This is a genomic window from Streptosporangium sp. NPDC050148 (assembly GCF_055586505.1).
This window is the reverse complement of the sequence record NZ_JBVJIA010000019.1, coordinates 75737-166257: the sequence shown is the minus strand read 5'-3', so window position 1 is coordinate 166257 and position 90521 is coordinate 75737. Positions and strand designations below refer to the sequence as shown.

Sequence of the window (90521 nt, the reverse complement as noted above, 5' to 3'; positions counted from 1 at the left end):
TGGTTCTCACCCTCTAAACACACACCCTCCCCCCCCCCCCCCCCCCCCCCCCCCCCCCTCCCCCCCCCCCTCCCCCCCCCCCCCGGGACCGCTGTCACCGTTCGGGTTCAGGCTCCGGGCCGGGCCGCTCCCGCGAAGGAGGACCGGTAGTGCCCCTTCAGCTTCACGATCCGGACGGACTTGCCGCTGCTCGGCGAGTGGACCATCCTGCCCTTGCCGACGTACATGCCGACGTGGCCCTTTCCGCTGAAGAACAGCAGGTCACCGGGGAGCAGCTTGCTCCAAGGGACCTTCTTCTTGAGCGACCTGTACTGGCTGTGCGTGATCCTGGGAAGGGACACGCCGGCCGTGCGCCAGGCGTAGCGGACGAGCCCCGAGCAGTCGAAGGCTCCGGGACCGGAGGCTCCCCACCGGTACGGATCGCCGATCTGCTTCTTGGCCGCCGCGACGGCCTTGCCGGCCCGAACCTTCTGCAGTGCCGCCCTGCTCATCGTGGCCTTGGCCTTGGCCTTGGACTTCGTGGCGGTCCTGGCCTTGGTCCTGGCCTTGACCGTGCCCTTCGTCGTGGCCCGCCCGGTCTCCGTGCTCTCGGTCTGCTCGGAGACGCCGGTCGCGCTGCTGACCAGGATCTCAGGGGGATTGTCCGTCATCGCCTGCGCCGCCGTGGGTCCCAGGGTGACCGCTCCGGCTGAGGCGGTCAACGTGAGGGCGACGCCGCCTAGAGAAAGGCGGAAAAAGCGTGACAAACGGGGGTTGTACGGGGTGGTAGACAGGATTTCTCCTTGGTGCTTCCACTGATGCCTACCGGGTTAGCTGACGGATTCGGGCTTGGAAGATGCCCTACAGCACAAATGTGCCGATTCACCCCTGGCCACGGTGTGTCGGGCCTTTTGGGTCCCCGGTTCCATGCCTCCTGGCTGCACGGATTCGGCGGGCCGCCACGATGACGTCCGCCCCTTGCGGGGGCGCGGCGGCCGGCTGGATTTCTATGGACGAAGACGGCCCGGAGACCGTCGTTCACCGCGGCGGCATGGCTTGCACGTCGCGCAGCCAGAAGTTACTCCGATCGCCACGTTTCGGCAAAGGGTTCCCAGAAACGGAGGATCGAGAGGGCTTCTTGATCCTCCCGTTACCGCTGCGTGATGCCTATTTATGCGATCGAGATATGACTCTCGTCACATCGCCCTCCAAGCCCTGTGAATCGCGAGTTTTGTTATCTTCGTCACATCGTTCCGGCCCTCGCGGTGAGCGCGGGGGACGCCGTGGCCCGGGTCGCCGCGAGCGGCGTTCCCGGGCCCGCGGGCGACGGTTCAGCTCAGCCGCCGCTCGAGGTGGAACGTCACCTCGGCCCCGGCCTCGTGCTTGCCGATCAGCCTGCACAGCTCCGCCCGCAACGGCAGCCAGTGCGGGCCGGCGCCCGAGGGCATCAGCGTGGCGGCGAACGGGTGACCGTCGACCGTCCCGGTGACCTTCACGGCCCGCCTCGTGCCGAGGAGCTCGGCCGAGCCCGGCACGGTCACGAAGGTGGCGAAGGCGCCGTCCTTCTCGATGGGGGCGGTGAAGGTGTGGTCGAGCGGCTGCGAGGTCGCGGAGGTGGGCATCGTCGTCTCCCTGGTCCTGTGTCGCGGCACGCCTCCGGGGGCCGGAGGAGGCCGATGGTCCGTCCGGAGAGAGGACTCCCGCGAGGGCGCGGAATCGTCGCCCGCGCGCGAGACGTCTTCACGGACCCCCACGGGCGCCGGTGGGCGGCCCGTCCGGGGGGCGAGCGGCCCAGACGGACCGGAGCCCCCTCGGGAGAGGGCGCCCCGGGCACACGGGCCCTCAGGAGCGGACGGCCCTCAGGAGCACGACGGGGTCCTCAGGGGCACACGAACCGCCCTGAGGGACGGACGGGCCCTCAAAAGCGACGGGCCCCCAGAGCGACGGGCCCCCAGAGCGACGGACCCCCAGAGCGACGGACCCCCAGAGCGACGGGCCCTCAGGGGCGGACGGCCCCGACGAGGCGGCGGCCGTAGGCCGACAGCGGGACGACCTTGACCACGTCGCCGGTCTGCGGGGCGTGCACGATCTTGCCGTCGCCCGCGTACATGCTGACGTGCCCCAGGCCCTCGCTGAAGATGAGGTCCCCCGGCTGCAGGTCGTTCAGCGAGACCTTGCGGCTCGCGCCCCAGCTCCACTGCTGCCAGGTCGTCCGGGGGATGCTGACCCCGCCGGTGCGCCAGGAGGCCTGCACCAGGCCCGAGCAGTCCCAGCCGCCGGGGCCGGTGCCGCCGTACTGGTAGGGCTTGCCCACCTGGGCGAAGGCGAACTGCAGGGCGGCACGGGCGTTGCCCGAGGCGGCGCCGGTGTACTGGATCCCGGCGCTGTCGGGGTCGCCCTGGCGGAAGGCGCCGAGCTCGCGCAGGAGCTTGGTCTGGACCTTGACCATCCTGTCAGCCTTGGCCTTCTCCTCGGCGAGCTCGTCGCGGGTCTCGTCGGCCTCGGCCAGCACCTCCTTGGCCTTGTCCCGGTTGGTCCGCAGCTCCTTGGTGGCCTGGTCGAAGGCGCTGAGGGAGCGGGCCCGGGAGGCGGCCATCTGGTCGGCGGCGGCCAGGCCGCTGAGCAGCGCGGCGGGGTCGGGCTGGACGACCATGCTCTCCCAGCCGGTGATCGCACCGGACTGGTAGCTGCTGACGGCCATCGAGACGAGCTCCTCGCGCAACCCGGCGACCCGCTCGCTCTGGCGGGCCAGGTCGCCGTTGAGCGTCCGGTACTTCTTCCTGGCCCGCTTCCACTTCTCGGCGGCCTGGTTGTACTTCTCCACGACCTGGTCGGCCTGCTCGTTCAGCTTGGCCAGCTTCTTCCTGGCCTGGGCGAGGGTGGGCTTGGGCTCCGCGACCGCTCCGCTCACCGGCACCATCAGCAGTGCGAGGGCGAGACCGGCCGCCACCGGTATCCGACTCAGTCCAACCGGCATGCCCGCCACGGCCACGTCAACGCCTCCCAGATACACAGACCTGCGGCGAATAGTACAGAAGAAGTAATGATTGGCTCACCTTTTCGTCGGGTTTGCCCCAAACAGGTGGCCGTTCCTTCCGCCGCAGGTCATGTCCGCCGGACGGCGGCCCGCCGCTACCGGCAGATGGCGACGGAGCAGACCTTGGCGGTCATCCTCCTGGCGTCGCGCAGCTGGACGGCCCAGTCGCTCGCGACGGGCCTGGAGTACTCCCCGGCCCACTGGTAGATCAGGACCGCGCTGCCCTTCCTGACCAGCACGCTCCGGTCGCCGCCCACCCCGGCCTTGCCGCGGTAGTACACCTGGCCGGAGACCCTCAGCGCCTCGTCGCCGATCCCGGCCTGCCGCGCGTGGGCGTAGCGGTAGGTGGAGCCGGACCGGGTGTCGGACCGGCACGCGACCAGGGCCGCGCGGACCTGGGAGACCGCCCTGGCCGCGTCGGCCGGTGAGCGGTACAGCACGACCTGCTCGACCTTCATGAAGTCCGGCACCGCGGTGTAGGTCACCGTCCGCGCGGCCAGGCGGCCGGTCCGGGCCGGCGTGCTCCGGTCGCAGGGGTTCACCGCCAGCGGGGTCTTCACCGAGCCGCTGACCTTCCAGGTCGTCTCGGGGTCGTCGTCCTTCTTGGCGGCCTCCTTCTCGTACAGCAGGAAGCCCTTGGGGATCGTGGCCGTCCCGGTGGACGCGGTGCCGCCGGTGGGGACGGTGGGGACGGTGGCCGCGCCGGCGGGTGCGGCGGTGGCCGCGCCGGCGGCCAGGACGGTGAGGGCGAGCGCTATGATCTTCTTCATCGGGTAATCCTCCTGGATCATTCGATGCGCGAACCACCCGAAAGGTTCACGCACGACCCAGGCGGCGCAGCAGGAGGACCGCGGGCACCGGGCGGGCCCCCATCCTGCGCACCGAGTCGGCCACCTCCCGGTCGGAGGAGACCACCGCGACGGCCCGTCCCGCGGGCTCGGCGCGGACCAGCTGGCGGATCAGGTCGTCGGCGATCTGCCCGGGGGCGCTGAACATCACGCGCACCCCGCGCGGCGCCGACACCGGGACCGGACCGTTCAGCTCCGCGCCGTCGAAGACGCAGGTCAGCTCGGTACGGGTCTGCGCGTAGAGCGCCCCCAGGCCGGTGAGCAGGCGGCTGCGCTGGTCGGCGAGGGTGAAGGTGCCGTAACCGGACTTGGTCACGTTGTAGCCGTCCACGATGAGGTGGATCTGCGGCAGCGCGAGCAGCTGGTCGAGCAGGGCGGGGTCGTCGTCGGCCAGCGCCCGAGCCGGGACCGCCTGGACGCCCTGGCTTCCCGGGGCCACCGCGGCCACCGAGTCGGCGGGGCGGTGGATGCCCGAGGGCAGCGCCAGCTCCCTGCGCAGCCCGGCCGCGGCGTCCTGGAGGGCGTCCAGCAGCATGCGCACCTTGGTGTCCTCCACGCTGCGGCCCTCGCGGGCGGCCCTGCGGGTGGCCTCCAGCTGGCGCTCGGCGTCGGCCAGGCGCTCGCGCAGGCGGCGCAGCTCGCCCTCGGTCGCGCTTCCGGCCGAGACCGCGGTCGCCTTGACCTCGGCCGCGGCCTCCTCGGCCGCGACGGCGCGCGCCTCGGCGGCCCTGGCCCGCTCCCGGGCGTCGTGCAGCCGGTGGCGCAGGTCGGACACCTCCGAGCGGGAGGACCGCAGCTGCTCGCGCAATCGCTCGGCCTCGTCCTTGGCCGCGGCCTTCTGCGCGGCGAGCTGCTCGCGCAGCCGGGTGACCGTCTGCTCCTGCGCCGACCCCTCGGCGGCCACGGCCGACCGCTCCAGGTCCTCCCGGGCCGTCTCCACCATCTCCGCCCAGCCCGGCGGCCGGGTCAGGTAGGCGGCGGCGGCCACCATCACCGGCTCGGCGGCCGGCGGGACGGTGCCCTCGGCCAGGCTGGCGACCAGCTCGGGCCAGCCGGCGGTCAGGGTCTCGGCGACCAGCTCGCGGAACTTCTTGTCGGTCTCCAGCTGCGCAGCGATGGGCGTGCCGCCGAGCTTGGCGCGCTTGCGCGGGTCGAACCTGGCGATCCCCTTCAGGGGCGCGGGGACCGAGGCGGCGGGCATCGACCCGAGGATCTGGGAGGCCAGCTCCACGACGTGTGAACGGACCTGCTCGGGTAACGGACGAGACAGGCCCTCTCCGGCTGAACTCATCACGGCCCCTACTCGGATCGGCATTCACGTCAAGGGTACGGCTAGCGCACCCTGACCCCGACCTGACCGAAGACGACCGGCGCCCGGCCCGCCGGTGAACCCTTTATGGACAAGCGATTGCTCATAGGTTACGACTGTGCGGATCACTTTGTGACCTACGCCACGGGAGAGCGATGGAAGAGCGGCGCGAACGGGCCGAGGGGATGCGGACCTCCACCCGTGACCTTGCCGAGGTACGCGAGCGGTTGCGCTCCTGGCTCACCGGCAGGGTCGGGGCACCCGTCACGATCCCCAGGGTCGACCATCCGTCGGGGAACGGGCTGTCCAGCGAGACCCTGATCTTCGACGCGCGATGGACCTCCGGCGGCGAGGGCCGCGAGGTCGGCGGGGTCGGCGGGGTCCACGAGGTGCGCTGCGTGGCCAGGATGGCGCCGGCGAGCGAGGCGGTGCCGGTCTTCCCCGACTACGACCTGGGCAGGCAGTTCGAGGTCATGCGGCTGGCCAGGGAACGCGCGGGCGTGCCCGCCCCGGCGACCCTGTGGTACGAGCCCGACCCCGGCCCGCTGGGCACCCCGTTCTTCGTGATGGAGCGCCTGGAGGGGGACGTGCCGCCGGACCTGCCGCCGTACACCTTCGCGGGCTGGCTGCCGGAGGCCTCCCCGGCCGACCGCGACCGGCTGCAGCGGCACAGCGTGGAGATCCTGGCCAGGCTGCACGGCACCGCGCTCACCGCCGGGGAGACGGCGGCGCTGGAGCCCGCCGGGACGGGCGGGTCGGCGCTGCGCAGGCACGTCGACGAGCAGCGCGCCTACTACGCGTGGGCGCACGGCGCGAGGCCGGTCCCGCTGCTGGAGCGGGCGTTTCGCTGGCTGGAGGAGCACTGGCCGGACGATCCCGGCCCCGACGTGCTGAGCTGGGGGGACGCCCGCATCGGGAACGTGATGTACCGGGACTTCACCCCGGTGGGGGTGCTGGACTGGGAGATGGCCACGATCGCCCCCCGGGAGCTGGACCTCGCCTGGATGATCTTCCTGCACCGGTTCTTCCAGGACGTCGCCGAGTCCATGGGCCTGCCGGGCCTGCCGGACTTCATGCGCTCCGAGGACGTGTGCCGCACCTACCGGGAGCTGACCGGGTACACCCCCCGGGACATGGGGTTCTACGAGACCTACGCCGCGCTGCGGCACGGGGTCATCATGGCCCGCGTCTGGCAGCGCCGCGTCCACTTCGGCGAGCTGCCCGTGCCCGGCGACCCCGACGACCTGGTGCTGCACCGGCACCGGCTGGAGCGGATGATCGCGGGGGATCGCCGCAGCTGAGCGGCGCCCGCCCGCGGGGGCCCCCGAGGGGGAGGCGGCGCGCTAAATGTCGGTCGGGGCTTCTAGGGTCGGGGATCGTGGACTACGCCGTACAGGGAACGCTCGACGAGCTGGGCACGCCGCTCAGCGAGGTCACCTTCGTCGTTTTCGACCTGGAGACCACCGGCGTCTCGGCGGCCGAGCACGCCGTCACCGAGATCGGGGCGGTCAAGGTCAGGGGCGGCGAGGTGCTCGGCGAGTTCGGCACCCTCGTCGACCCCGGCTCGCCGATCCCGCCGTTCATCTCGGTGCTGACCGGCATCACCGACGGCATGGTGGTGGCGGCGCCCAGGATCGAGGCGGTGCTCCCTTCGTTCCTGGAGTTCGCCGCGGGCTCCACCCTGGTGGCGCACAACGCCGGGTTCGACATGGGCTTCCTCAAGGCGGCCTGCGCCGCCCACGACTACCCCCCGCCCGGCCATCCGGTGGTCGACACCGTGGACCTGGCGCGGCGGCTGCTGACCCGCGACGAGGCGCCCAACGCCAAGCTCGCCACCCTGGCGAAGATGTTCAGCCGCACCGAGCCCTGCCACCGGGCCCTCGCCGACGCGCGGGCCACCGCCGACGTGCTGCACGCGCTGCTGGAGCGGGCCGGCTCGTTCGGGGTGCACACGCTGGAGGAGCTCAAGGGGTTCGTCCGCGCGCCCACGCCCGAGCAGCGCCGCAAGCGCCACCTGGCCGACTCCGTGCCCTCCGGCCCCGGCGTGTACGTGTTCGAGGACGAGGGCGGCGACCCGCTCTACGTCGGCAAGAGCGTCGATCTGCGCAACCGCGTGCGCAGCTACTTCACCGCGGGCGAGACCCGGCCCCGCATCCGCGAGATGGTCGGCATCGCCGCGCGGGTCAGGTCCATCTCCTGCGCGACCCCGCTGGAGGCGGAGGTCAGGGAGCTGCGGCTGATCGGCTCGGCCAAGCCCCGCTACAACCGCAGGTCGCGCTTCCCGGAGAAGATGTTCTGGCTGAAGCTGACCGACGAGCCGTTCCCCCGACTGTCGGTGGTCCGCGAGATCAAGGACGACGACGCCTCCTACCTGGGCCCGTTCTCCAGCACCCGCGCCGCCGAGGACGCCCGCGCGGCGCTGCACGAGACGATCCCGCTGCGCCAGTGCACCGAGCGGATCACCCTGCGCTCGCGGCGGTCGGCCTGCGCGCTCGCCGAGATCGGCCGGTGCGGGGCGCCGTGCGAGGGCCGCCAGAGCCCCGAGGAGTACGCCGTGCACGTGGTCGCGGCCCGCCGGGCGCTGGAGCTGGACGCGGCCCCGGTCTTCTCGGCCATCGAGGCCCGGATGGAGCGCCTGGCGCTCGACCAGCGCTACGAGGAGGCCGCGGCCGACCGCGACCGGCTGGCCGCCTACGTACGCACCTCGGCCCGGATGCAGCGGCTGCGGTCGCTGACCGCGATCCCCCAGCTGGTCGCCGCCGCCCCGCTCCCCGGCGGCCGGTGGGAGATCCACGTGGTGCGCTACGGCCGCCTCGCCTCGGCCGGGGTGATGCCCTCCGGGGCCCATCCCACCCCGTTCGTCGACGCGCTGACGGCCACCGCGGAGACCGTGTCCCCGGGGGCCGGGCCGGTCCACGCGGCCAGCGCCGAGGAGACCGAGTGCGTGCTGCGCTGGCTGGAGTCACCCGGGATCCGGCTGGTGCAGGTGGAGGGCACCTGGAGCCTTCCCGTCTCGGGCGCCGGGAGGCTCAAGGCGCGCATCGACCGCGCCTACCAGGGGGGCGAGCCGCGCCGGGCGCGCGAGGGCCGCCCGCTGCGCTGAGCGCCGCGCGGGACGGCACTGGTAGCTTCTGAGGCGGCAGGCAGCACTCAACGAGGAGGAAGCTCGTGGTCACCGCGATCGTGCACATCAACGCCGAGGTGGACCGGATCCCCGAGGTCGCCCAGACGATCGCCGAGATCGACGGGGTGAGCGAGGTCTACTCGATAACCGGCGAGTACGACCTGATGGCCATGGTCCGGGTGAGCGCCTACGAGGAGATCGCCGAGGTGATCCCCGGGCGGATCAACAAGGTGGCCGGGGTGCTGCACACCGAGACGCACATCGCCTTCCGGGCCTACTCCCGGCACGACCTCGACGCCGCCTTCTCGATCGGCCTGGGCGAGTCCGACTAGCCCCCGCGCCCGCTCCCCCGGCTCGCCGGTGCGGCCGGGGTTCACCTCACCGGCGGTGGGCAGCCTGGCCCGTACCTCGAAGCCCCCGCCGCGCAGCACGCCGGCCTCCAGCGTCCCGCCGAACAGGACGGCGCGCTCGCGCATGCCGAGCAGGCCGGCCCCGGCGGCCCCCGGCGGGCCGGAGCGCCCGTCGTCGCGGACGGACACCTCCAACAGGCCCGGCCGCCAGCGCAGCGTGACGCGGGCCGAATCCGCCCCGGCGTGCCGCAGGGTGTTGGCGAGCGCCTCCTGGACGATGCGGTAGGCCACCAGCTCCAGGGCGAGCCCGACCTCGGCGGGGCGGCCGTCCTCGACCACCTCCACCCGCAGTCCCCTCGCCCTGATCCCGGCGAGCAGGTCGCCCAGGTCCGAAAGCCTGGGCTGGGGCGTCCTGCCGGTGGAGGGACCGTCGAGGTCCAGCAGGGACAGGGCACGCTGGAGCTCGACCAGCGCCTGGCGGCCGGACTCCTCGGCCACCCTGAGGGTCTCCCTGGCCCGTTCGGGATCCTTGCTCATGATCATCCGCCCGGCGCCCACGCCGAGCGTCATCATGCTGATCCCCTGCGCGACGATGTCGTGCAGCTCCCGGGCGATGCGCGCCCGGCGCTCGGCGAACCGGGCGCGGGCCAGCTCCCGCCGCCGGTCGGCGTCCCCGGCCTCCCAGGATCTCAGCCTGAGCAGCAGCAGCCTGCGCTCGCGCACCAGGACCGCGACGGCCAGGCAGAGACCCGGCGTCGCGCACGCCAGCAGGAGGGGGAGCATCTGCCCGATCAGGGAGTCGGCACGCCACATGGACGCAATCTAGAGCGCTCCCGGCGAGGGTCACATCCCCTCGTGGGCGGATCTGCGGTCCGTCCACGAGGGGAGGGCCGACGTCAGGAGCGCGGCCGGCTGACCTCGATCCAGCGCTCCAGGGTGGCGGCGGCGGCACCGGAGTCGACGGCCCGCACGGCGCGCTCGTACCCGGCGGCCATCGCGGCGTTCAGGTCCCCGGTGTCCCCGGTGTCCCGGGCGTCCGCGCCGGCGCCGTCGAGGGCGACCAGCGCGGCGGCGGCGTTCAGCAGCACGGCGTCGCGGACCGGGCCGGTGCGGCCGGCGAGGAGGTCGTGGACGGCCTGGGCGTTGAAGGCCACGTCCCCGCCGCGCAGCGCGTCCGGCTCTGCCCTGGGGATGTCCAGGACGGCCGGGTCGAACACGGTCCGCTCGGCCTGGCCGGCGCGTACCACCCAGACCGTGGAGGTCGTGGAGATGGTCAGCTCGTCCAGCCCGTCGTCGCCCCTGAAGACGAGCGCGGAGACGCCGCGCTCGGCGAACACGCCGGCCACCACGGGGAGCATGCGCTCGTCGAAGATGCCGACCGCCTGGGCGGCGGGCCTGGCCGGGTTGGTCATCGGGCCCAGGAAGTTGAAGACCGTGGGGATGCCCAGCTCCTTGCGGGGCGGGCCCGCGAAGCGCAGCGCCGGGTGGTAGACGGGCGCGAAGCAGAAGGCGATCCCGGCCTCCACCGCGACCCTGGCGGTCTCGGCCGGGGGCAGGTCGAGCATGATCCCCAGGTGCTCCAGGACGTCGGCGGCGCCGCAGGAGGAGGAGGCGGCCCGGTTGCCGTGCTTGACGACCCTGGCCCCGGCGGCGGCGGCCACGATCGCGGCCATGGTCGAGACGTTGACGGTGTGCGCCCGGTCTCCCCCGGTGCCGACGACGTCGACGACGGGGCCCTCGACCGACAGCGGCACGGCCCGCTCCAGCATGATGCGCGCCAGGCCGGCCACCTCGGCGACCGTCTCGCCCTTGGCCCGCAGCGCCACGGCGAAGCCGGCGATCTGGGCGGGGGTGGCCGAGCCGGACATGATCTGGTCCATCGCCCAGGCGGTCTCGTCGGCCGTCAGGTGCTCACCCGCGAGCAGGGCGGACAACAGCGCGGGCCAGGTGGTACGCGCGTCCATGAAGGTCTCCAGGGGGGTCTTCGCCGGGGTTCTCTACCGGGCGGGCAGGCGGGTGGACAGGCGGCGGCGCATCAGGTCGGCGACGGTCTCGGCGAGCACGACCGGGTCGATCGGGTGCCCCAGCACGGCCTCGGCGCGCGACCACTCGGCCAGCCAGCGGTCGGCGCTGCGGGCGATCAGCAGGCAGATCGGCGGGCAGTCGTGCACCTCGTCCTTGGCCTGGCGGGCCACGCCCATGCCCCCGGCCGGCTTGGCCTCGGCGTCGAGCACGGCGACGTCGATCTCACCGGAGTCGAAGTACTGGACGACCTTGGCGTGGGTGGCGCACTCCACGATCTCCACGAAGGGCACGTCGGCGGCGGGGCGGCGGCCGACGGCCTGGCGGACTCTCTCGCGGGTGCTCGCGTCGTCGCTGTAGACGAGGATCCTCATCGTCGTGTCGTCGGTGCTCACGGTCGCGCTCACTGTCCCTCGTCCGTCGATGTATGGTCACCTGGGATGCTACCGGTCTGCCGCCCCCGGCTCCCAGACCGGAGCCATTGCCGGGTGAATTGCCCTGTACGTCCACTTCGAGAGGGCGTATGCGCTCCCTATCGGGGGGGCGTGCGGCGACCCGAGCAGGAGAGCCGCAATAATGCTGCCCGTGGCGACAGCATCCGCAATCTCAACGACGACGACAGCACATTCGTCCCGCCGGCCCGATCTGGTCAGCGTGGGGACGATCGTCTGGCTGTCCTCCGAGCTCATGTTCTTCGCGGCGCTGTTCGCGATGTACTTCACCATCCGGTCGGTGACCATCGGCCAGGGGCAACCCTGGCCCGAGGCTCACCTGAACGTCCCGTTCTCCCTGGCCAACACGGTCATCCTGGTCCTGTCGAGTGTGACCTGCCAGCTGGGCGTGTGGGCTGCCGAGAAGGGCCAGGTCGCCAAGCTGCGCTTCTGGTACATCGTCAGCTTCCTGATGGGCGCCGTCTTCGTCGCCGGCCAGCTGTACGAGTACAGCGAGCTGGTCCACGAGGGGCACACGCTGTCGCACTCCGCGTACGACTCGGTGTTCTATCTGACCACGGGCTTCCACGGCCTGCACGTGACCGGTGGGCTGATCGCGTTCCTGCTCATGCTGGGACGCACGTACGCCGCGAAGCGCTTCACCCGTGAGCAGGCGACCAGCGCGATCGTCGTGTCCTACTACTGGCACTTCGTGGACGTGGTCTGGATCGGCCTTTTCGTGACCATCTACGGAATTCAATAAGGAATCGGGGATCTCTGTGAATAGGATCACCGCTGGGCGGCGGCATCCCCTCGCGAGATACGCCGTCCTGCTCCTGGCCCTGGGGCTGATCGGCGGGTTCTACACCGTCGCCCTGGCGGCCTCCACCCCCCGGCAGGCCGACGCGGCGATCGCGTCCGGCAGGGCCGACGACGTGGCCGAGGGCAAGAAGCTCTTCGAGCGCAGCTGCTCCAGCTGTCACGGACGCAACGCCGAGGGCACCGGCCAGGGGCCGACCCTGGTCGGCGTCGGCTCGGCCTCCGTCGACTTCCAGGTCGGCAGCGGGCGCATGCCCCTGGCCAACCCGTCGTCGCAGGCCCCGCGCAAGCCCGTGGCCCCCTGGGTCACCCGGGACACGCTGCGCCAGCTCGGCGCCTACATCCAGTCCCTGGGCGGTGGCCCGGTCACGCCGGACGACGACATGGTCGACGCCAGCAAGGGCGACGCGGTCAAGGGCGGTGAACTGTTCCGGGCGAACTGCATCCAGTGCCACAACTTCGTCGGCGCGGGCGGCGCCCTGACCCAGGGCAAGTACGCCCCGCCGCTGCACCAGGCCACCGAGCGGCAGATCTACGAGGCCATGGTCACCGGCCCGCAGGCGATGCCGGTGTTCAACGACAGCATCATCACCCCCGAGCAGAAGCGGGACATGATCGCCTACATCGTGGGCGTGCGCAACGAGCCCGACCCGGGCGGCGCCGGTCTCGGCCGCATCGGCCCGGTCACCGAGGGTCTGGTGGCCTGGATCGTCGGTCTGAGCCTGCTCTCCCTGGCCGCCATCTGGATCACCGCGAAGAGGCGACAGGCCAAATGACTGAGAACAACCACGGCACAGAACAGCCCGAGGAGCGCGCGCCCAAGCGCGTCATCGGCACCCCCTCGCCCGCGGCGAGCACCTCGATGCTCGGCACCGGACAGGCCGCCCGGCCCGCGGACGTCCAGGTCCCCGGGGTCGTCCCGCAGGACGAGGCGACCGCGAAGAAGGGCGAGCGTTACGCCGCCCTCTGCTTCGCCGTCGCCTTCCTGGCCGGGATCGCCTTCGTCGCGTCGTACGTGATCTTCCAGGTGGGCGACGTCGCGAAGACGCAGACCTCCAACTTCGCGCTGGGCGGCACGCTCACCCTGGCGCTGCTCGCGCTGGCCGCGGGCATGGTGACCTGGGTCCGCATGGTGATGCCGAAGTACAGCCTGGTCCAGGAACGCCACCCGATGGCCTCCGACCCCGCGACCAGGGCCTACGTCGGCGAGACCTTCATGCAGGGCGCGGCCGAGAGCGGGATCACCAAGCGCCCGCTGCTGCGGCGCACCCTGCTGGCCGCAGCCGCCCCGCTGGGCCTGGCCCCGCTGGTGCTGCTGCGCGACCTCGGCCCGACCTACAACGACTTCCCCGAGAAGCTGCGGCACACCGTCTGGGGAGAGAAGACCAAGGACGGCAAGCCCCGCAAGCTGCTCGTCGAGGGAAGCGGCTCGCCCATCCGGGCGGCCGACTTCAACTCCCCCGGCGGTATCCTGTCGGTGGTCCCCGAGGGCTACGAGCACGACCTGAACGCGCTGGCCAAGGCCACGCTGATCCTGATCAAGTTCCGTCCCGAGGAGCTCAGGTCCGGGACGAACCTGAACTGGACGCACGACGGGATCGTGGCCTACTCCAAGATCTGCACGCACGTCGGCTGCCCCGCGGCCCTGTACGAGCAGACCACCCACCACATCCTGTGCCCGTGCCACCAGTCGACCTTCGACGCCGCCGACGGCGCCAAGGTCATCTTCGGCCCGGCCGCCCGCCCTCTGCCCCAGCTGCCCATCGCCGTGGATAATGAGGGGTACCTCGTTGCTACGGCGGACTTCGCCGTCCCTGTCGGTCCCAGTTTCTGGGAGCGTGGCGACGCCGAGGCCGAGGCCCGTGAGAACGGAGCCAAACAAAAATGAGTGTCGAAAGCGTTCCCAAGCCCATCGCGGGCGCGGGTAACTTCGTCGACGACCGCCTCGGGGCGGGGAACTTCCTCCGGCGCAACCTTCGGAAGATCTTTCCCGACCACTGGTCGTTCCTCCTCGGTGAGATCGCTCTCTACTCCTTCATCATCCTCCTGCTGACCGGCACGTTCCTGACCCTGTTCTTCAAGCCGAGCATGGCCCACGTGGAGTACGCCGGCTCCTACGACGCGCTCCGCGGCGTCATGATGTCCGAGGCGTACGCGTCGTCGCTGTCGATCAGCTTCGACGTGCGCGGCGGACTGCTGATGCGCCAGATGCACCACTGGGCGGCGCTGCTGTTCATCGGCGGCATGATGATCCACGCGCTGCGGGTGTTCTTCACCGGCGCCTACCGCAAGCCCCGCGAGCTCAACTGGCTGATCGGCGTGCTGCTGCTGACGCTGGCGCTGGCCGAGGGCCTCACCGGCTACTCCCTGCCCGACGACCTGCTCTCCGGCGCGGGCCTGCGGATCACCGAGGGCGTGGCGATCTCGCTGCCGCTGGTCGGCACCTGGATCACCTTCTTCCTCTTCGGCGGCGAGTACCCGGGCGAGGACGTCATCTCCCGGTTCTACTCCCTGCACATCCTGCTGATCCCGGGCATCCTGCTGGCGCTGATCAGCGCCCACATGATCCTGATGTGGGTGCAGAAGCACACCCAGATGTCGGGCAAGGGCCGCACGAACGAGAACGTGGTGGGCTCCCCCTTCTACCCGGCCTTCATGATCAAGGCCGGCGCCTACTTCATGTTCACGTTCGGGGTCATCGCGCTGCTGGGCACCTTCGCCCAGATCAACCCGATCTGGCTGTTCGGTCCCTACACCCCGGCCGACATCTCGGCCGGTTCGCAGCCCGACTTCTACATGGGCTTCCTGGAGGGCTCGCTCCGCCTGATGCCCGCCTGGGAGATCAACCTCTTCGGTCAGGCCGGGGGAACGCTCGCGATGAGCGTGCTGATCCCCGCCCTGGTGCCGATGGGCATCATCATGACGGGCCTGGCGCTCTACCCGTTCATCGAACAGTGGGTCACCGGCGACCGGCGCGAGCACCACATCGCCGAGCGTCCCCGCAACAACCCGCACCGCACCTCGATCGGCATGGCCGCGGTCACCTTCTACGGTGTCCTGTGGCTGCTCGGCGCCAACGACGAGATCTCCGCGTTCTTCCAGGTCTCGCTGAACTGGACGACATACGTCGGACGCTTCCTGATCATCGCCGGGCCGGTGGTGGCGTACATCATCACCTACCGGGTCTGCCTGGGCCTGCAGCGCAGCGACGCGGAGATCCTCAGCCACGGCGTGGAGTCCGGCGTGATCAAGCGGCTCCCCCACGGCGAGTACGTCGAGGTGCACGTCCCGCCGCACGAGGCCATCGCGGCCCACATGCGCCGGGAGACCGTCCCGGTCATCACCGACGGGAACACCGGCCGCGACGGCATCCCGTCCAAGGGGATGCGCGGCCCGCTGGGCAGGCTCCGCGTCAAGATGAGCCAGGCCTACGGCGGCGAGAAGATCCCGCTGGAGGCAGGGCACGGAGACGGCCACGGCGACGACCACGGTCACGACGAGCACGCCGCGGTCGGCAAGGGCGAGGACAGGTCCCTGACCCGCTGACCGCACCACCTCGAGAGCCTCAGGGCCTCCGGGAGCACTGACGGGAGACCCCCAGGGGCTCTCAGGGGCACCCAGGGGCTCTCAGGGGCCACGGCCGCACGTGAGGGGGCCCGGACACCGACACGGTGTCCGGGCCCCCTTCTCGTGCGCCTGGGGCCCGCCGCGGGCCTCGCACGCTCTCGTACGGACCTCGCACGGGCCTCGCGGATCGCAGGGGTCAGACGTCGTCGGTGGTGAAGTGCTTGAGGCTGCTCCACTTCAGCCACTGGCGCCAGCTCTCCTGCCAGTGCCCCCAGCCGTTGGTGGGCTCCAGGACGCGGGGCGAGCCGGTGATGATGATCGGGTCCCCGATCAGCGTGTTGTCCAGGAACCACTTGGCGTTGGACGGGCTGACGTTGACGCAGCCGTGGCTGACGTTGGAGTACCCCTGGGAGCCGACCGACCAGGGCGCGCTGTGGATGTACTCGCCGCTGTTGGAGATGCGCACGGTGTCGTAGACGGTCAGCCGGTAGTACCCGGGCGAGCCCGGCCCGATCCCCGGCGAGGTCATGACGGTCACGTTCTCCCGGGACATGGCCAGGTGCACGCCGCTGGTCGTGTGGTACTTCCACACGCCCCCCTTGCCGGCGCTCATCGGGATCTCCCGGACGACCCTGCCGTCGCGCCGCACGGTGAGGTGGTGGGACAGCACGCTGCCCCGGGTGATCTGCGAGCGGCCGATCCTGAAGTCGACGGTGCGGCCGGCCGCGCCGTACAGGCCGGCGCCGCCGCGCACCCCGGCGAGGCGGGCCTGCACGCGGACCCTGGTGCCGGCCGGCCAGAACCTCTTGGGGCGGAAGTGCACGTTGCGGTCGTCGAACCAGTGCCACGCGCCCAGCACGGGCCGGGAGGTCTTCACCGACAGGTGGCGCTCGATCGAGACCCGGTCGGAGACGTCCCGGTCGAAGGTGATCATGATCGGCATGCCGACGCCGACGGTCAGGCCGGTGTCGTCCTTGTTCGGGGTGATGTTCTGGATCGCGAACGTCTCCCGCGCCTTCACGGTCGAGAACGAGGAGGTGGTCCGGGTGGCGGTGCCCGCCGGGTTGACGGCCGTCGCCTGGACCTCGTAGGAGGCCCCTGGAGCCGCCGTGCCGCGGCTGCGCCACTGGGTACCGTCGGCGCTCAGAACGCCCGCCAGCGGCTTCTTGGAGCCCTTCACGGCCCTGACGGCGACCTGGGTCAGCGTGCCGCCCTGGGCTGCGACCACGATCGGCGCGTCGGTGGGCACGCCGGTCGCCCCGTTCAGGGGCGCCACGGTGACCAGGGCCGCCGCCGCGGCGGGCGAGGAGGCCGGTGCGGATCCGCCCGGCGTGGCGGTGCTCGTCGAGCAGGAGGCGGTCACCAGGGCGAGGGCCAGCAGTCCGGCCCCGGCCCCCCGGCTCGAACCGCGGATAGCGTGCCCCACATGAACTCCCCTGTCCGGATCGAACCACTGATTCAGTTATTACCCGGAGTAGGCGGTCCGCCACGGAAGACATCCACCGCGAGCACCCAATAAACGACAAAAAGCGGGCCACGGAGGATTTCCGTGGCCCGCCTCGTGGCGCGGGTGCCGGGACGTCAGTGCGAGAAGTTGCCCCGGTAGTACTCGAAGACGAACCCGATGGTGGCCATCAGGACCGCGAAGACGCCGATCAGGAACAGCCACCAGCCGATGACCAGGCCGACCGCGGTGAGCGCGACCGCCAGGCAGACGAACAGCGGCCACCAGCTGTGCGGGCTGAAGAAGCCGAGCTCTCCGGCGCCGTCGGCGATCTCGCCCTGCTTGTCGTCCTCGGGCTGCTCGCCGATGCGGCGGGCCGTGTACATCAGGTAGTAGCCGATCATGAACGCGAAGCCCACCGAGATGGCCATCGCGGTCGTGCCGACCGGCTCCTTGGACCAGTACCAGTAGACGACGTCCACGGCGGCGAAGAACACGCCGCAGAGGATGAACAGCCAGCCCTGGACCTTCATCGGGCCTCCTCCTTCTCCAGCTCACCGGGGGTCTGGGCGTACGGGCGCTTGAGGTCGAACGCGGGACGCTCGGACCTGATACGGGGCAGGGAGGTGAAGTTGTGCCGGGGCGGCGGGCAGGAGGTCGCCCACTCCAGGGAGTTGCCGTACCCCCACGGGTCGTCCACCGTGACCCGCGGCGCGGTCTTGGCGGTCTTCCACACGTTGTACATGAACGGCAGCGTGGAGGCGCCCAGCAGGAACGCGCCCACCGACGAGACCATGTTCAGGTCGGTGAAGCCGTCGATCGGGCTGTAGTCGGCGTAGCGGCGCGGGAAGCCCTGCGCGCCCAGCCAGTGCTGGACCAGGAAGGTGGTGTGGAAGCCGATGAACAGCGTCCAGAAGTGGACCTTGCCCAGCCGGTCGTTCAGCATCGTGCCGGTGAACTTGGGCCACCAGAAGTAGAACCCGGCGAACATGGCGAACACCACGGTGCCGAAGACCACGTAGTGGAAGTGGGCGACCACGAAGTAGGAGTCGGCCACCTGGAAGTCCAGCGGCGGGGAGGCCAGGATGACGCCGGTCAGGCCGCCGAACAGGAACGTCACCAGGAAGCCGATCGCGAACAGCATCGGCGACTCGAACGACAGGTGGCCGCGCCACATGGTGCCGATCCAGTTGAAGAACTTCACCCCGGTGGGCACCGCGATGAGGAACGTCATGAACGAGAAGAACGGCAGCAGCACCTGGCCGGTGGCGAACATGTGGTGCGCCCACACCGTGATCGACAGGCCCGCGATGGCGATGGTGGCGCCGACCAGGCTGATGTAGCCGAACAGCGGCTTACGGCTGAAGACCGGGATGACCTCGGTGATGATGCCGAAGAACGGCAGCGCGATGATGTAGACCTCGGGGTGGCCGAAGAACCAGAACAGGTGCTGCCACAGCAGCGCGCCGCCGCTCTGGGGGTGGAAGATCTGCGTGCCGAGCTTGCGGTCGGCCTCCAGCGCCAGCAGCGCGGCGGCCAGCACCGGAAAGGCCATCAGCACCAGGATCGAGGTGAGCAGGATGTTCCAGGTGAACATCGGCATCCGGAACATGGTCATTCCGGGCGCGCGCATGCAGATGATCGTGGTGATGAAGTTCACCGAGCCGAGGATCGTGCCCAGACCGCTGATGGTCAGTCCGACGATCCACAGGTCGGCGCCGATGCCGGGAGAGAAGATCGCGTCCGACAGCGGGGCGTAGGCGGTCCAGCCGAAGCTGGCCGCGCCGCCCGGGGTGATGAACCCCGCCAGCGCGATCGTGCTGCCGAAGGCGAAGAGCCAGTAGCTGACCATGTTCAGCCGCGGGAAGGCGACGTCGGGGGCGCCGATCTGCAGCGGCATCAGCTCGTTGGCGAACCCCGCGAACAGCGGGGTCGCGAACATCAGCAGCATGATCGTGCCGTGCATGGTGAACAGCTGGTTGAACTGCTCGTTGCTGATCATCTGGAGACCCGGCTGCGCCAGCTCCGCCCTCATGACCAGCGCCATCACGCCGCCGATCAGGAAGAAGACGAACGACGTGATCAGGTAGAGGTGTCCGATGATCTTGTGATCGGTGGACGACGCCCACTTGGTGATCACCAGGCCCTTGCGGGTCGGCGTCGCCGGGGAGAGGACGAGGGGATTGTTGACTGCTGTCACTGGGCACCGGCCTGGCTAGCGATGTACTGGTCGAACTCGGCCGCGGGCACGAGCTTCACCGAGAAGAGCATCCGGCTGTGGTCCACACCGCACAGCTCGGCGCAGCGCCCGGCGTAGACGCCGGGCTTGTCCAGCGTCCGCACCTCGAACCTGTTGTCCACGCCCGGGATCACGTCCAGCTTGAAGTGGAACGCCGGGATCCAGAAGGAGTGGATGACGTCGGGCGAGCTGAGCAGGAACTTCACGCTCTTGCCGACCGGCAGCACGAGCTGCGGGCCCTTCATGTAGTTCTCCGCCGGCATGCCGGCCACCTGGACGGTCTTGCCGCCCGACTCGGTGGTGAAGCGCCAGCTCCACTGGAAGCCCTCCACCCTGACCGTGACGTCAGACTTGGGGGACATGGTGGTGATGTAGTTCTGGTCCCTGGCGGTGAAGAAGAAGAACACGCCGACCATGATGATCGGGATCACCGTGTAGAGGATCTCGATCGGCAGGTTGTACCGCACCTGGGGGGGCAGTTCGTCGGCGGAGTTCTTCCTCTTGCGGTGGAAGGCGACGGACCACAGGATCAGCCCCCACACGACCACGCCGGTGCCGAGGGCCGCGATCCACGAGCCGTTCCACAGGCTCTGGACGGCGTTGGACTGCTCGGTGATGCCCTCGGGCAGGCCGGCTCGGGACCAGTCTTCGGCACTGCACGCCGTCAGGGAAACCAGCGGCAGCGCCAGAGCGGCGGCGCGTGGCACCCGGCGGCGGGCCAACGGACGCCGTGCAGAACGGCGGGTCGGACTCACGGATCGCCTACCCCACAGATGAAGCCCAGGAGTCGCTCCTGGGAGATCGTTTGTTCACGTTCAGGTTTTCGTAGTCAGCAGCTTCACGCTGGGGGACACATTAGCGCGACCATGGGCCGCCCTCCCGCCCAGCCCCCGCCCGCACCGCGCGTGGTGCGACGATTGGGGGCGTGGCGTACTTCGACGCGGCCTCCACGGAGCCGCTGCACCCCCAGGCCCGCGAGGCCCTGATCGCGGCCCTGGACGTCGGCTGGGCCGATCCCGCGAGACTGTACGGTTCGGCCCGCCGGGCCAGAATGTTACTGGAACAGGCCAGGACCGAGGTGGCCGAGGCCCTGGGCGCCAGGCCGGACGAGGTCTCGTTCACCTCCTCGGGGACCCAGGCGGTGCACCTGGGCGTGCTCGGCACCCTGCACGGGCGGCGCCGGGCCGGGAGGCGCCTGGTGACCTCGGCGGTGGAGCACTCCAGCGTGCTGCACGCCGCGGGCATCCACGAGCGCGACGGCGGGGCGGTCGAGACGGTCGGCGTCGGCATCACCGGCGCGGTCGAGGCGGGCGCGTTCGCCGAGGCGGCCGCTGCCGAGGGCACGGCGCTGGCCTGCCTGCAGAGCGCCAACCACGAGGTCGGCACCCTGCAGCCGGTGGCCGAGGTCGCCGAGGCGTGCGCCGGGGCGGGGGTGCCGCTGCTGGTGGACGCGGCCCAGACCGCGGGCCGGATGCCGCTGCCCGGCGGGTGGTCGGTGCTGGCCGCGAGCGCCCACAAGTGGGGCGGCCCGGCCGGGGTGGGGATCCTGGTGGTCCGCAAGGGCACCCGCTGGCGCAGCCCGCTGCCCGACGACGACCGCGAGCGCCGCAGGGTCCCGGGGTTCGAGAACGTCCCGGCGATCGTCGCGGCGGCGGCGGCGCTGCGCGCCACCGTGGCCGAGTCGGCCATCGAGTCGGCCAGGATCGCCGCGCTCGTGGACCGGATCAGGACCGAGGTCGCCCGGACGGTCCCGGACGTCGAGGTGATCGGCGACCCGGTGGCGCGGGCACCGCACATCGTCACGTTCTCGTGTCTCTACGTGGAGGGTGAGGCACTGCTGACCGAACTCGACAGGGCCGGATTCTCGGTATCGTCCGGTAGCTCGTGCACGGCGAGTACGCTTCGTCCGTCGCATGTTTTGGAGGCCATGGGCGTGCTCACGCACGGGAACGTACGGGTGTCGCTGCCCCGAGGCGCCTCGGCGACGGATGTCGACCGCTTCCTGTCCGTCCTGCCGGACGCGGTGCGCAGGATCCGTGAGGAGGCGGGGGTAAAGCTGTGATCAACTTTCGGGGAGTGAGAAGATCATGACGTCCAGCCAGGCCACCCCGGCGGATTCCGCCCAGCCTCCGGCCCTGACGATCGACGCGTTGGGCAAGAAGTGCCCGATCCCCATCATCATGCTGGCCGAGCAGATCAACCTCGTGCCGCTCAACGGGATCGTCTCGGTGCTGGCCGACGATCCCGCCGCCTTCAACGACATCCCCGCGTGGTGCCGGCTGAAGTCGCACCGGCACGTGGCCAGCTACGAGCTCCCCCAGCGGGGCTGGGCCATCCACGTGCGGCGTAATTACTGATCTGCCCTTAAATCGGGTATGTCCCCTCCGTAAGTCCGACCAGAGGAATCGGGGGGACGACATGAGCGGTGAGACCGCCAGAGATCTGATGCACGCCGGGGTCCGGTGCGTCGAGGCACACGAGACGCTCGACCGGGCGGCGCAGATGATGCGCGACATGAACGTGGGCGCGCTGCCCATCTGCGGCAGCGACGACCGGCTGAAGGGGATCATCACCGACCGCGACATCGTGGTCAAGTGCGTGGCCCACGGCCAGGACCCGTCCAAGATCACCGCCGGGGAGCTGGCCACCGGCCTGGTCTGGGTCTCCGCGGACGCCGACGTCGCCGAGGCGCTGGACAAGATGGAGCAGAACCAGATACGGCGGCTGCCGGTGATCGAGAACGGCCGCATCATCGGCATGATCAGCGAGGCCGACCTGGCCAGGCACCTGCCGGACGACAAGATGGCCGAGTTCGTCCACCGCGTCTACGCGGGCACCTGACACCCGGCCCGCGCGGACGGCCCGGACCGGGCGCGCGGACGACCGGAAACGAACGGCCGGAGCCCGCCGCGCCCGGCCCTGCGGCGCGAGGGCGCGGCGGGCCGGGCGCGGTGACGCGGCGACGGAGCCTGGTTCCGGTACGGGCGCCGGTTCGCGCACGAGTACCGGTTCCCGCACGGGTGGTCACCGGCAGGGGCGACGGTCTCGGGCGCACGGGTGACGGTCTCCGGTACCGGGGGCGGTTCCGGCACGGGTGGCGGCCCCGGGCGCCGGAGGCGGCGGGACACGCCGGGTCAGGCGTAGTGGCAGTTCAGGAAGCCCGACACGTCCGAGGCGGCGTCGGCGCCGTAGGCGTCGGCGAGGCGCTCCAGGAAGACCTTCCGGCCGAGCTCGTACTCCTGGCCCCCGACGCGCTCCAGGACGTGGGTGGCGACGAGGTTGCCGACCTGGCCGCAGCGCTCCAGGGACAGTCCCCAGGCCAGGGCGGACAGGAAGCCGGAACGGAAGGCGTCGCCCACCCCGGTGGGGTCGGCCTTGCCGAGCTCGGGCGCGGCGGGGACGTGCAGGGACGGCTCGCCCTTGCGGTCGATGACGACGCCCTTGGGGCCGAGCGTGGTGACGCGGACGGCGACCCGGTCGAGGATCTCCGCGTCGCTCCAGCCGGTCTTCTGCTCGATCATGCCCTTCTCGTAGTCGTTGCCGAACAGGTAGGCGGCGCCGTCGACGAGCTGGCGGATCTGGTCCCCGGGCATCCGGGCGAGCTGCTGGGAGGGGTCGGCCGCGAACGGGATCCCCCGCTGGCGCGCCTCGTCGGTGTGCCTGAGCATGCCCTCGGGGTCGTTGGGGCTGACCAGCACCAGGTCCAGGCCGCCGAGCCGGTCGACGATGGGGCCCAGCTCGATCAGGCGGGCCTCGGCCATCGCGCCGGTGTAGAACGAGGCGATCTGGTTGTGGTCCTGGTCGGTGGTGCACAGGAACCGGGCGGTGTGGTGGATCTCGGAGACGTGCACGGAGTCACAGTCGACGCCGTGGCGCTCCAGCCAGGAGCGGTAGTCGGCGAAGTCCGCGCCGACCGCGCCGACCAGGACGGGCCGCAGCCCCAGGCAGCCCATGCCGAAGGCGATGTTGGCCGCGCAGCCGCCACGGCGGATCTGCAGGTCGTCCACCAGGAACGACAGGGACACCCGGTCGAGCTGCTCGGCGATGAGCTGGTCGCCGAAGCGCCCGGGGAAGGTCATCAGGTGGTCGGTCGCGATGGAGCCGGTGACGGCGATGCGCACGGGGTTGTTCTCCTCGTTGTCGGCATCTGGAAACAGGGGCGTCGAGCCTCGCAAGAATACGCGACAGCGCGGGCGCGCGAAGGCCCCGCGGGGTGACGGATGTCATCCCGCGGGGCCTTCGCGGTCTCGTCCTACGGGACGAGCCGCCCCGTCCGGACCGGCCGTGCGCGCCCGGTCAGTTGAACGAGTCGCCGCAGGCGCACGAGCCCGTGGCGTTGGGGTTGTCGATCGTGAAGCCCTGCTTCTCGATCGTGTCGACGAAGTCGACGGTGGCACCCACCAGGTAGGGCGCGCTCATCCGGTCGGTGACCACGCTCACGCCGTCGAAGTCGGAGACGACGTCGCCGTCCATCGAACGGTCGTCGAAGAAGAGCTGGTAGCGCAGGCCGGAACAGCCACCGGGCTGCACGGCCACGCGCAGCTGGAGTCCCTCCTCGCCCTGCTGCTCCAGCAGGCTCTTGACCTTCGCGGCGGCCGCGGAACTGAGGATCAGGCCCTGCGCCGTGGTCTCGCTGCTCTCAACCGACATGTGGTGACTCCCGCGTCTGCGTCAGCCGCTCCCCGGGAACGGCTGTCTGTGTATGACGTCCTTCTCAGACGCTACCAACACCCGTCCCGGTGCACACATTCCTGAAAGGCCGCGAACTCCTCGCCCGGATCCGGGACCCCCTCCCGGCGAACGGCGCCTCCGGGACGTGTGTCATCATTAGTCGTCACTTCGACGATAAGGGGGTGTGGCCGTGACGACCACCGAGACCGGGCTTCCGCTCTTCGTCCTCGGCAGGGGTGTCGACCCACACAGCGAGCGCGGCGTCGACTGTCCCGGCGAGCTGCCGTCCGCGTCCGACCCGGCGCTGGTGGAGCGCGCCCGGCGGGCCAAGGCGGCGCTCGGCGAGCGGGTCTTCGTCCTGGGCCACCACTACCAGCGCGACGAGGTCATCCGGTTCGCCGACGTGACCGGCGACTCGTTCAAGCTCGCCCGGGAGGCCGCGGCCCGGCCGGACGCCGAGTACATCGTCTTCTGCGGCGTGCACTTCATGGCCGAGTCCGCCGACATCCTCACCTCCGCCTCGCAGAAGGTCGTGCTGCCCGACCTGGCGGCCGGGTGCTCGATGGCCGACATGGCCACCTTCGACCAGGTCGAGGAGTGCTGGGAGGTGCTCCAGGACGCCGGGATCGCGGACGTCACCGTCCCGGTCACCTACATGAACTCCAGCGCCGACATCAAGGCGTTCTGCGGGCGCAACGGCGGCGCCGTCTGCACCTCCTCCAACGCCAGGCGAGCCCTGGAGTGGGCCTTCCAGCGTGGTGAGAAGGTGCTCTTCCTGCCCGACCAGCACCTGGGCCGCAACACCGCGGTGCTGGAGATGGGCCTCGGCCTGGACGACTGCGTGGTCTACGACCCGCACCGGCCGGGCGGCGGCCTGACCCCCGAACGGCTGGCCGCGGCCACGGTGATCCTGTGGAAGGGGCACTGCTCGGTGCACGGCCGCTTCAGCGCCCAGTGCGTGGACGACGTGCGCGCCCGCATCCCCGGGGTCAACGTGCTGGTCCACCCCGAGTGCAGGCACGAGGTGGTCACCAAGGCCGACCACGTCGGCTCGACCGAGTACATCATCAAGAAGATCGAACAGGCTCCGGCCGGGTCCTCCTGGGCGGTGGGCACCGAGCTGAACCTGGTCAAGCGGCTCGGCGCCATGTTCCCCGACAAGAACGTGACGTTCCTGGACCGGACCGTCTGCTACTGCTCGACGATGAACCGGATCGACCTGCCGCACCTGGTGTGGGCGCTGGAGTCGCTCGCCGCCGGCCAGGTCGTCAACCAGATCACCGTGGACGACGACACCGCCCGCTGGGCCGGGGTCGCGCTGGACCGGATGCTGGCCCTGCCCTGACCCCTGCCCTGACCCCTCCCCCGGCCGCGACCACGGCCGGAGCGGGGAGCGGGGACGGGCCCCGGCGGGTGGTCGACCCGCCGGGGCCCGCCGGGTGCCGGGGACCTGTCGCGTACCCGGGTTCGGGGGGCGATGGGGGGACACCGCCTGGGCGGGGCCTACTCCAGCTCGTACACCACCCTGACGCTCACCGACACGTCGCGGCGGCCGGGGCTGATCGAGGCCTTGTCCGCGATCCCGGCGGCGCCGTAGACCGGTGTCGGCGGGGTGAAGCTCTGCTCGCTGATCTCCAGGGGGATGCCGAGCCGGCGCCCGGCGAGCTTGGCGTACTGCACGGCACGGGCCCTGGCGTCCCTGAAGGCGACCTCGCGCGCCGCCCTGAGCGGCACGCGGTTGTCCGACACCTCGAACGACACGCCGTCCAGCCGGACCGCCTCACCGGCCGCTACCGCGGCGTCGACCACGTCGTCCGCGGTGTCGATGTTCCTGACCACGGCCTCGACGCCCTGCGCGGCCCGGTAGCCGGAGATCGTGGGATATTCCTTGTACTCGGGCCCCAGGGAGAGCTCGTCGGTCCTGAGGTCCTTGGCCGCGACCCCGGCCGCGAGCAGTGCCCGCGTCAGCGCCGCGGCGGCGGTGCGGGCGGCGGTGAAGGCCTCGCCCGCGGTGGGACGGCGCACCTCCACACCGGTGTCCAGGCGCATGACGTCGGGAGTGACCGACATCACGCCCTCCCCCGTCACGGTGATCTGGGGACGGTCCACCCCGACGGCCGCCGTGGCGGGCTCGGAGTCGGCGAGCGCGGTGCCGCCGAACAGCCCGGCGGAGACGAGGGCGGCCGAGACCACCGCCTGTGACATCTTGATCATAAGGTCATGGCATCACGGGGCCCCGGCCGTGGCTGCCCGCCCGCCGCCGGGCCTGTCGTGTCTTGGCCGAATCCCGGTACGGACGTTTACCCGCACCCGGCCGGGCTGGGGCGGGTGCGGGTGGGTCGGGATGGGTCCGGGTGGGTCCGGGTGGTTTCCGGAGGGGACGAGAACAGCTGCCCGGGTGATCGACGCGTCTCGGTACCCGGGACGGCCGGTGCCCCGCGATGCCCGAGCGGGTCGGCGCGTCGCGACGTCCGGGACGGGAGGTCAGATCCGGGTGAGCTCGCGCCACCGGGCCAGCAGCGCGGTGTCGCCCTCGACGACGTGGTCGCCGGCGTCGCACCGTCCCCACAGCACCTGGAGCAGGTCGGCCGAGGTGGCTGCGCGGACGGTCACGTCCCCCGCCCGTACCTCCCGCCGGTGGTGGAAGCGGTCGGGATCGAGGGTGATCACCCACCCCGCTCCGGTGCCGGCCTGCAGGGAGATCGTCTCGCCCGTGCCCCTGAGCTCCTTCACACCCGGCTGCCAGCGCACGTACGGCAGCACCTCCAGGAACTCCTGCACCCCGTCGGCGGCCACGTCCTCGTCGACGGAGACCGGGACGCCCAGCGCGAGCTCGGCGTCCATCCGGTGCACCACGGTCTCGTGCAGCGTCCGCCTCGACCAGAACCGCACCCGCCGGTCCCCGCCCCAGGCCCACATCGGCGTCTCGGCCTCTCGGGAGAGCAGGGCCTCGGGCAGCAGGACGGCCCCCTCGCCGAGCCAGGCCGGGTAGTCGCCCACGTCGGCGGGCAGGCCCGGGTCCACGTCGGCGACGTTGCGGCCCCGCTGGGCCAGCTCGCGTACCAGCGTGGCCGCCCAGCGGTGCACGGCGCCGACGTGGACGGCGAGTTCCGCCAGATTCCAGCCGGGGCAGGTCGGCACCGGAACCGACAGGTCCCGGCCCTTGAGGACTTCGGCCATGCGGGTGATCTCCGTGCCGACGGCCCGGGCGTGCTCCTCGTGGGTCCACTCGCGCATGTCAGTCCTCCCGGGTGAAGCGCATGAACTGCTTCTCGTACTCCTTGGCGTCGGTGCTGGTGACCAGGACCCTCCGGACCTGTCCCGTGAAGTCGAACACCACCGCCTCGTAGCCGGAGCCCTTGCGCCGCCAGCCCGCGATGTGCTCGTCGTCGTACCAGCCGATCAGCCGTTCGGTCGGGAACGGGACGCGGACCTTCGGCGGGCCGTCCGCCGTCGTCGACCAGACGCAGATCTCCTTCTTGGTCCCCTTGCAGTAGGTCAGCAGCGACGAGCCGGACGGCGAGGTGTCGTCGCCCTCCACGGTGATCGGGGCGCCCACGTCCAGCAGGGTCTGCAGCACGGTGCCCCCGAGGTCGTAGAAGCGGATGCGCTGGGTCTTGCCGTCCAGCGCCCAGGTGCCGACGGCGCGGCCGTCGCCCCGCCAGAAGTAGCTCCACCTGCCCGCGTCCTTCTCCCTGACCCGGACGATCCTCGCCTTTCTGGTGTTCACGTCGATGATCGCGAAGCCGTACGCCTTGCTGGTGTCGCCGACGGCCTCGTACAGCGTCACCAGGCCGCGCCTGCCGTCCGGAGACCACTGCGGCAGCGTCGGGTAGACCGGGGCCTTGGTGATCCTGATCCTGCTCGCCGCACCGGTGCGGTGGTTCACCACCGAGACGATCGAGTAGCTCTGCGCGTCGTACATCCGGTCGGTGCCCAGCGCCTGGGTGCCCGTGGCGTTGACCGTGTACTGGAAGTACGTGTCGTTCTTGACGAACCGGCCGTTCCCGGCCTGGCGGACGTAGAGGTTCTTGTCCCACTCCAGGCTGTACGAGCTCAGCCTGATCGGGTCCTGGTCGCTCTCGTGGAGGGTGAGCGCGCTGCCGGGAAGCCTGATCGTGCTGGTGGCGCGCGGCAGCTCGGAGCGGCTGGGCGCCGGGGTGGAGGCCGCGGTGCTCGCCCCCGGTGTACCGCCCGTCCGGACGGTGCCCGTCCCGCCGGTACCGGTGTCGGGGCGCGTCGCCAGCACGACGCCCCCGGCGACCAGGGCCGTGGCCAGCAGGGCGCCACCGATCACGAGCCCCACCTTCCGGCCTCCGGCGGGCGCCCCCTGCCCCGGGTACGAGGGGTGGGAAGGGGCTCCGGGGCCGTTCTGGTACGCCCGGTGCGGCTGCCGCGGGTCCGGCGGGTGCCCTCCCTGGCCCGGGTACCCGCCGGGGCCGGGGTGCCCCTGCTGCCAGGGCCTTCCGTGCGGGTCGGGGTGCTGCGCGTGTCCGGCCGAGCCGTGGGGGTCGGAGGTCTGCGGGTACCCGATCGAGCCGTGGGGGTTGAAGTTCTGCGCGTGCCCGGCCGAGCCGTGGGGGTCGGAGGTCTGCGGGTACCCGGCCGGTCCGGGGCCTCCCGGGTAGCCGCGCGGATCGGAGACCTGCGGCGGTCCGGGCCGCTGCGCGTACGCCTGCGGCCCGGAAAAACCCGGGTGGCCGTACGGGCCGGGGTCGTGCGGCAGGCCGGGACCGCGCTGGGGCCCGGGGTCGTACGCGAGGCCGGGCTGCCGGTCGTGAGCCTGCGGCCCGGACCGTCCCGGACGGCCGCGAGGGTCGGAGACCTGCGGGGGGCCGGGCTGCGGGTACCCGACCGGCCCGGAGTGCTGCGGACGGCCCCGGGGGTCGGAGCCGCGCGGGTCCTGGACGGGGAGCCCCCCGCCGGGACCGCTCTGCCAGGCGAGCGCCTGCCGGTCCTGGTGCCCGCTCTGGTGGGCCCACTGGTCCTGCCGGACGTGGTCGTCGCCCGCGGGACGGGTCCACCCGGGGCCGGACCCGTCCCCCGCCGGGTGCCGATCGGGTCCGAGGCCGGGGCCTGAGCCGGGGCCGGTCTGCTGGGCCGCGGCTGCGGACCCCTCGGCGAGGATGCCGCGGGGCGCGGTGGGCGCCACGGTACCGGCCGGGCCGCCCGCGTGGCCGAGCAGCCGCAGCAGCGCCTCGCCCGCCGTGGGCCGCTGGGCCGCGTCCTTGGACAGGCACTGCCCGACCAGGTCGCGCAGGGCCGGGTCGGCGATCGCCGACAGGTCCGGCTCCATGTTCATGATCCGGTTGAAGATCGCCGGAAGGCTGTCGGTGCCGAACGGCGGCTGCCCGGTGGCGGCGAAGACCATCGTGCAGCCCCAGGCGAACATGTCCGCGGGAGATCCCGCGTTCTCCCCGGCCAGTTGCTCGGGGGTCATGTACGAGGGGGTGCCGATCGCCATCGCGGTCAGCGTGGAGGTGCGGTCGAGGGCCTTGGCGATGCCGAAGTCGATCACCCGGGGGCCGTCCGGGGCCAGCAGCACGTTGGACGGCTTGAAGTCGCGGTGCACGATCCCGGCCTGGTGGATGGCGACCAGCGCGGTGACCGTGCCGATGGCCAGGCGGTGCAGCGCGGCGCCCTCGCGCGGGCCCTCGCCGTTCACCACCGCGTCCAGGGTCGGGCCGTCGACGTACTCGCTGACGATGTACGGGCGGTGCGCCTCGACTCCGGTGTCGATCACCGCGGCGGTGCAGAACGGCGCGACCCGGCGGGTCGTGCTGACCTCGCGGACGAAGCGCTCCATCGCCTCCTCGTCCTGCGCCAGGTCGGCGCGGAGCAGCTTGACCGCGACCCGCACCCCGGCCGGGGACTCGCCCAGGAAGACCGTTCCCTGACCACCCTCGCCGAGACGCGCGGTGAGCCGGTACTCCCGCACCTGCTCGGGATCCCCGGGCCGCAAGGACGCGAGGTCCGCCATGGTCACACCCTTCTCCCGTACGCGCTTTCCGGGTCCCATTGTGGGGGCAAAGGGTCACAGGACGTACATCAAACCGCAAGCCGGACGGGCCATGATGGCGCGTTCCACGGGGTTTCCGGGCACGGCCCGGACGAGGCCCGAGGGTGGGTGGAGCGGGAGGAGAACCGGGTCCCGTCACGGGGCCGGACGAGCCGCGCGGCGTACCGGCGGCCGAGGACGGTGAAGGGGTACAGCGGCCTCGTGAAGCGGCACGCAGCGGCACACGGGGGGACACGGGGCAACGCACCGGCGTCACATCGGCGCGGCATCGGCGCGGCATCGGGGCTGAGCCGGGGGGCCGTACCGGCGGCGTCCGGGCGACGCGGTGACCCCGTGGTGCGGTGACCCCGTGGTCACGCGGACCACGGGGTTCTCGCGGGCGCGGCCGCGCGGGACCGGGGGACACGGTGGGCGCGGCGGGCGCGCGGGCACGCCGGGGGCGGTGATCGGCGGCGATCGGCGGCACATGACGGCCCGGACAGCCGGCCCGGACGCCCGGCGCGGTCGTCACGGCCACGACGACCACGGGAGCGGTCCGAGCGGGAAGACGGTCACCGTCCGGCCGGGCCCCGGCCCAGGGGACCGGGCCCGTGCCACGGGGCCGAGCTAGCCCGGGATCAGCCCCTCGTTGCCGAGCATCTCCCGCACTTCCTCCATGGAGGCGTCGGCCGGCGGGAGGATCAGTTCCGAGGACTCCAGGCTGTCGTCGGGCAGGGCCTTGCCGACGTGGCGGACCCTGTCGAGCAGGGCGTGCAGCCGCGTGCGGAAGGCCTCCTCCTCGCCGGCCTCGATGGCGGCCTCCAGCTCGGCGTCCAGCGTGTTGAGCACGTCGAGGTCGGCCGCGGAGATGTCGATCTGGCCTTCCCCCATGATGCGGACGATCACTGGCCCTCCCCCGGCTGACGCAGCTGCTGGGTCTGGTTGTCCTGCTGCTGCGGGTACTGCTGGGACTGGGGCTGCTGCTGGGGCTGCTGCTGACCCGGACCGGAGGTGATCGCCCCCTGCGGGCCGGTGCCCTGGCCGAGCTCGGCCTTCATCCGTGCGATCTCCAGCTCCACGTCGTGCCCGCCGCCCATGCGGTCGAGCTCGGCCTGGATGTCGTCGCCGCGCTGGCCGCTGAAGTCGTCGAGCGCGCCGCTGGCCAGCAGCTCGTCGATGGCGCCCGCGCGGGCCTGCATGGAGGCCGTCTTGTCCTCGGCGCGCTGGATCGCCAGGCCGACGTCGCCCATCTCCTCGGAGATGCCGGAGAACGCCTCGTTGATCCGCGTCTGCGCCTCGGCCGCGGTGTAGGTCGCCTTGATCGTCTCCTTCCTGGTACGGAAGGAGTCGACCTTGGCCTGCAGCCGGTGGGAGGCCGTGGTGAGCTTCTCCTCCTCGGCCTGCAGGTTGTCGTGCTGCACACGAAGGTCGGCGATCTGGGTCTGCAGGCTGCCACGACGGGTCAGCGCCTCACGGGCGAGGTCCTCACGGCCGACCCCCAGCGCCTTGCGGCCCTGCTCCTCGAGCTTGCGCGACTGCGCCTCGATCTGGTTGATCTGAAGCTCCACGCGCTTGCGCGAGGTGGCGACGTCCGCCACACCGCGGCGCACCTTCTGCAACAACTCCAGCTGGCGCTGATATGAGTAGTCCAGGGTCTCGCGAGGATCTTCCATCTTGTCCAACGCGTTGTTCGCCTTGGACCTGAAGATCAGCGAAAGTCTCTTCATCACGCTCATGCGCGTCGGCCGTCCCCTTCTTCAAGTGCGCTTCGGGCCACCCAGTGATCCCGGCCCCCGAAAAGCACCGGAGCCACCATAGGGTTCACCCTACGCATAACGCGCGGGGGCGTCACTAAGTTGCAGTCCCGGTAGGCTGGCCTTGTGTTCCGACGTACCCAGACCACCGCGGACGACTCCCCCGCCTCCGCCAACGATCCTAAGCCTGCGGGCAAGGGGCGTCCCACACCCAAGCGACGGGACGCCGAAGGTCGTCGCCGGCAGCCGGTGAACGCCCCGCAGAACCGCAAAGAGGCCTACCGGCAGCTTCGCGAGCGCCAGGCGAACGACCGCGTCAAGGCCCGCGAGGGCATGCTCCGCGGCGACGAGCGCTACTTCCCCGCGCGCGACAAGGGGCCCGCCAGGAAGTTCGCGCGTGACTGGGTCGACTCCCGGCGCATCGTGAGCCAGTACTTCCTGCCGTTCTCCATCCTGATCCTGCTGCTGACCTGGATCCCCTTCCCGGTGAGCGTGCGGGGGTACATCTACGTCGCGGTGATCACGATCGGCTGGCCGCTCATGATGATCGGCGTGCTGCTCACCTCGATCTGGGTGTCGTGGAAGGTGAAGAAGCTCGCCGCGGAGAAGTTCCCGGACGAGAACCTCAAGGGGGTCGGCTTCTACGCGGCCATGCGCGCCCTGCAGATCCGCAAGCTGCGCTTCCCGCCCCCGGCCGTGCTGCCGGGCGGCAGGCCCGTCCCGCCGAAGAACTGACGGCCGCGCCCGCGGACGGCACGCCGAGCCGGTCTTCGAGCCCCGCCCCCGTTCCCGGGGGCGGGGTTCTTCGCGTCCGGGGCTCTCGCAGGCGTTTCCGATGATCTCTCCTCGCGCTGATCCGGGATTCCGGGAGGGTTCTCCGTCCGGGGATTCTCCGGGGTCCCGTTCGACGGCCGTCCGAGCCGGGAACGGGCCACGGATTCACGGATTCACGGATTCACGGCCCGGATTTCCGGGCTCGTGAGCTCTTCACGAGGTGACGGCCGACACGTCGCGTACCCCATCGAGCCCGACACGCCCGACAGAGCATCCCGAATCATCTGGAATCATCCCGGCGGTTAAGGTCGGACCATGGAATTCCGCCACCTTGGCCGAAGCGGTCTCATGGTCAGTGAGATCAGCTACGGCAACTGGATCACACACGGTTCCCAGGTAGAGGAGGACGCCGCCAAGCAGTGCGTGCGAGCGGCGCTCGACGAGGGGATCACCACCTTCGACACCGCCGACGTGTACGCGGGCACCAAGGCGGAGGAGGTACTCGGCCGCGCCCTCCAGGGCGTCCGGCGCGAGTCCCTGGAGATCTTCACCAAGGTCTACTGGCCGACGGGCAAGGGCCCGAACGACCGCGGCCTGTCGCGCAAGCACATCACCGAGTCCCTGCACGGCTCGCTGCGACGCCTGCAGACCGACTACGTCGATCTCTACCAGGCGCACCGCTTCGACTACGAGACGCCGCTCGAGGAGACCCTCAAGACCTTCGACGACCTGGTACGCCAGGGCAAGGTCCTGTACGTCGGGGTCAGCGAGTGGACCGCCGAGCAGATCGGCCGGGCACTGAAGATCGCCGACGAGATGGGCTTCGACCGCCTGGTCTCCAACCAGCCCCAGTACTCCATGCTGTGGCGGGTCATCGAGGCCGAGATCGTGCCGCTGAGCGAGAAGGAGGGCGTCGGGCAGGTCGTCTTCTCGCCGATCGGCCAGGGCGTGCTCACCGGCAAGTACCTGCCGGGCCAGCCTCCCCCGGAGGGTTCCCGGGCCACCGACCCCGCGGGTGGCAACTTCATCTCCCGGATGCTCAACGACGACGTGCTCACCCGCGTCCAGGAGCTGCAGCCGGTGGCCGGTGACCTGGGCCTGAGCATGGCCCAGCTCGCGGTGGCCTGGGTGCTGCAGAACCCGAACGTGTCCTCCGCCATCGTCGGCGCCAGCAGGCCCGAGCAGGTCCGCGACAACGTCAAGGCCTCCGGTGTGAAGCTGGACGCCGAGGTGCTGAAGAAGATCGACGACATTCTCGGCCCGGTCGTCGAGCGTGACCCCGCCAAGACCGTGAGCCCGCCGAAGCGTCCCTGACCTCCGGTCCGGTCTCTCATCGCGGCGAGGACTCTCGTAGCCGCGAGGACTCTCGTCGCGGCAAGGGCTCTCGTAGTGGCAAGGACCAGGAACGGCGGGCTCCCGAGCCCCTGCCTCGGCGGGAAACCGGGAGCCCGCCGTTCACGGTCGCTTTGGCTCGCCCCGGCTTGCTCCGGTTCATTCCGGCCTGCCGGGGCTCGCTCTGCTCACTTTGCTTGATCCGGCTTGTTGCTCCGGTTCACCCGGCTTGCCGGGGTTCACTCCGGGCGCAGCGACATCCCCTCGTACTCGACGCGCTCGCCCTCGAGCAGGGTGACCTTCTCGACCCCGGAGTCCAGCAGCTCACGCCAGCTTTCACCGAGCCACGACTCGGCGTCGGCCTGGCTGGGGAACGTGTCGGACGGCGTCACACCCTCGGCCATCTCGCCACCGTTCGCGTTTTCATAACGCCAGCGCCACGTCATGCCACAGCTCCTTCTCGCGGGTCTCGCCGTTGCCCCTCGTCGGCTCAGCGAACCCTACCTCGCCGGGCCGCCCGCAGGCGTGCAGGCGTGATCACGTCCCGTACTCCGCCTCCGGGCCGGGGCCCTGGCCCCTTCGACGACCTGATGGGATACCGGGTGTGAAGGTCCTGATCTCCGGCACGGCGAGCGCGGCGGGCTGGCCGGCCCCCGGGTGCGGATGCGCCTCGTGCGCCCGCGTCCCCCCTGGCCGGAGCCGCACCTCGGTACGGCTCGACGGCCCCACTCCCCGGGTACCACCCGGCGGCCCCGTCCCCCACCCACCACCCGACGAATCCGGCCCCCGCCTGCCACCCGGCGGCCCCATCCCCCACATGGCGCCCGACGGACCCGTTCCCCACGTGGCACCCGACGGACCCGTTCCCCACGTGGCACCCGGCGCTCCCGTCCCCCACGGTGACCTCCCGTCGTCCGGAGTCGTCGTCCTGCCTCCGCCCGCCGGGCCGCTGCCGCCCGGTTACCGCGCCCGGTCGGGTCCCGACGGCCTCACCGTCACCACGCCCGACGGCCTGCGCATCCTGTACGCGGCCGCCCTCCCCGCCCTGCCGTTCCCGTACGCGGCCACCGGCCCGGCGGAGGAACTGGACATGGTGCTGGTGGACGTCCTGGACCGGCCGGAGCGGCTGGGGGACCTGCGGCGGCGGGGGCTGGTGGGCGAGCGGACGCACGTGGTGGCCGTCGACGTCGACCACCGGGTGCCGACGGAGACCGAGCTCGCCCGCAGGACCGCGCTGTGGGGGGTGCGGACCGTACCGGACGGCACGGTCATCGACCTTCGCGCCCCCCCGCCCACCCCACCCTCCCCGCCCCGGCGGACCCTGCTGCTCGGCGGCAGCCGGTCCGGCAAGTCGGCGGAGGCCGAACTGCGGCTGGCGGCCGAGCCCGATGTCCTCTACGTCGCGACCGGGCCGTCCGGAGAGGGTGACCCCGAGTGGTCGCGCCGGGTCCGGGCTCATCGCGATCGCAGGCCCACCCACTGGGGGACCGCCGAGACCACCGACCTGGCCGGGATACTGCGGTCCGCCGCGAGCCCGTTGCTGATCGACGGGCTCGGCACCTGGATCACCGCCGTCTTCGACGAGTGCGGGGCCTGGTCGGGCGGGGAGGGTCTCGACGCGGTCGCGGCCCGGTGCGACGAGCTGGTGGCGGCCTGGCGGCAGACCCGTGTCCGGGTGGTGGCGGTCTCCGACGAGGTCGGCCTCGGCGTGGTCCCCCACACCTCCAGCGGCCGGATGTTCCGCGACGCCCTCGGCCGCCTGAACCAGCGCCTGTCCATGGAGTCGGAGGACGTCGGCCTCGTCGTCGCCGGTCGCCTCCTCGGCCCGATCTGAAACCGGCCGTCCCCGCCGAAGCCGCCCATCTTCGCCCGAACGCGATACCGGCCGTCCCCCTGACCAGATCTCCCCTGACCGGATCCGACACCGGCCGTCCCCCTGACCGGATCCCCCCCGACCGGACCCGGCACCGGCTGTCCCCGCCGGAGCCGACGCCGCCCACCTTCGACCGAACGCGACACCGGCCGTCCCCCCCGACCGGATGGCACCGGCCGCCCCCCTTCGAACGGATCCACCACCGCCCCATCCCCCGGCCTGCTCAGCCGGGGTGCGACCGGGGCGGGCTAGGATCACCGGTCATGCCCGCGCCCCCCTCCCCGGACACGCCCCCGACACCGCCGGAGCCGCAGGGCCCCTCGGACAGGCCCTCGACGACGGCCGACGGGATCCGTCTCGCCGTCGGCACGCTGAGCGTGTTCCCGGTCCGGCCGGGGGTGGTCGACCGCCGGGCCGCAGGGATCGCGATGGCGGTCGCCCCGCTGGTCGGAGTGGCGATCGGGGCCGTCGCAGCGCTGGTACTGACGATCTCCCTGTGGCTGGCCGTGACCCCGCTCCCGGCATCGGTACTGGCGGTGGCGACCGTGGCGCTGCTCACCCGGGGACTCCATCTGGACGGGCTGGCCGACCTCGCCGACGGGCTGGGCAGCGGGAGGCCGGCCGAGCGGGCTCTGAAGATCATGAAGCGGTCGGACATCGGCCCGTTCGGGGTGGTCACCCTGGTCCTCACCCTGCTGGTCCAGGTGACCGCCCTGCACGAGGCGATCCGGGCGGAGGCGGGGCCCGTCACCCTGGTCGTGGCCTGTGCGGCCGGGCGCCTCGCCCTCACCTGGGCCTGCCGGACCGGTGTCCCGTCCGCCCGCCCCGACGGCCTCGGCGCGATGGTCGCGGGCACCGTCCGGTGGGGCACCGTGCTGGTCGTCACCGCGCTGACGCTCGCGGCAACGGCGGCGCTGGCCTGGATCCACGAGCTCGGCATCCTCGGCGGGTACGCCTCCCCCTCCTTCGAAGGGGACGGATACGGTTACGTGAGCTACGTCCCCGGTGACGGGATCGTCCTGGACTACGGCCTCACGGCGGGTCTCGGGCCGTTCCTCGCGCCCTGGGGTCTTCCCCTGGCCGTGGCGGTGGGCCTGCTGGCGGCGTGGGCGCTGCGCCGCCGGGCCGTACGGCGGCTGGGCGGCGTGACCGGTGACGTGCTCGGCGCCCTCGTCGAGACCGCCACCGCGGCGACGCTCCTGGCCTGCACGGTGCTCGCGAACTGAGCTCCGGCACGACCTCCGGCCCGCCACCACCCGCCCTCCTTCGGCCACCGGCGCGCCCCCGTCGCGCCCCCGCCCGTCGCAGGCCACCACGGCTGTCGATCAGCCCCCTGTCACGCCACCTCCTGCCGGACCGGGACGACCGGGACGGGCGCCCCGACCGGACGGCAGGCGAACAGCAGGGCCGAGACCACGGCCAGCAGTGCGGATCCGACCAGGCTCGTGATCCCCGCGAGCGCGAGAACGGGCGGGTCGGCCGCGTCGCCCACGACCATGATCAGGCCGGCCGAGGCGTTCATCGATCCGTGCCCGACGACCGCGGGCCAGACGCTCCCCGAGTACAGCCGGAGCCAGCCGAGCAGTGCCCCGAAGGCCACGCAGAAGACGACGAACATCGGCGCCGCCCACGCTCCCAGCTCGGGGTAGTTGTACCCGCGCAGGGTGAGCGGGAAGTGCCATGCCCCCCAGATCACACCGGACGCCAGCAGGGCCCGCCACGTGCCGAGCGGTGCCAGACGCGGCAGCAACCATCCCCGCCACCCCCACTCCTCCCCGAAGGCCGCGACCGAGTTGACCAGCGGGGCGATCAGGACCATCAACGCGACCTGTGTCCACGCCAGGATCGCGGGATCCGTCGGGGACGGCCCCGTACCGGAGGCGGCCAGGCCCTGACGGAAGAAGCTCAGCCCCCGCAGGTCGACGGAGACCAGCCCCAGGGCGGCACTGAGCACGATCGCGACGGCCACTAGGGCGGGGATGCCGAACCAGGCCAGGACGACCAGCGCGAGCGTCCGCCCGCGTCGCTCTCCCAGCCGCAACCCGGTGTGTCCCGCCCACTCACGCCAGGTGGTGCCGGGCCGTCCGAGCCGCCTGTCGCGGGCCCGGACGGCGAGGACGCCGAGGGCCGGCGTGAACATCATCACCAGCGCGACCGGGAAGAACAGGGGCGCGCCGAGCCGCGCGTCCGCGAACCAGAGGGGAAGGGCGACCAGCCAGGACAGGCCGAACGCGACGGACAGGAACAACCACAGGTCGGGGAAACGACGCAGCATGGGACCACCTTTCGGACGCCGGCGCGAGGGCGCGGGCAGAGGGGAGGGCACGGTGGTGGGGACGCGGACCGGGGACGAGGCCCAGGGGACAAGGCGCCGGAGACGAGGTGCCAGGGACGAGGTGCCGAGGGCATGACGGCGGGGAGCACCGGCGCGGACAGGGCGACGGAGGGCGACGGAGAGCGATGAAGGTGGGGCGCCGTGGGCACGGCGCAGGGGACGTCGGCACGGATGCGGTGGGGTGAGTGAGGCGCCCGAGGCGCCGTGACACCGGGTGTCAGCGGGCGCCGGGGCCGGTGGACTCCCTGGCCACGAGGGTGTTGACCAGGGCCGCGCCGTTCTCGGCGTCGTCGATCGAGATGGCGAGCCGGCCACCGGAGACGTAGCCCAGCACCAGGCACTCCCCGCCGCGGAGCATGACCGTGGCCGACCCCGGCAGGCCGCGGATGCCCCAGCCCCCGACGGCGGACGGGAACAGCTTCTCCGACCAGGCCCGTTCCACCCGCTTGATCGGGATGCGCCACCGGGGAAGGCGCAGCGGACCGTAGAAGATCACGATGCCCTCCTCGGTGACCTGCACCCGCGCCGAGCTGAAGATCAGGCCCACCAGCCCCACGAGGATCAGGGTGCCCGCCATGCTCCACAGGACGCCCTCGCCGCCGATCAGGGCGAACACGGCGCACCCCGCCCCGGTGGCCAGCAGCGATCCGCCGACCACCACCAGCGCGACGTTGTGCACCGAGGAGACCCAGACCGCGCGCTGGTCGGCGCCCAGTGAGAGCCGCCGAACCGCGCCGGTCTCCGGGACGTCGTCGGGGCCCGGCCTGGCGGCGAGGGCGCCGAGCCAGCCGCCCGCCAGCAGCCCGAGGACCGCGACCGGCACGCCCCACCCCAGGGGAGAGGCCCGCCACCAGGCGGGGGCGTCCAGGTTGGCGGCCAGCGTGACGGCCTCGATCCCCAGGAGGAACAGGCCGCCGCCGCCCAGCAGGGCTCCGGTGCTCATGCGCGCCGTCCTGCGCCTGAGCGACAGGCGGCCGGCGAGGCAGGGCACGACGGCCGCGCCCACCAGCACCGCCCACACGCCCACCTGGAGCCACAGGAAGGCGTCGAACGACATGGAACGGTCGGGGGCGCCGGAGACGCCCCAGTGCGTCGCGAGCGGGTCCGGCAGCCGCTCGCGCAGTGCCAGCGCCGGAGCCGTCAGCGCGACGGCCACCAGCGCGAACCAGCCGACGGCGGCGGACAGGAAACGGGCTCGCAGACTCATTCGATCATTCCCTCCAAGGACCGGGCCCCGGGGCCCGGTCACGACAGTTCCCTGATGAGCTCGATGACGTCGTCGTGGCGGTAGCCGTACTGGACCGCCTCGGCGAGCAGGGAGCGCAGCTTCTCCTCGATGACGCTGCGCGGGTTGGGACGGTTGAGGACGCTCACGCCGCGTCCCCGCCGGAACTCCAGGACCCCCTCGTCCCGCAGGTCCCGCAGGGCGCGCAGCACCGTGTTGGCGTTGATCCCCAGCGCGGCGGCCAGGTCCCTTGCCGGAGGGAGGCGGTCTCCCGGTGCGTAGGACCCCTCGGCGACGGCACGCCTGATCGCCTCGGCCACCTGCTCGTGCAGCGGCCGGGGATCGTTCAGATCCAGTGTGATCAGCATGATGCTATCGACATTAGCACCATGACCTCGGATGGTGCCACCCCGAGTGGCACCATCATGCGATAGAATTCGTAGGACGAACCCTCGTTTATGCGTACCGTGAAAGCCCTACTAGCATCGGCCTACGTGACCACTGTGCGGCTGAACCCAACTGACAACGCTGTCTCGTTCGACTCCGACGCCCTGGTCGTCGGAGTGCACACCGGGCCGGACGGCCTGCTCGCCGCGCCCGGGGCCGAGGGCCTCGACGAGGCGCTCGGCGGCAGGCTGGCCACCACGCTCGCCGGCATGGGCGCCAAGGGTAAGCCGGGCGAGATCTCCAAGATCCCCACCTTCGGCGCGCTGACCGCTCCCCTGCTGGTCGCCGTCGGCCTGGGCGACGCCCCCGCGGACGGGTCCGGCTACGACGCCGAGGCGCTCCGCCGGGCCGCGGGCACCGCCGTCCGCGCCCTGGCCGGGACCGGCCGCGTGGCGCTGGCCCTGCCCGCCGCGAGCGCCGACGCCGCCGGTGCCGTCGCCCTGGGCGGCCTGCTCGGCGCCTATTCCTTCAGCAGGTACCGCACCACCGGCGAGCAGACCGCCCCGGTGGCCGAGCTGACCGTGCTGAGCGACGCCGAGGGCGCCCGGGCCGCCATCGAGCGCGCCACCGTCCTGGCCGAGTCGGTCTCGCTCGTCCGCGACCTGGTCAACACCCCGCCCTCGGACCTGTGGCCGGCCCGCTTCGCCGAGATCGTGCAGGAGAAGGGCGCCGAGGCCGGCCTGTCGGTGGAGGTCCTGGACGAGACGGCGCTCAAGGAGGGCGGCTACGGCGGCATCGTCGCCGTCGGCCAGGGGTCGGTCAACCCGCCCCGCCTGGTCCGCCTGGCCTACAGCCACCCCGAGGCCGGCACCAGGCTCGCCTACGTCGGCAAGGGCATCACCTTCGACTCCGGCGGCCTGTCGCTCAAGCCGACGGCGTCGATGGACTGGATGAAGTCGGACATGGGAGGCGCCGGAGCGGTCTTCGGCGCGATCCTCGCGATCGCCGGGCTGGGGCTGAAGGTCAACGCGGTGGGCTACCTCTGCCTGGCCGAGAACATGCCGAGCGGCACCGCGCAGCGCCCCTCCGACGTGTTCACCAGCTACTCCGGCAAGACCGTCGAGGTGCTCGACACCGACGCCGAGGGCCGCCTGGTGCTGATCGACGGCATCGCCCGCGCCGCCGAGGACGAGCCCGACGTGATCGTCGACGTGGCCACGCTCACCGGCGCGCAGATCGTCGCGCTGGGCTGGCGGACGGCGGGCGTCATGGCCAACGACGACGCGCTGCGCGCCGAGGTGGTCGAGACCGCGGGCGAGCAGGGCGAGGGCGCGTGGCCCATGCCGCTGCCCGACGAGCTCCGCAAGGGACTCGACTCCCCCGTCGCCGACATCGCCAACCTGCACCCCGAGCGTTTCGGCGGCATGCTCACGGCCGCCATCTTCCTGCGGGAATTCGTACCGGACGGAGTCCGTTGGGCACACATTGACATGGCCGGTCCCGCCTTCAACAAGGGCGAGCCGCACGGGTACACGCCCAAGGGCGGTACCGGTGCCATCACCCGGACGCTGGTGGGCCTGGCCGAGCGGTACGCGGGCGAGTGACCACCACGAGGCCCTCGCCGGCCGGCCCTCGTCACCGCGCAAGCGGGTCACGAGGGATGCGGACAAATGAAAAGATGCGGTTGCCGGGGCCAGGCCGAGGGCGCCTCCCGGCGCGGCGCCGAGCCGGGACCGACGGCGGTGCGGACGCGATCGGCGATCCGCGCGGCCGGACGGGGTCCGGGAGGGGTGCGACCGTGAACACGACGAACACGACGAACACGGTATTCCGATCCGACAAGGAGCTTTCCTGTGGCTGATGGCAGCGGCCCGTACGACATCGTCGTCCTGGGTGGCGGCAGCGGTGGCTATGCCTGCGCTCTGCGGGCGGCCGAGCTGGGCAAGACGGTCGTTCTGATCGAGAAGGACAAGATCGGCGGCACCTGCCTGCACCGGGGGTGCATCCCCACCAAGGCGCTTCTGCACTCCGCGGAGGTCGCCGACGAGACCCGGGAAAGCGCGACCTACGGGGTCAGGGCGAAGTTCGAGGGCATCGAGATGCCCGCCGTGCACGCCTTCAAGGACAAGATCGTCAATCGCGCCTGGAAGGGCGTGCAGGGCCTTCTCAAGAGCAAGGGCATCACCATCGTCGAGGGCGAGGGCCGTCTCGCGGGCCCGAACCGGGTGACGGTGGGCTCCGACGTCTACGAGGGCCGCAACATCGTGCTCGCGACCGGCTCGGCCCCCAGGTCGCTGCCGGGCCTGGAGATCGACGGCGAGCGGGTCATCACCAGCGAGCACGCGCTCAGGCTCGACCGGGTGCCCGGCTCCGTGGTCGTCCTGGGCGGCGGCGTCATCGGCGTGGAGTTCGCCAGCGTCTGGCGTTCCTTCGGCGCCGAGGTGACGATCGTCGAGGGCCTGCCGCACCTGCTGCCGCTGGAGGAGGAGTCCAGCTCCAAGCTGCTCGAGCGCGCCTTCCGGCGCCGCGGCATCAAGCAGGAGCTCGGGGTCTTCTTCGAGGGCGTCAAGACCACCGACACCGGCGTGGTCGTCAGCCTGGCCAACGGCAAGACGCTGGAGGCCGAGCTGCTGCTCGTCGCGGTCGGCCGGGGCGCGGTCTCGTCGGGCATGGGCTTCGAGGAGGCGGGCATCGCGATCGAGCGCGGCACCGTCACGGTGAACGAGTTCTGCCAGACCAGCGTGCCGAACGTGTACGCGGTCGGCGACCTCATCCCGACCCTGCAGCTCGCCCACGCGGGCTTCGCCGAGGGCATCCTGGTGGCCGAGCACATCGCCGGCCTGAACCCGGTGCCGATCGACTACGACGGCGTGCCGCGGATCACCTACTCCGACCCCGAGGTCGCCTCGGTGGGCATCACCTCCGCACAGGCCAGGGAGCGCGGCCACGAGATCGTCGAGTTCACCTACGACCTCGCGGGCAACCCCAAGAGCCAGATCCTGCAGACGCAGGGCGCGGTCAAGATCATCTCCGAGAAGGACGGCCCCGTGCTCGGCGTGCACATGGTCGGCCGCCGCATCGGCGAGCTCGTGACCGAGGGGCAGCTGATCTACAACTGGGAGGCCCTGCCCTCCGAGGTGGCGCAGCTGGTCCACGCGCACCCGACCCAGTCCGAGGCCGTCGGCGAGGCGATGCTGGCGCTGGCCGGCAAGCCCCTCCACGTCCACAACTAAACGTAAGCCCTCACTCGGAACGCGAGAGAAGACACCCATGCCGAAGTCCGTACAGATGCCCCAGCTCGGTGAGAGCGTCACGGAGGGTACCGTCACCCGCTGGCTGAAGAAGGAGGGCGAGCGTGTAGAGGCCGACGAGCCACTCCTGGAGGTCTCCACCGACAAGGTGGACACCGAGATCCCCTCCCCGGCCGCGGGCATCCTCACGAAGATCGTGGTGGCCGAGGACGAGACCGTCGAGGTCGGTGCCGAGCTCGCCGTCATCGACGAGAACGGCACCGAGGGCGCGGCCCCGCAGCAGCAGGCGCAGGAGTCGGCCCCCGAGCCGGAGCCCGAGCCCGAGCCGGAGCCCGCCCCCCAGCAGCAGCAGGCGCAGCCCGCCTCCTCCATCCCGCAGCCCGCCCCCCAGCAGGCCCCCGCCCAGCAGCCCGCCGCACAGCAGGCCCCGGCTCCGCAGCAGGCACCGGCCCCGCAGCAGGCCCAGGCGCCCGCCCAGCAGGCTCCGGCCCCGCAGCAGCAGGCCCCCGCGCAGCAGCCCGCCCCGCAGCAGGCGCCGGCCTCCGTGCAGGCCTCCCCGGCCGCGCCGCCGTCCCCCATCGCCGCGACGCCGTCCGCCGAGCAGCCCGCGCCGTCCTCGGGCGACAGCCCGTACGTGACCCCGCTGGTGCGCAAGCTGGCCGGTGAGCACGGGGTGGACCTGGAGTCGCTGACCGGCACCGGTGTCGGCGGCCGCATCCGCAAGCAGGACGTCCTGGAGGCCGCCCGCGCCCGTCGCGAGCAGGCCGCCGCCGCACAGGCCCCGGCCCCGCAGGCCGCCGCTCAGGCCCCGCAGGCCGCCGCCCAGGCATCGGCCCCTGCGCAGGCCCCCGAGCCGGTCGTGGTGGACACCACGCTGCGCGGGCGCACCGAGAAGATGTCGCGGCTGCGCCAGACCATCGCCAAGCGCATGGTCGAGTCGCTGCAGGTCTCGGCCCAGCTCACCAGCGTGGTCGAGGTGGACGTCACCAAGATCGCGCGGCTGCGCGAGGCGGCGAAGGCCGAGTTCCAGCGTCGCGAGGGCGTCAAGCTCACGTTCACGCCGTTCTTCGCCCTGGCCGCGATCGAGGCGCTCAAGCAGCACCCCAAGCTGAACGCCACGATCAACAGCGAGACCAACGAGGTCACCTACTTCGACGCCGAGCACCTGGGCTTCGCGACGGACACCGAGCGCGGCCTGCTGGTGCCGGTGATCAAGGACGCGGGCGACCTCAACATCGCCGGCCTGGCCCGTAAGATCGCCGACCTGGCCGAGCGCACCCGTACCAACAAGGTGAGCCCGGACGAGATCACCGGCGGCACGTTCACGCTGACCAACACCGGCAGCCGCGGCGCGCTGTTCGACACCCCGATCCTCAACCAGCCGCAGGTCGGCATGCTCGGCACCGGCGCGATCGTCAAGCGCCCGGTGGTGCTGGACACCCCCGACGGCGAGGTCATCGCGGTCCGCTCGATGATGTACCTGGCGCTCAGCTACGACCACCGCCTGGTCGACGGCGCCGACGCCGCCCGCTTCCTGACGACGATCAAGCGTCGCCTGGAGGAGGGCCGCTTCGAGAACCAGCTGGGCCTCAACGGCTAGCCCTCTCCGCTCCCACGGGGCCGGTCCGCGACGTCGCGGACCGGCCCCCGCGCGTTCCGGCGTCCCCTCCCGGCCGCCCTTCGTCCCCGTCCGTCCCGGCCGCCCTTCGTTTCCGTCCGTCCCGGCCGTTTCCCGGGCGACGGCGTGAGGCACCGGACCCGCGGGGACGACGCGAATCCGCACGGCGCCCTCCTTCCGAAGAGGCGGAGGGGAGGTCGATTACATTGGGCGATATGACGATCATCATGACCGGCTCCTCCGGTCTGCTGGGCACGGCTCTGGTCAAGGCCCTGCGGGACGACGGGGCCCGGGTGGTCCGTCTGGTCCGGCGGGTGCCGCACGGCGACGAGGAGGCCTTCTGGAACCCGGCCAAGGGGGTCCTCGACCCCGCGGTGCTGGAGGGCGCCGAGGCGGTGATCCACCTCGCCGGTGTGGGCATCGAGGACAGGCGCTGGAACGACGAGCACAAGCGCGAGGTGGTCCGCAGCAGGGTCGAGGGGACCCGCACCCTGGCGACCGCCCTGGCCGGCCTGGCCGTGAGGCCCGCGACGCTGCTGTCGGCCTCGGCGATCGGCTTCTACGGCGACACCGGGGACCGGGCGGTCGACGAGACCGCCGGCCCCGGCGAGGGGTTCCTCGCGCGGGAGGTCGTGGTGCCCTGGGAGGCGGAGACGGCCCCGGCGCGGGAGGCCGGGATCAGGGTCGTGCTGCTGCGCACCGGCCTGGTGCTGGCCCCCGGCGGCGGCATGCTCGCCCGCATCCTGCCGGTCTTCAGGGCCGCGCTGGGGGCCCCGCTGGGGTCGGGACGGCAGTACTGGTCGTGGATCTCCCTCGACGACTGGGTGCTCGCCGTGCGGTACCTGCTCGCGCATCCGGAGATCTCCGGCCCGGTGAACCTGACCGCGCCCGAGCCGGTCACCAACGCGGAGTTCACCAGGGCTCTCGGGGCGGCCCTGCACCGGCCCACCATGCCGCTGGCCGTGCCGGGTTTCGCGCTGCGGACCCTGCTCGGCGAGTTCGCCCAGGAGGGCGTGCTGAGCGGCCAGCGGGTGCTCCCGAGGCGCCTGCTCGACGGCGGTTACACGTTCCGGCATAAGCGTCTCGACGAGGCACTGGCCGCCGTACTCTAGGGTCCCTGTTTCAGCCACCACCGATCACTGGGAGACGGACATGGGCAGGCCCGGGCATTCGCACATCGTCGCGATCGGAGGCGGTTCGTTCCGCCCGTCCGCCCGCTACGGGTTCATCGAGGCGAGCCCGCTGCTCCGGTACGCCCTGGACCTGAGCGGCCAGGACCGGCCCCGGCTGGGCCTGCTGGCCACCGCCACCGGTGACGACTCCGAGTGGCTGCTGAAGATGTACGGCGCCTTCCGCGACTGGGACGTCGAGGTCAGCCACCTGACGGTGTTCCCGATGCCCAACGTCGAGGACCCGCGCGAGTGGGTCCTCGGCCAGGACGTCGTCTACGTCAGCGGCGGCAGCGTGGCCAACCTGGCGGCCCTGTGGCGGCTGCACGGCCTGGACGAGATCTTCCGGGAGGCCTGGCGGGCGGGCGTGGTGCTGAGCGGGCAGAGCGCCGGGGCGCTGTGCTGGCACGTGGGCGGCAACACCGACTCCTTCGGGCCCGAGCTGCGGGCCTGGTCCGACGGCCTGGGCCTGCTCCCGTACTCGTGCGGCGTCCACTACGACTCCGACCCCCAGCGGCGCGAGCTGCTGCACGCCTCGGTGGCCTCGGGCGAGCTGCCCATGGGCTACGCCGCCGACGAGGGCGTCGCCCTGCACTACGTGGGCACCGAGTTCATCCAGGCCGTCAGCGTGCGCCCGGGGGGCCACGCCTACCGGGTGGAGCACGACGGGTCGGGCGGCGCCAAGGAGTTCCGCATCGAGCCTCGGCTTCTCACACCATGACCACGAACGGGTCAACTACTCTTGAGCCGTGAGTGACCTGGCAATCGTCCGTCTTGGCGTTGACTTCCCCTACGAGCAGGCATGGGACCTCCAGCGGCGCATCCACGCCCGCCGGGTGGCCGACGAGATTCCCGACACCTGCCTGATGCTCGAGCACGCGCCGGTCTACACGGCGGGCAGGCGTACCGCGCCGCACGAACGGCCCTCCGACGGCACCCCGGTCGTCGAGGTCGACCGGGGCGGCCGGATCACCTGGCACGGTCCCGGCCAGCTGGTCGGCTACCCGATCGTCAGGCTCGGCGGCCGGCTCGACGTGAACGCCTACGTGAGGCTCCTGGAGGAGACCCTGGTGCACGTCTGCGCCGACTTCGGGGTGCAGGCGGGCCGGGTGGCGGGGCGGGGCGGCATCTGGGTGGCCGGTGACCCCTCGCACGGCCTGCCCGACAGGAAGGTCGGGGCGATCGGCATCCGGGTCGCGGGCGGCGTGACGATGCACGGGTTCGCCCTGAACTGCTCCAACGACCCGAGCTGGTACAACCGGATCGTCCCGTGCGGGATCAGCGACGCCGGGGTCTCCTCGCTCTCGGCCGAGACCGGCCGCCGGATCGTGGTGGACGAGGTGCTGCCGTACGCCGAGAAGCACCTGACCGAGGCGCTGGGCGCGCGGGCCTTCGAGCTGCCCGAGGAGGACCTGTTCCGGCGCTGATCGGCGTCCCCGGAGCGCCGCGGGCGGCCCTCGTGAGGGGGCGCCGGGGCCGGGGCCGCCGCAGCCTGCGGCGGGACATAAGCTGGGGGTGTGAGCGAGCGTGACGACATATACCGCACCTCGATGTGCACCACCTCGGTCCCGCGACCGATGAAGGAGCTCGCATGACCGTCTCCCCCGAAGGCCGGAAACTCCTCCGCCTGGAGGTCAGGAACGCCGAGACCCCCATCGAGAAGAAGCCTGAGTGGATCAAGACCCGGTTCCGGACCGGCCCCAACCACACCGAGCTGCGCGCGCTGGTCAAACGCGAGGGACTGCACACGGTCTGCCAGGAGGCCGGTTGCCCCAACATCTCCGAGTGCTGGGAGGACCGCGAGGCCACCTTCCTCATCGGCGGTGACCAGTGCACCCGGCGCTGTGACTTCTGCCAGATCGACACCGGCAAGCCCAAGGAGTACGACACCGACGAGCCCCGCCGGGTGGCCGAGTCGGTGCGGCAGATGGGGCTGAACTACGCGACCGTGACCGGTGTCGCCCGCGACGACCTGCCCGACGGCGGCGCGTGGCTGTACGCCGAGACCGCGCGGCAGATCCACGCGCTCCTGCCCGGCTGCGGCGTCGAGCTGCTGGTCCCGGACTTCAACGGGGACCAGGCCCAGCTGGAGGAGGTCTTCTCCGCCAGGCCCGAGGTGTTCGCGCACAACGTCGAGACCGTGCCGCGGATCTTCAAGCGCATTCGGCCCGCGTTCCGCTACGAGCGCTCGCTGGGTGTGATCACCAAGGCCCGCCAGGCCGGTCTGGTGACCAAGTCCAACCTGATCCTCGGCATGGGCGAGGAGCGCGAGGAGGTCGTCCAGGCCATGCGCGACCTGCACGAGGCCGGGTGCGACCTGCTGACCGTGACCCAGTACCTGCGTCCCACCCCGCGTCACCACCCGGTGGACCGCTGGGTCAAGCCGGAGGAGTTCGTGGAGCTGCAGGCCGAGGCCGAGGCCATCGGGTTCGCCGGTGTCCTGTCCGGGCCGCTGGTGCGTTCCTCCTACCGGGCCGGCCGCCTGTACAAGCAGGCCGTCGAGGCCCGCCAGCACGCCTGAGCGCGTCGCCCGGCCCCGGGATCGGGGCCGGGCACCCGCCCGCTTTCGTAAAGCTGTGACCGCGGGCCCTGTCGCCCTCCCGGCCCGCCGGGCGAGACTGTCGGCGTGGACATCGAAGAGCTGATCGGGACGCTGGATCTGGGCGCCAAGACGCGCCTGCTGACCGGGACCGACATGTGGTCGCTTCCCGCCCTCCCGCGGATCGGGCTCGGCCCGCTGGTGATGAGCGACGGCCCGATCGGTGTCCGGGGTGAGCGGTGGTCGCCGGGTGATCCCTCGATCGCGCTGCCCAGCCCCACCGCGCTCGCCGCGACCTGGGATGTGGAGCTGGTCCGCAGGGCCGGGCGGCTGCTCGCCCAGGAGGCCCGGCGCAAGGGCGTGCACGTGCTGCTGGCCCCGACCCTGAACCTGCACCGCAGCCCCCTGGGCGGCAGGCACTTCGAGTGCTTCTCCGAGGACCCGTACCTGACCGGTGAGATCGGCGCCGCCTACGTCGAGGGCGTCCAGGGGGGCGGCGTGGCCGCCACGCCCAAGCACTTCGTGGCCAACGACTTCGAGACCGACCGGTTCACGGTGAACGTCACGGTCGGCGAGGGGACGCTGCGGGAGGTCTACCTGGCCCCCTTCGAGCGGGTGGTACGGGCCGGCGCCTGGGCGCTGATGTCCGCCTACAACGCGGTCAACGGGACCACGATGACCGAGCACCGGGCGCTCCAGCGCGACCTGCTCAAGGACGAGTGGGGCTTCGACGGCCTCGTCGTCTCGGACTGGACGGCCGCCCGCTCCACCGAGGCGACGGCCGACGGCGGGCTCGACGTGGCCATGCCGGGCCCGTACGGCCCCTGGGGCGCGAAGCTGGAGGCCGCGGTCCGCGACGGCCGGGTGGCCGAGGAGGTCGTCGACGACCAGGTCCGCCGCGTGCTGCGCCTGGCCCTGCGGGTCGGGGCGCTGCGCCCCGACCCGGGCTCCCCCGCCACCCTCGCGTCCGCTCCCGGCCCCGCGTCCGCCCCCGCCCCCGATCCCGGCCCCGCGTACGCCTCCGTCCCCGTCCCCGTCCCCGGCCCCGGCCCTGACGCCGACCCCGATCCCGACGCCGGTCCCGGTCCCGGGACGGGCCTGAAGGTCGCTCCCGGGGCCGACGGGGACGTCCTGATCGACGGGGTGGCGCTGGCCCGCGAGGTGGCCGCTCGTTCGTTCACGCTGCTGCGCAACGAGGGCGGCCTGCTGCCGCTGGAGGGGGTGCGGAGCGTGGCGCTGATCGGGCCGGCCGCCGCACAGCCGCGGATCATGGGCGGTGGCAGCGCCCAGGTGTACCCGGACCGGATCGTCTCGCCGCTGGAGGGGTTGCGCGGGCGCGGGGACGTCGAGGTCCGCCACGCGCCGGGCACCGATCCGCGGGTCCGGCTTGCGCCGCTCGCCGTGCCCTGCCGCGCCGTCTTCCTGGACGCCGAGGGCGGGCTGCTGGGCGAGCATCCGCTGGCCGACGCCGAGGCCCGCTGGGTCGGCCGGCTGCCCGCGGACGTCGACGCCGACCGGCTGGGCGCCGTGGAGATCGGCTGTACGTACACCCCGGAGGTGACCGGGTCGCACGTGTTCTCCGTGGCGGGGGCGGGGGCGTTCGCCGTGAGGATCGGCGATGAGGTGATCTTCGACGGGTTCGTCACGTCGCCCGGCGGTGATCCGGCGACCGCGTTCCTGGCGCCGCCCGAGCATCGCCTGACCGCCGCGCTCACCTCGGGCGTCCCGGTCGAGCTGCGCGTCCGGCACCTCACGGCGGCGTCCGGCGGGATGGCGTTCGTCTCGTTCTCGCTGGGTCACGCCGCCCCCTCCCCCGGTGACGACGCGACGATCGCCGAGGCGGTCGCGACGGCCGCCGGCGCCGACGTGGCGATCGTGGTCGTCTGCACCACCCCGGAGGTGGAGAGCGAGGGGTTCGACCGCACCGATCTGGCCCTGCCCGGCCGTCAGGACGAGCTGATCGCCAGGGTCGCGCGGGCCAACCCCCGCACGGTCGTCGTGGTCAACGCCGGGTCACCGGTCCTGATGCCCTGGCTGGAGCACGTCCCCGCGGTCCTGCTCACCTGGTTCCCCGGGCAGGAGGCGGGCGCCGCCCTGGCCGACGTGCTGTTCGGCGACGCCGAGCCCGGCGGGCGGCTGCCCACCACCTGGCCGCTGCGCGAGTCCGACGTCCCCGTCCTGGACGTGACGCCGTCGGACGGCGAGGTCGCCTACCGGGAGGGCCTGCTCATCGGGTACCGCGCCTGGGAGCGGGCCGGGCGCGTCCCGGCCTTCTGGTTCGGCCACGGCCTGGGCTACACCACCTGGTCCTACGACTCCGTCGCCGTCACCGGGACCACCGTGACGGTCGCGGTGACCAACACCGGCGGGCGCCCCGGACGCGAGATCGTCCAGTTCTACCTCGCGCCGCCCGAGCAGGACCCGACGCGGCCCGCACGGATCCTGGCCGGGTTCTCGGCCGTCGACGCGGCCCCCGGCCAGACCGTGATCACCACCGTGTACCTGCCCGAGCGCGCCTTCCAGGTCTGGACGGAGCGGGGCTGGCGGACCGTACCCGGGGAGCACACCGTCGAGGTGGGCCGCGGCGTCGCCGACCCGCGCCTGTCCGCGACCGTGACCGTGACCGGGTAGGACGGGCACACGGAACGGGCACACGGAACGGGCAGGGCGGTACGGGAGAGGTGGGGCGGGAGCGGTAAGCCGGGGACGTCGGGGCCGGCACGGAAAGGAAGCGGGAGGGCCGGGACGGTCGCGGGAGCGGGCAGGACCGGACCGGGCGGGGCCGGGGCCGGACGGGCCGCGCCGGAAGAGGGCGGCCGGGCCGGGACGATCGTCAGGTCACGTTTTCATTTCTTGAGCCCTGGATTTGTATCCTTCAGAGCATGGCCAAGAAGCCCGAAGACTCAGAGCGCCCGGGGCGCGTCAAGCAGCTCCGTATGATCGCGCAGATCATCAAGCAGGCCAACCCCAAGGGGATGCCGATCGTCTATGCCTCCGCGCTGGGCACGCTCGTCCTGTTCGTGGTGATCGGCCTGGTCACGGGCTGGTGGTACCTGTTCGTCATCGGGATCATGCTGGCCCTGACCGTGGGGCTCGTGGTGTTCGGCCAGCTCGCCCAGCGGGCGCAGTACTCCATGCTGCACGGCCAGCCCGGTGCCGCCGCCGCGATCCTGCAGGGCATGCGCGGCAACTGGGAGGTCACCCCGGTCGTCGCGGCCACCCGCGACCAGGACGTCGTGCACCGCGTGGTCGGCTACCCCGGGATCATCCTGGTCTCCGAGGGGCCGGGCAACCGCGTGCAGAAGCTCCTGGTCGCCGAGAAGAAGCGGGTCCAGCGGGTCGCGCTGGACGTGCCCGTCTACGACGTGCAGTCCGGTGACGGCGAGGGCCAGATCCCGCTGGCCAAGCTGCAGCGTCACCTGATGAAGCTGCCCCGCAACCTCAAGAAGCCCGCCCTGTACGAGATCAACAACCGGCTCAAGGCACTTCCGCAGACGATGCCGATGCCCAAGGGCCCGCTGCCGCGCGGTGCGAGGATGCCCCGCCCGAAGATGCGCTGATGTCCCTCGCCGGGGTGGGCCGCCACGGGGTGGACGCCGCGGCCACCTCCCGCGCCAACCGCGGCTGGTGGGACGGCGCCGCCGACGACTACCAGGCCGAGCACGGGGAGTTCCTGCGCGACGCGGGCTTCGTCTGGTGCCCCGAGGGGCTGGACGAGGCCGACGCGCGCCTGCTGGGCGACGTCGCGGGCCGTGACGTGCTGGAGATCGGCTGCGGCGCCGGGCAGTGCGGGCGCTGGCTGACCGGCCGGGGCGCCCGGGTGGCCGCCTTCGACCTGTCCTTCCGCCAGCTCCAGCACTCCCGGCGGATCGACCTGGACTCCGGTTCCGCCCTTCCGGTGCTCCAGGCCGACGCCGAGGCCCTGCCGTTCGCGGACGAGGTCTTCGACCTGGCCTGCTCGGCGTACGGCGCGCTGCCGTTCGTGGCGGCCGCGGGGACCGTCCTGGCCGAGGTCCGCCGGGTGCTGCGGCCCGGAGGGCGGCTGGTCTTCTCGGTCAGCCACCCGATCCGCTGGGCCTTCCCCGACGACCCCGGCCCGGCCGGGCTCACCAGCGACCGCTCCTACTTCGACCGCTCCCCGTACGTGGAGACCGGCGAGGACGGGCGGCCGTCCTATGTCGAGCACCACCGCACGATGGGCGACTGGATCGCCCTGATCACCGGCGCGGGCCTGACCGTGCGCGGCCTGACCGAGCCGGAGTGGCCGCCGGGCCACGACCGCGAGTGGGGCGGCTGGAGCCCGCTGCGCGGGCGCCACCTGCCGGGGACGGCGATCTTCACCTGCGAGCGGGCACCCGGTTCCTAGCGGTCCCGCGTGGCCTCTCCGGGTAGGGGCGGAGCCAGAAGACCTCGGTCGCCGACGGCGAGGGCACGCCGGGAGTGGCCAGCACCGGCGCCTCGCGCGGGCGCGGGCGGCGCGGGTCGCGGTCGAGGAGGTCCAGGCAGGCGTTGGTCGCGATCCGGTACAGCTACGCCCGGAACGTCGAGCGTCCCTCGAAGGTCTCCCGTCGCCGCCAGGCGCGCAGGAACGTCTCCTGCACCAGGTCCTCCGACTCCTCGAACGAGCCGAGCATGCGGTAGCAGTGCACCCGCAGCTCGCGCCGGTACCTCTCGGCGAGCGCGCCGAACGCCGTCTCGTCGCCCGCCAGCGCGGCGGCCGGGAGCGTGGCGTCCTCCGTCCGTTCCGGCGCCGTCCCGTCCTCGATCATCAGGCCGTTCCTCCCGTTCGTCGTGCCGCGCGGCGCGGCCGCCGACGGTGTGACGGCCGCGAGGCGGAAAAGGAATCGGTGCCGGCGACGACGCCGCGGCAGGACGCGGAGCGGGCGGGAGACCGGTCGAACGGTGCGGACGGCGACCGGGCGACCGGCGGGAGCGGGACGGGGACCGGGAGCGGGCCCGGTCAGAGGCGTACGACCACGGTGTTCGCCGCGCGGTCGTGCAGGCCCCGCTGGTCGCGGTCCCAGATCAGGGCGGGTACGGCCAGGCAGAGCAGCAGGGTCCGTACCAGGACCGCGACGAATCCCGGCTGCCCGCCGCCGAGCGCCGCCACCCTGATCCCGAGCAGGCGCATCCCGAAGGTCATGCCCATGGTGCCGACCAGCAGGAGGTACTCGACCGCGAGGATCGTGATCGGCACCCAGCCCTGCCGGGTGGGGTCGATCCCCAACAGCCCCTGGGTGATGGCCCAGGTGCAGATCAGCCAGTCGATCAGCAGGGCGGCGATCCTGCGGCCGAACCCGGACACCGAACCGCTGCCCTCCTGGGGCAGGCCGAGCCGCTCCCCCGGGTATCCGAGGTCGATCCCGGCCGATCTGACGCCGCCGAGCCAGGTCTGGGTCCACCGCGGCTGCCTACTGCTCATGCCTCCAACGGTAGCCGCCCCGGCCGCCGCCCCCGTATCCGCCCGGACCGCCTGTCGCGCCCCGGCCCGGGTCATAGATCATTGGTCTTCCATCGCGCGCATCCCCCCGGAGAGACCCGTGTCCGAGATCGACGACATCGACGAGCGTTTCACCGCGCTCACGGCCCAGATCACCGATCGGGAGCGCAGGCGGATGAGCAGGAGCGCCGCGCGGAGCAGGACGCGGCCGCCCCGCTCCCGGCGTTCCCGCAGGCGCTGGACGACGGTCGCCGTCGTGGCCGCCCTGGTCGCGGCCACCGGGTTGTTCGTCATGTACCGTCCGGACGTCGTCGACCGGTTCCGCGCCGGCGTCTTCGGGGGCTTCGCCGGTCCCGGCCGCCCGGACGGCGGGACGGGCAGGACGGACGTGACCCTCGGGACGGATGCCGCCGGGACGGACGACCCCTTCGCGGGCTCGCCCGCCGCCGCGTACGCCGACGGGGTGAAGGGCCTGGTCATGCCGTCGGCGAAGGGGATGGGCGGGTTGAGCCCCAAAGAGGTGGCGACCACCCTGCGGCGCGCGAAGGACCTCCTGGCGGCCTCCCATCTGGACCGCGAGGTGCTGCTGGGCGGCAGGCCGCAGAGGCTGATCCGCCTGCTTGACCCCGAGCAGCGCGGGTGGTTCGTCAAGGGTCTCAAGCGCCCCGATCCCAAGGACGGCTCCCACAGCCGGGAGTGGGTCACCAGCCTGGCTCCCGGGAGCGCCGAGCTCGTCGGCGACACCTTCAAGGTCCACGGGAAGAGCAGGCTCTCGGTCTTCAGGGAGAACGGCCTGCGGGGCGTCCGGATCAAGGTCAACTACCTGTTCGTGTACGCGATCCGGCGGCCGGAGCGGCCGGAGACGCTGACCAGGCTCGTCGCGCACAACGTCGGCGTGCTGGACGCCTGGCGGGAGGGCGGCAGGCTGCACTTCTGGGTGACCGAATGGAACGGCGGGGGTGTCGCCCCGGCGCGGTGCGACATCGACGACGGGTTCGTCCACCCGTTCTACCCGGACTCGGCACCCGACGCGAAGCTGGACCACAACGCACGATCGGTGGACCCCTACTCCCTCGAGGAGGAGTCGTCGGAGGAGTGCGCGGCGCTCCGGTCCGGGACGTGAAACTCACGTAAAGGAAAGACCCGCCATACCCGCCCAGGCCGGACCTGAGGACTAGCGTGGAGGGGACTTTCGCTTAACACGGGTGAAACAAACGAGACACGGCACGGTAACGGCCCAGGCATAGTTTCGGTCTGATGGCCCGTGCCCCATGGGAGGTTAGCGTGTTCAACTCCGCCGACGACGTCCTGAACTTCATCAAGGACGAGGGGGTCCAGTTCGTTGACGTCAGGTTCACCGACCTGCCGGGAACGACGCACCACTTCACGTTCCCCTCGGAGAACTTCGGGGCCGGTGTCTTCACCGACGGCCTGATGTTCGACGGATCGTCGATCCGCGGCTTCCAGGCCATCCACGAGTCGGACATGTTGCTGCTGCCCGACCCCTCCACGGCCGTGCTCGACCCGTTCCGCCAGCACAAGACGCTGAACATCAACTTCTTCGTGCACGACCCGCTGACCGGCGAGGCCTACAGCCGCGACCCGCGCAACGTCGCCCGCAAGGCCGAGGAGTACCTCAAGGGCACCGGCATCGCCGACACGGTCTACTTCGGCCCCGAGGCCGAGTTCTACATCTTCGACGACGTGCGCTTCGAGACCAACGCCCACTCGAGCTACTACCACATCGACTCGATCGAGGGCGCCTGGAACAGCGGCAAGGCCCAGGACGGCGGCAACCTCGGCTACAAGCCGCGCTTCAAGGGCGGCTACTTCCCGGTGCCGCCGATGGACCACTTCACCGACCTGCGCTCGGAGATGGTCCGCAAGCTCATCGACGCCGGCATCGACGTCGAGATGCAGCACCACGAGGTGGGCACGGCCGGTCAGGCGGAGATCGACTTCCGGTTCAACACGCTGCTCAAGTCCGCCGACACCCTGATGCTGTACAAGTACATCGTCAAGAGCACGGCCCTGCAGCACGGCCACACGGTCACCTTCATGCCCAAGCCGATCTTCGGTGACAACGGCTCGGGCATGCACTGCCACCAGTCGCTCTGGAAGGACGGCGAGCCGATCTTCTACGACGAGGTCGGCTACGCGGGCCTGTCGGACACCGCCCGCTACTACATCGGCGGCCTGCTCAAGCACGCCCCGTCGCTGCTGGCTTTCACCAACCCGACGGTCAACTCCTACCACCGCCTGGTGCCCGGCTACGAGGCCCCGGTCAACCTGGTCTACTCCCAGCGCAACCGCTCGGCGTGCATCCGCATCCCGATCACGGGCTCCAACCCGAAGGCCAAGCGCATCGAGTTCCGCGTCCCGGACCCGTCGTGCAACCCGTACTTCGCCTTCGCCGCCCAGCTGATGGCCGGCATCGACGGCATCCGCAACAAGATCGAGCCGGTCGAGCCGGTCGACAAGGACCTCTACGAGCTCCCCCCGGAGGAGGCCCGCAACATCCCGCAGGTGCCGGGCTCGCTGCAGGACGTGCTGGCGGCGCTGGAGGCCGACCACGAGTACCTGCTGGAGGGCGGCGTGTTCACGCCGGACCTGATCGAGACCTGGATCGCCTACAAGCGCGAGAACGAGATCGACCCGATCCGCCTGCGCCCGCACCCGCACGAGTTCGAGCTGTACTACGACGTCTGAGCCATCGAGCCCCTGACCCGGTAAAACGGCTGACGGTCAACCCGTCGGGGCACATCCGGGGCACTCGGGCTCCCGCGAAAGGCCGTCGGTCGTCCCTCCGTCGAGGGCACGTCCGGCGGCCTTTCGCATGCCTCGGGCCTTTCGCATGCCTCCCGCGGGCCGGGGCGACTCTCCCGGCTCCGAGGACCGGTCTCCGGACGAGCGGGCCGGACAGGTTCCGGCTCGTCGCCCCGCGCTCTCGCGGGGTGAGGACGAGACGGGCACCCGCCGATCTCCTGTGGGTGCTTCGGACGAGCGGACCGGCGAACGTTACGGCTTCGCCGATGAAAGTTACATCGGCGCGCGTGACCCACCACCGCCGATGTGACCGGCCTCCGCTCCCGGCCCGCCCGGAGCGCGGGGTGTTCCTGCGGGGGCCCGGTGCGCCGCGGGCACCGCGCGGAGGATCGCACCGGACCGCCCGCCACCGGCTCGGTGACGCGGGCACCGGCCCCTGACCTGGCGGATCGGGCCCGCGAGCCGTCAGGTGGCACCGTACGCGTGACCGGCGGGGTAGCACCGCACCGATCGGGGAGCCCGCCGTGTCGCGGAAGATCACCCGGTGCCGCGGTTCCCGAGCGGACGAAGGCCGACCTTCCCGCGTTCACCGGCTGTTGCCAAAAACCTCTGTTAATGCGACGTTACCCCCAGACATCAGTCGGCATACGTCATACGTTACAAATCAGTAACGCCGCGTCTGCCACGGATTCCTGGGGCGTGCCATGAGGAGACCTCTCACGTTCCGGCGCCGGTGACTCCCCGTCAGCGCGGCGCCGGGGCGGACGACCGGGACTCCCCTCGGCACCGGCGAGCCCGTCATCTGCGAACCGGAGAACCCGTGAACCTTCGGCGAGGGCCCACGAGCCGCCCGTGGCGGACGCCCGATACGCACCCGACCGACCGGCACCGCCCGTCCCGCAGCACGGACGTCCGGCCTAACCGGCGGCGACCGCGCCAGAGGGATCGCGCGGTGAACACCCCGTCCGGAATCAGCGAAAGGAACAGAGCGTGAAGCCAGCCACGTCCACCACCGGGAAGGCGTTGGCGGCGCTCGCGGTGTTCGTCGCCGCGTTGCCGCCGACCTTCGCGGGCGCCACCCCGGCCTCGGCGGCGGCCCAGGCGACCTACTACGTCGCCCCCGACGGCAACGACGCCAACCCCGGGACGATCACGTCACCGTTCAGGACCCTGCAGCGCGCCAGGGACGTCGTCCGCACGGTGAACGCCACCATGACGGACGACATCCAGGTGTACCTCCGCGGGGGCACCTACCCGGTCGGGAGCACGATCGACTTCACTCCGGCCGACTCCGGCACGAACGGTCACCGGGTCGTCTACTCCGCGTACCAGAACGAGACGCCGATCCTCAGCGGGGGCGTTCAGGTGACCGGATGGACGCAGCACAGCGGCAACATCTGGAAGGCCCCGCTGAACCGCGCCAACAAGCTCCGCGCGCTCTACGTCAACGACAGGCGCGCGTACATGGCCTCGAAGACGATGACCTCGGCGGGGTGCTCCGGGACCTACACCGTCACGGCGGGGCAGGCGCCCTGGGCGTGGGAGTCGGGTTCGCAGTGCGCGGCGGTGAGGTACGGCCTGAACGACTTCCCCGCCGTCTCCGGCAACCACGACGACATCGAGATAGAGACGGGAACGACCTGGACCACGGCCATCGTCGGAGTCCGCCAGGTCACCTCTGACGGCGCGAACCGCATAGCCCAGTTCCAGCAGCCGGGAGCGGCCATCGCCCAGGGCGCCTTCAACGGGAACGCCCAGACCGGCGGAAACCACAAGGTCATGAACGCCTACGAGTTCCTGGACACGCCGGGCGAGTTCTTCTTCGACAAGACGAGCCGTACGGTGTACTACTACAAGTCGGGCTCCGAGGACATGACGACCGCGACGGTCTTCGCGCCGAACAACGTGTCCACCGTCATCAGGGTCGTCGGCACCTCCACGAGCAACCGCGCCCGGAACATCACGTTCTCCGGCCTCACGGTCCAGCACTCCGACTGGAACCTGTTCAACGTGGCCGGCTCGGTGCTCAAGCAGGCCCAGCAGGGCAACCTCGGCGCGCTCGCGTACGCCAGGCAGAACTTCCACGTCTACCACTACCGCAACGTCGACATGGCGCCCGGCATCATCCAGATCGAGAACGCCGACGGGCTCGTCCTGCAGAGGAACCGGGTACAGCACACCGGCGTCGACGGGATCACCATGGTCAACGACGTGGTGAACACGCAGCTGATCGGGAACCACACGAACGACATCGCCGGATCCGCCATCGCCGTGGGCCATCCCCAGCACGTCTACATCGGGGACCACACCGCGACGAACCGCGAGAAGTACCCCGCCCAGGTCGAGGGAGCGCCCAGGAACATCGCGATAACGAACAACTACCTCCACGACAGCGCCGTGCTGTTCAACGGGCACAGCCCCATCTCGGCGTACTTCGCCGACGGCCTGTCCATCCGGCACAACCGCATCGAGAAGGCCCCGTGGTCCGGTGTGACGCTCGGCTGGGGGTGGTGGAACTTCGACGGGTCGTCGGGCTCGATCGTGCCCAACCGGCCGACCACCACGGCGAAGAACAACACCATCAGCCACAACCACTTCATCGACACGGTGCAGCGCCTGAGCGACACGGCTCCCGTCTACACGCTGGGCAGCCAGCCGGGGACCACGATCACCGACAACTACATGCAGGGCGTCCCGTCCGGCCACAAGTACGGGCTCCACCCTGACGAGGGCTCGGCGTACATGACCTTCCGCGACAACGTCCTGAGCGTGGACAAGAACATCACGTGGCTCGTCAACTCCGACGACTTCGGGCGCAAGCACGACCTGAGCATCACGCAGACGTACGGCCCCATCAACAAGGTCTCCAACAAGAACCTGCCGAACAGCACGATCCACGACATCCTCGTGTCGTCCGACTACGTCTGGCCGTCGCAGGCCTACGGCATCGCCGTGAACTCCGGGCTGGAGGACGCGTACAGGAACATCGTTCCCCAGGGCGACCTCTCCCTGCCGGACCATGTCCTGCCCGCCAGCACGTTCGTCGGCGCCGGTGCGACGTCGATCCCCATCCGCAGCACCGGCGACGCGAGCAGGACGGTCTGGCTGGCCCCCTCGGGGACGACCTCCTTCACCGCCGGCGCCACGATGACCAGGGCCGGCGGAACCGCGACCTCCATCGCCGTCCCGACGTCGGCCGGTGACTACCGCCTCTTCGTCGTGGACGCGCAGGGGAACCGGTCGGCCGAGTCGAGGTCGCTCGTCAGGCAGGGCAACGGCGGGGGCGGCCGGCAGAACGTCATGATCGTGGGTGGCCAGTCGGGCCGATGCGTGGACGTCAGCGGCGGCACGTCGGCCAACGGCGCCCAGGCGCAGCTGTGGGACTGCAACGGCGGCACCGACCAGCGGTGGACGTACACCCCGGGCAAGCAGCTGCAGGTGTTCGGCAACAAGTGCCTGGACGCCTCCGGCCAGGGCACCGTGAACGGCACCCAGGTGGTGATCTGGGACTGCAACGGGCAGACGAACCAGCAGTGGAACCTCAACGCCAACGGCACCGTCACCGGCGTGCAGTCCGGGCTGTGCCTGGACGCCTACGGCGGCGGCACCGCCAACGGCACGAAGGCCATTCTGTGGGCGTGCAGCGGCGGCACCAACCAGCAGTGGAGCCTGCGCAACTGACGTGAGACCCACCGGGCCGCGGACGGTCGTACGCGCACCGTCCGCGGCCCGGTCACCACGTCGCGGGTCCCGTCAGGTGATCTCCTTGCGGCTGACGCGGAGCACCCCGGCGATCGCCGGGAGGGCGATCCACACCAGTGCCGACGTGGCCAGCCGGGCGGCGTCACCCCCGGTGAGGTGACCGTTCGTCATGGGGATCGCCGCGCGGTTCACGTCGAGCCAGTCGGCCAGGAGCGCGCCGGTGGAACCCATCCTGCCCACCATCGACCACAGCATCGGCGTCGTCAGGCAGACCACGATCGCGGCCGGCCCGTTCAGCAGCAGCATGCCCAGGGCGAGGCCGGTCGCGACCACCAGCACGTTCGTCACCATCCAGCCCAGCAGGGCCACCGGGCCGACCTCCCAGGTGGCCGGGAGGTCCCGGACGCCCGCCACGACGGCCGTCACGGGCACCGCGACCAGCAGCGAGAACGGCGCGGACAGCGCGGCGATGATCAGCGGGGGCAGGCACTTGGCCGCCAGCACCCGCGACCGCCGGGGTTCGAGCGCGAACGTGACCAGGGCGGTGCGGTGGCTCCACTCACCGGTCACGGTGAGGATGCCGAGCACCGGCAGCAGGGTCGCGAGCCCGATGCCCGCGGTGCCCGCCAGGGTGTAGAGGTCGGGGTCGGTGACGAAGCCCCGCGCCGTGATGGACGCCGGTATCAGGGCCACCAGCAGGACCGCCATGATCTTGCTGCTGCGGGTGTCGAGGAGCTTCCTGGCCTCGACCCGGAGCAGCCGGGAGAACGGGATCCGCGCCCGGGCCGAGGCCGGCTTCGGGTTCGGGGCCGGCTTCGGGGTCGGGTTCGGGGGCCGGGTCGCTGTACGGGCGTGGGAGGTGCCGGTCACGGGGGTGCCGGTCGCGGGGGTGTCGGTCATGCGGCGCTCCGATCGGCGTCGGCGGTCAGGTCCAGGAAGGTCTGTTCGAGGCTCCGGCCCCGGCCGAGTTCGTCGACGGTGCCGTTCGCGAGGACGCGGCCGCGTCCGATCATCACGATCCGGTCGGCGGTCTGCTCGACCTCGTGCAGCAGGTGCGAGCTGAGCAGCACCGCGCACCCCGAGGCGGCCAGCTCGCCGAGCAGCTCGCGCATCCACCGGATGCCCTGGGGGTCCAGGCCGTTGGCGGGCTCGTCCAGGACGAGCACCTCGGGCCGGCCGAGAAGGGCGTGGCCGATGCCGAGGCGCTGCCTCATGCCGAGCGAGTAGCCGCCGGTCGTCCTGCGGCTCTCCTTACGGGTCAGCCCGACCAGGTCGAGGACCTCGTCGACCCGCGACCGCGGAAGGCCGAGCGTCATCGCGCCCAGCGTCAGGATCTCCCGCCCGGTACGGCCGGGATGCAGGGCCCCGGCGTCGAGCAGCGTGCCGACCAGCAGTGCCGGGCACCCCAGCTCGGCGTACGGCCGGCCCAGTACCGTGGCCGACCCCGAGGTGGGGCGGGAGAGGCCGACCAGGACGCGCAGGGCCGTCGACTTCCCGGCGCCGTTGGGTCCGAGGAACCCGGTGACGCTGCCCGGCGCGACGGTGAAGGACACGTCGTCGAGCGCTCTGGTCCCCCGGAAGTCCTTGGTGACGCGACTGAATTCGATCATGACTCCAGTCCACCGGATCCGGGGCCGCCGGTCATCGTCCCGGGGTCGAGGTCCGCAGGACCGCGGGGACCGACTCCGGAGCCGCGGTCGTGGACCAACGACCATCGGAGGTCGACCCAGGTCGCTGGGACCTTCACCGGCCGCTCCATAGGCTGTGGACCGTGCACGATCCCACGGAGAACCAGCCGCCCCTGGACGGGCGGGCCGTCGCGGTGCGCTACCTGTGCGCCGTGGCCCCCATGCTGTTCGACGCCGTCATCCTGGTCGTGGCCGTCCAGCGCGAGCCCGGACGGCTGGTGCCCGCGCTGGTCAACACCGGTCTCGCCCTGGCCGGGCTGGTGCTGATGCGGTGGCGGCGCCACCGGCCCGTCCCGATCGCGACGGCGACCACCCTGCTGACCTCCTTCTCCACCATGGCGACCGGACCGGCCCAGGTCGTGTACGTCTCCCTGGTCACCCATCGGCGCTGGCGGCAGATCGTCCCGATCGCGATCCTGTCCTGGGTGTGTCTGGTGGTACGTTCCAGCTGGTTCGGCATCGACCAGGCGACCTACATCTCGACGGCGGCCGGGACGATGCTGCTGGGCGGGCTGACCGTCTTCGGGCTGTACCTGCGCGGGCGCCGCGACCTGGCCGCCTCGGAGCGGCAGGCGGTGCTGGCCGCCGAGCGCGAGCAGCTCCAGCGGATCGAGCAGGCCAGGCTGGCCGAACGGGTCCAGATCGCCCAGGAGATGCACGACGTGCTGGCCCACCGGCTCTCGCTGCTGTCGATGCTCGCCGGCGGCCTGGCGTACCGGAGGGACCTCGGCGCCGAGCAGACCCGCGAGACCGCGCTGGCGATCCAGGAGAACGCGCACCGGTCGCTGAACGAGCTGCGCGCCGTGCTCGGCACGCTCCGGGACGACGGCGCCGCGCAGGCCCCGCAGCCGACCCTGGCCCACCTGGAGACCCTGTTCGGCGAGGTGCGCGCCGCCGGCCAGCGGGTCGAGGTGCGCGACGCCGTGGGCGAGCGCGGGCTGCTGCCGGAGCAGACCGGCCGGCACGCGTACCGGATCGTGCAGGAGGCCCTGACCAACGCGCGCAAGCACGCGCCGGGCGGCGAGGTGACCGTCGAGCTCTGCGGGCGGCCGGGCGAGGGCCTGCGGATCCGGGTGGGCAACCCGGTGCCGGGCGGGACGCCCGCCGGTCCCGGTGCGAGGCTGGGCCTGGTCGGCCTGGCCGAACGGATCCGGATGGCCGGTGGCACGCTCGGCCACGCCGTCCGCGACGGACACTTCGTTCTCGACGCCCGGCTGCCGTGGGAGGCTTCACACCGTGATTCGACTGGTGATCGTGGATGACGACGCGATGGTACGGACCGGGCTGCGTCTCATCCTCGGCGGCGAGCCCGACCTGGAGCTCGCCGGAGAGGCCGAGGACGGCCGGCAGGCCATGCGCGTCATCGCCGACCTGCGGCCCGACGTCGTGCTGATGGACATCCGGATGCCCGTCCAGGACGGGCTGGTCACCGTCGAACTGCTGCTGGCCCGGCCGGACCCGCCCCGGATCCTGGTGCTCACCACCTTCGACGCCGACGACATGGTGCTGCGGGCCCTGCGGCTCGGCGCCGACGGCTTCCTGCTGAAGGACACCCCCCCGCCGAAGATGATCGAGGCGGTACGCGCCGTGGCGAGGGGTGAGCCGGTGCTGTCGCCGAGCGTCGCGCGGCGGGTGATCGACGCGGCCACCACGGGACGCGGGCCGGGGCTCCCGGACGCGCGGCAGGAGCTGGCCAGGCTCACCGAACGCGAGTGCGAGGTGGCGGTCGAGGTGGCCAGGGGCGGTTCGAACGCCGAGATCGCCGAGCGCCTGCACATGAGCGTCGCGACCGTGAAGGCGAACGTCACCCGGATCTTCGCCAAGCTGGGGACGGAGAACCGGGTGCAGGTCGCGATGAAGGTGCGTGACGCGGGCCTGCTGTGACAGGGGGCCCGCCGGGAGGGCCCGCCGTGACGGGCTCGCCGGGGACGCCGGGGCGCTGGAAGGGCTGCTCCACGAGCGGCTCGTCTTCACCGGCCCGCCGGACGGCAGGCGCCGTCCCGGGGCCGAGGAACTCGACGCACGCGTCCCCGGCCTGACGCACACGGAGCACCGGCCCGGTGTTAGATCCCGGCCGTACGGGACAGTGAGGAGGCCAGGCGGACGCTCACGCGTCCGGCACGGGAACACCATCTTGGAGGTTGCGCATGCTGGCTCAGACCACCCGTAAGGCGGCACTGGCCGCCGCGACGATGGCCGCGCTGGTCGGCCTGGTCGGCGGTTGCGGCGGCGGGGGCGACGACGACGGGGACGACGGTCCGGACGTGGTCAACACCACCTCCGCCCCGGGCCAGGACAACGACGGGGACGACGCGAACGAGCCCAACGACGCGGACGACAACAACTGACGGCCGCGGGCCGCGAGCCGCGGGTGACCGTGCCCCCGTCACCCCGCCGCTCCGCCCCGCGCGACCCCGCCTCCATCCGCGACCCGCGTGCCCGGCACGCGGGTCGCGGCATGTCCGGTACGGGACACCCGGGCGCGTCACCGGTACCCGGGTCGCGGCATGTCCGGTGTCGGACACCCTGGTGCATCACCGGTGTCGGGGGCCCGGCGTGTCCGGTACGCGGGTCCGCGCGGCGTGTCCGCGGCTTCGCGGGTCACGCGCGCTACCGGCTCGTCAGGCAGACTGAGGATGACTTATATAGATAAATCATCCAAAGTGAGGTGACGTGACAGAGGTTCTCCGGAACGGAGACCCGTCTCCGGCATCTCCCCCCGCCGGAGAACGGCGTCCTCCCCTCCGATCCGGCGCCCCCTCCGGGCGCGACGACGCCTCCCTGCGCGGGGACTCCCCCGGGCACGACGGCTCCCCCCTGCACAGTGGCCGGCACAGTGGCCGGCGCAGGTGGTGGGCCGCGACGGCCGTGCTGACGGGAACGTTCCTGCTGGCCGGCGCCTCCGCCCTGATCCCGCTCGCACCGGCCCCTCCCAACCGGATCACCGCCATCGCGTACGCGATCGAGGCCGGGCAGGACCAGCCCGGCTGGCGCGGCGGAGGGATCCCCTACTCCTGGGGCGGCGGGCACGACGACGCTCCCGGCCCCTCGTTCGGCACCTGCCAGGGCTACCAGGGATCGATCAAGCCCTGCCCGGCCACCAGGACCCGCGGCCTGGACTGCTCGGGGCTGGCCCGCTGGGTCTACCACCTCGCCTACGGCCGGGACGTGCTGGGACCGGGCAACACCGACGACCACGTAAAGCGGCTCAAGAAGGTCCCCGCCGCGGCGGCCAGGCCGGGAGACCTCGTCTTCTACGGCAAGGTGGGCAAGCGTAAGGTCAGAACCCACCACGTCGGCGTCTACATCGGCCGCGGCAAGATGATCAACGCGCGCAGGACGGGGACCGAGGTGCGGATCGACCGTGTCGCGGCCGTCCGCGGTCTCGCCGGCTACTTCCGCTACCTCTAGGAGAGACATGCGTCTGGGTGTCATGTTCGACCGCGACCTTCCCCCCGAGTCGCTGATCCCGTTCGCCCGCCACCTGGACGTGGGGGACGTGGACGACCTGTGGGTGGTGGAGGATCTCGGCTGGACCGGCGCCGTCTCGTCGGCGGCCACCGTGCTCGCCGTCACCGAGCGGCTGCGCGTGGGCATCGGCATCGCCCCGGCGCCCCTGCGCAACCCGGCCCTGCTGGCCATGGAGCTCGGCAACCTGGCCCGGCTGCACCCGCACCGGCTCGCCGCCGGGATCGGGCACGGCGTCCAGGACTGGATGCGCCAGGTGGGCGCCCTCGCCCCCTCCCCGCTGGCGCTGCTGGAGGAGACGATCACGTCGGTACGCGGGCTGCTGCGCGGCGAGACCGTGTCCCTGCGGGGACGGGTCGTGCACATCGACGGGGTGCGCCTGGTCCACCCCCCGGCCGTCGTGCCGCCGGTGCTGGCCGGGGTGGTGCGGCCCCGCTCGCTGGAGCTGTCCGGTCGCGTCGCGCAGGGCACGATCCTGCCGGAGGGCGTCGGTCCCGACGGGATCGCCGAGGCGCTGAAGGCGACCGGTGGCGGCGATCACGAGATGGTGGTCTTCACCCACCTGTGCATCGGCGATCCCGAGGCCGCCGCCCGGCTGGCGGCGGACTCCGCGGGGTTCCTGGGCGTCTCGCCGGACGAGGTCTCGATGGCGTCCGGCTCCGCCGAGGAGGCCGCCGACCAGGTGAGGTCGCTCTGGGAGGCGGGCGCCGCCACGGTCGTGGTCCGGCCGTACGGCCCCGGCCCGCTCCCCCAGGTGGACCTGCTCCTGGCGGAACTGCGCTGAGACACGGCCCGGCCCGCGCGGGGACCCGCCGAGTCCGGACGCACGGGACCCGTACCGGGGACGGCCCGCCCGCGGGACCCCGCGGACGGTCTAGGAGCGGTTGCCCCGCACGCCGGTCAGCCGGCGCAGGACGTCCCACCAGAACGAGGCGCCGAACAGCAGCGCGACCATGGTGAGCAGGTACCCGGGCCAGTGCCCGGGGGTGATCAACCGGTCCCACCAGGCCGCGCCGTTCCACCTGAAGGAGGGGTCGGCGGAGTCCTCCGGCGGCATCGTGACGCTCAGGATCGCGTGGTCGAAGATCTTGACCAGCGCCGGGGAGCTGAGGGACTCGGTCACGCACCGGTACGGCTCGGCCAGGCCGGGCTCGGCACCGGCGCACCTCTCCTTGAGCGCGGCGTACCCGTCCCCTCCGCCGCCCGCGATGGCGGCCACCCCGGCGCGGTAGGCGTTGTCGCGCAGCAGCGTCTTGCCGTACTCCAGCGCGTCCATGCTGAACAGCAGCGTGAGCACCATGCCCAGGGCGAAGACCACCCACCTGACGTAGCGGGCGTAGAGCGTGGACAGGCGCTGCATCTCACCGTCGAACCAGTGCTCGACGCCCTTGCGGAACTTCTGGGTGTCCCGCTGGGCGCCCTCCCAGACCCCGCGCAGGTGACCGGCCAGCGGGCTGCGGATGGCCTCCAGCTTGGCCAGCAGGCCGTCGATCCCGTCCTCCTCGGCGGCGACCAGCTCCATCACGGCGCCGGAGAAGCGCTCGGGCGGGATGTTCGCGATGCTGGTACGGGCGCCCTTGGGGTGGTCGATCTCCTGGAGCCGTTCGTACAGCCGGGCGGTCATGTCGATCGCCGGTGCGGGCTCCCCCGTCCCGGCGGCGCCCCCGGTGACCGGAGCGGCGGCCGTGCCGGTCCCCCGCTCCCCGGAGCCCGCCGCCGCGGCCGGGGAGGACTCCCCCGGGGGCGCCCCCGCGTCCGCGGGAACCGCGGTCAGGTCCACCGGCATCGGCTCCACCACCGCGGGCGCCGGGTCGGGGCTGTGCACCGGACGCGGGTCGTCGCTGGAGAAGGGGAGCTTCGCGAAGACGTCGGCCACCTTCGACGGGATCCACGACCTGCCGCCCTCGGAGCCGTCCATCGTGTCCCTGAGGTAGGCCCACAGGAACTTGCTGCGGATCCCGAGCAGCCGGACGATGGCCTCGTTGATCCCGCTCACCAGGAGCGACAGGAGCAGGAAGGCCAGGATCAGCCCGATGGCCAGATCGATGTAGACGGATATCAAAAGGATCACCCGGACCGTTGATACACGCCCGCCCCGGACGGCGCAACGCGATCACCTGAAACAGGTCGATTTCGTGATCCCGGGTCTGTCTCCAGGTCCGGACGCCTCCCGGGCGGGCCGGACGCGCGGCCCGGCCCCACGCAGGACCCCGAGGACCTAGAGGAGCCCGAGGAGCCCGAGGAGCCCGGGACGGACGGAGGACGGCGGCGGGTCAGTCCTCGTAGAAGACGCGCTCCACCACCCGGCGGGCGCGGCGGGTGACGCGGCGGTAGTCGTCCACGAAGTCCTCCGTACCGTCCGGCGGGTAGCCGAGGGCGCGGGCGATGAGCCTGCGCTCGCCGGCGTCCACCGGGATCGCGTCGGCGGCACGGCCCCGGACCGTGACGATGACGTCCCGGATGCGCGAGGCGAACCGCCACGCCTCGGCCAGCACCGCCTCGTCGGCCTCGGAGAGCAGCTCCTCGGTGACCGCGGCGGCCAGCGCCTCCAGCGTGCGGGTGGTCCGCAGCGACGGCAGGCGCCCGGCGTGGCGGAGCTGGATGAGCTGGGCCACCCATTCCACGTCGGACAGGCCGCCGGGCCCGAGCTTGGTGTGCAGGGCCGGGTCGGCGCCCCGGGGAAGGCGTTCGGCCTCCATCCTGGCCTTGAGCCTGCGGATCTCCAGCACGGCCGCGTCGGAGATGCCCTCGGGCGGGTAGCGCAGCGGGTCGGCCAGGTGCAGCAGGCCGACGCCGAGGTCGGCGTCCCCGGCCGAGAAACGGGCGCGCAGCAGCGCCTGCGACTCCCAGGGCGAGGACCAGCGGCGGTAGTAGGCGGCGTAGGAGGCCAGGGTGCGGACCAGCGGCCCGGCCTTGCCCTCGGGGCGCAGGCCGGGGTCGATCAGCAGCGGCGGGTCGGGGGCCGGCAGGGCCAGCAGCCTGCGCAGCTCGTTGGCCACCTCGAACGCCGTCTCGGTGGCCTCCCGCTCGGGGGCGCCCTCCAGCGGCGAGTGCACGAACATCACGTCGGCGTCGCTGCCGTAGGAGGACTCGACCCCGCCCAGGCGGCCCATCGCGATCACCGCGAACCGGGTGGCCAGCGGGCTGCGCCGTTCCATCTCGACCTTGTCGATCGCGGCGTCGAGCGCCGCCTGGATGGTCACGTCGTTGAGGTCGGACAGGGCCTGTCCGACCTCCTCGATGCCGATCAGGCCGGACAGGTCGGCGACGGCCGTACGGAGCAGCTCCCTGCGGCGCATCGCCCGGACCGCGGCCACCGCGCTCTCGGCGTTCCCGAGGTGGCGGGCGACCACGGTCCGCGCCTCCGACAGCAGCGCCGCGGCGGGGCGGGGGATCAGGTCGTCGTCCGAGCCGAGCATCGCGACCGCCTCGGGGGCGTTCATCAGCAGGCCGGTCACGTAGCGGCTGGTGCCGAGCATCCGGGCCAGCCTCGCGGCCACCGCGGTCTCGTCGCGCAGCAGCCGCAGGTACCACGAGGTCGTGCCGAGCTTGTCGGAGACCTGACGGAAGCCGAGCAGGCCGCCGTCCGGGTCGGGGGCGTCGGCGAACCAGCCGAGCATGACCGGCAGCAGCGTCCGCTGGATCGCGGCGCGCCGGGAGACGCCGGTGGTCAGCGCGCTGATGTGGCGCAGCGCCCCGGCCGGGTCGGCGTAGCCCAGCGCCTCCAGGCGGGCCTTGGCCGCGGTGGTGGACAGGCGGTCCTCCGACTCGGGCAGCCTGGCCACGGCCTGCAGCAGCGGCCGGTAGAACAGCTTCTCGTGCAGGCGCCTGACCTCCACGGCGTGCCTGCGCCACCGGGTGGTGAACTCCCCCACCGGGTCGGCGGTCATGCCCATGCTCCGGCCCAGGCGGCGAAGGTCGGCCTCGCCCTCGGGCACCACGTGGGTACGGCGGAGCCGGTGCAGCTGGATCAGGTGCTCCACCTGGCGCAGGAAGGTGTACGCCTCACCGAGCGTCCTGGCGTCGTCCCTGCCCACGTAGCCGCCCCGGGACAGGGCCGCGAGCGCGGGAAGGGTGGCGCGGCGGCGCAGCAGCGGGTCCAGCCGGCCGTGCACGAGCTGGAGCAGCTGCACCGCGAACTCGATGTCGCGCAGCCCGCCGGGACCGAGCTTGAGCTGGCGTTCGGCCCCGCCGCCGCGGACGTGGGCCTCCACCCGGCGGCGCATGGCCTGGACGTCCTCGACGAACTTCTCGCGGGTGGCGGCCTGCCAGACCATCTCGTTCATCGCGGCCACGTACTGCTCGCCGAGTTCGGCGTCGCCCGCGATCGGCCGGGCCTTGAGCAGGGCCTGGAACTCCCAGGTCTTGGCCCAGCGCCGGTAGTAGGCCTCGTGGCTGGCGAGGGTGCGCACCAGCGGACCGGCCTTGCCCTCCGGGCGCAGGGCCGCGTCGACCTCCCAGAGCGACCCCTCGGGGGTGCTGGCCGAGCAGGCGCGCATCATGCCCTGGGCCAGCCGGGTGGCGAGCTGGACGGCCTGGTGCTCGTCGACGCCCCCGGTGCCGTCGGGGCCGGGCCTGGGCTCGGCCACGAAGACCACGTCGACGTCGCTGATGTAGTTGAGCTCGCGGGCCCCGCACTTGCCCATGCCGATGACGGCCAGGCGTACCGACCCCGCCTCCGGGTACTCGGACCTGGCCACGGCCAGTCCCGCCTCCAGGGCGGCCCCGGCCAGGTCGGACAGCTCCGCGGTCACCTCCGACAGCGAGACGGTGCCGGTGACGTCCCGGGCGGCGAGGTGGAGCAGCCGGCCCCGGTAGGCGACGCGCAGCGCCGACAGGGTGTCGGCGGAGGCGTCGGCGGCCCTCGGCTCGGGGGCGTCGGGCTCCGCCCCCACGGCGAGCAGCAGTTCCGCGCGGAGCTCGCTCTCGGTCGGGCGCTCCACGGCGGAGGCCTCGCCGAGCAGGCGCCAGTGCTCGGGGTGCCTGACGACGTGGTCGCCGAGCGCGGCGCTGACCCCGAAGACGCCGACCAGCCGCTCGCGCAGCCCGGGGTCGGCCCGGAGCGCTCCAAGGACGCCGGGATCCCGCTCGGCCAGCCGGTTCAGCGAGATCAGCGCCAGGTCGGGATCGGCCGCGGTGACCAGCGCGTTCAGCAGGCCGAGGTCACCGACGGCCTCGGGGCCCATCTCGTCGAGCAGCCTCTCGGCCCTGGCCCCGTCGGCGAAGCCGATCCGGGCGAGCCGTCCGGCCGTCGTCTGCATCCGGGGCACCGTCTCCACCGACCCTCCATGGTGTTCGATCACGGGCACGGGCGCTGTTCCTCACGTCTCCCCCGAGCCGTCCTGTTCCTACCCCGGGTCACCCCGCCTCTCCGCGGGGACGCCCTCCCCCGCGGTCACGCCCGCTCCGGGGTCAGGCGGATCCCGGGCGTGGCTCGCGTCCCAGGCGTCCGGGGCGTTGCCGCACAGGGTAATCCCGAAACCGCGCGGCGTCGTTAGCGGATTCGGACCGTGATCGGACGGTCACGCGGTTTGCACGGCGGTGGCGAACCGCTCGGCCAGGGGCCGCCACGCCGCGACGAGGCGGTCACGGACCCGCTCCACCCCGGCGTCGAGCTCCTCGACCGAGTGGCCCAGGCCGGTCAGGTGGCCGGCCGACCCGGCCGTCCAGCCGGCGAAGATCTCGGGGGTGGCCTCGGGGTGGAACTGCACGGCCCAGGCGTTCGTCCCCAGCCGGTAGGCCTGGTTGGGGTACGGGTCGCCGGTGGCCAGCGCCACCGCGCCCGGCGGGAGGCCGGTGATCGCGTCGCGGTGGTATTGCACGGCGGGAGCGGGCGCCAGCCCGGTGAAGAGCGGGTCGTCGGCGGCGGCGGGCAGCGGGACGATCTCGCGGGCCCCCACCTCCAGGCCGTGCGCGCCCCGCTCCACGGTGCCGCCGCAGGCCAGCGTCATGAGCTGGGCTCCCAGGCAGACGCCCAGGGTCGGGACGCCCGCGCCGACCGAGTCCCGGATCAGGTCGCGGGTGGCCGGCAGCCAGGCGAAGCGCTCGTCCTCCCAGGCAGCGGCCTCGCCCCCGAGGACGATCAGCCCGTCGGCGGCGCGGCCGGGCACGGCCTGCCCCAGGTAGGGCCGCACGACCTCGAAGGCGGCCCCGGCCCCGGAGAGCCAGCCGGCCAGGAACCCGAGACCCGCGTCCGCCTCGTGCTCGATGACGGTGATCCTCATATGCCGATTATGGTCCGGTACGGGCACCGGTCCCGTACCGGCCGGGAGCCGGGGGCTGCACGGAGGATCACCGCATCGTGTCGCGTCACGTCGTCCCGGGCCCGTCAGCTCGCCGGCGTCCCGGCCCGGCCGGGCTCGGCGCCCTGGGCCGGGGTGATCCAGACGGCCTTGGCCGAGGCGAGCAGCGTGCCGTCGACCTCGTAGACGGCGCTCTCGGCGAACAGCTTGCGGCCCTCGCGGCCGGTGGGGCGGGCGACGACCGAGTAGGTGCCGCCGGGGTAGACCCTGCGGTGCAGCCGCGCGGTCAGGCGGCCGAGCAGGGCGAACTCGCCGGGCTTGAAGTGCGCCCAGCCGCTGGCGCAGTCCAGGGCGGACCAGACGATGGCGTCGGGAACGGTGCCGTCCTCGTTGAGGATGCTCATCGGGACCCGCCAGCCCGCGGCGACCAGGTCGGTGCCGTCCACCGGCCCGGGGAAGATCCGCAGCCCGTCGCCGGGACCGCGCAGGCCGCAGGCGAAGCAGCCGGGGAAGGCGTGCGCGACCAGACCGGCGAATCCGCTCTCGGCCCGTGCCGCGTCGACGAAGGGCACGAAGGCCGGGGCGCCGAGCTCCTCGGCGACGGTGATGGCCTCGACCAGCAGCCTGTCCCCCTGGGTGAGGGTCGCGGTGTTGGCCAGATGGTGCAGCGACAACTCGGTGTCCAGTGGCGTCGGCGCGTGCAGCGTGACCTCGACGGCCGAGTCGTTCCCAGCGCCGTGCAACGCCTCGGCGACCGTACCCGCGATCCATCCGCCGTTCGCGGACCTCTCGGGGCCGCGGAAACGTGCCGGAACGGTGAGAACGGTCTGCAGCTCGGACATCATCGTCATGCCGCACCTCCTGACGCCTTTTACGGCGATCAATCCTCTTAAATCACGCTAAATGGATTGGCCGATTTTACCGGACTGCTTGTACATACAGCCAACTCGGGGTCGATGACGCCCCCGTTGACCGCGGGTGACGCCGGTATGACGTTCGACGGGCCGGACCGGATCACACGGTCCGCGAGAGGATCGGAACGTTCCGTGACCGCACCTGCGGGCGGTGCCGTCCGGAACGGCGAGGGCACCCGCTCACGGAACGGCGAGGGCACCGGCACCGGCTCGCGGAACGGCGAGGGCACCGCCGCGGGGAGGCGTCTCCCCGCGGCGGTGCCGCCCGGACGACGTGGTCAGCCGGTGAAGGAGCAGGACGTGCCGTTGAGGGTGAAGCCCGCCGGGTCGGCCAGGACGCCGCTGTAGGAGGCGACGAACCCGATCTGAGTCTGCGACCCCGCGGAGATGACGCTGTTCCACGACTTGCTCACGGCGGTCAGGCGGGAGCCGTCCTGGCTCCAGCCCGACGACCAGCCCGAGACGAGGCGCGGGCCCGGCGGCGGGTAGTCGATCGTCAGCGTCCAGCCGTCGATCGGGGCGGCGCCGGTGTTGCGCACCGTGATGTGCGTGGTCAGACCCGAACCCCACGACGTCACGCGGTACGACACCTCGCACGACGGGCCGGGGGTCGGCGTGGGCGTCGGCGTGATGGTCGGGGAGGGGAGACCTCCCCTGGCCAGCGCGGACAGCGGGTCCGACGGCACGCTCAGGTTGCCGGCCGCGTCCCTGGCCACCACGACGTAGGTGTAGCGCCGCCCGATGACCAGGCCGGACTCGGTGAAGTTCAGGAACCCGGGCGGGGTGATCGTGTCGACCTTGGTGTAACCGGTGAGGGTCTCGCGGTAGACGTCGTACGCCGTCACCGCCACGTTGTCGGTCGACGGCTGCCAGCAGAACGTGACGCCCCGGAAGTCCTGCAGGCAGGCGTCCTGCAGGCCGGTCGGCTTGGACGGGGGGATGTGGTCGCCCGGCAGGGGGGTCGGCGAGGCGCTCGGGGTCGTCCCGACCGTCGCGGACACCGTGATGAGGCTGGAGGGCGGGCTGACGTTCCCGGCCGCGTCCCTGGCCACGACGTACATCGTGTACGAGCGGTTCAGCTCGCCCGAGAAGCCCCCGATCGTGCCGGTCGTGGTGGCGGCCCGGACGAAGCCGGTGATCTCCAGGCGGTACAGGTCGTAGGCGACGACCCCGTTGTCGTCCGTCGAGGCGTTCCAGCAGATGGAGGCGTAACCGACGGGGTTGTTGGGCGCCATCGGCACCGGGCAGGGCCGCGTGCCTCCCGGGCGGGTCGGCGGGGTGGTGTCCGCCCCCGCGCGCGCCGGAGCGGCCACGTGCGCGGCGTCCCTCGCCGGGACGGCGGCCAGGGCCGTCTCCCCTGCCGGGCCGACCGCCAGTACGGCGACGAGTAACGCCAGGGTGAAGAGCCCGAAAGTGAGGAGAACGGTCCCCACGGCTCGCCTGCCGATGTGCATGGTGCCCCTATCGAATCGCGTCGGCGTGTGACCCCCCGCAGTGAGTGTGAATCATTTCCGGCATTCCGTAAAGCCGTTGTCCCGAATGGCGAGAAAACAGGAATCAAAACGTCCCGCGCCCGTGCTCCCAGCCGGTGAAGGCGCCCGGGAATCGTCCCGGGTCCGAAATGGAGAAACGACCGGGTAATGGCGGGGCACGTCGGCCGCGGACATCGGCGACCGGGCGCGCGAGAACGGCGGGACCTCGGCCGGGACCGTACGGAATCGCCGATGTGGCGGCCCGGGTCCTGCGGGCCGCCACGTCACGCGGGGGCGGCCGTCGTCACACGGCCCAGGCGTACAGCGTGCGGATGTTGCCGCACCAGGCCTCGATGTCGGTGATGCCCCGGTTGACGGTGTACGGTCCGCAGTCCCACCAGAACGAGTTCTCCACCATGATCTGCACCGTGGCGTTCGGACCGCAGTGGTTGTACTTCGCCCGCCGGTCGGGGGTCTCCGTGAAGTGGATGTAACCGCAGCCGTACGCCGAGGCGTTACCGGTCACCGCCTGGGCCGACGCCGGTGAGGCACTGCCCAGCAAGGATCCGGCCGCCAGCAGCCCGGCCACACCCGCGGCGAGTCTCTTCGCTCTCATGCGTGCTCCTGAGTCGTTTCGATCTTCGAACGCAGGTAGCCTTCCACCCCTCCCGTCGGGCCGACAGCGGAGAGGCTGCCAAAAAGCGGCGGATCACTGCCAGACCCGCTGCGCGGAGAAGGACCGGCGGCAGGGCTCGGGCGACGCACGCGCCGACCGGTGGGACGTGCCCGTCCACACGTGTCCGAAGGTCCGTACGTACCTCAAGATCCGCACGTGTCTGAAGGCCCGCGCGTGGCTCAAGGAGGCGGGGGGCCCACCCATCCGGGGCAGCGATGGCCCACGTCCTTGGCCCTGGTGGCCGTGGTGATGAGGTGGTCGAGCCGGTCGCGGGTGTTCACCAGGCTGTCGATCCGCTCTTCGATGCGGTCCCGCTCGTGTGACAGCCGGTCCAGCAGCGCGGGCGTCACCTCACCGGTCTCGATGCACGGCAGCAGGTCCACGATCGTCCTGCTGGACAGCCCCGCGGCGTACAACTGCTGGATCAGCCGGACGTGGCCGATCGCGCCGCGCGGGTAGTGCCGCTGCCCGCTGGAGGCGCGCACCGAGGTCAGCAGGCCGTGTTCCTCGTAGTAGCGCAGGGCCCGCACGCTCACGCCCGCCTCGGCGGCCAGTTCACCGATACGCATGGGCACCTTCCCTGTGACCTCCGTCATGGCACTTGCCTCTGACGTCAACGTCAGGTTTTAGCGTAACCCGCGTACGACCTGGACGAAACGACTCAGGCTCTCAGGAGGCACACATGAAGATCGCCGATTCCGTCGCGCTCGTCACCGGCGCCAACCGTGGCATCGGCCGGCACTTCGCGCGGCAGCTGCTGCAGCGGGGGGCGGCGAAGGTCTACGCGACCGCGCGTACGCCCGAGCTCGTCGACGTTCCCGGTGTGAACGTGCTGCGGCTCGACGTCACCGACCCGGTGTCGGTCGCCGCCGCGGCGGCCGAAGCCGGTGACGTCACCTTGTTGATCAACAACGCCGGGGTCGCCACCTACCAGAACCTCGTCACCGGAGAGCTCGAGAAGATCCGGCTGGAGATGGAGACGCACTACTTCGGCACGCTCGACGTGGTCCGGGCGTTCGCCCCCGTGCTGGCCCGTAACGGCGGCGGGGCGATCATGAACGTCATGTCGCTGCTGTCGTGGATGTCCTACGACGGAGCTAACGCCTACAGCGCGGCGAAGGCGGCCCAGTAGAGCCTGACCAACGGCATCCGCCTGGAGCTCGCACGCCAGGGGACCACGGTCGCGGGCCTGCATCTGGGCGGCACCGACACCGACATGATGGCGGCCTTCGACGTGGAGAAGAACGATCCCGCCGACGTCGTGCGCACCGCGCTGGACGGGCTGGAGGCCGGCGAGATCGAGATCCTGGCCGACGAGAACACCGTCCAGGTCAAGGCGGCCCTGTCCGCGGATCCGCGCGCGCTGTACCCGCAGATCGCCCGGGGGTGAATGCCGGCGGAGGTCATCGACCACGTGGTGGGCGGCCGCCCTTCAACGTCGTCCCACCTCATGCCTCCCCGGCGTGATCCGGGACGTTCGCGTCGTCGGGCCGGACACGCACGAAAGACCTGTGGTGAGGAGAGACCTCGAACGACCGTGCCGGGACTTCGCCATTCGTCGCCTGTCGCCGATCGGCGGTTCCACGCTCCGGTCCTCATTTCGAGCGTTCCGGTGGGCGGCCTTTCCGGGCGTCCCGGTTCGAGGCGGGAGGTCTTTTCCGGCGGGCGACACGCTCCGCAAGGCCGCCGGTTCTCGTTACGACGCCCGTACACGGCCCGGAATTTTCAAAGGGTGCAGGACCGGACGGAGATGAACCGTCCGAACCTGCACCCTTTACGGTGTAAGAATCGCTCCGACCCGGGGTTACAGCACCGGCAGGTAGCGGCCCAGCTCGAATTCGGTGACCTGGCGGCGGTAGTCGTTCCACTCGGCGCGCTTGTTGCGCAGGAAGTAGTCGAAGACGTGTTCGCCGAGGGTCTCGGCGACCAGCTCGCTGCGCTCCATGACCGCGATGGCCTCGTCCAGCGACTGGGGCAGCGGCTGGATGCCCAGCGCCCGGCGCTCGACCGAGGTGAGCGCCCAGACGTCGTCCTCGGCGCCGGGGGGCATCTCGTACCCCTCCTCGATGCCCTTCAGCCCGGCCGCGAGGATCACGGCGAAGGCGAGGTAGGGGTTGCAGGCGGAGTCGAGCGAGCGGAACTCGATGCGGGTCGAGCCGCTCTTGTGCGGCTTGTACATCGGCACCCGGACCAGGGCCGAGCGGTTGTTGTGACCCCAGGAGATGTAGCTGGGGGCCTCGCCTCCGGCTCCGGCGATCGCCTCGGCCCCGCCCCAGAGCCGCTTGTAGGAGTTGACCCACTGGTTGCAGACCGCGGTGATCTCGGCGGCGTGCGTGAGCAGGCCGCCGATGAAGGAACGGCCGATCTTCGAGAGCTGGTAGTCGGCACCGGGCTCGTAGAAGGCGTTACGGTCGCCCTCGAACAGCGACATGTGGGTGTGCATGCCGGAACCGGGGTGCTCGGTGAAGGGCTTGGGCATGAAGCTCGCCCAGATGCCCTGCTCCAGCGCGACCTCCTTCATGACCAGGCGGAAGGTCATGATGTTGTCGGCGGTGGTGAGCGCGTCGGCGTAGCGCAGGTCGATCTCCTGCTGGCCCGGCCCGCCCTCGTGGTGGCTGAACTCGACGGAGATGCCCATCGACTCCAGCATCATGATCGCGTTACGCCGGAAGTCGTGGCCGGAGCTGTGCGGGGTGTGGTCGAAGTAGCCGCCGCCGTCGATCGGCTCGGGGCGGTCGTTCCCCTCGGGCCGGTTCTTCAGCAGGAAGAACTCGATCTCCGGGTGGGTGTAGAAGCTGAAGCCCATCTCGGAGGCCCTGGCCAGGGTCCGCTTCAGCACCCAGCGCGGGTCGGCGTGCGAGGGCGAGCCGTCCGGCATGAGGATGTCGCAGAACATCCGGGCCGCCCCGGGCGTCTCGCTGCGCCAGGGAAGGATCTGGAAGGTCGACGGGTCCGGCTTGGCGAGCATGTCGGACTCGTAGACCCGGGCGAAGCCCTCGATCGCCGAGCCGTCGAAGCCGATGCCCTCGGCGAAGGCCCCCTCCAGTTCGGCCGGGGCGATGGCCACCGACTTCAGGAACCCGAGCACGTCGGTGAACCACAGCCGGATGAACCGGATGTCGCGCTCCTCAAGGGTGCGGAGAACGAACTCCTGCTGGCGGTCCAAGGCTTCTCCTTCATTGCCGACGTGCCACGACACGCCTGATGGTCTCTCAGTCTGCCCTCTCAGTGTTTCGCACACGTTACGAGGAAGAACGGTGAGATATGGCATCGGGCTCGTCGCGCCTCCGCCCGGCGGGCCCCGTCTCCTCCTAGTGTGCGACCGGAACCGCTGGAAGTTCGAGCCGGGGGAGCGATGACGAGCACCGAGGTCCACAGATCACCGCGGCCGGACGGCCGGGGAACCGCGTCGGCCGGGCTGGCCGAACGGCTCGCGGCACTGACGATGCCCTGCCCCGTGCACCCGTCGTCACACCTGGTCGAGGCGGCCACCGCGGACTGGGCGCACGCCACCGGCCTGGAGCCCGACCCCTCCGCCCCCTGGCTGGCTGGGCGGGCGTTCGCCCGTTGCGAAACGCGCGTGGTCACGCTCTTCGCGCGCTGGCTGACCCTGGCGGCGCGGCTGCGTGAGGACCCCGGGGCGATCGGCGGGATCATCGCCGTGGCCGGGGGCGCCGAACCGGGCCCGGCGCCGCTGGAGCGGGCGTTCACCGGCCTGTGGCGGTCCTGCGCGCCGGGGATGAGCCGGGCGTGGCGCGAGCGGTTCACCGCCGGGCTCGCCGCCCAGCGCGAGGCGCTGACGGCGGCCGGGACGCCCACGGCCGAGGAGTACCCGGCCAGGGGCAGGGACGCCTTCGGCCGCTACCTGCTGGACCTGGTGGAGCCGTGCCGCGAGACCGAGGTGCCGGAGCCGGTGAGCCGGAGCCGCCAGTGGCGCGCCCTGACCGAGGCGAGCGGGGACGTGGCCGCCTGGTGCGTGGACGTGGCCGGCGGGCGCGGGTACGTGCGCGTCGCCGCGGAGCTTCTGGAACGTTCCGGAGATCCGGTCGTACGCCCGCGGGGCCGGCGTGGCGCGGCCGAGGAGTGGGTGATCGACCGCCTCGCCGTACGGGTGGAGGAGCTGTGGGCCGCCGCGCGGGCGGTCCCGGCGCTCACCGAGCGGCACGGGCTCGGCTTCACCGCCTCCGGCGAGGTGACCGGGGTGGCATGCGCTTTCTTGACCGTTCCCCGGGCTTACCTGGAGTGGTTGACGCGAGAACACCGCTATCGTCACTCCGGGTAATGGAACGAGTTCGACAAGTGACATTGGAGTAGACGGTGAGCACCACGCTCCTCAACCGCAAGCTTGACCGTGCCTTCGCGCACGTCGACGCGGACGGCAGCGGATCCATCGGGCGCGACGACCTGCTCGGCCTCGGCGCCCGTATCCTCGTCGGATTCGGCGAGTCGCCCACCTCTCCCGCCGGGAGCAGGCTCGCGGGGGGCTTCGAGGAGATCTGGCGGACGCTGACCGCGGAGATCGACGCCGACGGTGACGCGATCTCTCCGGAGGAGTTCCGGGCCGGCATGACCTCGGCGTTCGTCGAGGGCGACCGGTTCGAGGCGGTCTTCGAGCCCGCCGCCGCGGCGCTGGCCGGGCTCTGCGACACCGACGGCGACGGCGTCGTGGGGCCGGAGGAGTTCTGGGTGATGATGGACGCGTTCGGCACCCCGCGCCAGGACGCGGCGGCCGCCTTCGCCCGGCTCGACGGCGACGGCGACGGCGCCGTGTCCGTACGGGACCTGGTGGAGGCCACCCGGCAGTTCTACACGAGCGCCGATCCGGACGTGGCCGGCAACTGGCTGTTCGGTCCGCTGTAGTGGCCCGCACCCCGGTCTTCGGCGGGTCCCCGGCCTGTCCCCGGCCCCATCCCGCGCCCTCGCCCCGTTTCCCGGCCCCCTCTCCCCTTCAGGTGCCGCCGGGTCCCGGCACGCCCCCGCGACGCCCCTCCGGGGTGGCCGCGGACGCGCTGCTGCCCCTGGTGGAGCTGGTGCCCGCGATGTCGGCGCCGTGCCGGATGCACCCCTCGGTGGAACTCGTCGGGGCGGAGCTCGCCGCCTGGACCCGCCGGACGGGGCTGGACACCCCGCCGAACGCCGGGTTCGAGCGGATGGCGGGGCGGGCGTTCGCCGCCTTCGACACGCGGGCGGCGCTGCTCTTCGCCAAGTGGCTGACCTGGCTGTTCCACTTCGACGACGAGTGGGACGAGAAACCCGCCGGGAGGGCGGCCGAGACGGTGGAGAGCGTCTTCGGCCACCTCGACCTCCTCGCGCGCACCCGCGCCCCCGCCCGCTCGCCCGTCGAGGTGGCCTTCGCCGACCTGTGGAGGACCACCTCGGAGCGGATGAGCACCCGGTGGCGGCACCGGTTCCTGGAAGGGCTGGCCGCGCAGGGGGCGGCCTGCCGTACCGAGGCGGAGAACCGGTGCTCCGGGCGGGTCCCCTCCCCCGCCGAGTACCCGCGGCTGCGGCGCGGCACCGCGGGGCCGTACCTGTTCGACCTGGTGGAGCCCTGCCTGGGGGTGGAGGTGCCCGCGGGGCTGCGCGAGAGCGTGACCTGGCGGACGCTGATGGACGCCTGCAACGACGTCACCGCGTGGTGCAACGACGTCGCCTCGCACCACAAGGAGCGGGCCAACGGCGACGTGCACAACTACGTGACGGTCGCCGCCTCGGCGTTCGGGCTCTGTGACGGCGCCGCGGTCGCCTGGGTGAACGAAAGGATCGCGGCCCGCGCCGAGGACCTGCGCACCTCCGCGCGCCGCCTGCCGGCCCTGTTCGACCGGTTCGGGCTCTCCACCTCGCAGGCCAGGGACGTCAGCAAGGTCGCCTGTGCCTTCCTGGCGGCGCCGCGGGCCCAGCTGGAGTGGCTGCTGGAGTCCAGCCGGTACGACGTGTCCTGACCGGCCGTCCCGCGTGCCGGGAACCGCTCGCGCCCACCCGGGAGCGGTTCCCCTCCGGACGGGCCGCCGACGATCGCGGCAGTTCATGGGCGTTTATGGAGATCCATCGATCTTTAAACGCTTATTGATTGGATTGCGTCTTAAGCCGGTTAAGGTCCCTTCAAGTACAAGATGAAGGGCCTGGACATGCGTGGGCTGAACCGGGCGTCCTCCTCGGGGACGCCCGTCCGGGCGCGGATCGCGGCGGTGCGGGCCGTCTCGGCCTTCGTGGTCCCCGGACTGCGGCACCGGCTGTACGGGATCGGCACGCTCGTCACCCGCGCGCTGGTCGGCGCGGGCCTGGTCGGCGTGGTCGGCGGGGTGTACGTGGCGGTGGGCGCCGCCTCGGGCCTGTTCCTGCCGGACGTGGACCGGATCGGCGGGCTGATCGCCGCGCTCTGCGCGGGGGCGCTCTTCCAGCCGATCCGGCGGATGCTCCGGCGCCACGCCGACCGCCTGCTGTACGGCAGCAGGGGGGACCCGGTGGCGCTGGCCGCCGAGCTGGGGAGCAGGCTCCAGCGCACCGACCCGTCGGACGGGCTGGTCGCGGCCCTGGAGGTGCTGCGCGAGGGCCTGTCGGTCACCGGCGCGGCCGTGCGGTTCCCGGACGGCCGGCCCGCGGAGACCAGGGTGGGGACCCTGGAGGAGGTGGCGCGCGACGTCCGGCTCGTCTGGCACGGCGAGCCCGTCGGGCGCCTGCTCATCGGCCCCGCGGGCGTCCGGCGCCTGCCGGCCGCGCACGGCGAGCGGGTGATCGCCGCGCTCACCCCCTACGTGGCCGACGCCGCCCACGCGGTCCGGCTGGTCGGCGCGCTGCGCCGCTCGCGGGAGCGGATCGTCACCGCCCGCGAGGAGGAGCGGCGCCGCCTGCGCCGCGACCTGCACGACGGGCTCGGCCGGTCACTCAGCGGCATGGTGACGTCGATCAACGCGGCCAGGCACTCCCTGCGCACCTCCCCGGAGGCGGCCGAGCGGATGCTCGTCGAGCTGCGCTCGGGCATGGACGGCGTCACCGGCGACATCAGGCACCTGGTGTACGGCCTGCGTCCCCCGGCCCTGGACGAGCTCGGCCTGGGCGGGGCGGTGGCGGAGATGGCCGGTCCCGGCGTGGTGCTGGAGACCAGGGGCGAGCTGTCGGGTCTGCCCGCGGCCACCGAGGTGGCCGCGTACCGCATCGCCCAGGAGGCGCTGGCCAACGCCCGCAGGCATTCCGGTGCCCGGACCGTGCGGGTCCTGCTGGAGCGGGGCGAGGGCGGGCTGAGCGTCCGGGTGCGCGACGACGGGATCGGCGTCCCGGCCGGGCGGCGCTCGGGGGCGGGGCTGGCGTCGATGCGCGAGCGCGCCGCCGAGCTGGGCGGCAGCTGCGTGATCACGACCCCGCCGGGCGGCGGGACCGTGGTCGAAGCGGTACTGCCGGTGAACTTGAATGTGGAGATCTGACCATCCATGATTTCCTACGGCCTGCGAACGATGGTGAGTATTGCCCTATGACACCGGCCCGGCTCCTCCTACCCTTACGCCTGCAATGCTGACTTTTCGCGCTCTCGGACCGTTCCAGGCCCGTCACGGTGACACGGTGATCGACCTCGGCGGCCAGCGCCAGATGGCGGTGCTGGCCCGGCTCCTCGTGGCCGGTGGCCGCGCCGTCCCCGTGTCCGTACTGATCGACGAGCTCTGGCCGGGCGAGCCGCCCGCGCAGGCCCTTTCGACCATCCAGGGGTACGTGTCGCGGCTGCGGCGCGCCCTGGAGCCCGGCCGGGCGCCGCGGGAGGAGGCGGAGGTGCTGGTCTCCGCCCCGCCCGGGTACGCGCTGCGCGCCTCCTTCGACCAGGTGGACGCCTGGCGCTTCGAGCGCGCGGTCAAGACCGGCGGCGAGCCCGCGGTGGTCTGGGAGCGGCTGGACGCCGCGCTCGCGCTCTGGCGCGGCCCGGCCCTGGCCGAGTTCTCCGACCTGTCGTGGGCGGTGACCGAGGCGGGACGGCTGGAGGAGCTGCGCCTGATCGCGGTGGAGCGCCGCGCCGACGCGGGGCTGCTGCTGGGGCACTCCGGCGCGCTGGTGCCCGACCTGGAGGCGCACGCCTCGGCCCACCCGCTGCGGGAGGAGGCCTGGCGGCTGCTCGCGCTGGCCCTGTACCGCAACGGCAGGCAGGGGGACGCGCTGGGCGCGCTGCGGCGGGCCAGGACGCTGCTGCGCGAGGAGCTCGGCCTCGACCTGGGCGCCACCCTGCAGCGCCTGGAGTCGGACATGCTGGCGCAGGCCGTCCACCTCGACCCTCCGTCCGGGACGACCGGCCGCGCCGCGGGCCCGGGGAGCGCGGGCCCGGGTCCTGCGGGCACCGGGAACGCCGGGAACGCCGGGAACGCCGGGAACACGGCCGCGCGGGCGGCGCGGCCCCCGTCGTCCCCCGGGACGTCCTCCGGGGCGTCCCCGGACGCGTCCTCGCGGGAGCCCGCCACGGCCCCGCCGGAGCTGCGCGTCGTGGTCGTCGACGACCAGGCCCTGGTCCGCACCGGCCTGCGCGTGGTGCTGGACAGCGAGCCCGGTTTCCGGATCGTCGGGGAGGCCGAGAACGGCGAGCAGGCGATCGCGGTCGTCCGGGAGACCCGCCCCGACCTGGTGCTGATGGACATCCAGATGCCCAGGCTGGACGGGCTGACCGCGGCGCGGCGGATCCTGGCCGACGAGGCGCCGCCGAAGGTGGTCATGATGACCACCTTCGGCACGGACGACAACCTCTACGCGGCGCTGCGCGCGGGGGTGAGCGGCTTCGTGCTCAAGACCTCGGCCCCCGAGCAGCTCATCACCGCGATGCGGGCCGCGCAGGCCGGGGACGCGCTGATCGACCCCGCCGTGACCACCCGCCTGATCGCGGCCTTCGCCGGGCGCACCGACCCGTCCGCGCCACCCGGCCTGGCCGGTCTGGGCGACACCGAGCTGGACCTGCTGAAGCTGGTGGCCCGCGGGCTGACCAACCGGCAGATCGCGGTGACGCTGGCGGTGCCCGAGGCGACGGTCTCGGCGTCGGTGGTCAAGCTCCTGGACCACCTGGGCCTGTTCGACCGGGCCCAGCTCGTCGTCACGGCCTACGAGTCCGGGCTGGTCAACCCCGGTGACGTGGTCAGATAGCGATGGGCACGCGGATCCACGAGCGCGGCCGCCTGCTCGCCGGCGTCGGCGGCGTGCCCAGGAGGACGGTCGACGACGCCGTCGTGGCCGGGCCGTACCCGGCCGGGCCCGCCGTGCCGCTCTCGCGCGGGCTGTCCGGCTCGTGGCTGCGGATCGCGGTGTTCGCGATGGCCGCGCTGTCGGTGGCGTTCTCGGTGACCTCGCTCGTGCTGTACGCGTCCCTGCCGCCCCTGTGGCAGCCGGAGGTGCCCGTCCGGGCCGACCTGGCGGCGGGGCTGACGTTCCCGGTGGTGGGCGCCTTCCTGCTGGCGCACCGGTCGCGCCCGGCCACGGCCTGGCTGATGTGCGTGGGCGGGCTGATGTGCTCGGTCACGGTGATCTGCGAGTCGGCGATGTTCACCGTCGCGGCCGCGGGCAACATGGACGTCGCCGGTTACCTGCGCTGGGGGATGAACGTGGGAAGGGGCGTCGGCGGGGTCACGCTGGGGGTCCTGCTCCCGCTCTACTCCCCCGACGGCCGGCTGCCCTCGCCGCGCTGGCGGCCGATGGTGGTGGCCGCGGTGACGGTGACGGTGGCCGACATCGCGGCCAACATCGTCCGCGCCGCGCCCGACCCGGCGACCTACCCCTGGCCGCGGGTCGTCCCGAACGCGCTCGCGCTGGAGGCGCTGGCCCCCTACGACGCGACGATCCGCCGGATCACCGGCACGCTGACCATCGTCTTCGTGGTCCTGGCGCTGGTGCCCCTGCTGGTGCGGTTCCGGCGGGCCGATCCGACGCTGCGCCGCCAGATCGCCTGGCCGCTGTTCGCGTTCACCGTCTACATCGTCTTCCTGGTCGGCGGGGCGGACTGGTGGCCGGCCACCGCGATCTGGACCGGCCTGATCCCGGTCGCCATCGCCTTCTCCGTGCTCAAGTACCGGCTGTACGGGATCGACACCGTGGTCAGCCGCGCCTTCGTGGCGGCCGGGCTGATCGCCGTGATCAGCGTCATCTACGGGGCCGGCACGATCGCGGGACTGGCACTGTCGGGCTACGACCGGGCCGGTGGCCTGGTCGCGGCCCTGTTCGCCGGGGTGATCTTCCATCCGCTCCGGCACCGGCTGCGGCGCCTGATCGACAGGCTCATGTACGGCACGCACGGCGACCCCCGGGCGCTCGCCGCGCGGCTGGCCAGGGAGGTCCGCGACAGCGAGCCCGCCAACGCCCTCGCCTCCGTCGCCTCGGTGGTCAAGGACGGGCTGAGCGTCACCGGTGTCGCCGTCGAGGTCTACGAGCCCGGTGCCCGGAAGGTGCAGATCGGCCTGCTGGGCCCCGCGCCGCGCAGGGTGCCGCTGATCTGGCACGGCGAGCCGGTGGGGCGGCTGCTGCTGGGGGCGCCGGGACCGCGCAGGTTCGCCGCGGCGTACAACGGGCGCCTGGTGGCGGCGGCCACCCCGTACGTCGCCGACGTGGTGCACGCCGTGCGGATGACCGCCGACCTGCAGCGCTCCCGCGAGCGCATCCTCACCGCCCGCGAGGAGGAGCGCCGCAGGCTGCGCAGGGACCTGCACGACGGGCTCGGTCATGCGCTGACCGACATGGCGATGTCGATCAACATGGCCAGGATCAGCCTGCGGACCGCCCCGGCCTCGGCCGACCGGCTCCTGCTGGAGCTGCGCGGCGGCATGGACGCCGTCAGCCAGGAGATCAGGGACCTGGTGTACGGCCTGCGCCCGCCCACCCTGGACGAGCTGGGCCTGGCCGGGGCGGTGCGGGCCCTGGCGCAGGAGGGGGGCCCGCGGATCACCGTGGAGGCCGAGGGCGACCTGTCGGACCTGCCGGCCGCGGCCGAGGTGGCCGCCTACCGCATCGCTCAGGAGGCGCTCACCAACGTCCGCAAGCACGCCGGGGCCGGTCACGCGGTCGTCTCCCTGCGGCGCGCGGAGTCGCTGACGGTACGCGTCCGGGACGACGGGGCGGGCCTGCCCGAGGGGCCGCGTTCGGGGATCGGGCTGCTGTCCATGCGCGAGCGCGCGGCCGAGCTCGGCGGGACCTGCGTGATCGAGACCGCCCCCGGCGGCGGCACGCTGGTCGAGGCCGTCCTGCCCCTGTCGGCCGTACCGGCCGTGACCGGCCACCGCCTGACCTCACGGTCATAGGCGCTCCTTAGGATGGGCGGGTGGCTCAACTCCGCATCGCCCTGGCCCAGACCAATCCCGTCGTCGGTGACCTGGCCGCCAACACGGACCGGCTCGTCGAGTGGACCCGGCGCGCCGCCGACCGCGGCGCCCACCTGGTGGTCTTCCCCGAGATGTTCCTGACCGGCTACCCCGTCGAGGACCTGGTGCTGCGCACCTCGTTCGTGGAGGCGTCCGTCGCCGCGGTCGAGGAGGCGGCGCGACGGCTGCAGGAGGCCGGGCTCGGTGAGATCCCGGTGGTCGCCGGGTACGTCGACCGCGCGCGGCTCGCCCCCCGCGTCGGCCAGCCCAAGGGATCCCCGCTGGACGCCGCCGCGCTGCTGTACCGGGGCCGGGTGGTGACCAGGACCGCCAAGCACCACCTGCCCAACTACGGCGTCTTCGACGAGTACCGCTACTTCGTTCGCGGCGACCGGCTGCCGATCTTCCGGCTGCACGGCGTGGACGTGGCGATCGCGGTCTGCGAGGACCTCTGGCAGGAGGGCGGCCCGGTCGCGGTGGTCGCCAGGGCCGGAGCCGGGCTGCTGGTGGTGCCGAACGCCTCCCCGTACGAGAAGGAGAAGGACGACGTCCGGCTGGCGCTGGTGGCCAGGCGCGCCCGCGAGGCGGGCTGCGCGCTGGCCTACGTCAACCAGGTCGGCGGCCAGGACGAGCTGGTCTTCGACGGCGACTCGCTGGTCGTCTCCGCCTCCGGCGAGCCGATCGCGCGCGCGACGCGTTTCCGCGAGGAGCTGCTGGTGACGGACCTGGAGCTGCCCGAGGGCGAGGGCGGTCCCGGCACGTTCCCGGTGGACGCCGCCGACGGCACCGAGATCACGGTGGAACGGCTGGAGCTGTCGGGGCGCCCCCTGGAGGCGTACGAGCCGGAGCCGCCCCCGGTCGCCGAGCCGCTCGACGACACCGCCGAGGTCTACTCGGCGCTGGTCCTCGCGGTCCGCGACTACGTCGCCAAGAACGGCTTCCGCTCGGTCGTCCTCGGCCTGTCCGGCGGGATCGACTCGGCGCTGACCGCCACGATCGCCTCCGACGCCATCGGGCCCGACCGGGTGCACGCGGTGCTGATGCCCTCGCGCTACTCCTCGGACCACTCGCTGAGCGACGCGCTGGAACTGGTCGCCCGGCAGGGGATCAACGCCCGTACGGTGCCGATCGCCGACATCGTCAGCGGCTTCGAGAAGGAGGTCGAGCTGTCGGGGATCGCGGCGGAGAACCTCCAGGCCCGGGTCCGCGGCATGATCCTGATGGGACTGTCCAACGAGCACGGCCACCTCGTCCTGACCACCGGCAACAAGAGCGAGCTGGCCACCGGGTACTCCACCCTCTACGGCGACTCCGCGGGCGGCTTCGCGCCCATCAAGGACGTGCTCAAGACCCTCGTGTGGGACCTGTCGCGCTGGCGCAACGCCCAGGCGGGCCGCTCCGGCGAGCTCCTGCACGGGTTCGCGGTGCCGCCGATCCCGGAGAACTCGATCGAGAAGGAGCCCAGCGCGGAGCTGCGGCCCGACCAGCGCGACACCGACTCGCTGCCCGACTACGCGATCCTGGACCGGCTGCTCGGCGACTACGTCGAGAAGGACATGGGCTCCGCCGAACTGATCGCGGCCGGGCACGACCCCGAGCTGGTCACCCGGGTGATCCGCCTGGTCGACCTGGCCGAGTACAAGCGCCGGCAGTACCCCCCGGGCCCGAAGATCACCCCCAAGAACTTCGGCCGCGACCGGCGCCTGCCCATCACCAACCGCTGGCGCGAGACCACCACCTGACACGCGGCCGTTCCCGGGCCGGTACGGTCATCGGCCCGCCCGGCCCCGCGGGCGTCCGCCGGGCGCCGGATCTCCCCCGGACGCCCCCGTCCGGGGAGGGTCAGGTGCCGATGCCCGCGAGGAGGTGGTCGACGACGCGTTCGGCCAGGTCCGGTGCGGAGGCGGCCTCGCCCTGGGAGCGGGTGTACCACATGACGGTTCCCACCAGGCTCGACATCGCGAGCCCCACGTCGAGGTCGGGCCGCAGCTCCCCGGTGGCCATGCCGCGCCGCAGCAGGGCGGTGACGACCGCCTTGCGCGGCTCGATGGCCGCCTGGCTGACGCGCTCGACCAGGCGCGGGTGTCGTTCCGCCTCGTTCATCGCGATGCTCATCACGCACCGGCTGCGCGCGTCGTTCGCGTCGCGCTGGAAGACCCGCATGCAGGCGACCAGATCGTCGCGGACCGAACCCCCCGTGGGCGGCGGGAACGGCGACTTGAGGGTGGCCACCGCGTCGACGAACAGGTCCTCCTTGCTGGACCAGCGACGGTAGATGGTGGTCTTGCCGACCCCCGCCCGGGCCGCGATCGCCTCGATCGACAGCTCGAAGAGGCCGATGCCCTCCCCGATCATGTCGAGGGTGGCGTCGATGATGGCCTTCTCCGCCTTGGCGCTGCGAGGGCGGCCCGCGGAGCGGGCGGTGCCGGCTCCGTCCGCCTGGGTCTCGTCGGTGGTCGTCATCGCGGTCCCTACACTACTGCCGGTTCCTTGTCGTGGTCGATGGTCTGCGGGGCGGGGGTCTCGGAGGACCTGCCGGGCAGCCACTTGAGCACCACCAGCGCTCCGGCCAGCGCGATCGCGGCGGAGACCAGGGCGGTGACGTGCATGCCCTCGATGAAGGCGAGCTTCGCCGGTTCGATCAGCGCCGAGCCACGGGCGCCGAGTCCCTGGGCCACGCCGAGCGTGGCGGTCAGCGACTCGCCCGCGGCGTGCCTGGCCTGGTCGGGCAGCCCGCTCAGCGCCGGGGCGATCTGGTCGCGGTAGGTGGCCGAGAGCAGCGAGCCGAGCAGTGCCACGCCCAGGGCTCCGGCCACCTGGCGGACGGTGTTGCTCATCGCCGAGCCGACACCGGCCTTCTCCCGGGGGAGCGCCTCCATGATCGTGGTGGTCGCCGGGGGCATGATGTTGGCCATCGCCGCGCCCTGGACGAAGAACACGATCACCAGCGCGACGACCGGGGTGTTCTGGTCCATCAGCGCGTAGGAGGCCAGCGCGCAGGCCACGATGACCATGCTGACGGTGGCGGTCAGCCTGCCGCCGAAGCGCCTGGCCATCTGCTGGCTGAGCGGGGCGAAGATCAGCTGCGCGGCGGCGAAGGGCATCATCAGGGCGCCAGCCTGGAGCGCGCTGAAGCCCAGCACGATCTGCAGGTAGAAGACCAGGAAGAACATCGCGCCCATCATCGCGAAGAACATGATGCCGATCATGCCGACCGCGGTGGCGAAGCGGGGGTCGCGGAAGTAGCGGACGTCGAAGGCCGGGTGGTCGATGCGGCGCTCGTACCAGACGAAGGCGGCCAGCACGACGATACCCAGGACGATCGGGACCAGCACCTCGGCGCTGGCGATCGTGGCCAGCTCGCCTCCCCGGATGATGCCGTAGGTGACGGCGACCAGGCCGATGATCGACAGGATCACCCCGATCGGGTCGAGCTTCGAGGGCCTGGGGTCACGCGACTCGGGCACGACCAGGCCGATGAGCACCATGCTGACCGCGACGATCGGCAGGTTGACCAGGAAGACCGAGCCCCACCAGAAGTGCTCGATGAGCAGGCCGCCGGTGATCGGCCCGATCGCCACGGCCAGGCCCACCCCCGCGGCCCAGATGCCGATCGCCTTGCCGCGTTCCTCCGGGGGGAAGACGTTGGAGATGATGGCCAGCGTGGCCGGCATGATGGCGGCGCCGCCGATGCCCATGAACGCGCGGGCGACGATCAGCTGCATGGGGTCCTGGGCGTACGCGCTGGCCAGTGACGCCAGGCCGAAGAGCACCATGCCGATCAGGAGCATGCGCTTGCGCCCGGTCCGGTCGCCGATCACCCCGAAGGTGAACAGCAGGCCGGCGAAGACGAGCGTGTAGGAGTTGATCGCCCATTCCAGCTGGCTCTGGGTGGCGCCCAGGCCCTCCACGGGGTCGGCGATCGTCTTGAGCGCCACGTTGAGGATGGTGTTGTCGAGCACGACGGCCAGGAGGCTGAAGACCATCACCCCGAGGATCTGCCACCGTCTGGGATGACCGAGCTTGTGTTCCACTGTTGCCCCGTTTTTCGATACGCTTAAGTTTCGAAACACAACCGTATCGCTCGTCGTTTCGATACGCAACCGTACCGTTTCAATATTATCGGTCGGGACGTCAAGGAACGGCACCGGCGGACGAGGCGGGGGCCGGAACGAGGCGTGCCGGGCGCACGCCGGCGGACACGCGGGGTCGGTCAGGCCGAGGCCGACACCGATGGCTCCGGCGCGGCCGTGGCGGCGCGCCGCCAGAACGGCAGGGCGACGAGCACCATGATCACGCTCACCAGCCCGGCCGCGGCGAAGGCCCACCCCGGGCCGGGACCGTCGATGATCGCGCCCGCGACCGGCGACGCGCAGCCCACGCCGACGAGCAGGGCCGTGCCGTGCAGGCCCATCGCCTCGCCCCGGGCCCCGGCCGGGACCCAGCGGCTCACCGTCTCGATCGTGGAGGACAGCGCCGGGGCGCACAGCACACCGGCGGGCAGCAGGGCCAGGAGCAGCCAGTGCCAGTTCCCGCCGACCAGGCCGACCGGGATGGTGAGCACCCCCATGGCGCCGATCAGGATCAGGGGTGACAGCCCGCGGGGCAGCATGCCGTACACGAAGCCGCCCGCCAGCGAGTAGGCGCACCACACGGTGATCGCCAGGCCGATCCACGCGGTGTCGCCGCCCCGCTGCATCGTCGCCACCAGCGAGAGCTCGGTGGCGGTCAGCACGAACGTCGCCGCCA

Annotated in this window: 79 protein-coding genes, 1 pseudogene and 1 riboswitch (1 of these 81 cut by a window edge); of the genes and pseudogenes, 42 read left to right on the top strand and 38 right to left on the bottom strand. The window is 72.1% G+C overall.

Annotation, left to right across the window (positions count from 1 at the left end):
• Positions 1–107: 107 nt before the first annotated feature.
• From ACZ6RT_RS22460 to ACZ6RT_RS22440, 5 genes are all read right to left on the bottom strand, one after another.
• Positions 108–650, bottom strand: coding sequence for a C40 family peptidase (locus tag ACZ6RT_RS22460; protein WP_470155798.1), 543 nt, complete (start codon positions 648–650; stop codon positions 108–110).
• 133 nt (positions 651–783) lie between these two features.
• A riboswitch (cyclic di-AMP (ydaO/yuaA leader) is annotated at positions 784–943 on the bottom strand.
• 367 nt (positions 944–1310) lie between these two features.
• Positions 1311–1601, bottom strand: a complete 291-nt coding sequence (locus tag ACZ6RT_RS22455) for a DUF1905 domain-containing protein (RefSeq protein ID WP_470155796.1) — start codon at positions 1599–1601, stop codon at positions 1311–1313.
• Positions 1602–1978: 377 nt separating this feature from the next.
• Positions 1979–2956, bottom strand: coding sequence for a C40 family peptidase (locus ACZ6RT_RS22450; RefSeq protein WP_399193376.1), 978 nt, complete (start codon positions 2954–2956; stop codon positions 1979–1981).
• A 155-nt stretch (positions 2957–3111) separates the two neighbouring features.
• Complete coding sequence (locus ACZ6RT_RS22445) at positions 3112–3786, bottom strand: hypothetical protein (RefSeq protein WP_399193379.1); 675 nt, start codon at positions 3784–3786, stop codon at positions 3112–3114.
• A gap of 46 nt (positions 3787–3832) precedes the next feature.
• Positions 3833–5155 carry an NYN domain-containing protein gene (locus ACZ6RT_RS22440; protein ID WP_399193381.1) on the bottom strand — a complete coding sequence of 441 codons (1323 nt, stop codon included), beginning with the start codon at positions 5153–5155 and terminating at the stop codon, positions 3833–3835.
• Between the two features lie 173 nt (positions 5156–5328).
• On the opposite strand from ACZ6RT_RS22440, the gene ACZ6RT_RS22435 reads away from it, so the two are divergent.
• From ACZ6RT_RS22435 to ACZ6RT_RS22425, 3 genes are all read left to right on the top strand, one after another.
• A complete protein-coding gene (locus tag ACZ6RT_RS22435; protein ID WP_470155794.1) occupies positions 5329–6474 on the top strand; it encodes a phosphotransferase family protein in 1146 nt (381 codons plus the stop codon).
• Between the two features lie 77 nt (positions 6475–6551).
• Entirely contained in the window at positions 6552–8276 is a 1725-nt protein-coding gene (locus ACZ6RT_RS22430) for a DEDD exonuclease domain-containing protein (protein ID WP_470155792.1), read from the top strand.
• A 65-nt stretch (positions 8277–8341) separates the two neighbouring features.
• Positions 8342–8629 (top strand): Lrp/AsnC family transcriptional regulator, encoded by a 288-nt coding sequence (locus ACZ6RT_RS22425; RefSeq protein ID WP_399193638.1) that lies wholly within the window; start codon positions 8342–8344, stop codon positions 8627–8629.
• 66 nt (positions 8630–8695) lie between these two features.
• Here ACZ6RT_RS22425 and ACZ6RT_RS22420 read toward each other — a convergent pair.
• The 3 genes and pseudogenes from ACZ6RT_RS22420 to ACZ6RT_RS22410 all read right to left on the bottom strand — a co-directional run.
• Positions 8696–9430: pseudogene (locus ACZ6RT_RS22420) on the bottom strand (sensor histidine kinase); the annotation flags it as partial.
• A 113-nt stretch (positions 9431–9543) separates the two neighbouring features.
• Positions 9544–10611, bottom strand: coding sequence for an anthranilate phosphoribosyltransferase (gene trpD, locus ACZ6RT_RS22415; protein ID WP_470155790.1), 1068 nt, complete (start codon positions 10609–10611; stop codon positions 9544–9546).
• A 33-nt stretch (positions 10612–10644) separates the two neighbouring features.
• Positions 10645–11043 carry a hypothetical protein gene (locus tag ACZ6RT_RS22410; RefSeq protein ID WP_344896806.1) on the bottom strand — a complete coding sequence of 133 codons (399 nt, stop codon included), beginning with the start codon at positions 11041–11043 and terminating at the stop codon, positions 10645–10647.
• A 202-nt stretch (positions 11044–11245) separates the two neighbouring features.
• Between ACZ6RT_RS22410 and ctaE the strand changes: the two genes are divergently transcribed.
• The 4 genes from ctaE to qcrB are packed head-to-tail and all read left to right on the top strand — an operon-like array spanning position 11246 to position 15465.
• Positions 11246–11863: an aa3-type cytochrome oxidase subunit III gene (ctaE, locus tag ACZ6RT_RS22405; RefSeq protein ID WP_399193392.1), complete on the top strand. Its 618-nt coding sequence runs from the start codon at positions 11246–11248 to the stop codon at positions 11861–11863.
• A 16-nt stretch (positions 11864–11879) separates the two neighbouring features.
• Entirely contained in the window at positions 11880–12695 is an 816-nt protein-coding gene (gene qcrC, locus ACZ6RT_RS22400) for a cytochrome bc1 complex diheme cytochrome c subunit (RefSeq protein ID WP_470155788.1), read from the top strand.
• Positions 12692–13807: a cytochrome bc1 complex Rieske iron-sulfur subunit gene (gene qcrA / locus ACZ6RT_RS22395; RefSeq protein WP_399193396.1), complete on the top strand. Its 1116-nt coding sequence runs from the start codon at positions 12692–12694 to the stop codon at positions 13805–13807. Before qcrC ends, qcrA begins: the two co-directional genes overlap by 4 nt.
• Positions 13804–15465 carry a cytochrome bc1 complex cytochrome b subunit gene (gene qcrB / locus ACZ6RT_RS22390; protein WP_470155787.1) on the top strand — a complete coding sequence of 554 codons (1662 nt, stop codon included), beginning with the start codon at positions 13804–13806 and terminating at the stop codon, positions 15463–15465. Before qcrA ends, qcrB begins: the two co-directional genes overlap by 4 nt.
• A 217-nt stretch (positions 15466–15682) precedes the next feature.
• Here the strand turns inward: qcrB and ACZ6RT_RS22385 are convergent, their stop codons facing one another.
• From ACZ6RT_RS22385 to ctaC, 4 genes are all read right to left on the bottom strand, one after another.
• The gene (locus ACZ6RT_RS22385) at positions 15683–16912 is read right to left on the bottom strand and encodes a L,D-transpeptidase (protein ID WP_399193400.1); all 1230 of its coding nucleotides are present in this window, start codon (positions 16910–16912) and stop codon (positions 15683–15685) included.
• A 155-nt stretch (positions 16913–17067) separates the two neighbouring features.
• Complete coding sequence (locus ACZ6RT_RS22380; protein ID WP_344896367.1) at positions 17068–17463, bottom strand: cytochrome c oxidase subunit 4; 396 nt, start codon at positions 17461–17463, stop codon at positions 17068–17070.
• Positions 17460–19130: an aa3-type cytochrome oxidase subunit I gene (gene ctaD / locus ACZ6RT_RS22375; protein ID WP_399193403.1), complete on the bottom strand. Its 1671-nt coding sequence runs from the start codon at positions 19128–19130 to the stop codon at positions 17460–17462. The genes ACZ6RT_RS22380 and ctaD overlap by 4 nt, the downstream gene beginning before the upstream one ends.
• Complete coding sequence (gene ctaC / locus ACZ6RT_RS22370) at positions 19127–19876, bottom strand: aa3-type cytochrome oxidase subunit II (RefSeq protein ID WP_470155783.1); 750 nt, start codon at positions 19874–19876, stop codon at positions 19127–19129. Before ctaC ends, ctaD begins: the two co-directional genes overlap by 4 nt.
• A gap of 218 nt (positions 19877–20094) precedes the next feature.
• Here ctaC and ACZ6RT_RS22365 point away from each other — a divergent pair, with 218 nt between their 5' ends.
• The 3 genes from ACZ6RT_RS22365 to ACZ6RT_RS22355 all read left to right on the top strand — a co-directional run bounded on the left by ACZ6RT_RS22365 (position 20095) and on the right by ACZ6RT_RS22355 (position 22010).
• A complete protein-coding gene (locus tag ACZ6RT_RS22365; RefSeq protein ID WP_399193407.1) occupies positions 20095–21231 on the top strand; it encodes a cysteine desulfurase family protein in 1137 nt (378 codons plus the stop codon).
• Between the two features lie 25 nt (positions 21232–21256).
• Complete coding sequence (locus ACZ6RT_RS22360; RefSeq protein WP_399193409.1) at positions 21257–21526, top strand: sulfurtransferase TusA family protein; 270 nt, start codon at positions 21257–21259, stop codon at positions 21524–21526.
• Between the two features lie 61 nt (positions 21527–21587).
• Positions 21588–22010, top strand: coding sequence for a CBS domain-containing protein (locus tag ACZ6RT_RS22355; RefSeq protein ID WP_399193411.1), 423 nt, complete (start codon positions 21588–21590; stop codon positions 22008–22010).
• A gap of 293 nt (positions 22011–22303) precedes the next feature.
• On the opposite strand, the gene ACZ6RT_RS22350 is transcribed toward ACZ6RT_RS22355, so the two are convergent.
• A complete protein-coding gene (locus tag ACZ6RT_RS22350) occupies positions 22304–23290 on the bottom strand; it encodes a carbohydrate kinase family protein (protein ID WP_399193413.1) in 987 nt (328 codons plus the stop codon).
• 175 nt (positions 23291–23465) lie between these two features.
• On the bottom strand, positions 23466–23819 hold the full coding sequence (locus ACZ6RT_RS22345; RefSeq protein ID WP_030910261.1) for a HesB/IscA family protein: 354 nt from the start codon (positions 23817–23819) through the stop codon (positions 23466–23468).
• Positions 23820–24030: 211 nt separating this feature from the next.
• On the opposite strand from ACZ6RT_RS22345, the gene nadA reads away from it, so the two are divergent.
• Positions 24031–25185, top strand: coding sequence for a quinolinate synthase NadA (nadA, locus tag ACZ6RT_RS22340; RefSeq protein WP_399193415.1), 1155 nt, complete (start codon positions 24031–24033; stop codon positions 25183–25185).
• Between the two features lie 158 nt (positions 25186–25343).
• Here the strand turns inward: nadA and ACZ6RT_RS22335 are convergent, their stop codons facing one another.
• The 5 genes from ACZ6RT_RS22335 to ACZ6RT_RS22315 form a co-directional block, all read right to left on the bottom strand.
• On the bottom strand, positions 25344–26054 hold the full coding sequence (locus ACZ6RT_RS22335) for an SIMPL domain-containing protein (RefSeq protein WP_399193417.1): 711 nt from the start codon (positions 26052–26054) through the stop codon (positions 25344–25346).
• A 270-nt stretch (positions 26055–26324) separates the two neighbouring features.
• Positions 26325–27077, bottom strand: coding sequence for a maleylpyruvate isomerase family mycothiol-dependent enzyme (locus ACZ6RT_RS22330; protein WP_470155780.1), 753 nt, complete (start codon positions 27075–27077; stop codon positions 26325–26327).
• Position 27078: 1 nt separating this feature from the next.
• Positions 27079–29820, bottom strand: a complete 2742-nt coding sequence (locus tag ACZ6RT_RS22325; RefSeq protein ID WP_470155779.1) for a serine/threonine protein kinase — start codon at positions 29818–29820, stop codon at positions 27079–27081.
• 645 nt (positions 29821–30465) lie between these two features.
• A complete protein-coding gene (gene pspAA, locus ACZ6RT_RS22320; protein ID WP_344886739.1) occupies positions 30466–30744 on the bottom strand; it encodes a PspA-associated protein PspAA in 279 nt (92 codons plus the stop codon).
• Complete coding sequence (locus ACZ6RT_RS22315) at positions 30741–31574, bottom strand: PspA/IM30 family protein (protein ID WP_470155778.1); 834 nt, start codon at positions 31572–31574, stop codon at positions 30741–30743. The genes pspAA and ACZ6RT_RS22315 overlap by 4 nt, the downstream gene beginning before the upstream one ends.
• Positions 31575–31718: 144 nt before the next feature.
• Between ACZ6RT_RS22315 and ACZ6RT_RS22310 the strand changes: the two genes are divergently transcribed.
• Positions 31719–32327: a DUF3043 domain-containing protein gene (locus ACZ6RT_RS22310; RefSeq protein WP_399193425.1), complete on the top strand. Its 609-nt coding sequence runs from the start codon at positions 31719–31721 to the stop codon at positions 32325–32327.
• Positions 32328–32681: 354 nt separating this feature from the next.
• Positions 32682–33680: an aldo/keto reductase family protein gene (locus tag ACZ6RT_RS22305; RefSeq protein ID WP_344886733.1), complete on the top strand. Its 999-nt coding sequence runs from the start codon at positions 32682–32684 to the stop codon at positions 33678–33680.
• 257 nt (positions 33681–33937) lie between these two features.
• Here ACZ6RT_RS22305 and ACZ6RT_RS22300 read toward each other — a convergent pair whose 3' ends face one another.
• The gene (locus ACZ6RT_RS22300; RefSeq protein WP_470155777.1) at positions 33938–34144 is read right to left on the bottom strand and encodes a hypothetical protein; all 207 of its coding nucleotides are present in this window, start codon (positions 34142–34144) and stop codon (positions 33938–33940) included.
• A 425-nt stretch (positions 34145–34569) separates the two neighbouring features.
• On the opposite strand from ACZ6RT_RS22300, the gene ACZ6RT_RS22295 reads away from it, so the two are divergent.
• Both ACZ6RT_RS22295 and ACZ6RT_RS22290 read left to right on the top strand, forming a co-directional pair.
• Complete coding sequence (locus ACZ6RT_RS22295) at positions 34570–35532, top strand: bifunctional adenosylcobinamide kinase/adenosylcobinamide-phosphate guanylyltransferase (protein ID WP_470155776.1); 963 nt, start codon at positions 34570–34572, stop codon at positions 35530–35532.
• A gap of 302 nt (positions 35533–35834) precedes the next feature.
• The gene (locus ACZ6RT_RS22290) at positions 35835–36797 is read left to right on the top strand and encodes an adenosylcobinamide-GDP ribazoletransferase (RefSeq protein ID WP_470155774.1); all 963 of its coding nucleotides are present in this window, start codon (positions 35835–35837) and stop codon (positions 36795–36797) included.
• A 110-nt stretch (positions 36798–36907) separates the two neighbouring features.
• Here the strand turns inward: ACZ6RT_RS22290 and ACZ6RT_RS22285 are convergent, their stop codons facing one another.
• The 3 genes from ACZ6RT_RS22285 to ACZ6RT_RS22275 form a co-directional block, all read right to left on the bottom strand.
• Complete coding sequence (locus ACZ6RT_RS22285; protein ID WP_470155772.1) at positions 36908–37846, bottom strand: lysostaphin resistance A-like protein; 939 nt, start codon at positions 37844–37846, stop codon at positions 36908–36910.
• Between the two features lie 277 nt (positions 37847–38123).
• Entirely contained in the window at positions 38124–39113 is a 990-nt protein-coding gene (locus tag ACZ6RT_RS22280) for a DUF1648 domain-containing protein (RefSeq protein WP_470155770.1), read from the bottom strand.
• 38 nt (positions 39114–39151) lie between these two features.
• Positions 39152–39499, bottom strand: a complete 348-nt coding sequence (locus tag ACZ6RT_RS22275; RefSeq protein WP_344886725.1) for a GntR family transcriptional regulator — start codon at positions 39497–39499, stop codon at positions 39152–39154.
• A gap of 90 nt (positions 39500–39589) precedes the next feature.
• Between ACZ6RT_RS22275 and ACZ6RT_RS22270 the strand changes: the two genes are divergently transcribed.
• The 10 genes from ACZ6RT_RS22270 (at position 39590) to ACZ6RT_RS22225 (ending at position 52461) form a co-directional block, all read left to right on the top strand.
• Positions 39590–41122 (top strand): leucyl aminopeptidase, encoded by a 1533-nt coding sequence (locus ACZ6RT_RS22270; protein WP_399193436.1) that lies wholly within the window; start codon positions 39590–39592, stop codon positions 41120–41122.
• A 249-nt stretch (positions 41123–41371) separates the two neighbouring features.
• The gene (gene lpdA, locus ACZ6RT_RS22265) at positions 41372–42751 is read left to right on the top strand and encodes a dihydrolipoyl dehydrogenase (protein WP_399193438.1); all 1380 of its coding nucleotides are present in this window, start codon (positions 41372–41374) and stop codon (positions 42749–42751) included.
• 37 nt (positions 42752–42788) lie between these two features.
• Positions 42789–44369 (top strand): 2-oxoglutarate dehydrogenase, E2 component, dihydrolipoamide succinyltransferase, encoded by a 1581-nt coding sequence (gene sucB / locus ACZ6RT_RS22260; protein ID WP_399193440.1) that lies wholly within the window; start codon positions 42789–42791, stop codon positions 44367–44369.
• 233 nt (positions 44370–44602) lie between these two features.
• Positions 44603–45499: a TIGR01777 family oxidoreductase gene (locus ACZ6RT_RS22255; RefSeq protein WP_470155767.1), complete on the top strand. Its 897-nt coding sequence runs from the start codon at positions 44603–44605 to the stop codon at positions 45497–45499.
• Between the two features lie 40 nt (positions 45500–45539).
• Positions 45540–46277, top strand: a complete 738-nt coding sequence (locus ACZ6RT_RS22250; protein ID WP_399193444.1) for a Type 1 glutamine amidotransferase-like domain-containing protein — start codon at positions 45540–45542, stop codon at positions 46275–46277.
• Between the two features lie 28 nt (positions 46278–46305).
• On the top strand, positions 46306–46983 hold the full coding sequence (gene lipB, locus ACZ6RT_RS22245; protein WP_470155765.1) for a lipoyl(octanoyl) transferase LipB: 678 nt from the start codon (positions 46306–46308) through the stop codon (positions 46981–46983).
• Positions 46984–47147: 164 nt separating this feature from the next.
• The gene (lipA, locus tag ACZ6RT_RS22240) at positions 47148–48077 is read left to right on the top strand and encodes a lipoyl synthase (RefSeq protein ID WP_399193448.1); all 930 of its coding nucleotides are present in this window, start codon (positions 47148–47150) and stop codon (positions 48075–48077) included.
• A 105-nt stretch (positions 48078–48182) separates the two neighbouring features.
• Positions 48183–50726: a beta-glucosidase gene (locus ACZ6RT_RS22235; RefSeq protein ID WP_470155762.1), complete on the top strand. Its 2544-nt coding sequence runs from the start codon at positions 48183–48185 to the stop codon at positions 50724–50726.
• A gap of 251 nt (positions 50727–50977) precedes the next feature.
• Positions 50978–51655, top strand: a complete 678-nt coding sequence (locus tag ACZ6RT_RS22230) for a DUF4191 domain-containing protein (RefSeq protein ID WP_344886709.1) — start codon at positions 50978–50980, stop codon at positions 51653–51655.
• A complete protein-coding gene (locus tag ACZ6RT_RS22225) occupies positions 51655–52461 on the top strand; it encodes a class I SAM-dependent methyltransferase (RefSeq protein ID WP_399193452.1) in 807 nt (268 codons plus the stop codon). The genes ACZ6RT_RS22230 and ACZ6RT_RS22225 overlap by 1 nt, the downstream gene beginning before the upstream one ends.
• Before the next feature lie 163 nt (positions 52462–52624).
• Here ACZ6RT_RS22225 and ACZ6RT_RS22220 read toward each other — a convergent pair whose 3' ends face one another.
• A complete protein-coding gene (locus ACZ6RT_RS22220) occupies positions 52625–52864 on the bottom strand; it encodes a sigma factor (protein ID WP_470155760.1) in 240 nt (79 codons plus the stop codon).
• 191 nt (positions 52865–53055) lie between these two features.
• On the bottom strand, positions 53056–53517 hold the full coding sequence (locus ACZ6RT_RS22215; RefSeq protein WP_399193456.1) for an RDD family protein: 462 nt from the start codon (positions 53515–53517) through the stop codon (positions 53056–53058).
• A gap of 118 nt (positions 53518–53635) precedes the next feature.
• Between ACZ6RT_RS22215 and ACZ6RT_RS22210 the strand changes: the two genes are divergently transcribed.
• The 3 genes from ACZ6RT_RS22210 to ACZ6RT_RS22200 all read left to right on the top strand — a co-directional run bounded on the left by ACZ6RT_RS22210 (position 53636) and on the right by ACZ6RT_RS22200 (position 59982).
• On the top strand, positions 53636–54658 hold the full coding sequence (locus ACZ6RT_RS22210) for a hypothetical protein (protein ID WP_470155758.1): 1023 nt from the start codon (positions 53636–53638) through the stop codon (positions 54656–54658).
• Between the two features lie 161 nt (positions 54659–54819).
• Positions 54820–56244 carry a type I glutamate--ammonia ligase gene (gene glnA / locus ACZ6RT_RS22205; RefSeq protein WP_399193461.1) on the top strand — a complete coding sequence of 475 codons (1425 nt, stop codon included), beginning with the start codon at positions 54820–54822 and terminating at the stop codon, positions 56242–56244.
• A 1047-nt stretch (positions 56245–57291) separates the two neighbouring features.
• On the top strand, positions 57292–59982 hold the full coding sequence (locus ACZ6RT_RS22200) for a ricin-type beta-trefoil lectin domain protein (RefSeq protein ID WP_470155756.1): 2691 nt from the start codon (positions 57292–57294) through the stop codon (positions 59980–59982).
• Between the two features lie 72 nt (positions 59983–60054).
• Here ACZ6RT_RS22200 and ACZ6RT_RS22195 read toward each other — a convergent pair whose 3' ends face one another.
• Positions 60055–60903, bottom strand: a complete 849-nt coding sequence (locus ACZ6RT_RS22195; protein WP_470155755.1) for a hypothetical protein — start codon at positions 60901–60903, stop codon at positions 60055–60057.
• Entirely contained in the window at positions 60900–61613 is a 714-nt protein-coding gene (locus tag ACZ6RT_RS22190) for an ABC transporter ATP-binding protein (RefSeq protein WP_399193467.1), read from the bottom strand. The genes ACZ6RT_RS22195 and ACZ6RT_RS22190 overlap by 4 nt, the downstream gene beginning before the upstream one ends.
• A gap of 161 nt (positions 61614–61774) precedes the next feature.
• Here ACZ6RT_RS22190 and ACZ6RT_RS22185 point away from each other — a divergent pair, with 161 nt between their 5' ends.
• The 5 genes from ACZ6RT_RS22185 to ACZ6RT_RS22165 all read left to right on the top strand — a co-directional run bounded on the left by ACZ6RT_RS22185 (position 61775) and on the right by ACZ6RT_RS22165 (position 65943).
• Positions 61775–62953, top strand: coding sequence for a sensor histidine kinase (locus ACZ6RT_RS22185; RefSeq protein WP_470155753.1), 1179 nt, complete (start codon positions 61775–61777; stop codon positions 62951–62953).
• A gap of 7 nt (positions 62954–62960) precedes the next feature.
• On the top strand, positions 62961–63575 hold the full coding sequence (locus ACZ6RT_RS22180; protein WP_470155808.1) for a response regulator: 615 nt from the start codon (positions 62961–62963) through the stop codon (positions 63573–63575).
• Between the two features lie 263 nt (positions 63576–63838).
• On the top strand, positions 63839–64039 hold the full coding sequence (locus ACZ6RT_RS22175; RefSeq protein WP_399193473.1) for a hypothetical protein: 201 nt from the start codon (positions 63839–63841) through the stop codon (positions 64037–64039).
• 520 nt (positions 64040–64559) lie between these two features.
• Complete coding sequence (locus ACZ6RT_RS22170; RefSeq protein ID WP_399193475.1) at positions 64560–65102, top strand: C40 family peptidase; 543 nt, start codon at positions 64560–64562, stop codon at positions 65100–65102.
• A 7-nt stretch (positions 65103–65109) separates the two neighbouring features.
• A complete protein-coding gene (locus tag ACZ6RT_RS22165) occupies positions 65110–65943 on the top strand; it encodes an LLM class flavin-dependent oxidoreductase (RefSeq protein ID WP_470155751.1) in 834 nt (277 codons plus the stop codon).
• A gap of 90 nt (positions 65944–66033) precedes the next feature.
• On the opposite strand, the gene ACZ6RT_RS22160 is transcribed toward ACZ6RT_RS22165, so the two are convergent.
• The 7 genes from ACZ6RT_RS22160 to ACZ6RT_RS22130 all read right to left on the bottom strand — a co-directional run bounded on the left by ACZ6RT_RS22160 (position 66034) and on the right by ACZ6RT_RS22130 (position 75032).
• A complete protein-coding gene (locus ACZ6RT_RS22160; RefSeq protein ID WP_399193480.1) occupies positions 66034–67230 on the bottom strand; it encodes a hypothetical protein in 1197 nt (398 codons plus the stop codon).
• Positions 67231–67432: 202 nt separating this feature from the next.
• On the bottom strand, positions 67433–70420 hold the full coding sequence (locus ACZ6RT_RS22155; RefSeq protein WP_470155806.1) for a bifunctional [glutamine synthetase] adenylyltransferase/[glutamine synthetase]-adenylyl-L-tyrosine phosphorylase: 2988 nt from the start codon (positions 70418–70420) through the stop codon (positions 67433–67435).
• A 261-nt stretch (positions 70421–70681) separates the two neighbouring features.
• Entirely contained in the window at positions 70682–71383 is a 702-nt protein-coding gene (locus tag ACZ6RT_RS22150) for a type 1 glutamine amidotransferase (protein WP_470155749.1), read from the bottom strand.
• Between the two features lie 104 nt (positions 71384–71487).
• Positions 71488–72252, bottom strand: coding sequence for a PaaI family thioesterase (locus tag ACZ6RT_RS22145; protein ID WP_399193484.1), 765 nt, complete (start codon positions 72250–72252; stop codon positions 71488–71490).
• Positions 72253–72593: 341 nt separating this feature from the next.
• Positions 72594–73748, bottom strand: a complete 1155-nt coding sequence (locus ACZ6RT_RS22140; protein ID WP_470155747.1) for a cellulose binding domain-containing protein — start codon at positions 73746–73748, stop codon at positions 72594–72596.
• Positions 73749–74091: 343 nt separating this feature from the next.
• Positions 74092–74403, bottom strand: a complete 312-nt coding sequence (locus ACZ6RT_RS22135) for a hypothetical protein (protein ID WP_470155745.1) — start codon at positions 74401–74403, stop codon at positions 74092–74094.
• Positions 74404–74642: 239 nt separating this feature from the next.
• Positions 74643–75032, bottom strand: coding sequence for a MerR family transcriptional regulator (locus tag ACZ6RT_RS22130; protein WP_399193492.1), 390 nt, complete (start codon positions 75030–75032; stop codon positions 74643–74645).
• Between the two features lie 113 nt (positions 75033–75145).
• Between ACZ6RT_RS22130 and ACZ6RT_RS22125 the strand changes: the two genes are divergently transcribed.
• Both ACZ6RT_RS22125 and ACZ6RT_RS22120 read left to right on the top strand, forming a co-directional pair.
• A complete protein-coding gene (locus tag ACZ6RT_RS22125) occupies positions 75146–75595 on the top strand; it encodes an SDR family NAD(P)-dependent oxidoreductase (protein WP_470155743.1) in 450 nt (149 codons plus the stop codon).
• Between the two features lie 84 nt (positions 75596–75679).
• Positions 75680–75853: a hypothetical protein gene (locus tag ACZ6RT_RS22120; protein WP_470155741.1), complete on the top strand. Its 174-nt coding sequence runs from the start codon at positions 75680–75682 to the stop codon at positions 75851–75853.
• A 414-nt stretch (positions 75854–76267) separates the two neighbouring features.
• On the opposite strand, the gene ACZ6RT_RS22115 is transcribed toward ACZ6RT_RS22120, so the two are convergent.
• Complete coding sequence (locus ACZ6RT_RS22115) at positions 76268–77629, bottom strand: glutamine synthetase family protein (RefSeq protein ID WP_470155740.1); 1362 nt, start codon at positions 77627–77629, stop codon at positions 76268–76270.
• A 189-nt stretch (positions 77630–77818) separates the two neighbouring features.
• Between ACZ6RT_RS22115 and ACZ6RT_RS22110 the strand changes: the two genes are divergently transcribed.
• The 7 genes from ACZ6RT_RS22110 (at position 77819) to ACZ6RT_RS22080 (ending at position 87514) form a co-directional block, all read left to right on the top strand.
• Positions 77819–78745, top strand: coding sequence for a terpene synthase family protein (locus ACZ6RT_RS22110; protein ID WP_470155738.1), 927 nt, complete (start codon positions 77819–77821; stop codon positions 78743–78745).
• Between the two features lie 35 nt (positions 78746–78780).
• Positions 78781–79323, top strand: coding sequence for an EF-hand domain-containing protein (locus ACZ6RT_RS22105; protein ID WP_399193500.1), 543 nt, complete (start codon positions 78781–78783; stop codon positions 79321–79323).
• A 92-nt stretch (positions 79324–79415) separates the two neighbouring features.
• Entirely contained in the window at positions 79416–80405 is a 990-nt protein-coding gene (locus ACZ6RT_RS22100; protein ID WP_399193502.1) for a terpene synthase family protein, read from the top strand.
• A 186-nt stretch (positions 80406–80591) separates the two neighbouring features.
• Entirely contained in the window at positions 80592–81884 is a 1293-nt protein-coding gene (locus tag ACZ6RT_RS22095) for a sensor histidine kinase (RefSeq protein WP_470155735.1), read from the top strand.
• An 85-nt stretch (positions 81885–81969) separates the two neighbouring features.
• Positions 81970–83571, top strand: coding sequence for a BTAD domain-containing putative transcriptional regulator (locus ACZ6RT_RS22090; RefSeq protein WP_399193506.1), 1602 nt, complete (start codon positions 81970–81972; stop codon positions 83569–83571).
• A 2-nt stretch (positions 83572–83573) separates the two neighbouring features.
• Positions 83574–85712 (top strand): sensor histidine kinase, encoded by a 2139-nt coding sequence (locus ACZ6RT_RS22085; protein WP_470155733.1) that lies wholly within the window; start codon positions 83574–83576, stop codon positions 85710–85712.
• A 20-nt stretch (positions 85713–85732) separates the two neighbouring features.
• Positions 85733–87514 carry an NAD+ synthase gene (locus ACZ6RT_RS22080; protein WP_399193510.1) on the top strand — a complete coding sequence of 594 codons (1782 nt, stop codon included), beginning with the start codon at positions 85733–85735 and terminating at the stop codon, positions 87512–87514.
• Positions 87515–87614: 100 nt separating this feature from the next.
• Here ACZ6RT_RS22080 and ACZ6RT_RS22075 read toward each other — a convergent pair whose 3' ends face one another.
• The 3 genes from ACZ6RT_RS22075 to ACZ6RT_RS22065 all read right to left on the bottom strand — a co-directional run.
• Positions 87615–88235: a TetR/AcrR family transcriptional regulator gene (locus tag ACZ6RT_RS22075; RefSeq protein ID WP_399193512.1), complete on the bottom strand. Its 621-nt coding sequence runs from the start codon at positions 88233–88235 to the stop codon at positions 87615–87617.
• An 8-nt stretch (positions 88236–88243) separates the two neighbouring features.
• Complete coding sequence (locus tag ACZ6RT_RS22070) at positions 88244–89758, bottom strand: MFS transporter (RefSeq protein WP_470155730.1); 1515 nt, start codon at positions 89756–89758, stop codon at positions 88244–88246.
• A 227-nt stretch (positions 89759–89985) separates the two neighbouring features.
• Positions 89986–90521, bottom strand: partial view of an MFS transporter gene (locus tag ACZ6RT_RS22065; protein WP_470155728.1) — the end only. It continues 670 nt past the right edge of the window; only the last 536 of its 1206 coding nucleotides appear in the window; its start codon lies beyond the right edge, outside the window — the gene reads right to left on this strand; it ends in the stop codon at positions 89986–89988.

What these genes read in the sequence shown, in the direction of transcription:
- ACZ6RT_RS22130 (WP_399193492.1), bottom strand. Translation starts at nt 75,032, where the DNA reads ATGCGTATCGGTGAACTGGCCGCCGAGGCGGGCGTGAGCGTGCGGGCC.
- ACZ6RT_RS22190 (WP_399193467.1), bottom strand. Translation starts at nt 61,613, where the DNA reads ATGATCGAATTCAGTCGCGTCACCAAGGACTTCCGGGGGACCAGAGCG.
- ACZ6RT_RS22180 (WP_470155808.1), top strand. Translation starts at nt 62,961, where the DNA reads ATGGTACGGACCGGGCTGCGTCTCATCCTCGGCGGCGAGCCCGACCTG.
- ACZ6RT_RS22085 (WP_470155733.1), top strand. Translation starts at nt 83,574, where the DNA reads ATGGGCACGCGGATCCACGAGCGCGGCCGCCTGCTCGCCGGCGTCGGC.
- ACZ6RT_RS22110 (WP_470155738.1), top strand. Translation starts at nt 77,819, where the DNA reads ATGACGAGCACCGAGGTCCACAGATCACCGCGGCCGGACGGCCGGGGA.
- ACZ6RT_RS22325 (WP_470155779.1), bottom strand. Translation starts at nt 29,820, where the DNA reads ATGGCGGACCTCGCGTCCTTGCGGCCCGGGGATCCCGAGCAGGTGCGG.
- qcrA (WP_399193396.1), top strand. Translation starts at nt 12,692, where the DNA reads ATGACTGAGAACAACCACGGCACAGAACAGCCCGAGGAGCGCGCGCCC.
- ACZ6RT_RS22305 (WP_344886733.1), top strand. Translation starts at nt 32,682, where the DNA reads ATGGAATTCCGCCACCTTGGCCGAAGCGGTCTCATGGTCAGTGAGATC.
- ACZ6RT_RS22215 (WP_399193456.1), bottom strand. Translation starts at nt 53,517, where the DNA reads ATGAGCAGTAGGCAGCCGCGGTGGACCCAGACCTGGCTCGGCGGCGTC.
- ACZ6RT_RS22270 (WP_399193436.1), top strand. Translation starts at nt 39,590, where the DNA reads ATGCGTACCGTGAAAGCCCTACTAGCATCGGCCTACGTGACCACTGTG.
- trpD (WP_470155790.1), bottom strand. Translation starts at nt 10,611, where the DNA reads ATGGACGCGCGTACCACCTGGCCCGCGCTGTTGTCCGCCCTGCTCGCG.
- sucB (WP_399193440.1), top strand. Translation starts at nt 42,789, where the DNA reads ATGCCGAAGTCCGTACAGATGCCCCAGCTCGGTGAGAGCGTCACGGAG.
- ACZ6RT_RS22225 (WP_399193452.1), top strand. Translation starts at nt 51,655, where the DNA reads ATGTCCCTCGCCGGGGTGGGCCGCCACGGGGTGGACGCCGCGGCCACC.
- ACZ6RT_RS22435 (WP_470155794.1), top strand. Translation starts at nt 5,329, where the DNA reads ATGGAAGAGCGGCGCGAACGGGCCGAGGGGATGCGGACCTCCACCCGT.
- ACZ6RT_RS22460 (WP_470155798.1), bottom strand. Translation starts at nt 650, where the DNA reads ATGACGGACAATCCCCCTGAGATCCTGGTCAGCAGCGCGACCGGCGTC.
- ACZ6RT_RS22275 (WP_344886725.1), bottom strand. Translation starts at nt 39,499, where the DNA reads ATGCTGATCACACTGGATCTGAACGATCCCCGGCCGCTGCACGAGCAG.
- ACZ6RT_RS22445 (WP_399193379.1), bottom strand. Translation starts at nt 3,786, where the DNA reads ATGAAGAAGATCATAGCGCTCGCCCTCACCGTCCTGGCCGCCGGCGCG.
- ACZ6RT_RS22230 (WP_344886709.1), top strand. Translation starts at nt 50,978, where the DNA reads ATGGCCAAGAAGCCCGAAGACTCAGAGCGCCCGGGGCGCGTCAAGCAG.
- ACZ6RT_RS22070 (WP_470155730.1), bottom strand. Translation starts at nt 89,758, where the DNA reads ATGGTCTTCAGCCTCCTGGCCGTCGTGCTCGACAACACCATCCTCAAC.
- ACZ6RT_RS22380 (WP_344896367.1), bottom strand. Translation starts at nt 17,463, where the DNA reads ATGAAGGTCCAGGGCTGGCTGTTCATCCTCTGCGGCGTGTTCTTCGCC.
- ACZ6RT_RS22155 (WP_470155806.1), bottom strand. Translation starts at nt 70,420, where the DNA reads ATGCAGACGACGGCCGGACGGCTCGCCCGGATCGGCTTCGCCGACGGG.
- ACZ6RT_RS22255 (WP_470155767.1), top strand. Translation starts at nt 44,603, where the DNA reads ATGACGATCATCATGACCGGCTCCTCCGGTCTGCTGGGCACGGCTCTG.
- ctaE (WP_399193392.1), top strand. Translation starts at nt 11,246, where the DNA reads ATGCTGCCCGTGGCGACAGCATCCGCAATCTCAACGACGACGACAGCA.
- ACZ6RT_RS22360 (WP_399193409.1), top strand. Translation starts at nt 21,257, where the DNA reads ATGACGTCCAGCCAGGCCACCCCGGCGGATTCCGCCCAGCCTCCGGCC.
- ACZ6RT_RS22120 (WP_470155741.1), top strand. Translation starts at nt 75,680, where the DNA reads ATGATGGCGGCCTTCGACGTGGAGAAGAACGATCCCGCCGACGTCGTG.
- ACZ6RT_RS22290 (WP_470155774.1), top strand. Translation starts at nt 35,835, where the DNA reads ATGCCCGCGCCCCCCTCCCCGGACACGCCCCCGACACCGCCGGAGCCG.
- ACZ6RT_RS22090 (WP_399193506.1), top strand. Translation starts at nt 81,970, where the DNA reads ATGCTGACTTTTCGCGCTCTCGGACCGTTCCAGGCCCGTCACGGTGAC.
- ACZ6RT_RS22450 (WP_399193376.1), bottom strand. Translation starts at nt 2,956, where the DNA reads ATGCCGGTTGGACTGAGTCGGATACCGGTGGCGGCCGGTCTCGCCCTC.
- ACZ6RT_RS22175 (WP_399193473.1), top strand. Translation starts at nt 63,839, where the DNA reads ATGCTGGCTCAGACCACCCGTAAGGCGGCACTGGCCGCCGCGACGATG.
- ACZ6RT_RS22135 (WP_470155745.1), bottom strand. Translation starts at nt 74,403, where the DNA reads ATGAGAGCGAAGAGACTCGCCGCGGGTGTGGCCGGGCTGCTGGCGGCC.
- ACZ6RT_RS22285 (WP_470155772.1), bottom strand. Translation starts at nt 37,846, where the DNA reads ATGCTGCGTCGTTTCCCCGACCTGTGGTTGTTCCTGTCCGTCGCGTTC.
- ACZ6RT_RS22220 (WP_470155760.1), bottom strand. Translation starts at nt 52,864, where the DNA reads ATGATCGAGGACGGGACGGCGCCGGAACGGACGGAGGACGCCACGCTC.
- ACZ6RT_RS22345 (WP_030910261.1), bottom strand. Translation starts at nt 23,819, where the DNA reads ATGTCGGTTGAGAGCAGCGAGACCACGGCGCAGGGCCTGATCCTCAGT.
- ACZ6RT_RS22165 (WP_470155751.1), top strand. Translation starts at nt 65,110, where the DNA reads ATGCGTCTGGGTGTCATGTTCGACCGCGACCTTCCCCCCGAGTCGCTG.
- ACZ6RT_RS22355 (WP_399193411.1), top strand. Translation starts at nt 21,588, where the DNA reads ATGAGCGGTGAGACCGCCAGAGATCTGATGCACGCCGGGGTCCGGTGC.
- ACZ6RT_RS22335 (WP_399193417.1), bottom strand. Translation starts at nt 26,054, where the DNA reads ATGATCAAGATGTCACAGGCGGTGGTCTCGGCCGCCCTCGTCTCCGCC.
- ACZ6RT_RS22300 (WP_470155777.1), bottom strand. Translation starts at nt 34,144, where the DNA reads ATGACGTGGCGCTGGCGTTATGAAAACGCGAACGGTGGCGAGATGGCC.
- ACZ6RT_RS22455 (WP_470155796.1), bottom strand. Translation starts at nt 1,601, where the DNA reads ATGCCCACCTCCGCGACCTCGCAGCCGCTCGACCACACCTTCACCGCC.
- lipA (WP_399193448.1), top strand. Translation starts at nt 47,148, where the DNA reads ATGACCGTCTCCCCCGAAGGCCGGAAACTCCTCCGCCTGGAGGTCAGG.
- ACZ6RT_RS22315 (WP_470155778.1), bottom strand. Translation starts at nt 31,574, where the DNA reads ATGAGCGTGATGAAGAGACTTTCGCTGATCTTCAGGTCCAAGGCGAAC.
- ACZ6RT_RS22440 (WP_399193381.1), bottom strand. Translation starts at nt 5,155, where the DNA reads ATGAGTTCAGCCGGAGAGGGCCTGTCTCGTCCGTTACCCGAGCAGGTC.
- ACZ6RT_RS22145 (WP_399193484.1), bottom strand. Translation starts at nt 72,252, where the DNA reads ATGACGATGATGTCCGAGCTGCAGACCGTTCTCACCGTTCCGGCACGT.
- ACZ6RT_RS22195 (WP_470155755.1), bottom strand. Translation starts at nt 60,903, where the DNA reads ATGACCGACACCCCCGCGACCGGCACCCCCGTGACCGGCACCTCCCAC.
- ACZ6RT_RS22410 (WP_344896806.1), bottom strand. Translation starts at nt 11,043, where the DNA reads ATGAGGATCCTCGTCTACAGCGACGACGCGAGCACCCGCGAGAGAGTC.
- ACZ6RT_RS22125 (WP_470155743.1), top strand. Translation starts at nt 75,146, where the DNA reads ATGAAGATCGCCGATTCCGTCGCGCTCGTCACCGGCGCCAACCGTGGC.
- ACZ6RT_RS22150 (WP_470155749.1), bottom strand. Translation starts at nt 71,383, where the DNA reads ATGAGGATCACCGTCATCGAGCACGAGGCGGACGCGGGTCTCGGGTTC.
- ACZ6RT_RS22095 (WP_470155735.1), top strand. Translation starts at nt 80,592, where the DNA reads ATGCGTGGGCTGAACCGGGCGTCCTCCTCGGGGACGCCCGTCCGGGCG.
- ACZ6RT_RS22330 (WP_470155780.1), bottom strand. Translation starts at nt 27,077, where the DNA reads ATGCGCGAGTGGACCCACGAGGAGCACGCCCGGGCCGTCGGCACGGAG.
- ACZ6RT_RS22280 (WP_470155770.1), bottom strand. Translation starts at nt 39,113, where the DNA reads ATGAGTCTGCGAGCCCGTTTCCTGTCCGCCGCCGTCGGCTGGTTCGCG.
- ACZ6RT_RS22075 (WP_399193512.1), bottom strand. Translation starts at nt 88,235, where the DNA reads ATGACGACCACCGACGAGACCCAGGCGGACGGAGCCGGCACCGCCCGC.
- ACZ6RT_RS22250 (WP_399193444.1), top strand. Translation starts at nt 45,540, where the DNA reads ATGGGCAGGCCCGGGCATTCGCACATCGTCGCGATCGGAGGCGGTTCG.
- qcrB (WP_470155787.1), top strand. Translation starts at nt 13,804, where the DNA reads ATGAGTGTCGAAAGCGTTCCCAAGCCCATCGCGGGCGCGGGTAACTTC.